Here is a 97,380-nt window from a genome sequence, read left to right as displayed (position 1 = left end):
AGCGTGAAAATCCTTTACGCTGCGATCCCGAGGCCGTACTCAGCGCTCGCATCCTGCAACCACAACCACCAGTAATCAGCGAAGCTGCGGCGAATCAGCAGTTCCCAGGTGTCTTCGCCGGTGCGACGAATCACCAACTGCGACTTGGCGAACACTGTGCCGACGGCCTTGCCGACCGGGAAGTTGCTGGGGTGCACGTCGTAGCTGGTGGACTTCATCAGCACGTCGCGCACGTTCGGGCCGGTCAGTTCCAGGATCGATTGGCCACCAGAGACGTTGACCACTTGAATGTGCAAACCGGCCAGCGCGTCACGCAGCTTCTGTTCAACCGCAAATTCTTCGCCAGTCGGGACGATCAGCAGCCACTCATCAGGACCCATCCATTGAATCGAACTGTCGCCGCTGGACACCAGCGTCAACGCGGCAGGCAGTTCCATGCCCAGCGCTTTGTGGACACCGGCGGCGAACGCAGGATCATGGGCATCGCCACGCAAGGTCAGGTGGCCCAGCAATTTTTTCTCGCGCAGCACCACACCCGGATGGGTGCGGCCCTTGCCGACCAGGCTTTTCAGATCGGCGTGAAACAGCGGCGACTCGGCTTTGGCCTCGGTCGTTGGCCGCTGTTGGTAAACGTTGGCTGTGGTCATAGAGCACCTGTGTTGAATTCTGTTATTTCAGTGAACGCGAACCTTGTAGGAGCGTGGCTTGTCCCGCGATAGCAGTCTGGCAGTCACCGCGATGGCGCCGTATTAATCGCATCGCGGGACAAGCCACGCTCCTACACAGGAAGCAGTGCACTACAGGACAATTACTCCACGTTCTGCCGGTCACCTTTCGGATCGAAGAACACCGACGATACGATTTCCGCCTCGATCACGCTGCCATCCGCTTGCGGCGAGAACACGCGTTCGCCCATGCGTTTCAGACCGCCCTTGACCACGCCCATGGCGAACGAGTAACCCAGCGAGTTCGCCGCGTAGCTCGACGTCACGTGACCGACCATCGTCATCGGGATCGACTGTTTAGGGTCGAACACCAACTGCGCGCCTTCCGGCAGCCACTTGTTCGGATCGATTGGCTTGAGGCCAACCAGTTGCTTACGGTCTTCCCGCACGCAATCTTCGCGGTTCATGCCGCGCTGGCCGATCCACGAGAACGGTTTGGTGCGACCGACACACCAGCCCATGTTCAGGTCGTCCGGGGTCATCGAGCCATCGGTGTCTTGACCGACGATGATGAAGCCCTTCTCGGCCCGCAGTACGTGCATGGTTTCAGTGCCGTACGGGGTCAGGTTGTATTTCTTGCCTGCCTCGGCGATTTTTTCCAGAACGCCCATGGCGTAGTCGGCCTGGATGTTCACTTCGTAGGAAAGCTCACCGGTGAAGGAGATCCGGAACACACGCGCCGGAACGCCACCGACCAGGCCTTCTTTCCAGGTCATGAACGGGAAGGCTTCGCGGCCCAAGTCGATGTCGGTCACTTCACTGAGCAGCTTGCGGCTGTTCGGGCCCGACAGGGTCAGGGTCGCGTAGTGGTCGGTCACGGAAGTGAAGTACACCTTCAGGTCCGGCCATTCGGTCTGCTGATAGATTTCCAGCCATTGCAGAACGCGTGCAGCGCCGCCCGTGGTGGTGGTCATGATGAAATGGTTATCAGCGACACAGGCGGTGACACCGTCGTCGAAGACCATGCCGTCTTCTTTACACATCAGGCCGTAACGCGCCTTGCCTACGTCGAGCTTGGTCCAGGCGTTGGTATAGATGCGGTTGAGGAACTCGCGCGCATCCGGGCCCTGAATGTCGATTTTGCCGAGGGTCGAGGCGTCCAGCAGGCCGACGCTGTCGCGCACGGCTTTGCATTCGCGGCGGACCGCTGCGTGAATGTCTTCACCGGCTTTCGGGAAGTACCACGGACGTTTCCACTGACCGACGTCTTCGAATTCGGCGCCGTTCTTGACGTGCCAGGCGTGCAGCGCGGTGAAGCGCACAGGCTCGAAGATGTGGCCGCAGTGACGACCGGCAATGGCGCCGAAGGTGATCGGCGTGTAGTTCGGGCGGAACATCGTGGTGCCCATCTCGGGAATGCTGACGTTCAGCGAGCGGGCCGCGATGGCCAGACCGTTGACGTTGCCCAGCTTGCCCTGATCGGTACCGAAGCCCAGCGCGGTGTAGCGCTTGACGTGCTCGACCGACTCGAAGCCCTCGCGGGTCGCCAGTTCGATGGCCGCAGCGGTGACGTCGTTTTGCAGATCGACGAATTGCTTCGGCGCACGAGAAGTGCCCTTCTCATGCGGCACCTGGAAGATCGCCAGCGTCGGTTCTTCCACGCGGCTCAGGGCTTTCGGGATCACGCCTTCAACAGGCTGGAAACCCGCTTCGGAGGCTGCGCGTACGCCGCCTTCAAAACCGTCAGCCAATGCATCGCCGAGTGCGTAAACGCCGTTCACGCCACCGACGCAGACGCGTTTCTGTGGTGCTTCGCCGGGCACGAAACCGAGGATGTCTTCACGCCAGACCGGCTTACCACCCAAATGGGAGGCCAAGTGAACGATCGGGCTGTAGCCGCCTGAGCTGGCGATCAAGTCGCAATCGAGCCATTCGCCAGGGCTGGTGACCTTGTGCGCTTTCACGTCAATCGCTGCTACGCGGGCGCCGCTGACGCGTTTGCTGCCACGGGCTTCGATCACTGCGCTGCCGGTCAGGATACGAATGCCTTTGGCCCGCGCTTCTTCAACCAGCGCGCCGCGTGGGTTGTGACGCACATCGGCCACGGCGACCACGTGCAGACCGGCGTCGAGCCAGTCCAGCGCCACGCGGTAGGCGTAATCGTTGTTGGTGGACAGCACGAGTTTCTTGCCCGGCGCCACGCCGTAACGGCGAACGTAAGTCGAGACGGCGCCGGCCAGCATGTTGCCCGGCACGTCGTTGTTGCCGTAGACCAGCGGACGCTCGTGCGTACCGGTTGCCAGCACGACGCGCTTGGCGCGAACGCGATGCAGACGCTGACGCACCTGGCCGATCGGTGCGCGGTCGCCGAGGTGATCGGTCAGACGCTCGTGAATGGTCAGGAAGTTATGGTCGTGGTAGCCGTTCACAGTCGAACGGGGCAGCAGCACGACGTTGGCCAGGCCTTTCAGCTCGGCGACCACTGTCGCAACCCATTCAGCGGCAGGCTTGCCGTCGAGGCTTTCGCGGGTATCCAGCAGGCTGCCGCCGAATTCTTCTTGCTCATCGGCCACGATCACACGGGCGCCGCTGCGCGCAGCGGCCAGTGCCGCCGCCAGACCCGCCGGGCCTGCGCCAACCACCAGCACGTCGGCGTGGTGGTTCATGTTGTCGTAGGTGTCCGGATCGATCTCGGTCGGCGAACGGCCGAGACCCGCTGCCTTACGAATGTATTTCTCGTAGGTCATCCAGAACGATTGCGGATACATGAAGGTTTTGTAGTAGAAGCCCGGAGGCATCAGCTTGCCGCCGACCTTGCCGAGAATCCCCATCATGTCGGTGTTCACGCTCGGCCAGCCGTTGGTGCTGGTAGCGACCAGGCCCGCATACAGCGCCTGTTGCGTGGCGCGCACGTTCGGGATCTGGGTGGCTTCGGTGGCGCCGATCTGCAACACCGCATTCGGCTCTTCGGAGCCGGCTGCGAAGATGCCGCGAGGACGCGAGTACTTGAAGCTGCGGCCAATGATGTCAACGCCGTTGGCCAGCAAGGCTGCCGCCAGGGTGTCGCCTTCGAAGCCTTGGTAGGTCTGGCCGTTGAAGTTGAAGTTCAGGACCTTGCTGCGGTCGATGCGGCCGCCATTGGGCAGACGATGGGTCTGGCTCATGCGTTGTCTCCCTTGCCGACGGCTGGAACCGGGTTCACGAACTGCGGCTTGGTGCCAATCGGGTAGGTCTCGAGAATTTCGTAAGTCACGGTGTCACGCGTGGTGTTGAAGTACTGACGGCAACCGGCGGCATGAATCCACAGCTCGTGGTGCAGGCCACGCGGGTTGTCGCGGAAGAACATGTAGTCGCCCCACTCTTCGTCGGTGCAGGCCGCCGGGTCCAGTGGACGCGCGATGTGAGCCTGACCGGAGACGTGAAACTCCTCTTCGGAGCGCAGTTCGCCACAGTGAGGACAGAAGATGTGCAACATAGGAATTTCTCCTGTTAAAAACCCCGTGAGGACTGCTGCGCTCGGTAATACCGCGTTAAAAATAGGCTCGGAATGCTCATTTAGGAGCCTAAACTCCACTTCCTCGCCTGTTTTTGCCTTGTCTTACCTTCGCTCGCTACGTTCTCACGCGGTTTTGATTAGTGGGCGACGGCCGCAGCGCCGTGTTCGTCAATGAGTGCGCCGTTATGGAAACGGTCGATGGAAAACGGTTTGGCCAGCGGGTGCATTTCGCCCTTCGCCAGGCTTGCCGCAAACACGTTGCCCGAACCCGGCGTCGCCTTGAACCCGCCTGTACCCCAACCGCAGTTGAAGAACATGTTCGGAACCGGCGTCTTCGAGATGATCGGGCAGGCATCCGGCGTGGTGTCGACGATGCCGCCCCATTGACGATTCATGCGCACGCGGGACAGCACCGGGAACATCTCGACGATGGCCTGGATGGTGTGTTCGATCACCGGGTACGAACCGCGCTGGCCATAGCCGACCCAGCTGTCGATACCGGCACCGATCACCAGGTCGCCCTTGTCGGACTGACTGATATAGCCGTGCACGGCGTTGGACATGATCACACTGTCGATGATGGGTTTGATCGGCTCGGACACCAGCGCCTGCAGCGGGTGGGATTCGACCGGGAGGCGGAAGCCGGCGAGCTTGGCCATGTGACCGGAGTTACCGGCGGTCACGACACCGACGCGCTTGGCGCCGATGAAGCCCTTGTTGGTTTCAACGCCAACGCACACGCCGTTTTCCTTGCGGAAACCGGTGACTTCGGTCTGTTGGATCAGGTCCACGCCCAACGCGTCGGCGGCACGGGCAAAGCCCCAGGCCACGGCGTCGTGACGGGCGACACCGCCGCGACGTTGAACGGTCGCGCCGATAATCGGATAACGGGTGTTCCTCGAGCAGTCCAGGTAAGGGATTTCTTCCGCCACCTGTTTGCCGTTCAGCAGTTCCCCGTCCACGCCGTTCAGGCGGTTGGCGCTGACACGACGCTCGGAATCACGCATGTCCTGCAGGGTGTGGCACAGGTTGTACACGCCGCGCTGGGAGAACATGACGTTGTAGTTCAGGTCTTGCGACAGGCCTTCCCACAATTTCATCGCGTGCTCGTACAGGTGGGCGGATTCATCCCACAGGTAGTTGGAGCGCACGATGGTGGTATTGCGCGCGGTGTTACCGCCGCCCAGCCAACCTTTCTCAACGACGGCCACGTTGGTGATGCCGTGTTCTTTGGCCAGGTAGTACGCGGTCGCCAGACCATGACCGCCACCGCCCACGATGACCACGTCATAGACCTTTTTAGGGGTCGGCGTGCGCCACATGCGCTGCCAGTTTTCGTGGTGGCTGAGGGAGTGTTTGAAAAGGCCGAAGCCCGAGTAATGCTGCATGGTGCGACTCCTGACTCAGCGGTAAACCGGGAAATCGGCGCACAGCGCGGCGACTTGACTGGCAACATTGGCCTCGACATCGGCGTCGCCGAGGTTGTCGAGAATGTCGCAGATCCAGCCGGCCAGCGTGACGCATTGGGTAACTTTGAAACCGCGGGTGGTGACGGCCGGGGTGCCGATACGCAGGCCCGAGGTCACGAACGGCGATTGCGGGTCGTTCGGCACGGCGTTCTTGTTCACGGTGATGTGCGAACGGCCCAGCGCGGCGTCAGCTTCTTTACCGGTCAGGCCCTGACGGATCAGGCTGACGAGGAACAGGTGGTTGTCAGTCCCGCCCGACACAACGTCGTAACCGCGATCGATGAACACCTGCGCCATGGCCTGAGCGTTGTCGATCACTTGCTGTTGATACGCCTTGAAGCCGGGCTCCATGGCTTCCTTGAAGCACACAGCCTTGCCCGCGATGACGTGCATCAGCGGGCCGCCCTGAGCGCCAGGGAATACTGCGGCGTTCAGTTTCTTTTCGATTTCTTCGTTGGCCTTGGCCAGAATCAGGCCGCCACGCGGACCGCGCAGGGTCTTGTGGGTGGTGGTGGTGACCACGTCAGCGAATGGAATCGGGTTCGGGTACAGACCGGCGGCGACCAGACCGGCCACATGGGCCATGTCGACGAACAGCAGCGCACCCACTTTGTCAGCGATGGCGCGGAAGCGTGGGAAATCCAGGGTCTTGGAGTACGCCGAGAAGCCAGCAACGATCATCTTTGGCTTGTGTTCAACGGCCAGGCGCTCGACTTCGTCGTAGTCGATCAGGCCGGTGGTGGTGTCGATGCCGTATTGAACAGCGTTGTAGAGCTTGCCCGAAGACGACACTTTGGCGCCGTGGGTCAGGTGACCGCCGTGGGCCAGACTCATGCCCAGAATGGTGTCGCCGGCTTGCAGCAGGGCCAGGTAAACGGCGCTGTTGGCAGACGAACCGGAATGCGGCTGAACGTTGGCGTAATCGGCGCCGAACAGTTGCTTGGCGCGGTCGATGGCCAGTTGCTCGACCTTGTCGACGTGTTCGCAGCCACCGTAGTAACGCTTGCCCGGATAGCCCTCGGCATATTTGTTGGTCAGGCCGCTGCCCTGAGCCTGCATCACGCGCTTGCTGGTGTAGTTCTCCGAGGCGATCAGCTCGATGTGATCTTCCTGACGCTGATCTTCGGCATTCATCGCTGCCAAGAGTGCATCGTCATAACCCTGGATTTGGTCTAGCTTGCTGAACATCGCGGTTCTCCCAGCGGCGGCGCGGCGCCTGAATTGTCGTGTTGGGGCTTTTGGATCACCCCTTGGCAGCGATGGTAGGGCTGACGCAGACAGACCAGATGCCTACGCACGCCACACAAAGGCGCGTTTACGACATGGTTTTGCGGGGAGGGAGGTTTCCGGAGTTTGGCCTGACACCTGTAGGAGCGCGCTTGCCCGCGAAAACGTTGTATCAGGCGGGTTCCACGTTGCTGACACACCGCCGTCGCGGGCAAGCTCGCTCCTACGCTTTGATCGTATTCCAAACAAAAATCCCCAGCTTGGGCCGGGGATTTTGAAGTCGCGAATGTCGCAATCAGACCGATTTCGCAGGGAGTAACCCATCCGCCCGGAACATCCCGCGAATACCGCGCACCGCCTGACGTATCCGGTCCTGGTTTTCGATCAAGGCGAAACGCACGTGATCGTCGCCGTACTCACCAAAACCGACACCCGGCGAAACGCAGACCTTGGCTTCCAGCAGCAGCTTTTTGGCGAATTCCAACGAACCCAGGTGCGCGTAAGCTTCAGGAATCTTGGCCCAGACGTACATCGACGCTTTCGGGTTTTCCACCCTCCAGCCCAGTTCGTGCAGGCCTTTGACCAGCACGTTGCGACGCTGACGGTATTGCTCGGCGATGTCGAGCACGCACTGCTGATCGCCTTCCAGCGCAGCAATCGCCGCGACTTGCAGCGGGGTGAAGGTGCCGTAGTCGTGGTAGCTCTTGATCCGCGCCAAGGCGTTGACCAACTCGGGGTTACCGACCATGAAGCCGATACGCCAGCCTGCCATGTTGTAGCTTTTGGACAGGGTGAAAAACTCTACCGCGATGTCCTTGGCGCCCGGCACTTGCATGATCGACGGGGCTTTCCAGCCGTCGTAAACGATGTCGGCATAAGCCAGATCGTGAACCACCAGTACGTCGTACTGTTTGGCCAGCGCGACCACGCGCTCGAAGAAATCGAGTTCGACGCACTGCGCGGTCGGATTGGAGGGGAAGCCCAGAATCATCATCTTCGGCTTGGGGATCGAGCCACGAATAGCCTTTTCCAGCTCGGCGAAGAAGTCCACGCCCGGTACCAGCGGCACGGAGCGCACTTGGGCGCCAGCGATGACTGCGCCGTAGATGTGAATGGGATAACTGGGGTTCGGCACCAGCACCGTGTCGCCCTGATCGAGGGTGGCGAGCATCAGGTGCGCCAGGCCCTCTTTCGAGCCAATGGTGACGATGGCTTCGCTTTCGGGGTCGATATCGACCTCGTAGCGGGTTTTATACCAACTGGAAATCGCCCGACGCAGACGCGGAATGCCACGCGAAGTCGAGTAGCCGTGAGTGTCTTCACGTTGGGCGACGGTAACCAGTTTTTCGACGATATGCGGCGGCGTTGCCCCATCGGGGTTGCCCATGCTCAGGTCGATGATGTCCTCACCACGACGACGAGCGGCCATTTTCAGCTCGGCAGTGATGTTGAACACGTAAGGGGGGAGTCGATCGATGCGCGCAAAGCGGCGCGGCGAACCAAGGTCGGCCATGGAAACCTCAAGAAAACGTAAGCGCCCGGAACCGTCCGAGCGACGCTGGCCACTGCGGTGGCCTGGTGCGGAAGATAAGGGGCGTGATGGCGGTTTGTCTACAGCGATTTGTGTAAGTGCACCCGCCTCAGGATCACCGCCAACCCCTGTGGGAGCCGGCTTGCTGGCGAATGCGATGCATCAGCCGACATTGATGAACCTGACCCACTGCATTCGCCAGCAAGCCGGCTCCCACAAGGAGATGCGTCAAGCCATCAGGATGCGGCGCAGCGTGAACAACACCACAAAATGCAGCGGATAAATCAGATACGCCCACCGGCGCATCGGCCAGACCCTGAAACCCGGTCGCCACCGCAACAGCGCCAACCCCAGGAACGGACCGACCAGACACGCGATCAACGCGCCAATGGAAATCGGGTCACCCCACAACATCCCGTCAATGATCTTCGGCCACTCGTTGCTCAACAGGCAGACCACGCCCGGCACCACCGCCAGCCACAGCGGCCCGCGCAGCACTAGCAGGAAGGCGGTCGGCAGCAACACCCCATAGGCGCCGAACATCAGTTGCTCGCCGAACGCAACGCCGATGCCCAACGCAACGAAACCCATCAAACGCGCGGTCCACGAGGGGCTCACCACCCCCTGTGCTGCCAGCAATCCCAAAACCAGGGTCGGGAGGACATTCAGCGTGGTGACCTCGCCGGCCATGTACAACCGGTACGGAAACTCCGCCAGCACTGAAAACACCACGAGCCACGCCAGGTATTTCCAGTCCATACGCGTCGGCATCCCTCGCGAGACACTGCGCCTGACATTCACCGCAATGGCCAGACAGAACCCGGCAAACGCCAAGCGTCCCGGCACGTATAACCCGTCGACATGCCAACCGACATAACGCAGGTGATCGAGGACCATGCTCAGCATGGCCAGCCACTTGAGCAGGTCCAATGCCCGGTCGCGCTCCGGGCGCACCGCCGAAAACGTCTCAGTCATCGCGCTTCACTCATCTGATGAATTTTCTGACGCAAGAATGCATGACCGCGGCATTGAATTCTGGTTACAGTCGCAGCCTTCGATTACAGGGAACCGGCCATGTCAGACCAAAGCCAGCAGTTTGCCAGCGACAACTATTCGGGAATCTGCCCGGAAGCGTGGGCGGCCATGGAGCAAGCCAATCACGGCCATCAGCGTGCCTACGGCGACGACCAATGGACAGCACGGGCGGCCGATCAATTCCGCCAGTTGTTCGAAACCGACTGCGAAGTGTTTTTCGCCTTCAATGGCACTGCCGCCAACTCGCTGGCGCTGTCGTCGTTGTGCCAGAGTTATCACAGCGTCATTTGCTCCGAAACCGCCCACGTCGAAACCGACGAATGCGGCGCGCCGGAGTTCTTCTCCAACGGCTCCAAGCTGCTGACCGCCCGTAGCGAGAACGGCAAGCTGACGCCCGCGTCGATTCGCGAAGTCGCGCTCAAGCGGGCTGACATCCACTACCCGAAACCCCGTGTCGTGACGCTGACCCAGGCCACCGAAGTCGGCAGCGTCTACCTGCCGGAAGAGCTCAAGGCCATCAGCGACACCTGTAAAGAACTGGGCCTGAATCTGCACATGGACGGTGCGCGCTTCGCCAACGCCTGTGCGCACCTGGGCTGCACACCTGCCGAGTTGACTTGGAAATCCGGCGTCGACGTGTTGTGCTTCGGCGGCACCAAAAACGGCATGGCAGTGGGTGAGGCAATTCTGTTCTTCAACCACAAACTGGCTGAAGACTTCGACTATCGCTGCAAACAGGCCGGGCAACTGGCGTCGAAAATGCGCTTCCTGTCAGCGCCGTGGGTCGGGCTGTTGGAAAACGACGCGTGGCTCAAGCACGCACGCCACGCCAACGCCTGCGCGCAACTGCTCGCTGAGCTGGTCAAGGACATCCCGGGCGTCGAGCTGATGTTCCCGGTACAGGCCAACGGGGTGTTTCTGCAGTTGTCCGAGTCGGCCATCGCGGCCCTGACTGCCAAGGGCTGGCGCTTTTACACCTTCATCGGCAGCGGCGGCGCGCGTTTCATGTGTTCGTGGGACACCGAAGAAGCCCGCGTTCGCGAGCTGGCGGCAGATATCCGTTTGGTGATGGGCGCCTAAACGCTGGCCGGCCACGATTGATCGAAGGACTTGGACGTTTCATACGCCCTCCTTCGGTCCGTTTCAGTACAGCGCGCAGTAGAAGTGGGGTCACCACGGAACCCGCCCCACCCTTTCTCTTCTAAGCTTTCGGCACGACGTCAGCGCTTTGTGCCGCAGGCTTTTCGCGGCTCGCTGCCCCCTCTCGATTCAGGAGTTTCACCCATGTCGTTGCGATCCCTCGCATTGTTGTCGTTCTGCGTGCTGCTGGCCGCATGCAGCAAGGTCACGCTGGAAAATTACTCGAAACTCTCGGCCGGCATGTCCAAGGTTCAAGTTGAACAATTACTCGGGGCCCCGACGCAATGCTCAGGTGCGCTGGGTATGTCGAGCTGCACGTGGGGTGATCAAAAAGCCTTCATCAGCGTTCAATACGCCGCCGACAAAGTCGTGCTGTATTCGAACCAGGGGCTCAAATGAACGTAAACCACTGGAAGCGTCTGGCAACGGTCACACTGGCGACGTTTTGGCTGGGCGCCTGCGCCGTCACCCCTGAAACCGAATCCATGGCCCCGCGCACTGCCGAGCACGTCAACCTGAAACGCTATCAGGGCACGTGGTACGAACTGGCGCGGATGCCGATGTTCTTTCAGCGCAACTGCGCGCAATCCGAAGCCCATTACACGCTCAAGGATGACGGCAACATCGGCGTGATCAACCGCTGTCGCACGCTGGAAGGCAAGTGGGAAGAAGCGACCGGTACGGCATCGCCGCAGGTTGAAGGCAAGACCGACAAGCTGTGGGTGGTGTTCGACAACTGGTTCTCACGCCTGACACCGGGCGTGGCCAAAGGCGATTACTGGGTGCTGTACGTCAGCGACGGCTACAAACTCGCGCTGGTCGGCAACCCGAATCGCAAATACCTGTGGCTGTTGTCACGCACGGCCCATGTGTCGGAGTCCGTGAAGAACGAGCTGCTGATGAAAGCGCAGCAGCAGGGATATGACACGACCAAGCTGATCTGGCGGATCGAGGATTCGAAGCTGGCGAAAACCGCCAACTGACCCCCCGATTCGACTGACGTACGCACTCCTCCTATGAGAGCGGGACGCAGCTCAACGTCGGATACACCCGCAACATTTGTAGGAGTGAGCTTGCTCGCGATAGCCATTCTCCAGACAACATATCGTCGACTGGATCATGGCCATCGCGAGCAAGCTCACTCCTACAGTGGGGTGCTCACCCGTGTCTCGGGGTGATCATCCCAACAAGTCCCTCAATACCTGCGCAAACGCCCGGCGGCTGTCTTCTTCATCCGCATGCCGTCCGTCGCGAATCACCCAGAGGATTCGAAGCTGGCGAAAACCGCCAACTGACCCCCGATTCGACTGACGTACGCACTCCTCCTATGAGAGCGGGACGCAGCTCAGCGTCGGATACACCCGCAACATTTGTAGGAGTGAGCTTGCTCGCGATAGCCATTTTCCAGACAACACATCATCGACTGAATCATGGCCATCGCGAGCAAGCTCACTCCTACAGCGGGGTGCTCACCCGAGTCTCGGGGTGATCATCCCAACAAGTCCCTCAATACCTGCGCAAACGCCCGGCGGCTGTCTTCTTCATCCGCATGCCGTCCGTCGCGAATCACCCATTGGCCGTTCACCATCACGTCGCGGATCTGCCGGTCGCTCCCCGCGAACAGCCATCGGTTGAGGATTGCGTCACCTGACGCTGTGGCCAGATAGGGATCGTTGCCATCGAGAACCAGCCAGTCGGCGCGCTTGCCGACTTCCAGCGCACCGATCGGCTGTCCCATCGCCTGGGCGCCGCCCACCAGCGCCGCGTCGTACAGCGTTCGGCCGACCATCGGCTGATCCGAGCGGTATAAGCGGTTACGCCGCTGATCGCGCAGACGCTGGCCGTATTCCAGCCACCGCAGCTCTTCGACGACGCTCAGCGAGACATGGCTGTCCGAGCCGATCCCCCAACGCCCGCCCTGCGCGATGTAGTCCACGGCCGGAAAAATGCCGTCGCCGAGGTTCGCTTCGGTGGTCAGGCACAGCCCCGCGATGGCGCGACTTTTGGCCATCGACGTCACCTCATCAGCCTCGGCATGCGTGGCGTGGACCAGGCACCAGCGCTGATCGACGTCAACGTTTTCATACAGCCATTGCAGCGGACGACGGCCGCTCCAGGCGAGGCAGTCATCGACTTCTTTCTGTTGTTCGGCGATGTGGATGTGGACGGGGCACTTTTTGTCGCTGGCCGCCAACACGTCGCTGATTTGCTGGGGCGTCACAGCCCGCAACGAGTGGAAGCACACACCCAACGCCTGGGCGGGTTGTGCGCTGATCATGGGTTTCAGGCGAGATTGCAGCTCAAGGTAGCTGTCGGTGCTGTTGATGAAACGACGCTGTCCATCATTGGGCGTCAAACCGCCGAAGCCCGAGTGGGTGTACAGCACAGGCAGCACGGTCATGCCGATGCCAACCGACGCGGCCGCCTGGCTGACCTGCAACGCCAGCTCAGCAGGATTGGCGTAAGGTTTGCCTGTCGGGTCATGGTGCACGTAGTGAAATTCGGCGACCGAGGTAAAGCCGCCCTTGAGCATCTCGATGTACAGTTGCCGAGCGATGACGCCCAAGTGCTGCGGGCTGATCTGACCAACGAGGCGATACATCAGATCGCGCCAGGTCCAGAAACTGTCGTTGGGATTGCCCGCCACTTCGGCCAGACCGGCCATCGCACGCTGAAATGCATGAGAGTGCAGGTTGGGCATGCCGGGCACCACCGGGCCGCTGATCAGCTCAGCGCCCTGACGATCGGCGTCGGCCTGAACACGGGTCAGCATCCCATCGGCACCGACCTCAAAACGCACGTTATCGGCCCAACCTGCGGGCAATAATGCGCGTTCGGCAAAGAAAACGGACATCGCTTCGCACCCCTTGTGTGAAATTGTCTATACATATACAGACGTTTGCCTGCCCGGTAAACTGCGGCAAGCTTGTCGGCACTCGCGTTAATGGTTAGCGTGGGCACTGTTTATAGCTTCTTCACCCACTGTTTTGTCGCTAACAAGGATTCTTCTGTGCCGACTCCGCCTGCCAATTCGCCGCTGGCCGCCCAGATGGGTGACAGTCCGGCGCCGCTTTATGCCCGGGTGAAGCACATGATCACCCAGCAAATCCAGAATGGAACCTGGCCGCCGCATCACCGCGTGCCGTCCGAAAGCGAGCTGGTGACCCAACTGGGCTTCAGCCGCATGACCATCAACCGCGCCCTGCGCGAAATGACCGCCGAAGGCATGTTGGTGCGCATGCAGGGCGTCGGCACCTTCGTCGCTGAACCCAAGACGCAATCCGCGCTGTTCGAAGTGCACAATATCGCCGACGAAATCGCCGCGCGCGGCCACACCCACACCTGCCAAGTCATCATCCTCTGCGAAGAAGCGGCCGGTTCCGAGCGCGCCTTGGCCCTGGACATGCGCGAAGGCCAGCGAGTGTTCCATTCCCTGATCGTGCATTTCGAAAACGACATTCCCGTGCAAATCGAGGACCGTTTCGTCAACGCGGCGGTGGCGCCCGAGTATTTGCATCAGGATTTCACCAAACAGACGCCTTACGCGTATCTCAACCAAGTCGCGCCGCTTACTGAGGGCGAGCATGTGGTCGAGGCCATTCTGGCGGACCCGGACGAGTGCAAGCTGCTGCAAATCGAAAAAGGCGAGCCATGCCTGCTGGTGCGCCGCCGGACCTGGTCGGGCCGCCAACCGGTGACGGCTGCCCGCCTGATCCACCCTGGTTCGCGCCACCGCCTGGAAGGACGTTTCACCAAATGACTCGACTGACGGTTTTGCGTGCAGCGGATTACCCGCGCATGCCCTGGAAAAACGGCGGCGGCAGCACCGAGGAGATCACCCGCGATTCAGGCGAAGGGCTCGACGGATTCGGTTGGCGCCTGTCAATTGCTGACATCGGCGAGTCGGGTGGCTTTTCGGTGTTCGCCGGTTACCTGCGCATCATCACCGTACTGCAAGGCGCTGGCATGACGTTGAACATCGATGGCAAGGACAGTGAAGCGTTGCTGCCATCGGATCCGTTCGCCTTCAGCGGGGACAGCCAGGTGACGTGCACCCTGTTGGACGGCCCGATTCGCGACTTCAATCTGATCTACGCGCCCACCCGTTATCGCGCACGCCTGCAATGGATCGACGTGCTGCAACCTCAACGCTTCTTCAGTTCGGCGAATGTGTTTGTGGTGTTCAGCGCAGCCGAGCAGATGGCGGCCAACGTGGGCGAGCATCCGCCGCAGTTGCTGGGAAGGCACGACTGCCTGCAACTGGAGAATGCCGAAGGTGCGTTGGTGGAAGTGGTGCTGTACGCGCCGAGCGCGAGCCGAGTGTGCATCATCGAACTCACCACCGCTTAAGTCTGAACGCTACGCACCTGTGGGAGCCAGCAACCCGGCTCCCACAGAAGCGGCGACATCTATCCCCACACAAGGACCCGCATGACATCGCTCAGCCCCCAAAAAGAAACCCCACGCGCCCTCGCGATGCTCGCCAGTTTCCTGGCCTCGGAATCCGCAGGCGGGATCGTGCTGATGGGCGCTGCCCTTGCGGCGATCATCGTCGCCAATTCGCCCGTGGCCCCGTTCTACTTCGCGACGCTGCACAGCGTCTGGGGCGGGCTGTCGGTGGAGTTGTGGATCAACGACGGTCTGATGGCGATTTTCTTTCTGATGGTCGGACTGGAAATCAAACGCGAGGTACTGGCGGGCGGACTTGCTACGTGGGGTCAGCGCGCCCTCCCCGGTTTTGCAGCGGCCGGCGGGATGCTGGTGCCGGCGCTGATTTACGTCGGGATCAATCTGGGTAACGCTGAAACCCTCAGCGGCTGGGCAATTCCCGCCGCCACCGACATCGCCTTCGCGTTGGGCGTGTTGTCGTTGCTGGGCAAACGCGTGCCCACGTCGCTGAAAGTCTTTCTTGCCGCGCTGGCAATCCTCGACGACCTGGGCGCGGTGACCATCATCGCGGTGTTCTACAGCAGCGGGCTGAATCTGCCGATGCTCGGCGCGTCATTCGCCACGCTGGCGGTGTTGGTCGTCATGAACCGGATGGGCGTGCAGCGCTTGTTGCCGTATCTGCTGCTGGGGCTGTTGCTGTGGTTTTTCGTGCTGCAATCAGGGGTGCACGCGACGCTGGCCGGTGTGGCGCTGGCGTTGTGCATTCCGTTGGGCACGCGGCAGGAGGAGGCTCGCTCGCCCCTGTTGTTCCTTGAAGAAAAGATGCACTACTGGGTGGCGTTCGCGGTCGTGCCGGTATTCGGATTCGCCAACGCCGGGGTCTCGCTGGCAGGTATCAGCCCTGGCAATCTTGTAGACCCCGTTCCCCTCGGCGTCGCGCTCGGGCTGCTGGTGGGCAAACAGGTTGGCGTGTTTCTCGCCGCGGTGCTGGCGATTCGCTCGGGGCTGGCGACGCTTCCCGAAGGCAGCAACTGGGTGCAGCTGTACGGCGTTGCCCTGTTATGCGGCATCGGTTTCACGATGAGCCTGTTCATCGGCAACCTGGCTTTCCCCGGCGCGCCGCACCTGATTGATGAGGTCAAAATCGGCGTGTTGATGGGCTCCATTCTGTCAGCGTTGGCGGGCGTCATGCTGTTGCGCAGTCGGCTTGCGCAACGTTGATCCGCTGCCCAGAAAAAAATTATCAAACCACTGCATCCAGATGCGTCCCTGGCGGGTAGTACAGACAGCAGCCCTTCGCTGCCCACTGGAATACCCTCAGGAGACACTGCGATGAATGCTAAACATTACTTCCGCCTGGCAGCCGGCACTCTGGCCCTGACGTGTGCGTCTTCGGTTTTCGCGCAAGCGGACCTCCCGGAAAGCATCAAGGTCCCCGCAGGACACACAATCAGCCTGGAAACCACCGGCGTCGGCGAAATCACTTACGAGTGCAAAGCCAAAGCCGACAACCCCAACGAACTCGCCTGGACGTTCGTGGGCCCCAAGGCCGTGCTCAATGATCGCAGCGGCAAGCAAGTGGGCACCTACTTCGGCCCACCGGCGACGTGGGAAGCCAAAGACGGCTCGAAAATCACCGGCACTCAGCTGGCGATCGCGCCATCGGGCGAGGGCAATTTGCCGTATCAACTGGTCAAGGCCAATCCCGCCGAAGGCAAAGGCGCAATGCACGGCGTCACCTACATTCAGCGGGTTGCACTCAAAGGCGGCGTAGCGCCATCGACAACATGCTCCTCCACTAACAAAGGTGCGAAAGAGCTGGTGAAGTATCAGGCGGACTACATTTTCTGGGCCAGTAACTGACACCCACAATGCCAGTGTCTTGCGTGGGAAACAGGCTATGCTCCTGCGCAAGCATCCTGCGAAGATTTACGCAGGCGCATCCCTTGATGGCTGATCAATTTGTCCGCACCTCAAACACCCTTTGACTACGAAGCAGCGCTGCAGGCATGCGCACGCGGTGAACGCCTGGCGCTGCAACGTCTTTATGAGCAGGAATCCCCTCGTCTGCTGGGTGTGGTGCACCGCATCGTGGCCGATCGCGCGCGTGCCGAGGATATCGTGCACGACGCCTTCATCAAGATATGGAACGGCGCTGCGAGTTTCGATGCCCGTCGTGGCAGCGCTCGCGGATGGATGTTCACCGTGGCGCGGCACCTGGCGCTCAACAGTGTGCGCAACATCGCCCGGGAAGTGCCCATGAATGATCGCGATGACCAGCACGCGGAGGTTCAAACGACTTTGGAAGGCTGGCAGGACGTGGGCGATGCCTTCGACTGGCGCGTCAATCCGAGCCGCATCCATGGCTGTCTCGAGCAACTGGAGCCGGTGCGTCGCAACTGTATTTTTCATGCCTATGTCGACGGCTATTCTCATCAGCAGATCGCACAGAAACTCGGCGCGCCATTGGGCACGGTGAAAGCCTGGATCAAGCGCAGCCTGGCCTCGTTGCGGGAGTGCATCGGATGAACGACACACCAGGCATGCCGCCTGACGACGATATTCAGTCGCTGGCGGGTGAATATGTACTTGGCACGCTCTCCGCCGAGCAACGCGCCGACGTTCAAGCGCGGCTCGAACACGACGCGGCGTTGCGCAAGGCTGTCGATGAATGGGAAAACCGTTTGCTCGCGCTGACCGATCTGGCGGAGCCGAAAGCGCCGCCCGCTTCGCTCTGGAATCGGATCGAGCATACCCTCGACGCGCTGTCGGCAGCGCCAAGGGCGCACGCGTCAGCACATGTCGATCGGGTCACGCGCTGGTGGGACAGCCTTGACCTGTGGCGCGGCATTGCCGGTGTCGGGGTGGCAGCCTCTGTGGCGCTGGCGGCTGTGCTGATCACCCAACTCGCTGCCAAACCGGTGCCTTCGTATCTGGTGGTGCTCGTCGCGCCGCAAGACAAGGCGCCAGGCTGGGTGATTCAAGCCAACGACGCGCGCGATATTCAGCTGATCCCTCTGGGCGAAACATCGATACCCGAAGACAAGGCGCTGCAGTTTTGGACCAAGGCCGACGACTGGCAGGGCCCCGTTTCGCTGGGGTTGGTCAAACCCGGTCAAGTGCTGAGCGTACCGCTGGACAGCTTGCCGCCCCTGCAGCCCAACCAACTGTTCGAGTTGACGCTTGAGAAATCCACAGGCTCGCCGATCAACAAACCCACGGGACCGATCCAATTCATCGGGCGGGCCGTCAAGGTGATCTGAACGATCGCCCGAATACCGCGATAAGGGAGCGCGGACTGACTTTTAAAAAATCGGCTCCCGTGCGTCGTAACAGTGTATTTCGGGAAGCCATCGGCGGTTATTCTCATCAGCACATCGCACACGCATCTGGTGCGCCGTCGGGCACGGTGAACGCCTGTATCGAGCACGGCGCTGCCGTGTGGCGGGAGTGTTTTGGATGAGTGAAAAACAAGACAAGATTCCTGATCTCGACGTCCAGACCCTGGCCGGCGAGTACGTGCTGGGCACGTTGACCGCAAAGCAGCGCGTCGAGGTGCAAGAGCGGCTGATCCATGACCTCGCATTGCGCAAGGCCATCGACGGCTGGCGTTCCCGGTTACTGACGCTGACCGAGCTGGCCGAGCCGCAGAAAGCGCCGCCGCGACTGTGGGGGCGCATTGACCGCAATCGCGCCGCAGGCAAACCGCAACGTCAGAAGCGTCGCCACCAGTGGTGGGACAACGCCGGGCTGTGGCGCGGTCTTGCCGGGATTGGGCTAGCGGCCGCTGTGGTCTTGACCACCCAACTCATGGGCAAGATTCCTACCCCGCCTGCGCCTGCCTATCTGGCCGTTCTGGCAACGCCTGAAAATCACGCCGCCAGTTGGGTGGTTCAGGCGAGCAATCTGCGCGGCATTCAGCTTGTGCCCGTGGACAAAGTCGAAGTGCCGCTTGGCAAGGTGTTGCAGTTCTGGACCCAGGCGGACGACTGGGAGGGGCCGATTTCGCTCGGTCTGGTCGCGCCGGGGCAAACGCTGAATGTGCCGACTGACCGGTTGCCGCCTTTACAACCGAATCAGACGTTTGAGCTGTCACTGGAAAAAGCAGGCGGCTCGCCGACCAATAAACCGAGCGGACCGATTCAATTCGTCGGTAAAACCGTGAAGGCCGGTTGACGGCTCGGCCTTCGTTACCAGCGCAGGACGCGAGGCCCGATAAGCGCGCCAACCACCGTGGAGAGCAGCATGCCCGCGAAGTACCACACGCCCCAAAACGGAATTTCCATCTCGGGGCAGTGGAGGCAATAGGCGATAGTCGCCAGGGATCCCGCAAGCAATCCGCCGCTGGCACCCGCCAGCCGCAACCGGGTCGGCGCCATGCCGCGTAATGCCCAGAAGATGGAAATAAAGCCGGGAATCGACAGCAGCACAATGTTGATCGCGCAGACTTTCCAGGTTTGGCCGAAAATCATCGCGGCTCGGGTGTCCGGTGTTGCCAGAATCAGCGCGTAAACACCCGCCAACCAGACGAGCAACACGCCCGCCCCTACCAGCCAGCGCCCCGAACCGGGACTCAGCCCCGGTCGTGCCAGGCGAATGACCATCCACAACGATCCCGCTGCCAGAGACGCGGGAAACGCAATCTTCCACCAAAACAGCGGCGTTCCAGCGGCGATCATCAGGTCAGGTCTTGCGCCAAAAATCGCCAGCACCATGAATAAAGAGCCTAGCGCTGCCAGCGCTACCGCCAGACTGAACCGCTTGGCGAGTTGCCCACGATCAACTGGGGCAATGCCTCCCGCGAGCATGGAAATCAGATCATCGGTTTTCATTGTGTTCCTCGTATGCGAGCCGCCAGCGCCTTGAGGCCGCGATGCACGCCAATCTTGACCGCCGACTCGGAAAGCCCGGTCATCTTTGCAGTCTCCGTCACCGACAACCCTTCCAGCTTCACATGCAGGATGGGCAAGCGCTGGCGATCAGGCAGACCGCCCAGCAGCTTGCTCAAATCACGGCTGGCCTGAGCAGGCTCCAACTCGGGCTCGGCGAACAGCTCGGCGGTGTCGTCCAGTGAGTCGTTGAATACATCGCCCCGCGACCTGGCGCGGTAAAAGTCTGTGAGTTTATAACGCGCAATCGCGAACACCCAGGCGGTGAGTGGCTGATCGGCTTTGTACGTGTGCCGCGCGTTGTGTACGGCCAATAACACTTCTTGAAGCAAGTCCTCTGTTTCACCCGGTTGACGCTGCAAACGACTGCGTAAGAAGCCGCGCAGGTGCTTACTTAAATCGGTCAGGAAATTCCGGTATGCCCGTTCGTTACCCTCCTGCCCTGCCAGGAACAGCGCTTGGAGCTGGATTTCGCGGCTTCGTAGAGCCCTGTTGTGCGCAGCATGATCTGTTATTCGGTCCATCGGTCGCCCTGGTTACATCAGCGGTGAATTCTCTCGGTCATTCGCCGGGGCAGTAGAAGCTGATAGGCCTCAAATGACAATTCAACTTTTCGTTACCGAATGCACCGTCACAGGGCAGTCGCACCGGAAGGTAACAAAATCGGGGGCTCAGTAACGCTCGATTGAACGCGGTAGAAACACCATGCAATGGTTAAACGGCCCGACTGACGCGGGCTGGCGATGTTTTTACATGCTCTGCACGCGAGTTGGCCCTTTGGTTGCATATGCTTGTATGTACAAGTAAATATGAGCAAGCACGCCAACCTGAGTGCACCGCTTCGATCCACCACCAGCGGCACTTGGCTTGCCAGACCCATATTCCGCCTGTTCGACGCAGGCACCGTCAGCCCAGTGCCTGGGCCGGATTGATCATCGAGGATTGTGACGTGACTACTGACAACAACGCCCCAGCTCAGCAATGGACCAAACGCCGCGACGTGCAAATCCGCGCAGCCCGTGGCACGCAACTGACCGCCAAGAGCTGGCTGACCGAAGCGCCGCTGCGCATGTTGATGAACAACCTCGACCCGGAAGTCGCCGAGAACCCCAACGAGCTGGTGGTGTACGGCGGCATTGGCCGCGCCGCGCGCAACTGGGAATGCTACGACAAGATCGTCGAAAGCCTGACAAACCTGAATGACGACGAGACTCTGCTGGTGCAATCCGGCAAGCCGGTCGGGGTGTTCAAGACCCACAGCAACGCCCCGCGCGTGCTGATCGCCAACTCCAACCTGGTGCCGCACTGGGCGAACTGGGAGCACTTCAACGAACTGGACGCCAAAGGTCTGGCCATGTACGGCCAGATGACCGCTGGCAGCTGGATCTACATCGGCAGCCAGGGCATCGTCCAGGGCACGTACGAAACCTTCGTCGAAGCCGGTCGCCAGCATTACGACGGCAACCTGAAAGGCCGTTGGGTGCTGACCGCGGGCCTGGGCGGCATGGGCGGCGCACAGCCTCTGGCCGCGACCCTGGCCGGCGCCTGCTCGCTGAACATCGAATGCCAGCAGAGCCGCATCGATTTCCGCCTGAAAAGCCGCTACGTCGACGAGCAGGCCACTGATCTCGACGACGCCCTGGCCCGCATCGCCCAGTACACACAAGAAGGCAAGGCGATCTCCATCGCCCTGCTGGGCAATGCGGCTGAAATCCTTCCGGAACTGGTTCGTCGTGGCGTGCGTCCGGACATGGTCACCGACCAGACCAGCGCCCACGACCCGCTCAACGGCTACCTGCCAAAAGGCTGGACCTGGGAGCAATACCGCGATCGCGCAATCACCGAACCTGCAGCTGTGGTCAAGGCCGCCAAGCAGTCGATGGCCGAACACGTCGAAGCCATGTTGGCGTTCCAGAAACAAGGCATCCCGACCTTCGACTACGGCAACAACATCCGTCAGATGGCGAAAGAGGAAGGCGTGAGCAACGCGTTCGACTTCCCCGGGTTCGTACCGGCTTACATCCGCCCGCTGTTCTGCCGTGGCATCGGCCCGTTCCGCTGGGCTGCGCTGTCAGGCAACCCGGAAGACATCTACAAGACCGACGCCAAGGTCAAGGAACAGATCCCGGACGACGACCACCTGCACAACTGGCTGGACATGGCCCGCGAGCGCATCAGCTTCCAGGGTCTGCCAGCGCGTATCTGCTGGGTCGGTCTGGGTCAGCGCGCCAAGCTGGGCCTGGCGTTCAATGAAATGGTCCGTCGTGGCGAGCTGTCGGCGCCGGTCGTGATCGGCCGTGACCACTTGGACTCAGGTTCGGTAGCCAGCCCCAACCGCGAGACCGAATCGATGCAGGACGGCTCGGACGCTGTGTCCGACTGGCCACTGCTCAACGCCTTGCTCAACACCGCGAGCGGCGCGACCTGGGTGTCGCTGCACCACGGCGGCGGTGTCGGTATGGGCTTCTCGCAGCACTCGGGGATGGTGATCGTCTGCGACGGCAGCGACGAAGCCGCCGAGCGCATCGCCCGCGTCCTGCACAACGACCCGGCCACCGGCGTCATGCGTCACGCCGATGCCGGTTATCAGATCGCCATCGACTGCGCCAAAGAGCAGGGGTTGAACCTGCCGATGATCAATCAGTAAAACGAAGACGCCCTGTAGGAGCGCGCTTGCCCGCGAAGAGGCCTGTACATCCGCAACAGAATGAGCGGCTGAACATCAGTTTTCGCGGGCAAGCGCGCTCCTAAAGGGGGCCGCGGCGTGATCCAACACTGGCTTCAGGGGAAGGTTTGAGATGGCTGTTTCAGATGATCGTATTGCAAGTTCCTCCGTGATCGAAAAGCGTTCGATCGACTACATCCCTGACGCGGAACGACATGGCCGTCTGTTCAGTCAATTCACCCTCTGGCTGGGTGCCAACCTGCAAATCACTGCCATCGTCACCGGCGCGTTGGCCGTGGTGTTGGGCGGCGATGTGTTCTGGTCGTTGATCGGCCTGTTCATCGGCCAACTGCTGGGCGGCGGCGTGATGGCGCTGCACGCGGCGCAAGGTCCGAAGCTCGGCCTGCCGCAGATGATCTCCAGCCGCGTGCAGTTCGGCGTGTACGGTGCCGTGATCCCCTTGGTGCTGGTATGCCTGATGTACATCGGTTTCTCAGCCAGCGGTTCGTTGCTGGCCGGGCAAGCCGTCGCGCAACTGATTCAGGTCCCCGACTGGCAAGGCATCGTGCTGTTCGCTGCAGCCATCGTCGTCCTGACCATCTTCGGCTACCGGGTCATCCACATGATCGGCCGGGTCGCCAGCATCATCGGCGTGATCGCTTTCATCTACCTGTTCGGCGCGCTGCTGGCGGGCAATGATGTCGGCGCGCTGCTGGGCAACAAACACTTCTCGCTGAGCAGCTTTCTGCTGGCGATTTCATTGTCGGCATCGTGGCAAATCGCGTTTGGCCCGTATGTCGCGGATTATTCGCGCTACCTTCCACGCAGCACCTTGGCGAGCAAAACCTTTTGGGCCGTAGGCCTCGGCTCAGTGATCGGTGCGCAGGCTTCGATGGTGTTCGGCGTATTCGCGGCGGCACTGGCGGGCAAGAACTTCGCGCATCATGAGGTCTCGTACATCGTCGGTCTGGGCGGTACTGGATCCGTCGCTGCCGCGCTGTATTTCAGCATCGCCTTCGGCAAAGTGACGATCACCACGCTCAACGCCTACGGCAGCTTCATGTCGATCGCCACCATCGTCAGCGGCTTTCGAGGCAATCGCCATATTTCCAGCGCGCTGCGCCTGACGTACATCTTCGCCATGGTCGGCATCGCCACCGCGCTGGCGTTGCTGGGCAAGGATTCCTTCCTCAAGGATTTCTCGGCGTTCATTTTGTTCCTGCTGGCGTTCTTCACGCCGTGGAGCGCGATCAACCTGGTGGACTTCTACTGCATCACCAAAGAGCGCTACGACATCCCTGCCCTGTCCAACCCGGATGGCCGTTATGGCCGCTGGAACGGGGTCGGCATCAGCATTTATGTGATTGGCGTGTTGATTCAGATGCCGTTCATTTCGACTCACTTCTACACCGGCCCTCTGGTGGCGAGCCTGGACGACACCGACATCTCGTGGATCATCGGCCTGGTCGTGCCAGCCGTGCTGTATTACGTGGCCGCGCAGAAATGGCCCGGCAAGATCGCCGACCGGCTGATCCTGCCGACCGAGCACGATGCAGTACAACCCGGTCACAACACGGCCGTCCAAAGCGCGGCGGTGAACTGACCCTTCATCCTGCACGTCTGTTAAAGCGGGAGTGGCTACGGAAGTGGCCACCGGGAGCGGCCTGAACGCCCTTCCCATCGGCCGGATGCCGTCTGATTTCGTTATGCCGCAATCCATTCCAAGACCAGGAGCGTCACACGATGAAAACTAAAACAGCCCTGCTATCCACTTTGCTGACCGCGGGCCTGCTCGCCAGCGGCGTTAGTCAGGCAGCGGGATGGTGTGAGTCCGGCAAGCCGGTGAAATTCGCGGGTCTGAACTGGGAAAGCGCAATGCTGCTGACCGATGTCCTGCAAGTGGTGCTGAACAAAGGCTACGGCTGTGAAACCGACAGCTTGCCCGGCAACTCGATCACCATGGAAAACGCCCTGAGCACCAATGACATTCAGGTGTTTGCCGAAGAATGGGTAGGTCGCAGCGAGGTGTGGAACAAGGCCGAAACCGCCGGCAAGGTCGTGGGTGTCGGCGCGCCGGTCAAAGGCGCGGTGGAAGGCTGGTACGTGCCGCGCTACGTGATCGAAGGCGACGCCAAGCGCAAGCTGGAAGCCAAGGCGCCCGACCTGAAGTCGATTGCCGATCTGGGCAAATATTCGCAGTTGTTCAAGGACGCCGAGGAGCCAGACAAGGGCCGGTTCTATAACTGCCCGGCCGGTTGGACCTGCGAACTGGAAAATACCGAAATGCTGAAGAGCTACGGCCTGGAAGGCAAGTACACCAACTTCCGTCCCGGCACCGGCCCGGCGCTGGATGCGGCAATCCTGTCGAGCTACAAACGCGGCGAGCCGATCCTGGCTTATTACTGGACGCCCACGCCGCTGATGGGTCAGGTGGACATGGTGCGTCTGGAAGAGAAAGCGGGCGTGAACAAGACCATCGACATCAAGGTCGGCCTGTCCAAGACCTTCCATGATCAGGCGCCAGAGCTGGTGGCGGTGCTGGAGAAGGTCAACATCCCGATCGACCTGCTCAACGAGAACCTGGCCCGCATGACCAAAGACCGCATCGAGTCGCCGAAGCTGGCGAAGATTTTCCTCAAGGAACATCCTGAGGTCTGGCATCAGTGGGTCAGCGAAGACGCTGCCAAGAAGGTAGAGGCTTCTCTCTGATTCGTAGCCTGATTTGTAGGAGCGTGGCTTGTCCCGCGATCGACCGGGAACCGGTCGTAAAACCTGAGAATGCGGTGCATCAAATACACCCCGTTTGCCGGATTTACTGCCGCTGCGCGGCAGATCGCGGGACAAGCCACGCTCCTACAAAGGTTGGGCGAAAACTTCACAGATCGAGACAAGACTATGTTCCCCGAAAGCTTCACGTTCTCCATTGCCGACTGGGTCAACGACTGGGTCGACAAGCTGGTCACCAATTACGGCGACGTGTTCAGGCACATTTCCGACACGCTGTTGTGGGCCATCGTCAAGCTCGAAGGCCTTCTGCGGGTGGCGCCGTGGTGGGTGTTGCTGGCGATCGTCGGCCTGATCGCCTGGCACGCCACGCGTAAATTCACCACCACTGTGGTGGTCGTGGGTCTGCTGTTCCTCGTCGGCGCGGTCGGCCTGTGGGACAAGCTGATGCAAACCCTGGCCCTGATGCTGGTAGCCACGTTCATTTCGGTGCTGATCGGCGTGCCCCTCGGGATTCTCTCGGCCCGCAGCAATCGCTTGCGTTCGGTGCTGATGCCGCTGCTCGACATCATGCAGACCATGCCGAGCTTCGTATATCTGATCCCGGTGCTGATGCTGTTCGGTCTGGGCAAGGTGCCTGCGATTTTCGCAACGGTGATCTACGCTGCGCCGCCGCTGATTCGCCTGACCGACCTGGGCATTCGTCAGGTCGACGGCGAAGTGATGGAAGCGATCAACGCATTCGGCGCCAACCGCTGGCAGCAGCTGTTCGGCGTGCAATTGCCGCTGGCCCTGCCGAGCATCATGGCCGGGATCAACCAGACCACCATGATGGCCCTGTCGATGGTTGTCATCGCGTCGATGATCGGCGCCCGCGGCCTGGGTGAAGACGTGCTGGTGGGCATTCAGACCCTCAACGTCGGTCGCGGCCTGGAAGCCGGTCTGGCCATCGTCATCCTGGCGGTCGTGATCGACCGCATCACGCAGGCCTATGGCCGCCCACGGCACGAGGCAAGCAAGTGATGAGCGCTGAACACAACAAAATCGTGGTCAAGAACGTCTACAAAATCTTCGGCAACCGCGCCAAGGATGCGCTGGCGATGGTCCAGCAGAACCAGAGCAAGGACCAAGTCCTGGCGCAGACCGGCTGCGTGGTGGGCGTGAACGACCTGTCGCTGTCCATTGGCAGCGGCGAGATATTCGTCATCATGGGCCTGTCGGGGTCCGGCAAATCGACCTTGGTGCGCCATTTCAATCGGCTGATCGACCCCACCAGTGGCGAGATTCTGGTGGATGGCGAGAACATCCTGACCTACGACATGGAAGCGCTGCGCACCTTCCGCCGACACAAGATCAGCATGGTGTTCCAGAGTTTCGGCCTGCTGCCGCACAAGACCGTCGCTGACAACGTGGCCTACGGCCTGGCGGTTCGCGGCGAAAGCAAGGCTCAATGTGCCGAGCGCGCGCAGCACTGGATCACCACCGTCGGTTTGAAAGGCTATGAGAAGAAGTACCCGCATCAGCTGTCCGGCGGCATGCGCCAACGGGTGGGCCTGGCTCGCGCCCTGGCAGCCGACACCGACATCATCCTGATGGACGAAGCCTTCAGCGCCCTCGACCCGCTGATCCGCGCCGAAATGCAGGACCAGTTGCTGGAACTGCAATCGACACTGAAGAAGACCATCGTCTTCATCACTCACGACCTCGATGAGGCCGTGCGCATCGGCAACCGCATCGCCATTCTCAAGGACGGCCGGCTGATTCAGGTCGGCACCCCCAAAGAAATCCTCTACTCACCTGCTGACGACTACGTTGACCGTTTCGTTCAGCGGCGAGTGGCGACCCTTTAAGGACGGCTGTAGTCATGTCGCGAGCAGAACAGTTGATCATCGGCGATGCACGGGTCACTTGGCAGGACGTCACTGCCGTGGCACGTCACGGCGCCACGCTGGTCTTGTCCGATAGCGCCTGGGCGCGGATCGACAACGCTCAGGCCATCGTGCAGCGCATCGTTGCCAGCGACCAACGCGCCTATGGCGTGAACACCGGGCTGGGCGCGCTGTGCAACGTGTCGCTGCAAGGCGAGCAACTGGGCCGCCTGTCGCGCAACACCCTGCTCAGCCATGCCTGCGGGGTCGGCCCGGCGCTGCCCGATGAGCAGACCCGCGCGATCATCTGCGCCGCGATCATCAACTATACGCAAGGCAAGTCAGGCATTCATCGCCAAGTGGTCGAGGCCCTGCTGGCCTTGCTCAACCGTCGCATCACGCCACAAGTACCGTCCCAAGGTTCGGTCGGCTACCTGACCCACATGGCGCACATCGGCGTTGCGCTGCTGGGTGTGAGTCAGGTCAGCTACCGCGGGCAGATGGTGTCGGCGTTGCAGGCGCTGAGCGAGGAAGGCTTGTCGCCGGTCGAACTGGGTGCCAAGGACGGATTGTGCCTGGTCAACGGCACGCCGTGCATGACCGGCCTGAGCTGCCTGGCCATCGCCGACGTCAATCGCCTGATGCAATGGGCCGACGTGATCAGTGCCATGACCTTCGAGGGCCTGCGCGGGCAGCTGGACGCGTTCGATGAAACGATCATTGCGCTCAAGCCCTATCCGGGCATGCAGCAAGTGGGCAAGAACCTGCGCGGCCTGCTGGCCGGCAGTGAGGTGCTGGCCAACAGCCAAGGCATCCGCACACAGGACGCCTTGAGCATCCGCTCGATTCCGCAGGTCCATGGGGCCACCCGCGACCAATTGGCCCATGCCACGCAGCAGATCGAAACCGAGCTCAACTCCGCCACCGACAACCCGCTGTTGCTGGGCACGCCCGAGGCCTATCGCGTGGTCTCTCAAGCCAACCCCCACGGTCAGTCGGTGGCGATGGCCGCAGACCTGTTGGCAATCGCCATGGCTGAGCTGGGCTCGATTGCCGAGCGGCGTCTGGACCGCTTGATCAACCCCACGGTCAGCGGCCTGCCTGCGTTTCTGGTCAGCCAGCCGGGGGTCAATTCCGGGATGATGATCGTGCAATACGTCGCTGCGTCCCTGTGCGCGGAAAATCGCCAGTTGGCGCAACCGGCGGTCATCGACAACTACGTGACGTCCGGGCTTCAGGAGGACCACTTGAGCATGGGCACCAGCGCCGCGCTGAAGCTGCACAAGGTGCTGGAGAACGTCACGCAGATCCTCGCCATCGAGTACCTGCTCGCCGCTCAAGCGTTCGAATTTTTCAAAGGCCCGCGTTTTGGCGTGGGCACCGAAGCGGCGTGGCGTCTGTTGCGCGAGCGCGTTCCGGCCTATGACGAAGACCGCTGGCTGGCCCCGGACATCGCCAGCAGCGTCACCCTGCTCAAGAATGAAGAATCATTGGAATCCGTTTTTCAGGTATGCCGCGACTACGCGGCAGCCCATCACCACAACAGTCGCACGCCGAGCGCCACAAGCGCGGAACAGGCAGGAGCCAGTTCAAGGCACGCGACCGACATCAACGAAGGAGTAGCAGCATCGTGACCGACACCCAAAAGGCGACCCCGCTGAACCTGATCCCCGGCCAGCTGACCCTGGCGCAACTGCGCGCGATCTATCAGCAACCCGTGACCCTCACGTTGGACGCCAGCGCCGATCAGCCGATCGAAAACAGCGTGGCGTGCGTCGAACAGATCCTCGCCGAAAACCGCACGGCCTACGGTATCAACACCGGTTTCGGCCTGCTGGCGTCGACCCGCATCGCCAGCGCCGATCTTGAAAACCTGCAGCGTTCGCTGGTGTTGTCACACGCAGCGGGCGTGGGTCAGCCGATCAGCGATGAGCTGGTGCGTCTGATCATGGTGCTCAAGGTCAACAGCCTGAGCCGGGGGTTCTCGGGTATCCGGCGTCAGGTGATCGACGCACTGATCGCGCTGATCAACGCCGAGGTCTATCCGCACATCCCGCTCAAGGGCTCGGTGGGTGCATCCGGCGACCTCGCGCCACTGGCGCACATGTCGCTGGTACTGCTGGGCGAAGGCAAGGCGCGGTACAAGGGCCAGTGGCTGAACGCCGTCGAAGCCCTGGCGGTGGCCGGTCTCACGCCGCTGACCCTGGCTGCGAAGGAAGGGCTGGCCCTGCTCAACGGCACGCAGGTCTCGACCGCTTATGCGTTGCGTGGCCTGTTCGAAGCCGAAGACCTGTTCGCTGGCGCCCTGAGCTGCGGCGCGTTGACCGTCGAGGCCGTACTGGGTTCGCGCTCGCCGTTCGACGCCCGTATTCATGCGGCCCGTGGCCAGCGCGGCCAGATCGATTCCGCTGCGGCCTATCGCGACCTGCTGGGCGAGACCAGCCAGGTGTCCGATTCCCATCGCGATTGCGACAAGGTTCAGGACCCGTATTCGCTGCGTTGCCAGCCGCAAGTCATGGGCGCGTGCCTGACCCAGCTGCGTCAAGCGGCTGAAGTGCTGGCCGTCGAATCCAACGCCGTGTCCGACAACCCGCTGGTGTTCGCCGCCGAAGGCGAAGTCATCTCGGGCGGCAACTTCCACGCCGAGCCGGTGGCCATGGCTGCCGACAACATCGCGCTGGCGATCGCTGAAATCGGCTCGCTGAGCGAACGCCGCATTTCGTTGATGATGGACAAGCACATGTCGCAACTGCCGCCGTTTCTGGTGGCCAATGGCGGCGTGAACTCCGGGTTCATGATCGCGCAAGTGACCGCGGCGGCCTTGGCCAGCGAAAACAAGGCCCTGTCTCATCCGCACAGCGTCGACAGCCTGCCGACCTCGGCCAACCAGGAAGATCACGTGTCGATGGCCCCGGCCGCCGGCAAGCGTCTGTGGGAAATGGCGGAAAACACACGGGGCGTGCTGGCTGTAGAATGGCTGGCTGCGTGTCAGGGCCTGGACCTGCGTAATGGTCTGAAGACCTCGGAAAAACTGGAAATCGCCCGCACCACTCTGCGCGGCAAAGTCCCGTTCTACGAAAAAGACCGCTTCTTCGCCCCTGACATCGAGGCCGCTACCGCGCTGCTGGCATCCAATTGCCTCAGCGAACTGGTGTCCGCTGACCTGCTGCCGAGCTTCTGATCGGGACAGGCCAGGGACGGCCTGTCATTGAAATGAAGGTGGGAGCGCTTTTGGCGTTTGGCCACCGCCGTGTAGGAGTGAGCTTGCTCGCGATGACGGTTCATCAGGCGCTAATTGCGTGTCCGACAAACCGCTATCGCGAGCAAGCTCACTCCTACAGGATTGGGTGCCCATCCTCATTTCAGCACAAGGAAAGACTAGGAAACGCGTGAAATGAAACCGCAAAACGCAACAGATCTGAAACGCGGGCTCAGCGCCCGACACATTCGCTTCATGGCGCTGGGTTCTGCGATCGGCACCGGGCTGTTCTATGGTTCGGCGTCGGCGATCAAACTGGCCGGCCCCGCTGTCTTGCTGGTCTACCTCATCGCGGGGGCAGCGGTGTACATGGTCATGCGCGCGCTGGGGGAAATGGCTGTGCGCAACCCGGTGTCCGGCTCATTCAGCGAGTACGCCACGCAATACCTGGGTCCGCTGGCCGGTTTCGTCCTCGGCTGGACCTACGCCTTCGAGATGATCATCGTTTGTCTGGCCGACGTCACCGCATTCGGGATTTACATGGGCTTCTGGTTCCCCGACGTCCCGCGCTGGATCTGGGTACTGGGGATCGTGTTCGTGATTGGCGCGCTCAACCTCTGCAGCGTCAAAGTGTTTGGTGAAACCGAGTTCTGGCTGTCGCTGCTCAAGGTCGGCGCCATCATCGCGATGATCCTTGCTGGCTTCGGCATTCTGTTGTTCGGCATCGGTTCGTCCGGCGGCGACAGCGTCAGCCATGTGAGCAACCTGTGGACCCAAGGCGGCTTCATGCCCAATGGGGTCGGCGGCATGGTCGCGGCGCTGGCGGTGGTGATGTTCGCGTTCGGCGGCATCGAAATCATCGGGGTGGCAGCCGGTGAAGCGCGTGATCCGGAGCGGGTGATTCCTCGCGCGATCAACGCTGTGCCGCTGCGCATTCTGCTGTTTTACGTGCTGACGCTGTTCGTGCTGATGTCGCTGTACCCCTGGCAGAACATCGGCAGCCAAGGCAGCCCGTTCGTCCAGATTTTCGACAACCTTGGGATCTCCTCGGCGGCCATCATCCTCAACATCGTGGTGATCTCGGCCGCCGTGTCAGCGATCAACAGCGACATCTTCGGCGCCGGTCGCATGATGTACGGCCTGGCGATTCAGGGCCAGGCGCCCAGGGGATTCGCGCAATTATCGGCTAACGGCGTGCCGTGGATGACCGTCCTGGTGATGGGCGCAGCGTTATTGTGCGGGGTGGTGTTGAATTGGCTGATCCCGGAAGACGTATTCCTGCTGATCGCGTCCATCGCGACGTTTGCAACGGTGTGGGTGTGGCTGATGATCCTTGTCACGCAGATCGCCATGCGCCGCTCGATGAGCCCGGAAGAAGTCGCGCAATTGAAATTCCCGGTGCCGTGGTGGCCGGTCGCGCCAATCGCCGCTACGGCGTTCATGGTGTTCGTGTTTGTGGTGCTGGGCTATTTCCCGGACACCCAAGCGGCGCTGGTGGTCGGCGCGGTGTGGATTGGGATGCTGGTGATTGCGTATCGGGTTTGGGTAAGGCCAAAACAAGACTTGATCAAACATCGATCTGTCGGATGACACAAATCCTGTGGAGTGAGCTTGCTCGCGATTGCGCCGGGTCAGAAACATCTATGCCGGCTGACACACCGTCATCGCGAGCAAGCTCACTCCTACAGGTTCTCTACCGTTTCGTTCTCTGGAGGCACTGATGAAAACGCTCTGGCATAACTGTCACGCAGCAACCATGGCAAACGGCGCGTACTCGGTCATCGAGAACGCCGCCATCGTGACCGACGGAGCGCTCATCGCCTGGATCGGCCCCCGTAGCGAATTGCCGGATCAAGGCGACATCGACACGGTCGACCTGAACGGCGCCTGGCTCACGCCGGGCCTTATCGATTGCCACACCCACACCGTGTTCGGTGGCAATCGCAGCGGTGAGTTCGAGCAGCGTCTGCAAGGTGTCAGCTACGCCGAAATCGCGGCCGCAGGGGGTGGCATCGCCAGTACGGTCCGAGCCACACGTGCGGCCAGTGAAGAACAGCTCTACGCCAGTGCCGAGCGCCGCGTGCGGCATTTGCTCAGGGACGGCGTGACCACGATCGAGATCAAATCCGGCTACGGGCTGGACCTCGCGAGCGAGGGCAAAATGCTGCGTGTCGCGCGGCGATTGGGGAAAGAACTCCCGGTCACTGTGCGCACCACTTGCCTCGCCGCCCACGCCCTGCCCCCCGAATACAAAGATCGCGCCGACGATTACATCGCCCACATCTGCAGCGATATGCTGCCCGCGCTGGCGGCAGAAAACCTGGTGGATGCCGTCGACGCCTTCTGCGAATACCTGGCGTTTTCCCCCGCGCAGGTGGAGCAGGTGTTCATCACCGCAGGCCAGTTGGGATTGCCCGTGAAACTGCACGCCGAGCAGTTGTCGTCGTTGCACGGGTCGAGCCTGGCGGCGCGTTATCAGGCGCTGTCCGCTGACCATCTGGAATTCATGACCGAAGAAGACGCCGTCGCCATGGCCGCTTCCGGCACCGTGGCCGTGCTGCTGCCGGGCGCGTTCTACTTCCTGCGCGAGACGCAATTGCCACCGATGGATGCCTTGCGCAGACACGGCGTTAAAATCGCCATCGCCACCGACCTCAACCCCGGCACCTCCCCGGGCCTGTCGCTGCGGCTGATGCTGAACATGGCCTGCACGCTGTTCCGCATGACGCCCGAAGAAGCGCTGGCGGGCGCGACCATTCATGCTGCGCAGGCGTTGGGCTTGGCCGAGAGCCATGGCTCGCTGGAAGTTGGCAAGGTCGCGGATTTCGTCGCCTGGAATATCGAACGGCCCGCTGATCTGGCCTACTGGTTGGGCGGGGATCTGGATAAACGCGTCGTGCGTCACGGCGTAGAAAGTCGTTTCGAGACTCCGTACGAAAGGTTTTGAGCGTCTCAAGACGTTTCGTGCAGAGACTAATCAGGAGAACACCGTGGACAAGGTATTTAGTTTCACTCGCGGTCGCGTACCGCTGCTGATCAGCATGCCGCACCCAGGCCTGAATCTGACGCCCGAGGTGCGTGACGGTCTGGTGGACGAGGCCGTGAGCCTGCCAGACACCGACTGGCACATCCCGCGCCTCTACGATTTCGCTTACGACCTGGGGGCCAGCGTACTGGCGGCCGAGTATTCGCGTTTCGTCATCGACCTCAACCGCCCGTCCGACGACACGCCGTTGTATGCAGGCGCGACCACGGGTCTCTACCCGTCGACGCTGTTCGAGGGCGATCCGCTGTTCAAGGAAGGGAAAGCGCCGAGCAAGGAGCAACGCGCGGCTTATCTGGAGCAGATCTGGACGCCGTACCACGACACCTTGCGCACGGAGCTAGAACGCCTGCGCGCTGAATTCGGCTATGCGCTGCTGTTCGACGCCCATTCGATTCGCGGCCACATTCCGCACTTGTTCGAGGGCCGGCTGCCGGACTTCAACCTCGGTACGTTCAACGGCGCCAGCTGCGATCACGAACTGGCAACACGCCTCGATGCCATCTGCGCCGACGCCAAGCGCTACAGCCATGTGCTCAACGGGCGCTTCAAAGGCGGCCACATCACCCGGCATTACGGCAACCCGTCAGAAAACATCCACGCCGTTCAATTGGAACTGGCGCAGAGCACCTACATGGACGAGTTCGTCCCGTTCCACTACCGCAAAGACCTTGCCGACCCCACACGTGACGTCTTGAAAGCATTGCTGGACGCGATGATCGCCTGGGGGCGGGAAAAGTACGGGAAATAATGCCGAAGCGCGTCTGCCCGAAGGGCGTGGGAGCGAGCTTGCTCGCGAAAGCAGTGTGTCAGTCACTGGTGGGTTGACTGATACTTCTTTTTCGCCAGCAAGCCGGCTCCCACAACGATCGTGCATGGTCATAAAATCTGCGACCAACATGGTACCTCCGGGAACCGGACTGCTGGCAAAAGCATTGTGTCAGTCACTGGTGGGTTGACTGACACTCCGCCTTCGCCAGCAAGCCGGCTCCCACAAAGATCATGCATAGGCCATAAAAATTTGCGACCAATATGGTACCTCCGGGAACCGGACTGCTGGCAAAAGCATTGTGTCAGTCACTGGTGGGCAGACTGACACTCCGTCTTCACCAGCATGCCGGCTCCCACAAAGATCATGCATACGCCATAAAAATCTGCGACCAACATGGTCGCCCGTGGGAGCCGGCTTGCTGGCGAATGCAGAATGCCAGTCACTGGTGGGCAGACCGACACTCCGTCTTCGCCAGCAAGCCGGCTCCCACAAAGATCGTGCATAGGTCATAAAATCTGCGACCAACACCGTACCTGTGGGTACCGGCTTGCTGGCGAATGCAGTGTGTCAGTCAGTGCTGGGTTGACTGACACTCCGCCTTCGCCAGCAAGCCGGCTCCCACAACGATCGTGCATAGGTCATAAAATCTGCGAACAACGTGGTACCCGTGGGAGCCGGCTTGCTGGCGAATGCAGAATGCCAGTCACTGGTGGGCAGACTGACACTCCGCTTTCGCCAGCAAGCCTGCACACAGGCATTGGGCTTGGCAGTAGGTTTGGGTCAAAGACTACTTCCTCAACAACCGCAACCCGTTGAACACCACCAGCAAACTCACCCCCATATCCGCAAACACCGCCATCCACATGGTCGCGACGCCTACGAAGGTCACGGCCAGGAAGATTGCCTTGATCACCAACGCCAGTGCGATGTTCTGTTTGAGGACGGCGGCGGTGTCTCGTGACAGGCGGATGAATGCCGGAATCTTGCGCAAATCGTCATCCATCAGTGCCACGTCAGCGGTTTCGATGGCGGTGTCACTCCCGGCAGCGGCCATGGCGAAACCGATCTCGGCCCGCGCCAGGGCTGGGGCGTCGTTGATGCCGTCGCCGACCATGCCGACACGATGATTTTGCGCGTAGAGCGCTTCAATCGCCTGCAACTTGTCGGTAGGCAACAGATTGCCTAGGGCCTGATCGATCCCCACTTGCGCGGCAATTGCCTTGGCCGTGTGCGGGTTATCGCCCGTCAGCATTACGGTCTTCACGCCCAATGCATGCAATTGCGCGATGGCTTCTCGGCTGCTGTCCTTAACGGTATCCGCCACGGCGAACAGCGCCAGCGGGCGTGTCTCGTCAAACAGTAGCACCACGGTCTTACCCTGGGTTTCCAGAACCTCAAGGCGCGCCTCCAGCTCAGGCGAACACAGCCCGGACTCATGTACCAGCCGGTGGTTGCCCAAGTGATACAACCGGCCTTCGACCTCGCCCTTCACACCTCGCCCGCCCAACGCTTCGAACGCCTCCACAGGCAGGTGCCCGTCCTTGCCGAAATCCGTCGCAATCGCCTGCGAGACCGGGTGATCGGAACGCCCTGCCAGACTCGCTGAAATCGCCAACGCGCGCTCGCCGAACGCCTCGTCGAGCAACACGTAATCGGTCTGCACCGGTTTGCCGTGAGTGAGGGTCCCGGTCTTGTCCAGCGCCAGATAATCGAGCTTGTGGCCCATTTCCAGATAGACGCCGCCCTTCACCAGAATCCCCTTGCGCGCCGCCGCTGCCAAGCCACTGACGATGCTCACCGGCGTGGAAATCACCAGCGCACAAGGGCACGCCACCACTAGCAATACCAGCGCGCGGTAAATCCAGTCGAACCACGCCGCGCCCATGAACAGCGGCGCAATGACAGCCACCGCCAGCGCCAGCGCGAATACCGCAGGCGTGTAGATTTTTGAAAAGCTATCGACGAAGCGCTGCGTCGGCGCACGTGCACCTTGCGCCGCCTCGACCGCGTGAATGATCCGCGCCAGCGTCGAGTTGTTCGCCGCTGCCGTGACCTTGTACTCCAGCGAACCGGCCTGGTTGATGGTTCCGGCAAACACTTTGTCGCCGACAGTCTTCTCGACCGGCAGGCTCTCCCCCGTGATCGGCGCCTGATCAATGCTTGACTGCCCCGCCACGACCTCGCCGTCCAGGCCAATCCGCTCGCCCGGCTTGACCCGAACCACGGTTCCCAAGGCAATTTCCTTGACCTCGACTTCAACCCACTGGCCGTCCTGCTGCACCGTGGCCACCTCGGGCGTCAGCTGCATCAACCCGCCGATGGCGTTGCGCGCGCGGTCGAGCGACTTGGCTTCAATCAGCTCGGCCACTGTGAACAGAAACATCACCATCGCCGCTTCCGGCCACTGTCCGATCAACACGGCACCGGTCACGGCAATGCTCATCAAGGCGTTGATGTTGAGGTTGAAGTTCTTGAGCGCGATCCAGCCCTTTTTGTACGTGGTCAAACCGCCGCTGAAGATCGCAACCAGCGCAATCAATGCCACAACCCACGTGGGCGCCGCGTCGGTGAAATGAATGACTTCCGCCGCTACCGCTGCAACACCGGACAGCCCCAGCGGCCACCATGGCTTTTTCGGCGACGGCAGCGATTCGGTCTCTTGGGCTGCGCCCTCTTCCATCACGTCCGCTTGCATGCCGAGCGAGCTGATGGCCTCTCGAATCGGGTCGGTCGAGGGCAGTTCATGCCAGACGCCCAGCACGCGATTGATCAGATTGAATTCGAGCTTCTGAATGCCCGACATCTTGCCGAGTTTGTCCTGGATCAACGTCTGCTCGGTGGGGCAGTCCATCGCTTCGATGCGGAAACGGCTGAGCCGAGCGCCGTCGATCGACCCGCTGCCCACGCTGACCACGGCAGGCGCATTGTCGTGTGAGCAGCAGGCATGATCGGCGTGATCGTGTTTGCCAACAGGCGTAAGTTTCTTGGGAACAACGTGACTATGGCCCGCATGTGCATGACCGCTGTGGTCGTGACCTGCGTGATCGTGAGAGGAATGTTTGTGGCGAGAGTCACTCATCGACGGAGTCTCTTGGTGTGCGTGTTGCCAAGTGAACACCCTGTAGCCACTATAGGGTCAAGCCTCAAAACGGGATCAGTGACATGAGCGCATCTTTCAAGATCGGCGAATTGGCTAAATTGACCGACTGCCCGGTGGAAACCATCCGTTATTACGAGCGCGAAAGGCTGTTGGCCGAGCCTGCGCGCAGCGACGGCAACTACCGTCTGTACACCCAGGAACACGTCGAGCGCCTGACCTTCATCCGCAACTGCCGCAGTCTGGACATGACGCTGGATGAAATCCGTAGCCTCCTGGCCTTGCGCGACAGCCCACAGGATCAATGCGAAAACGTGAACGCGTTGATCGACGAGCATATCCAGCACGTCAGCGCACGACTTTCTAGCCTTCAAGCCCTGCAAGCGCAACTGATGGATTTGCGACAGCGTTGCAGCGAGGGCGCGTCGGACCATTGCGGGATTCTGGATCGACTCGAGATCAGCGGCAGCGTCGTCGCCGCTGATGTCGAGCACTCACATGTGGGGCGTAGTCATGGGCATTGAATCTGAAGGAACGCCTGACCTGTAGGAGTGAGCTCGCTCGCGATGGCAATATCTCGGGAATGAAGATGGGTCTGATACGACGTCATCGCGAGCAAGCTCACTCCTACAAGAAACGCGTTTGTTTCGAGCACAAAAAAGCCCCCAACCCGTCAGCCAGGTTGGGGGCTTCGTGCAACAGCCACCGTTAGCCGTGGTGAATTCGCTCCACCGCCTCAGTCACACCCGCGCCGTACGCTGGGTCGGCCAAGCTGCAGTGCTTGATGTGCAGTGCGATGATCGGCGCCGACACGCCACGCAGGGCACGTGCGGTGTTGTCGAACAGCGACTGCTGCTCTTTCGGGCTCATCTTGCGGAACAGGTTGCCCGGCTGCGAGAAGTAGTCATCGTCCACGCGGTGGTTCCAGTGACCTGCTGCACCTTCGATGGACAGTGGCGGCTCGCGAAAATCCGGCTGCTCCTGAAACGCGCCTTTGGTGTTGGGCTCGTACGAGGTCATGCCGCCACGGTTACCGTCGATGCGCATCAGGCCGTCGCGGTGGTAGCTGTTGACGTGCAGCGCTGCTTTTGGCGAGTTCACCGGAATCTGGTGGTGATTGACGCTCAAGCGGTAGCGCTGGGCATCGCCGTAGGAGAACAGGCGGCCTTGCAGCATTTTGTCCGGCGAAAAACTGATACCCGGCACTACGTTGGAGGGCGCGAACGCGGCCTGTTCGACGTCAGCGAAGTTGTTCTCCGGGTTGCGGTTCAGCTCGAACACGCCCACTTCGATCAGCGGGTAGTCGCCCTTCGGCCAGACTTTGGTCAGGTCGAACGGGTTGATGTGGTAGGAGCCCGCTTCCCTCTCCGGCATGATCTGCACGAACAGCTTCCAGCGCGGGAAGTTGCCGCTTTCGATGCTTTCATACAGATCGCGGTGATGCGACTCACGATCACGGCCCACGAGGTCCTGCGCTTCGGCGTCAGTCAGGTTGGCGATGCCCTGCTGGGACACGAAATGGAATTTGACCCAGAAACGTTCGTGCTGTGCGTTGAGGAAGCTGTAGGTGTGGCTGCCGAAACCGTGCATCTCGCGGTAGCTGCGAGGGATGCCGCGCTCGCTCATGACCACGGTGACTTGGTGAAATGCTTCAGGCAGTTGCGTCCAGAAGTCCCAGTTGTTTTCCGCACTGCGCATGCCGGTACGCGGGTCGCGTTTTACGGCGTGGTTCAGGTCAGGGAATTTCAGCGGGTCGCGCAGAAAGAACACCGGGGTGTTATTGCCGACCAAATCCCAGTTGCCCTCTTCGGTGTAAAACTTCAGGGCGAAACCGCGAATGTCGCGTTCAGCGTCCGCAGCGCCTCGCTCACCGGCCACGGTTGAGAAGCGGGCGAACAGTTCGGTCTGCTTACCGACCTGCGAGAAGATTTTCGCGCGAGTGAACCGGGTGATGTCGTGGGTCACGGTGAAGGTGCCGAATGCGCCTGAGCCTTTGGCGTGCATGCGACGCTCCGGAATGACTTCGCGGTCAAAGTGAGCGAGTTTTTCCAGGAACCAGACGTCCTGCAACAGCGCCGGGCCGTGGGGGCCAGCGGTCTGGATGTTCTGGTTGTCGACAACAGGGGCACCGAATGCGGTCGTCAGTTTGTTGCTCATGCGCTTCTCTCCTCGGGGATCATTTTTCCGAGCGGCCCTTCCTCAAGTCCGCCCAATTTCTGTTCGATGGGCGAACGATAAAGAAAACCTTCGATAGAAGCTCATTGTGATGCCGCACTGGGTGCATAGAGGAAGTTAATTGACTATCGGTTTCATGATAGTCAGTGCACATTTTCAAAGATGGCGAAAAACGGTGGAGTGAGTGTGCTCACGAATGCGAGCTATGGACACACAATGATGCCCGGCAGTCCGCTTTCGTGAGCAAGCCCACTCTCACATGTCTACAACGCTGAGTCCTAGATCTGGCTGCGATGATACCCGTGCGGCACGCCGCCTTTGGAGAGTACCCATTGCCACAATTGAATATCCCGCGCGCGGAAAGCGCCAGCGCAGGACAGCAGGTAATAACGCCACATGCGATAGAAGCGTTCGCCCAACTGCGATTCAAACTGCGGCCAGGCGCTCATGAAGTTGTCGTGCCAAGCCATGAGTGTCTTGTCGTAATCTGCGCCAAAGTTGTGCAAATCCTCGACCACAAATAATCCATCCATGGCATCGCCCATTTGACCGATTGAAGGCAGGTCACCGTTCGGGAATATATATTTGTCGATCCATGGATCCGGGTAGGAGTTGCGCTGATTCTTGCCTATGGTATGCAGCAGGAACAACCCGCCAGGCTTCAAACAGCGATGCGCCAATTCCATGTATTCCCGGTGGTTCTTGCGACCCACGTGCTCAAACATGCCGACACTGGCAATGGCGTCGAACTGTTCGTCCAGCTCTCGGTAATCCTGGAAGCGGAACTCCAGCGGCAGGTGTTTGTAACGCTCCTTGGCCCAGGCAATCTGTTCCTTGGAAATACTCACGCCCACCGCTTCAACGCCGTAATGTTCGGCGGCATAGCTCATGAAACTGCCCCAGCCGCAGCCAATGTCCAGCACGCGCATGCCCGGCTTGAGTTGCAGTTTGCGACAAATCAGGTCGAGTTTGGCAGTCTGCGCTTCTTCAAGGGTGGTCGCGTTTTCCCAATACCCGCAGGTGTAGGTCATGCGCGAGTCGAGCATCTTCGAGTAGAAGTCGTTCCCCAAGTCGTAATGCACTTCGCCGACGGTTTTGGAGCGTTTGATGTTCTGCCGGTTCATGAACCTGGCCATGAGCGCGTAGAACAACAGGCGTATCGGCTTGACGTCGTCGGTCATGCGCGTCTTCAACAGCCGATGAAAAAACTCATCAAGGTGCTCGCTGTCCCATTGGCCATCCATGTAGGCCTCGCCCAATCCAAGATTTCCCTGGGCGAAGGCCCGTTCAAGAACGCCAGGGCCATTGAAGCGAATGTCAGAGGGGGCGGATCCATTGATTTGGATCCCGGCTTCGTTGAGGATTTTTGCAGCGGTGCGATAAAGACCTGAGGAGTTGCTGGAGTAAGTATCAGTGCTGAAGTTCGTCGTGGTCATGGAGGGTGATTCCAAACGCGTTGTCAGGCTAAAGACTTATAGGTAGACGCCGACTATAGAACAAACAAACCCCGGAATTAAACGCAATATAGCCGGTCGATGGATTGAAAATATCTATCGAACGCATTTTGTTTACTGGCTTGCAAAACAGTTATGACATAACTGCAACAATCCAGAATTTCATTAAATTAAATGAACCGAAAGTTAGGGTTTAACTGGTTAGAACATCAAAGAGCTGCACGTTTTTATAGGGAAGTTGAAACCGTGTGCCGCCTTTTGTGCGGGGGCCGGCTTGCCGGCCCACAGGTCAGTCTGTGCAAGCCATCAAACTCAAACCGCCACAGGCGCCTTGATGTTGGGGTCAGCGTCGTATCCTACGATTTCGAAATCTTCAAAACGGTAGTCGTAGATGCTTTCTGGACGACGGTTGATCTTCAGCTCAGGCAGCCTTTTTGGCGTGCGGGTCAGCTGCGTGGCGATCTGCTCTTCGTGGTTCGAGTAGGCGTGTGTGTCGCCCAGGCTGACAATGATTTCGTGGGGGATCAGGTCGCACTGTTGCGCCAGCATGTGGGTCAGCAACGCGAGCGCGGCGATGTTGTACGGCAAGCCGAGGAATCTCCTCACCCCACTTTATTGCACTGTACGCCTAGAACAGCTTCTTTCCTTCCAATCCGGTATATGTGCATTATACAAATTGCACAGCTACAAGGCAACATCCTAGCTGTAAATAAACCCAGTATTCTTCGGTTGAATCCATGAAGCCCCTAAAACTCCGGAGACCTTGCCCTACCTAGGGAAAAAGCTCACCAAAAGGCACGAACGTCCGCCCGCTCTCAGCCGCCATCCTCGCCTTGCGCTCTATGAGCTCTCGAATTGGCACCTTCCCACCCAGCGCAAGGTAAATGTCTTCACCCGACATGCAGATCACTTTCTTCCCTCGGCCAAATGCCTCCAGGCCCACATCCGTGAAGCCTGAATAGCTGATGAACAGCCCCCTCGTCCAAGCTGCCTTCTGATCAACCTTGCCATGAAAGGTATGAAGCTCCCCAACGCCCACAACCCCCTGAAGCCATTTCGCCTCCACCAGGTAGGTGTCACCACCGAGTTGAAAGCTGCCATCGATCTGCTCGCCGTCCAACCTGAAAGGCGCTCTCGGCTGTAGTTCGGACGATCCGAAGAGGTTCTGCAGGAAGGATTCGAAGGCATATCCACGCGCCTGCGGTGCCAGGTTTCGGATGTCGAAGAGTTCCTGCCGTAGCGCCTGGAAACGCTGATCCCGTTCAAACCCACTCACTGTCGCGAAGGGAGGGGCTCGGTGATCAGCGTCCGCACCACCAGGAGAATCCAGTGATCGCAAAAGCGCAGAGAATCGCCCGTGCGCATCCACGACCGCCTCATCATTCCGAAGCTGCTGCTGCCTGCGTTGGCGGTAGTTCCATAGCGCCTCTAGCGCGCGACGTGCTGTGGCGGCATCGGCCAACCGGAGAAAACACCGGAGCCGGCGCCCCTTCGAGGTGCCATCCTGAGTGAAGGATGGATGATCGATATCGATACCCAAGTCCCTGGCGAAAAACTCAGAGAAGGTTCGGTTTGAAAAATCCAGGACGTAGCCGCCTTCCATCTCGAAGAGCACATCCAAAAACATCATATCGACGGTGCTGATGCGTGGCACGACTTCCTCTCCCGACCGCTTCCAATGCGGTGCAACCTGTCGAACCCTATCTGATCCGCTGGAAAAAATCCGGCGTAAACGGTGTGTATGAACGGTGTGCGTGCCCTAGCGGGCCGGCTCTCGCGAGCCAAGCCGCCCGGCTGCGCCGGCCTGTCTTGGCCCTACGGGCTTTGATCCTGCACGCCTGGCGCGCTCCGCTTGCTGCCCCTTTAGCCCTTTGCTCTCTCAACAAACAATCAAGGCCAAATCAACCAAACAGTCCGTCTAGATCTATACCCGAAACGCCCTAGCCATGGCGTTAACAACAACCTCATGCGCCACTGGCTGATTATTTGGATTCAAATCGTATCGAGCCGCGAGATAAGCGGCGTCGAACACAACCAAGGGCTTAGCTGAAATTTTATCGGACTGGAGAGTCCTGGTTCCCCCCGGAAACTCATACTTCGCCCTGATGAGATGCCGCTGATGCGCAGGCAGGTTCCAATATTCATTTGTATTGGCAACAGTGCCTACGTAAAGAAACCGCAGGCCGTAGTCTCGCAGATATCCCTTGGATTTTTTAAGAGGAGGAAAGTCCATGAGTGTCAGGAGCACGGGCAGGACATCTTGCACGCGCATGTCCCGGTAATGCCAGATGCCATGCCGATCAGCGTATTGCAGAACGCTGACGAAGCTCTCGACGGTGGCGAAATGGATGATGCGATCGAACTCGTGCCAGTGATACCGCCACGTTGCGAAAAAGTCGGCGCGAAGAACCTGTGCGTGAGCAGGGTTGCCGGGTACCGGGTTGAGGGCGCGATAGGCCGCACCGTTGAATGCTTTGATCGGACAGAAGGCGCTGCCCTCGAAGTGCACAAAATTGGGGGTGCGCTTCTTGCTGTGCTCTGCCCGAAGGAACACATCCTGCCTACACACTTCGCAAAGCGCCGGAGGGCGTGCGACCTCATGGCCGTATTGATCGACGGGCTTGCCATACGCGTCTTCGTAGCCCTCAGCATCCAGCGTTTGGAGGGTGTCTCGGTGAAGTGCTGTTCGCATGCTGATTCTCGTCTGAAAGAATCAGCCATAGTGACAAGCTTGGCTGGGCGGGACAACCGCCTACCTCCTTGAAACCCGCAAGGTAGAGCCACCAGCAGCACTCCAAAAAAACAGAGCATCACATGGAGGCCGGAACGCCACCCTCCGAGACACCCAGCTTGTAGTAATGCAGGCACAGCGAGCCGCAACAGATGAGCGCCCCCACGGGCGTCTCTGGTGGAATACAGCCCATAAAGAATCGAAGATGATCGTTTTGAGATCCCTCTTTAGAGCCGAGGCGAAAGACTTTCAATGAATATTGGCCATCGTGAGGAGAGTTAAAAAGCTCGACCTCCCAGTCACAGTGTCTCGCCAGTGTTTTATTGTATAAATCAATATACCCAGCGCGTTTGTAATCTGGGCTACCCATATACACCACCCATCAGCTAGCGTTAATACAGTTTTATTTTATCGACGGCGTGGGTGAAAAAGCGATCTGTACAAGGCGCCAACATGAGGTATACCAACGCCAAACATACTGATGGAATGGAAAATTTTGATCGCCTTCCTCAGATCCTCACCATCTCCTTCTGAAGAACCGAGTGCGCACGCCGTCCAAGCTCCAGCTATGCCAGCAGTCAGAACCTGCGGCTGGAAATGCTCAGGTATCCACGGAAATGGCCAGCCCACACCGCGAATCGCCAAAAAATAACACAATAACGCCTTTATTGACTGGCCAAGTGCTATCGTTCAGATCTCCACCTGCCGTCTCGCTGGGAGCACGAAAGGCCTGTGGCTGCGCAACGCGCCGATATGCCCTGTGTATCGACGCTTGCTGACCCTCGGGCCTTTAACTCGCTGTGCACTCGGCGGGATGGCTAAGCCGTTTTTACACAGCATGCAAGGAGTGCAGGATGCAATACGTAGCTTGTTTGCGCGTTGGTCAGAATGACGTTAAGGCGCTGATAAATCTGGAAGACCACAGGCGGGACGTTGTAGCTCCGCTGCTAGACATGCGGGGTGACGAGGACAGACACCTACAAACATTCCTGGCGAATTGGACTGAGCATCCTTTTTTCCTAGACGTTTCAAGAGTAACGAAAGACGTAGCTGAAGCCTTCATTACTACGAATGACCTGCACAATCCTCATGGCGCGTTTGAGAACAAACGTCGCTTCTTCTCCGATGTGGCAGGTATCAACCAGAACGTTATACCAGTGGTGTCCTGGGTGGATGATGATCCCCAGCGAGCAGTCATCCAAAGCGCACTCGCTCTTCAGGGCGATTTCCCACATATTGCTATCAGGGTTACCTGCCCAGAAAAGCCCACTACGACTTCGTGGAACAGGTTGTTATCCATTCTGGATGCTCTTGAACGCCCGGACACCGCGACTGTGATTTTGGACTTCGGTGCCACCGCTCCGGCCAATACTGCCTCAGGGTCGGATTTCAATGTATCGCTGCGTCAACTCAACAGCTATCAGATACGGAAACTGGTTCTGATGAGCACCTCCTTCCCTATCGATAAGCCTGCCTCAAATACCTCCCGCTCCTCCGCCTGTTACGATGTTGCGTGGCAAGCACGGGTCGATACCAGTGCTATAGAGTCGAATATTGTCTATGGGGATTACGCCGCAACCAACCCGACCGCTCCGATGGAATACATACGAGGCATGCCGGTTCTTCCTTTTGCCTGTTATTACACCCCAACGGAATGGTGGCAACGGCGCAAAGGTTCGGATAAGGAATTCGTGCGGTACGTTGAAATTGCCCAGGAGATCAGAGGGCTGCCCGGTTACCACGGCGATGACTTCTGCTGGGCTACTCGCGAGTACGGCAGAATTGTTGCTACATCTACCGGTTACGGGAACAACGGAACATGGAATGGCTACAGGATCAATCAGCACATTTGCGCCATGATCCAGTCCATAGCAGATACTGACGGTTTCGATGATCTTGATGCCGATGACTTACTCTAGCGGTAACGTTGCTTCAAGCTAGCCAGTACATGTGACCTGATTACGCTCATGGGGAGGGCGTCGCTCAGTTGGCGGCGCACCTCTTTTATAAGGTCGCGACTTTTCGTTGCCACCCCATTCTGGCTCGCGAGTGCGTCCAGCTCGCTGCGCCACAAAAATCCCGTAAGGTGGAATTTATCTTGAAGCTTGTTGGGCTTCGCCTTTCGAATCATCGCCATGCCGGAATAGTCATCGACGACAAGTACGCCAACATGCGGGAGACATGACTCAAGAGCCTTGACCAAGTGCTTTGAATGGCAGCATAGCCAGACTTCGTCAAAGCAAGCCATGTAGGCCTGTTGCTGGCCCTCCCAACGCACCAGGGTGTCAGCATGAGACTTGATTTCGAAAGCGGTTAGCTTCCCATTGGCATGAACGAGATCGGCACGTCTGGCCTTGTCGATGAAGCACAGCTCCTCAATGAAGACGTCACTCTCTTCGTGGGACATCGCTTTCGCGACCCACTGCTTGAGGATTGGGCGGATTTCGGTCGGATTCAACATGCGCGGATTATAGACAGACCGTTGGGGCTTCTCACGCTAAAAAAGCATCCGGTCGTCGAGCGCCACAGGGTGAGGGCGATGAGGTAACGCAAAGCTTGGGCTAGGGCTAGGGCTTTCCTAGTTTCTCAGCTTAATCTTGGCCGACCGCAGACTGATCGTTTGCGCTTCGCAAGGCAAGAACGTTCACGCAGAGGTGGTAAGCGGATGATCGCTTTCACCAGCTATAGGCACCGAAGCTAATAGCTTGCCGAGCTTATGGGGCCAGCTTGTCAGGCTTTCGTGACGGCTATGCCCACTACACTACTTGGATCGGCCAAAAAGTCTCAGGCAGAACAAGCCGCCGCCCTCTGCAACCGCCCCCCTCAAGGCGCTGTTTTGGGCATATAGAGGGGTATGGCTAGCACCTTTTGCTGTAGTGACGTCGCGGTTGGCTCACGGTAGGGTAAGGCACTTCCAGAGACCTCACTCGAACGAGGATTCGAAATGGCGGACGACACGACACCAGACGGTCAATCTCCTGACCCTGAAGCCCCAAGCCCTAAGTTAAGCGGTACGGCAAACCTCATTAAAAACGTCTCTGATTACCTGGAAATCGAGGCGGAATACGACTCTGCAGTAGCGTCAGGCCTGATGCGAAAGTCTCTCCAGGAAAATGGCACCAATATGACTACCGGTGAAGTCCAGGCGTGGGCTGATATCAATCAAGCAATCCTGGGCAGCTCAGTCAATGTCGGCAAGACGCATGAAGAGGCTAAAGCCAAGACCGATGCCTTGGTAAATCAGATGATCGGTACCGCAAGCAGCTCAACGCCTGAAACGGCATCCACCACCAGCAATCCGAGCGCAGACAACCAACCTAACCCAGCAACTGAAAGCTCCCAGTCGCACCATCCAGAACCACCCCTCAATGACCTGGACGATGACTATGAGGACGATGAAATGATGGATGAACCCGAGGACGAGCCGGAATACGACACCGTCCAGGACATTTTCAACACTGAAGATGAAGAAGATGCCCAGGAACAGGCACTTGATTACATACTGAAGCTTTCAGAAAGAGTCGACTAGCCGGCAAGGAACTGAAAGGCGCACGGTGGAAACGTGCTGAACTCCCAACTATTCGTGATTGTGCCTGCCTGTCGTCAGCGGGCACGATCACCCTCATAGCAAAGATTTTTTACCCTCTGCGCTTTCCCCGCCCTCATCGACTCGTGGATTGCGTCTGCAAGTGCCTCAAGTCCGTCCCGAAGCTTGGCATCCTCCCGAAAATCCCCGGAGTCTTGCTGGTACTGCGCGCAGTGGCGCAAAAGCGCTTCTGCGTCTTTATGGTTCAAATCGAGCTCAATCAGCATGTCCCCACCCTAAAAAGACTTCACTGACTTTTTACCCTGGCGCATAAAAACGCACTGATAGCTGCCGCTCCTGCGCCCCGCGAAGCCAAGAAACCAAGAAACCAAGAAACCAAGAAACCAAGAAACCAAGAAACCAAAAACCTGAAACGCTCCTCAAGCCGGCCTTTGAGCACAAATCGTCGTGTACGCACAGCGATTACAGTGCTTCCCCTTACGGGCTGTGCGGTCGCTGGCCCTGAGCGCCGACACCGCTTTGTAGAGGCTAGTATTGGAAGCTCTGGCCGACGGTATGCAGGACTCAGTGCGACCACTGCTCAATGAATGCAAAGCCATACGTTGGCATCCACTTCCACCCAAAGTCTCCATGATAGGCCGCACGTTTTTAGCAACCTGATCCAGGCTCATACCAGTGCGCAACCAGATCAGCCCTCCCTCCGCGTCGCGCAACATCCACGGCATGGTGATGACCTGGCCGTTCACACTTGAGGTGCTTTCAGGAACGTACTGCACCACGCTTGGCAGTAGCGCCGTTCCGCGACCGAATGCGTCCCAGGCGTCCTCAGACAGCGTTCTGTCCTCTTCGTAAGTAGGCAGTGACTTCTCTTGCCATGCCCGCAAAAACGCCTGATCGGACGCCATGCCATCCCGGTAGAAGTATTCAAGTCCTACGAGCACGGATTTCCTGGCACGAATGGAGACATCCATCTCCTGCTCAGCCGGGAAGTTGAGCTCATGGCCGTAGTAGTACTGGAGCGGACAGGTCATGAAGCCATCCAGGGCGGCATAGCTAATGCTGGCAGGCGTAACCAGAGGTCGGTGACGCGGTGCCGGTACCGAGATCGCTGGCACACGCGCCCCAGCATATTGCGCAATAACAGCCGGATCACGCAGCGGAAGAGGCACGGTTGAGTCATCCACCCCGCAATACACCTGGAGCCGACTCTTCGCGCGGGATAGGCCGACATACAGCAGGTTGTTGCGCTCGATCGCTTCGCCTTCAGACCGCATTTGCGGCGTGCTATTGAGAGCCTCCGGGGGAAGCAAAAGCCCTTGGCGCTCGTATGACCAAGCCGGGGGCTCCGCGCCATAGCGCGATAGCTCAACGTTGGCTAGGTGCACGACATCGAACTCAAGTCCTTTGCTGCCATGAACCGTCATGACCCTGACCGCATCGATAGCTGCAGCCTCTGGTGGCAACACGCGCTCTGCGGAACGCTGTCCAATGTAGCGCTTGAAGTCTTCCCGAATCAGGTATTTCGACAAGGTGGCCTGGCTGCCGACGCCATCGGTATTACGCACGCCATAGAGAAACTGCCAGACGGCAAGGCGCCGAATCTGGGCCGCCACAGAATGATCAGAAAGCGAGCCCATGCCATAGCCTTGCTCGAACAGAAGATCGCAGACGAACGCCCATGGACGCGAGCTACGGGAGTTACCTTGCAGGAGACTGCGCAGTGCCCCGACGACTTGCTGCCCTCTAGGAGAAAGCCCTGGGATTGGGACAGAGGTTCGCAGCCATCGGCCACGCTGATGCTCAAACCCTTGCTTGGAAAGCTCCATCAGCAGGTTGATATCGGCGATAGGCAGGGTGAAATCAGGTTGTCCTTGAAGTCCCAGCAGCGCACTGGGGCTTCGTCGAGCCAAGAGCTGCATCAGGCACATGAACTCCTTGACCTCCACACGCTGGCTCAAATCGCCGACATGCAGAACGGGAATCCCCGCTTGCTCAAGCGCCTGCGCCAACTCATCAACCTGGACGTTCGTGGCGCTGATAACGCCTTGGCTGCCATATCGGTACCCGGCGCTTCGGGCCTGTTCGACCTGGGCCGCGACCATGCGGTGCTGTTCGGGTTTCGACGAGGTAGGCACTAAAGTTGGCAGAAGCCCGTTCGCTGCCTGAGAAGGAAAAACCTGATCCAACGGCTGGATGGGCTGAAGGACGTGAGTCGTGCCTGCCTTCTGGACAAGGCGCAAGATCTCGGGAGACGAGCGCCGGTTGATGTCCAGCGTGTAGCGCTGCAGGGATGCTCCATCACGTCGAGTGGAGTAAGCCTCATCGAATTTGAGCAGGCTCTGGATCGACGCGCCCCGCCAATGGTGAATAGCCTGGCGAATGTCGCCGACCACCCAAAGGTTGCGCTGGGAGGGGCCAATCCGCTTCACGAACTCGACCATGACGTGGTTGACGTCCTGGTACTCATCCACCAACACGTGGTCGAATTGCTCCAGATAGGGTGCCAAAGAGGGCCGATCATCACGTGCCATGAGCGTCGGACGCACCAACAGATCCGGCTGGTCTACCCAGCCGTCTCGACGTAACACAGCCTCATACGCCCGATAGAGGGTGACGATGTCACTGCGCTCGCGAGCGACATCCTCTTCGACGGCGGGCAACGCCTGTACGATCGCCGCGTATTGATCTGGGAAGATCAGCTCCTCCTTCAGCCGGTGGATGATCTTAAGTACGTCAGGCAACCAATCGTAGGGGTTACGGAGCCTGAAGAAGTAATTCAGGCGCAGATTGGGCAGCTCGCCGGCCAACAACCGAACCTGCTGCAAGAGATCAGCGATTTTGATCTGAGGCGTGAGGTTGAACAGGTAATGGTGCTTGCGAAGGATTTCAAGCCCGAATGAGTGAAACGTCCCCGCCCAGATCTGTGCAGCATTCGGCACGCTCCCAGCAGTTAGCCGTTCAACAAGCTCTTGGGCTGCTCGATTGGTGAACGTCATGACCAAGATTCGGCTGGCAGGCACACCACTGCCGATCAGGTGAGCGACCCTGTGCACGAGGGTTGTCGTCTTCCCTGTGCCAGGCCCCGCTACGACATTGACATACCGCTCAGGCGCTTGGGCGGCAAGACGTTGCGCATCACTGGGAGGATGCGCCGGAGCCAAGGGAAGTGCAGGGACATCGGGCAGCAGCAATGCATCTGCCAACTGCTGGCGAACGAGTTCCAGGGGGAGGCAGAAGTGGTTTGCTATGGCGCGCGATCGCCAGCCATTGTGCCAAAGGGCTCTGGCGAACGAACGAGGCAGTAGCAACTCACGCGCGAATACGTTGGCTTGGAGCTCCTGGCGTTCCCACGCTCCATATCCCTCAAGAACTGCCGTCCCTTGACCCGCCGAACCTGCCAGGTCACTTACTCTTGCAGGTGTCGGCGTGGAGCCCGGTGGTGCCAAGGACGGATCCAGATACCAATGCCCAAGCTCATGAGCCAGAAGGTACGCCCGATCCTGGGCTGAGACATCGTTGCGGATCAGAATGGTGCTGTAGCCACGCTGGATATAAGCATCGCCGCCGCCAAGAGCGTAGTAACCGGGTGATACCGGTTCAACCATTAAACCCAGCGCCTCTTCGACGCCGGCCAGTAACTCTTCACTGGTCGGATGCAGCAGACCACTTGCGGCCACCAACGTCGACCGAGTGTTGTTGGCTTGAATTCGCGCTCGGTCGAAAGGATTCATATCAGTCCTCTAATGCCAGAAGCATGGCTTCCTCGTCAGCGGGCAAATTCAGCGCCCTCACAGCCTCGCTCCACGACACCGGCTCGGTGAGCACTCGCGGCTGGCCATTGGGGGCGCTGAAAGACGGTGTCGGCAATTGCTGAAAATTACATCTAACGGCTTGTGCAACGACGTCTCGCGACAGGCTGAGGAAGTCGGCCATCTTGCCAAGCAGCACGCTTGGAGCACGCACCACACCCGCGAGCAGTTCATTGACCAAGAGACGCTTACCTGACAGCCCAATGAAGTCAGCCAGTGCGGTTACCTTTGGCCCCGCGATCGCGCGCATGGCGGCTTGAGCCTGCTGGATATCCTGCTGCGAAACAGCAGGTGCCTCCACGGCTTCAGGGCGATGCGACAGCGCTTCGGCCAAGAGCCCGCCTACGATTTGAGACGCTGACCGACCGTATTCCTTCGCAGTCAATTTAAGCTCTAGGCTGAAGGGGCGATCGACACGCGCCATCCACTGAGAGGACTTCCCGGAATAACTGGCGACCTTGCGCTCGTAGCTGTCGAGCAGCTTCCTTGGATTCTGGACTTCAATGGCGCTTTCAAATTTCTCGTAACTGTCTTCAACCATTTCACGCACGAGCACGGAAAACTTCTTGCCTTGGCGCGCCGCTACGTCCTTCAGCGCTACGTGCATGGACTCAGGCACATAGACACCGATAGATTGCAGCACGTCTTTCGTACCGCTAGCCGGTACCGATCGTGGAGTTACACTGGCACGCGGAACAGCAGGTTCGTAATGACTAGGCATAGACACCTCCTTGGGCGACTCATCCTGGGCAGGCACGAAACACAAAGATTTTTCTAAATCTGGTATATGAGGCGCAGCGACGAAATTGGAAGTGAGCTCCGCCATGACCTTCTTGGCGAGAAGGTCAGGAGTCGATGCATGCACCCTCAGATGCTCACCATCTGGCAGCGGTACGATGCATTGGTGCTCACCTGCTACCAGTTGAAAATCACCTGTTTTAGACACCCACGTAAGGTAATCCGCCCATTCTCTCAAAGGTGAGGAGGTCAAATTGCCATTACACTTCATGTTAGAATCCGGCTTTCGTTGCTGAATCGATGGTGCGCTATACTGCGCCGTATATCATCTTTATATCACCGTAGCACGTAGGGACACAATTGATCGACGCTCATTTTTCAGGAGCCATTCACAGGGCTGTAAGTGAATGGATGCGCGGAACCACCTTGGACGTATGCCTTTCAGCGCTTGACCACCCTGACGCCTTGGGGGATACCCTGCGCCCCGCGATCGAAGCATTGCTCGCTCAAGCCGGTGTAAGTCTGTACGACATTCAGCAACGTGCCTGGACGATGCCCCTGATTCACCTGCGATCAGCGTTTGAGGTCGGCGACTTGCCAGAAACCCCTACCACCTTCATACCCGTCCCTGACGCCGAGAGCACTGTCGCCGCGCGAGCCTGTGCTATTGCCTGCCTAGCAGCGCTCAACTCCGACACGATTTCCTACGGGTCGGAAAATGACGGGCATCTGTTCGTCAATCTCGTACCGTTCCCAGGCGAAGGCGAGATGGCCGAAAAGTCCAAAGGCAGCATGCGTGGTCATACCGACGCGGTTTACTTCCCCGTACGTGGGCAGGTACATGAGCTGGACGATCGTATCGCTCCATCGCCCGATTTTGTCTGCCTGAGCGGTCTGCGCAATCCCGATCAAACCGCAACGACCGTTATGCCGCTAAGCGATGTGCTGAGGCAGTTGTCTCAGGATGACATAGAGGAACTGGTTAAGCCCCAATACGTGATTCGTCCGCAAAAGACGTTCACCTCTGGGCTGAAGCTGATTTTTGGCAACAGAAGTCCCCTTGCACGCCCCATGGAAGGCATTCAGCTTCTGTTCGAAGCAGGAGATGGCTACTGGATTCGTTACAGCCACAGCGCGAGCGATTCAGACTATGACTCAGCGGCTGCCACTTCTGCGGCGAAGCGATTCGAGCAGGCTTGCCTGGCATGCTCAACAGCCGTAGTCATCGCCCCTGGCGACATCTTGATTGTTAACAACCGGCTGGGGCTTCATGGGCGCGGTGTTGTCGGTGGTGAGGCAGGCGGCACCTCTCGATGGTTGCTCCGTACCTACGGTCTGGATACTCGCGAACTCAATCCAGCGCAGCGCTACCCGGACAGTCCCTACAAGCTCTTTCCGTGAAGGCCAGTGGCGTACCGCTGACGCGTTGAAACGCTTCGCTACATCGGTTCGCAGATTGCCTCGCTGTTCGGATGCAGGCATTGCAAGCGGAAGAGCTGACAGAGCGTCGAAGGAATGAACGATGACTAGCAGAAATGCCGGAATCCTGGCTCTGCAGACGACAGCTTACGGCGCTCCGTTGACTAAGAGCCCGGCGCCTAGGCTCAAACGGGCGCTTTCAACTTTGCTCTGCGCCAGGCCGGCCCTAGGTCACAGCAATCAATCGCCTCGTCCAGTGTGGGAAAGACGCCCCAAAGGGTTGGGCGATCCCAGGCCCCGCCATCTAAGCAATGCACAGTGTATTTAGTCCCTCCCGGATTCTGCTCAAAAAAACTCACCCGATGAGCATCAATCTGAGCCTCCACCTCTTCGTGGCTGAGTTCGCCGATGACACCGCCACCGAAGGCTCGATGTTCCATTTGAACACGCCGGCGCTGCCCCTCCGCTTGCTCCCATGTAGTGGATTGGATGTAAGGCAGCCCCCACCAGTCTTCCACCTCCAACGGCTCGCGGTGATTGTTTGGCGTGTTAATGAAGTCTTCGCGTAGAACAGGATTGAGCGGGTAGCCACGCCCAACGCTCGGTTGACCACCTAGCCGGTGTTCAGCTTTATACGTGTCGACCTCCATCATCTCGTCGAAACAGCCAGGTATCACTCGTTTGTCGGTAGCCATCAGTGGGTCTTCTTTCGTCTAGGGGGTCTGTACCTGAATGAAGGCAATTCGCCACAAATTCAAGGCGAAGTTTGAACAATCGTGGCCAACATTGGCTTTGACGTCATCTCGCACTTACAGCGCGTCCAAACCCGACGGAGCACAAAAAAAAACACAACATATAGTGGTTTCATCAAAAAAAACCACTAATTCCCCATTTCTTTGTAATCAAAGCCAAAGGCGCAGCCGCAGGCTGCGAAGAAAAGCGATTTCCCTCTGCCCCCAGGCCCTAGGCATCACCCTCATCTCGCTCGGTGACCCTAAACCCCTCAACAGCAAAACGCCCAGAAGCCAAAGCAAAACCGTAGAGTGCCTGAACGTGCAGAGGTGTTCAGACCTACGCTGCTTTTGCTTTGCCTTCAAATATATATACTCCGTCGCGTTTAAAATTTTTTAAGGGGGCAAGGTGAAAAAAAGCCCCAAAAAGAGCTAACACCCGACGAACGGTCGTTTTGTCTGACATTGTCCGAAAAAAGCTGCAGTATTCGGCTGGAAGAGCACTGTCTTGCCGCGCTGCGGCCACCTCCGCCTGTTCCTGCATTCTCCCTGTGCAGACCACCAAGGAACCCAAACACGTAGTCACAGAACATGGAGCAGTTCACGATGACCAGCTCCTGCACAACGTTGCCGTTCGATGATGAGCGCGCTCAGCTATCTGAATTGGTGGAGCAGGCCAAACGACTGGCTGTCCGATACCGGCAACTGACTGGAAAGCCGCTAGGCATCACTGGTGAGATCGCCGAGTGTGAAGCTGCTGCGATCCTGGGGATGGATCTACACGCAGCCCGTACAGCCGGCTACGACGCGACAGAAATGAGGGACGGAGTGACTGTGCACGTGCAGATCAAAGGGCGCGTGATAGACAATCCGAAGAAGATCACTGGCCGGGTAGGCGCCATCGACCTCAGGCAGCCGTTCGATGTTGTTCAGTTGATTCTTCTGGATTCCGACCTCAATGCATTCGCGATCTATGAGGCAGAACGACCTGCTGTAGAGACATTACTCACAAGGCCAGGCTCGAAAGCAAGAAACGAGAGAGGATCGGTCGGGATCGCTCAATTCAAAGCGATCGCACGATTGCGCTGGACGCGCCCATGAGCGGGGGCGCTCTCTAGCGGTTGTCCCCTGCCAGCTTCATCACCCGGTAATCCTGTACCAACACCAGTCGCTCCATCATCTCGAAGTCAGGGTGGTCGCCGATGTGCGTGCGCATCAGGTCGAAAGCGTTCGTCGACAGGGCAATCGCGTATTTGCTTGTCTCACCTTGAGCTAGGTAGGGGCTGTTGAATGCAATCGCATCGAAAAGCCCCTGTGCCGCCTCGCGCTCAACGCTCTGTACAAACTCCTCAGTTGGCGGGCTGAAGTCGACCGTTTTCCGAACCATCCCCATCGCCATCTCGTTCAACTCATGGAGCTGAAGCCTGGTCGGCGCAGAGAAAGGGATTGCGTCGTTGTGCGCGAGATCCGTCAGGCCACCCAAACGGCTGACCTGCGCTTGGATGTCATTTTTCTCCGTCGCGCCGCTCTTGTCCTCGATCAGGTATTTGAGTTGATCGAGCTCTTCAGTAATGGCCGCGACGATGGAAGCTTCCCAAGCTGAAGCCTGCGGGCTGAACATGATCTACCTCCTGCTGTGTGGACAGTAGATACTACGCTCACTGCCGGGCTTTGCGGGAATCATCAATGGCGTGCGTGGCGCCTGGTTGGTGCCGACTGCCAGAGGTAGCTTCCTGGCAGAAGAAGACACACCTGAATGCGACTGCCGCTGCCCGTCACCAAGGTCAAAATGACACGAGTATTGAAAGCTGGTTGATCTCAACTTTCTCGAATAGCTTGCATAAAAACGGAGTATGGGGAATGCCATCGAAGGCGTTGAGTAAATTCGAAACGACAATGATGAAGGATGTGACCCGCATCATTGAGAGTCATGCTGCTTTGTCAGGCGGAGCACCAGGCAAAAAGGGGTTGGGTCACCTTACTCGGGGAGGAGTCTTGCTGCTTTGTTCCGCATGGGAGCTCTATCTAGAGGAAGTGCTGGCCGAGGCGGTCAAATTCGCCTGCGAAAAGGCAGCAGCGCCTGACGACCTACCAAAAGATGTGCAGAAAACCATCGCAGCCTTCGTGAAGGATAGTCAGCATGAGCTGAAAGCTCTGGCTATGGCCGGAGATGGTTGGAAGGCAGTCTACCAAGAAGCTGCGCAGATCAAAATTGATGCAGTTAATACGCCCAAGCCAGGCATCATAGATCCAATTTTCAAAAAATTTTTGGGCATCCCCAAAATCAGCTCCTGCTGGCACCACGGAGAGCAGTCTATAAAGGACTTCGTGACTGCGCGTGGGGATATAGCGCATCGTGGCAGCGACGCAGGGTATGTCACCATTGGAAAGCTGCGGGATGAATATAAGCCATTCATTATCAGGACAGTCCTAGATACGGATAACTACCTTTCTCAGCACCTCAGGGATATGTTCGCTGCCAAGCAACGTCCGTGGAACAAGAGGGCTGCGTAGAATCTCTAATCCCGGCTTTGGGTGTTGTAGGCAGCGGCGCTGGCATTAGGTAGGCATTACGAGCTACTGCCGCTGAGTGGTCAGCTATTCCTGAGGGAAACCTTATCTCAACCTCGACCGCCATTCCCGCAGGGTATGCGAACTTGTTGCTAGCCTTCTAATACAGCATCAGCAAACTCGATCAGATCAGAAAAATCACCTCTGCCAGACCGGCTCAGGTGGAACCCAGCAATCCCAGCAGCCCTAGCGCCATCCCGGTCACACCGAATCGAGTCTCCAATCATGACAACCCGATTCCCCGATAACTGTTGGCCCGGTTGAACGCCTAGGTCGCGACACACCGACTGGTAAATGATTGGGTTCGGCTTCAGCGCACCCACCTCGTAGCTGAAGGCGTACGCATCCATACCTGGCAGCAGCGCACGAACAGCCGGGCCATAGCCCGAAGCCAAGTTTGAGCACAAAGCGATTTTGATGCCTGCGCCTTGCAGGAGCGCTATGGCTTGTTGGACATCGGGGTAGAGAGTCATGCTAGCCAGCTCTTCCTGGAGCAGTCGAGCAAAGCCGTGGAGCTTTACGTAGCCTGCGCGTATGCCCAAGACATCAGCAGCTTCTCCCCAATCGAGCTCGCACGTCATGAGTTTCTCAAGTTGTTCGCGGCTCGGAGAGCCCCCTTGAGTACGCCCGTACCTCAGCAGGCGCAGGTAAGGATCACGCCTGTGCTCAATGCGAATGAGCGTCCCAAAGACGTCAAAAATCACCGAGGTCTGCATTATCTCTCCCCTTTGAGTGTAACGGGTGCCTGACAGTCAAAATTCGGGAGCCGAGTCGCCTTTAAACACCTAGGTCAACCCGGAATTTGAGATCGCGAAGCTCATCATCAAGCGCGCAAGCTGGTAGCGCTACTAGCAGGCAGATAGCAGCGTGGTTTGTCGCTTTTGTAGAAACGTTGAACTGCCCATCCAGCACGAGGACGCACTGCCACTCAGGTAGGTATCCCAGAGGCAAAAGCCGAAGGATGAACGGATCCACTCGACGCGTTGTGTACTCGATTAGAACCTGAGTGTTCTCCAACACCATGAATTCATGTCGCGCAGATTCGAGCGTAGTCTTCAGTTTCTCAAGATCCATCAGATCATGCGCAAGCTTAAAGATCTTCGCGTTGCGCTTGCTCTCTAGTGGGTCATCCGTTTCGTCCGAGGTCGGGATTATCCTCCTCCCGCGAAGGTTTGGGAGTCCGGCCTTTATCAGCTTGACCTCATCTTCATTTGCAAGCTCGACCTCATTCGCAAAGTCAGGCTGGCGCTCCGGATCAGCCAAAAACATGAGGTCAATCGGGCTAATGCCCTCTGAAAAATCCAGGCCGTCCATGGCTTCGTCAAACCTTCGCCAGCTAGCCACCAGATAGAGGCTGCGGGACTGGGTGAGAAAAAGTCGATGGCCGGAGATCTCAAATCCGAAAATGACCTTTGAACTCATAATACGAGTGCCATCGCGAAAGCGCTTTTCCCTGTCACCGTGAATCTCACCGCATAGATGTCCGTTCCACAGGTAGACTTGGCTCATCACTGCCGTCACTTGGTGGTGAAATGAAGGCAATAACGAGGCCTTTAGTGCGTTCATCACGTCCAGCACTACTCTTCCCCCTGCGACTCTTCTATTTGAATTTGGGTACTGACCAAGCTTCCAACCGGCTCCACGCCTGACAAAGGTCATCGATACACAGCAGGCACCCTCAGACTGATCGAGGGCGCATGGTCTCGTACTCGGAAACGATGACGTAGTGATCTCGACCAGACGTGCTCTGCACCAGGCTGAAATTTCCGCGTGATGTGAGCTTACGTACAGGCGGAGTCACCACAGTCTCCCCATTGCTGATAGAGCGAGCACAATCCAAGAAAAGCGTCGCGGTGAAGCGACTGCCAACCCTCGCAGCATTTGTTAGATAGCCGTCAACGGGGACTCCCCAGTCGATGCGGGCGGCCTTCTCAACATCAGCGGGTAGTTTTTCTTTATCCACCACATCAATTCCTGGCAAAACTCAAAGATCAATCGCGAAGGTAGGGCTGAAGCCCGTGTCCTCACCTGGGTAACCTCTCGGATTGGAGATCAGTCGGCATCCATCAAGGTACGTATCGACGGCGCGGTGGGTATGGCCAAAAACCCAAACGTCCGTCTGAGCCAGCAGTTGAACCCAGTTGTTGGCATACGCGGCATTGAGGTGACCCACGTGCTCATCACTAATCACCTCAGGTATAGGCGCATGATGTGTGACCACCAGGGTCTGGCCGTCAAACGGCTTCCCCAGTTCATTTGCCAGCCAAGTAAAGGCACCTCGATTTCGCTTGATCACGTCTGCCGGACGCAGTTTTCGATAGTTGTCATCGATGCGAATACATCTGTAGTCGTTCATCTGCTCCAGCGCTTGGCAGCTAGCGGCTACGGCATCGCCCGTGACAGAAAAGTCAGTCCATGCAGTGCAACCGAGCACACGAAGGCCTTTCCAGATAAACGATTCGTTGTCCAACAGGCACACGTGCGGAGCTGCAGCAGCTTTCATTTTTTGCCACGTTCGATCGATGTGACCTGAGTAGAACTCATGATTCCCCGCGACCTGCACGACTTGGCATGTAAAGGCGTCGTTGGCCCATTCAACCGCCTTCACGCCCTTGCCGACATCTCCAGCCAAGACCACTAGGTCGGCCCCTACATCCGGGGGTTCAAAGCCTGCCCCAAACTCCAGGTGGAAGTCGGAGTAAATCAAAATTCTCATGCGGATCAGCGCCTGTTTCTAATCGCGATTTAGGCATAAATTGCTCACTGCGCCTCTGGCGAAGCGCGATGCGCTGCACACCAGGCAGGATCATCCCGTCAAGGTGAATATATACATTTGTGCGGGATAACTCAAACGCGGCATACAGTTGGATTTGCGGGAACGACATATGCTGCTCCGTCAGGCCCTTGCTGATGCCCTGCTGCTGCTCCGGGCGCGCAAAGGGGTCACTCAACGCAAGCTTGCGGTGGAGCTGGATGCGTCTCAGATCAGCCGATTGGAAAGAGCTCAGAGTGCTGCCACGCTGGAATCCATCGACGTACTGGCCCAAGCATTGGAAATACAACCCCTTACGTTGCTCACGCTTGTGTATGCCATCAAGGCAGGCTTGCCCCCTCGCGAAGCCCTGAGGTTGGCCGGCGAGGAACTCGGTCAGCATGATTTCCTGGATGCTCAGGTGTCGACACTGGTGCCAGATCCTGTCCATCCGCTCACGGCCAGAGGCTTTGAAACGACCCGTGCAATCTTGGAACTGAAAGGTCAGGGCCTTAGCCAAGCAGAGGTTTCGAGAACGCTTGGCATCTCGACATCGACTGTTGGCCGGCATTGGAACAGGTCACCAGACTAGGCGCTTCAGAACATAGATGGGCGAATGAATCGCAAGGAAGAACGGCTCATTTGGGCCTGTGCGCTGAATCTATTTACCGTACCTGTGCTGCAGGGCTTCGTGTTCAAAAGCATCGAGCATATTCACAGTGGCATGCGCGAATGCGACATTCCTCGGCTCGCGAGCGCTGAGGGTATGGCGGAAGTCACCGGCCAGTTACTGGAAGACCTCCAGCAAGGAAGACGCCCACTTTTGCACGACTTTCGATCGTTTCATCGTGAACATTTGCGAGCCTTGAACGATATTAGGTTCGCGATTGCGGGTGAAATCCTCAGCCGAGTGCCAGAGGATTATCTGACTCAGCGCCTGTCAGACCTTAGATTTCGGATCGATTTGGGGCTCTAGGGGTAGGCAACCCACGAGCGCGATTGCTGTATCCGCTGCTTAACCCGAGCAATGGCGAGAAACGCCTTTGCATTTGATCTACCTGGCCCCCTGCGCCCAGTAAAGCGTCAAAAGGTTCTCAGGTCGTCGCTGAAGACTCCATGCTCGTCAACGCGCCTGTTGTACTGGTCGATGGCCTTCCGATTTTCTTTGAACCACTCTTGACTCTGGTGTTGAACAGCCTTGTCAGTACCCACTTGGGCGGGCTCACAGTGGTCGTCATGAAGCATGAGTTTTCTCCGCCACTGACAGTATGGCTACAGCGCTTTGATAGGCACACCCTAGCACTTGCAGTGCGTAAAACGCGACATCCCTTTGGCTGGAGAATTTAGCCAAGCCTTCGGGATGCCGGAATCAATGGCCAGGTATCAAGTCAATCCGCAGAAGAGTCGTCACCATCCCAAAAATCCTGCCGGAAATAGGCATCGATAATCTCCATCTGCTGACGAGAGATATTAGGGTCTTGCCGTAAAGCCTCGACCAAAACGACTGCACGCTCGCGCTCGACGATGGGGTCTAAAGCACTGGAGGAAACATTCAACATCCTCCTCGATACCCTATCACCGTCAACGTGCGCAGAGCCAATTGACACCGATGCTTCCAAAAACCGTAGAAGCATGGTCGGGTCACCTAATATGGGCTGATAAAGCTCACGCACGCGCAGCTCTCCCACGATGTCAATGAGTGGGTAGATCAATAGCTGCTGACCGTCGAAGTCCAGCAGGTCTGAGACGTTCATCTGTGTAGCTTGCTCAGCAACGTTCTGCTGTAGTTTCTCAATGATGGCAGGCTCAAGTCCTTCCATTTGAACCCCGTGAGGCAAGTCTCCTCGCAGCTGCCTTAGCAACTGCAATGCGACAGGGACGCCACGTGCCTGCATGACAGCCGACCGCAGCGCGGCTTCTCTCTCATTGGTGGGAATGACCTCTAGAAGTCGTCGCAGAGTTGCTGAAACCCGCCATTGATTTGGCATCGAGAAAGCACCAGCTTCATCATCAGACACAAGCAGGTTCTCAGAGACATTCAGGATCGCTATCAAAAGACTGGTCGCTCTCTCGGTGCCGAGATCACCTGCCATGCGGGAAATAAAGTCCAGCAACTCACGGGCTTTAGAATGGCCATCTTGGCGCCGCGTACTCTTGAGCTCAGCCCAGGCCTCGGAGAATTGGTCGGCGTTGACTGCAAGCCCTATGAGCTGGTCTGCCTCAGCCCTGCTGAGAACCGACTCGGGAACGCCGAAGCCGAAGTACACAGGATAGAAATCGGCACAGTTCAGCTTCATCTGTCGATACCCATCATACCCGCCATAGTACTGGCGGTTGAATGCGGCATCTATTCTAGGGAACATACGGCACATGAGCGCACGTACGCCGGCTCTTCTACTCTCAGAAATCTGTTCAAGCCATGCTGTATGGAACGTCGCCACCTGCTGAAGATTTTCATCCATGCCGGGCGAACCAGTAAACATTCGGCTGTGGTTCCGAACCCGATGGTAGGCGACGGGTTCGAAGATTCGTAGGAATTCCAACGCCACAAAATCGACCCAGTTCACCTCCCCTGCAACAGCGGGGAATGTCACACGCAACACGTTCATGACCCGCACAATGTCACGTGGTCTCTGTAAGTAATGTTCTAGGCCATCGAAAAAAATGTTCTGAAAATACCTGGGTTCAGCATCAGGCGTAGGGACTGCTGAAATCAGTTTGTTCAGCTCTTGTGAGAAATGAGCATTGAGCTGAGATTGCGAAATGGCAGGCAGCTCAAATGCTGCCTGCACGATCTTTTCCAGATACGCCAGCCCACCAGCGCTGAGCGCGCCGCCGATGGCTTCAGCGACCACATCACGATCAAAAGAAAGCAGGTACAACACATTTGGAAAATCGCCCAGCGCTTTGACGACTTTGAACACCTCCAGCATCTCTGGAGGGGTCAGGCGGTCGATATCGTCGATAATGATGAGGACACGCCGATCGGACTTCTCTAAGGTCTTGCTGATCTTTACCTTAACCTTTGGCACGTCGACAGGCTTACGACCCAGCCGTTTGAGCAGCGGCGTGAGCACCGTATCCAGCCACGGAATGCTGGTCGAATAGGTCACCGCCTTGGAGATTGTGCTTGCATAGTCAGCCAGCATGTCCCCTGCATCACGCAGAGCACCGGACTCTCCAATCAAGGCCTTGTGGAATTGCGTAAGCAGCTGGCCCGCCAGTTGATCTCTGCCGTTGAACCACCAGGGGTTGAACTCGATGATGACAGGCTGAGCCTCAGCACATTGGCGCAGATCATACTTAATCAGGTTCAACAGGCTTGATTTCCCGCTTCCCCAAGGGCCGTTGAGGGCCATGACGACGCCTGCCGGGCTAGGCGTCTTGCGGATTGCCTCGGCAAGCGACTTGGCGAATGGATAATATCCAAAGGCATCATCGTCAGGCGCAGCGACAGGGCGATCCGCATTAAGCGGGCTCAGCTCAGGCGAATCAGGGCGAGTCGACTCTTCGGCACCTTGCATAACGATCCTCTACCTCCTGTAATTGATATGAAAGCGATATCAGATCACGTTGTCCGATTCCTGAGGCAATGCCAAGTTTTTAATGCACGACTGTGCCTATATATGTACCCACTTGGGCGAGCTCACAGTGGTCATCATGAAGCATGAGTTCCTCCATTCCCGGCAATATGGCTGCAGCGGCCTGACAGGCACGCTATCGCATTGGTAGCGCATCGAACGCGGCATCCCGCTAACTCATACATTAATGCACCCGCCATGATCACATTCGACTTGAACACAAATGACGCGGAAGCCTTGCTCAGGCATTGCGAGACCTACAAGGCAAAGACGAGCGATGTCCGAGAAGATCGCCGTCTCGATAGCGCGCTGGAGGAGCTCGCAGAAGCATTGAAGGCACACCTTGCCACCGGGCCTTAGCATGTGCGGTAGTGAATAGCTAGACAATGCCCATCAACAGCCCTGAACAATTGCTCCAGGATGCGCGCTTGCGTTGAGCTGACATCCTGCCTATCGACTATGCTAGCTCTGCGGCTGGCCTTTGTTGTTGGAAGGACTGACCTCCCGCCAACAAAGCTTTAACCCTGTCTTATCACGATGTAACTCATCAGAGAAAAACAATGTATCGAAACGCTATAGTAACATTCCTAGATGTTTTAGGGTTTCGCAGCTTGGTCGAAAATGAAAGCGCCGATTCCATAGAATCAATCCTAAAGAAAATGAGTGAATACGCTGCGCCTGATGCTGACGAGGATCCTTACCACCCTGTCATCACAACATTCTCTGACTGCGTGGTACGCACCAACTTCGCTGATTCAGAAGCAAACTTGTCTTATCAGATAGGTTTGCTGTTCCATGAACTACTTGCATTGGTGCACGCGCAAAGCGAGCTGATCGATAGTGACGTAGTTGTGCGGGGCGGTGTTGCTTTTGGCAATATCTTTCATGAAGAACAACGTGTTTTTGGGCCAGCAATGGTTGACGCCTACGAGCTGGAGTCAGAAAAGGCCATATACCCTAGAATTGTCATCAGCCCTAAATGGATGACAGCATTAAAATCTGATAAATTAATGCAATCTAAGAACCACACTTTAAAAGAAGAATTAAAGTACATAAACAAGCTAATCAAGAAGGATGATGATGGGCTTTATTTTATCGATTACATTCGAGCAATCCGAAGCGAGCTAGACGATCCAGAGGCCGGGTATATTTTATTCCTGGAAAGACACCGCTCACTTATCAAGCGAAATTTAACCAAGCATGCGGGACAAAAAAGAGTTCTGCAGAAGTACGAATGGATCGCACGCTATCATGACGAACTAATCAATGAGCTTGACGAAGACTTCTTGAAATATTATGGATACTCCAAAAATTCCTTGCTAGTGGGAAACTCCTAAAGTAGCAACTTGCTTCATACCTTTTGGCCATTAGCGCTCTGTCACCTGATCATTAGCGCTTCTTGTAATTCGCTTGCCCTCGCATCGAGGGCAGATCCCGCAAAAAAGCCGGCCTCTGAAATAGCAGACCGGCCCGAGAGACTGAAAAAGTAAAGTGCCTTGGAGGCTTCGAACCGCCCCTAGTTTCCTAGACACCTTGAAGCCTCATAATGAAACCCAGATGAGAGGTTCTATGGATCGTCGGCCTTATTTCGTCGAGCCACTTTTTCATCAATCAGGTACTTAGCCTGACCCAGCTCTTCAGTGATGGCAGCGACAATAGCTGCATCCCACCCTGTAGCCTGCGGGTCGAGCTGATCCGCCACCTGGCCAACCGAATTTTGGCTGGCCAGGCATTGCTTCACTTAGATAGATACGGGTGCAGGAATGTGAGGGTGTGGGTCATACCCGACAATCTCGAAATCCTCAAACTTGTAGTCGTAGATGCTATCTGGTTTACGCTTGAATTTTAACTTAGGCAATGGACGAGGCTCGCGAGTCAGCTGAAGCTTTACTTGCTCAATATGATTTAAGTAAATATGTGCATCACCCATCGTTACTACAACCTCACCGACACCCAGATCACACTGCTGGGCCAGCATATGAGTCAGAAAACTCACCCCTGCTAGATTGTATGGATTTCCAAGTAGCAGGTCTGACGACCTTATATATAAGTGCGCTGACAGCTTTTTATTAGCCACATAGAACTGATAAAGTAAATGGCAAGGCGGTAATGCCATCTTCCCGCTTCGCGCATTTTCTTGTGGACTTACCGACTCATCGGGAAGGTACTCAACATTCCATCCGTGGAAGAGGATGCGACGGCTGTTCGGGTTGGTCTTGAGCGTGTGAACAACATAGTCGATCTGGTTGATCGTCTTACCATCCTGGGTAGGCCAGGCCGTCCACTGCTTGCCATAGATCGGGCCGAGATCACCGTCCTCAGTCGCCCACTCATCCCAGATACTGACCCCATGCTCTTTCAGCCATTTGGTATTGGTATCACCGTTCAGGAACCAGATCATCTCATTGATGATGCTCTTGAAATGCAGCTTCTTGGTGGTCAGGAGCGGGAAGCCATCCTCTAGGTTGTGGCGGAACTGGCGGCCAAAAACACTGAGCGTGCCGGTGCCTGTGCGATCGCCTTTCTCGACGCCGTTCTCCAGCACGTCGGCCAGCAAATCGTGGTACATCTTCATTTCGGATCCTCAAGGTTCGCGCTGATCACGTCCAGCGCGTCACGCAGTTTCAAAATTTCAGTCTCTTGCTCATTGATCTTCTGGCGCCGCTGAGCCGCGACCTGGACGTAGTAGTCCCTGGACTCACGGAGGGTGTTTAACCGTTTGTCGAGCGTGGCACAGGTGCTCTCAGATTCCTGATGCCTATTGAACCAATAAAGCACTTCCAACCGACTCTTTTCAAGGCGCTGCATCAGAACCGTCTTGGGATCTTGTTTCTTCTCCGCCTTGACCCGTTGGGCAATCACCGCAATGCGGCGATTCTCTTTGATCGCCTCAAGCCGCTCCGATGGGAAATCGCGCTGACGGATAGTATTGCGGTGAATGCCTGTGATCCGGCTGAGCTCAGCAATCGTTGGCCGCAGCTTCGGATCAGCAGCGATTTGCATGATCCCTTGAGCCAGCAGCTCGGTGTTCTTGTCGTAGTCGAGCTTGTTTTTGACATCAAACGCTTGGCCATTCATACCTCGATTTCCTCGCCCAAGTGTTCAAGCACGCCTCGGGCTTCCTCCATGGCTGCCTTCAATTCTTCCTCTACGCCTGCGGAGTTTGGAGAGTTCAGTGCCAAGCTGTTCTGCACGTAGATTTCCCGCCACTTAGGAGCGTGTACCTTGGTAACCACGGCATTCGGGCAGCGATTAGGATTGCAACGCAGCCCCCCAATGCACGGTAGAGACTCATCAAAATCTTCTCGCTGACCGCCATAGCAAAAGGCTTTTCCGACGTTGATGATCGCCATGCGCCTCTTGGCCATCTGGGTGATGATCTGCTCCTTGGTATAGCCAGCCGCCATGTACCCGTTGAACACCTTTTGCATCTTCGCCTTGTGCTTCTCAGCGTTGGGCCCGGCGTAGTTTCCATCCGGATCGCAGTAGCTGAGGATGTACTCCTCCTCTGCTATTTGAGTCGGCGTTCTGCCCGAAGAGCGTCCGCCCTTGGACAGGATCTCAGCGATCGCTCCATACCCAAGAGTCACCGCGCTGAACGCTTTGTTCTGACCAGCCCCGCCGACAAGATCACCAAAGTGCTTCAACTGGTGTGAGATGAAGGGAAGGCCAAGCTCAGCCCTTGCCATTTGATAGGCCAAGGTATGGCGCAATGTGTAGGGTGAAAACTCAAGAGTCTCGAACTCCTCGTCCGTCAGGATCTCCTCGAAGAAAGCGCTGAACTGATGGGCGATTCCATTCGAGGTCATCGACTTCGGTTTGGCTCCCTGAGCGACGGTATCGACGTTGGAGAACAGGTAGGGATTCTGCTTTACCTTGGCGATGAGACAAGCTGCACGAATAGCATCACGCACTATGGGAATGGCGATCCACTTGTCGTCGAACAGCTTCGCCAAGCCCTGGCGGTGTTTGATTACATTGCTAATCAGCAGCCAGTAATCGTTTTCTTGCTCCAGGCACGACTCAACCAGGATCTCAGCGAGCTCCGAAGGTCGCATGCCGGTGTACTGCGCGACGAGGTAGCAGGCGCTGTAAGAGACAAAATTGATGTACAGACGGAAATCATTGTCCAGATTCGAATCTGAGAGTTTGAGCAACGTTTCGGTCGCCTTGAACTCATGTCCGCCAGAGCTGGATTTGAAAATGGCTGGAACGTAACCAAAGCCAGCGGACAGTGCAGCCGTCATCGCATCAGAGTCATAGCCTTTTTTCCGCAGCCTCAGCGCGACGTACAACTCAAAATCGAAACCCGACAACTCTTGAGCACGGGCCGGCGAGTAACCGCTAGCATTCTGACGGGTCAAGGCCACCAGGTCGTCCACGGGCTCTCCGAGTGTGCTTAGGAAGTCAACGACTGCGAAAGAAGCCTCCCGAGAGGCTTTCTCGAAGATATCGTTTGGAAGGATCCTGAACGTCCTCTCGGACTCATCGACGTGCTTGGCAACTCTGGCCCAGGTCAGCGCCTCAAGCTCAACGTACGGTAGTGGCTTGTCGAAGACCTGTTCCTGTAGAAATGGCGACCTCATCAGCGTGAAAAACTTCTTGAGATCAGGGCCGAAAGCAAGCGGATGGATGCGGGCAGCCTCGCGGTACATGCCGGCGTCGAAGTACGTCAGGCCATGGTATCCAACCTCAAAAAACTCATCCGTCAGGAGCTGCCGCGCCTGCCCCGACATCGTCTCCAGAAAGCTCAGGCCGGCCTTAATGCATGATAGGGCCGTGTTAGCCTTGATGCTCCTTGGGGAGGCAAACGTACGCAGTGCCGATGGCATCTTCAGCCAATAATAGAGAGCGACCTTCACTTCCAGAATCGCGGACTGATTGACCGACGGATACGATTCAAAGTTGATCCGCAGCTTGCCCCCTTTGACGTTCATGGCCGCGTTCGGGTGATCCAGGTTGTAGTCCCAAACAGGATCACCCAGCACGGATGTCTTGCTGATGGGTAATGCCATGAGCGCTTGGTACCAGGCGAGCGCCTCCAGCGACACAGGGGCCGCATCAGCGACGTGGTTGTGCAGCTCCAGCATGAGGGTGTGAGCGGCTGTCCGCCACTTCTTATAAGCTGCCAGCTCAGGCAGCAGTGCTTGGGCTTGAACTTGGCTCATAGCGCAACCCCCTCGACCAGAATGCTGGGCTGCACGTTTTCAGAAAGACGCTCGGCCTTGGCCAACTCATCAGCAGAAAAGTCAGAGGTCTCCGGATCAAGAATGTTGTTGAGCACATCAAGGTTATCCAGGATGACGGCTGCATAAGGCGTATCGAGCACCCGATTGGTCTCCATCATGCGCTGGTAGCCACGCCGCAAGGCAAACAAATCCGGTAGATGCGACACCGTGATGATGCTGTTGCTGCACGAGAGGCATTTGTTGAACAACGAGCAGGGCTTGCTGGGATCGTATCCCGCCAACGCCTTGATGAAGTCTGGTGGATCAAACACGTTCATGCACGTCGCCAAACCAGACTGGAGGGGTGTTCCCTGTGGTGCGGACTCGATGGTCTTGGTCGGAATGAGCTTTGGAGCCTCATCCAACGTATCCTGATGCATCTCCTGGAGAACCTTATTCAGCATCCGGCGCGCCATGGGATTGAAGTCCAGCTTATCCAGATAGCCCATGGTGGTGCTGAGGCTCTTGTGTCCGAGAAGCACCTGAATCTCGCGTGGAGAGACGCCGCGCTCAATCAGCTCGCTTACGAAGCTGGGCCGGAATCGTGACGGTGTAAGTTTGAGAGGATTGCCATCCTCGTCAAGCAGCCCATGATCCTGAGAGAGCTTCTGCAGCGTCTTATGCAGCATGGTTTCGCCAGAGCTCTCAAAGGAGTTGATCACGCCATACTGTCTGGGGGAGCTCGACCGATAGATGAACAGCTTGTACTTGATCTCAACCGGTGCGTTTCGTCGAACATCACGGGTCAGAAGTTTTACATCATCATAGACCTGCTTTACCGCACGCCCCTGAGAAGTCGTCAGCCAAGAAATTTCCGCATGGAACAGGTCAAGAGGGAGCATCTTCTCGCCCTCAGAGCGCTCTTTCCAATACAGCAGACAAGGGCGATCCGTTAAATCATGGCGCTCGATAAAATCGTCTAACTCCAACCCCAGTAAAGAATCAGCGTTCATGCCGGTAATTTGGGCGAGACGAGCAATGTAAGGCGCAACGGTGCGGCCATCAACCTGATACTGCACCCCCCAAGCCTTGTATACATCGAAGATGGAAGTTGATGAGTTAGCGACGATCTTCATGAACGCATTTTGATAACGATCATCACGATCTGCAGACTCAAAGCCCAATGGCTTGCAGTCGAGCTTGTTTTCAAAAATCCACCGTGCATTGTCAAGGGTGTTAAATCCACGGCGCACCTTACCATCAGGGCCCACAGGGTCTTCCCCTACATAGCTTCGGACATAAGGCTGGGCTCGGCGATTGGTTTCCTCAATTTCTTGCTCAATTGCTTGCGAAATACGATTACGCACGCTTTGCGGATAGGGCCTGTATTGGTCAGTTTCACGCTCAGTATCGAATCCCGCAGCCTGGACAAAGCTGGTCAGCCCCAAATCTTCGATTTGGGCTGCACGAGCCATCATTTTTCTCGCCGCACTCATCATCGTACTGCAGTGGCTAGTCGATAGCTGGCGTTCAATTATCTTGTCTTGCAGATATGCCCTAAACTTTGGGAGAGCATAGGGAGTTACGAGTTCCTGAATGCACTCCAAACCAGTGTATCTCGCCTCCATGAGACAGGCTCGATAATTTTTGAAAGCCTCGATGAAATTCTGCTGTCCAGATTCACTACTACTCTTCATCGATGACACACTGAAAAGATGCAGTAGGTGATGAAAAGGACGCTCTGGTTCTGGGTTCGCCAGGTCGGACAGGCGATGAATGTGAACTGCCCGCAAAGCCTGGAAGGTGTCTCGCAATGACTCAGTCTTTTCGCCTACCACCTTATCGGCAATACGCTGCTCGACGGTTTGGTAGTTCGCCTTGAGAACACCAAGCTCGCGAAGGTCATTGAGGATCTCTTCGTACGTGATCCGCACCAGTTCGAATTTCGTCCTCGCCGCACTGAAACCTGCCAGATCAGAGATTTCGCTCAAAAAACCGCGCTCCTTGATGCCGTTGCCAAAAGTTGGAATGGCAAGTTTTTTTTCTGCGGGCATCCCTTCATACCAGTTGAGCAGACGGCGACGCCAATCGCAGGCGGTAGATGAATGACCGGCGACGATGATTTCCTCAGCACGCATCGCATCAAGGATCGGTTCAAAGCTTGAGGCACGCCTTGATATGGCCTTGGGGCTTAGACCGGTTTGTTCGGCTACGTAGTGAGGGGCCACCGCCAACACCTCTCCCGGACTGAGACAGATCTTCAGCAGAGACTCACGATCATCAGTGGCGCGTGCCACAAATGACTCGATGACGGCGTCCACCCCGGCACTGTTAAGCCGACTCATTTCATATCTCCCGCATCAATTCTCAGGCGCGTCTGTTGAGAAAGCTCAGCCATCTCACCTGCTTTCGTTTTGCTTTCAGTTCCGGGGCGTACGAGCTTCTGATAGAGGTCGTAGGGAATCTGGGTGTAGATCTCAGAAGTGCTGAGCCGCGAGTGGCCTAACGTCTTCTGCACCGTGACCAGCCGATCAAGGTGGTCATTGCCTATGTCTGGCGTCCTCAGAAGGGCGTAGGCGTTCCCATGCCTCAACTTGTGCGGAGAGATCATCCTGTCGATTTTCAGAAGATTCAGCGCTCGTTCGGACACGCGCTCCAAGAGCTTGGAGATTGAACGGGGGGTGTATTCGCCCCCTTCCGCATTCATGAAGGCAGGGGTGTTTTCAGCGCCTTTGAACTGCCGCTTACACATATTGTAAAGCGGCGAGGCATGGTATTTCTTGATGCGTAGCAATGTGGCGCGGCTGACCAACGTCTGACGCGGCTTAAAAGAATCTGCAGGGCCTTTGCTGCCATCAATGTGCAGGGGGCAATAGTCAGCGTTCACCGGTTCTGTCACACCAGGCGAGATGAATAGTGTGTCCTGGAACTGTATGGCGTCATTAATGGCCTTGAGCGTCACTCGCGGGACTTCCGAGCGTCGTACGCCTGCGTCGTACATGAACTGGAGCAAGCAGCGCTCACGCTCACTCTGCGTAGACAAAATGAGCGCTGTCAGGTCATTCAGAGAGCAGGCCACTACCAGACCCTTGTTTGGGCGGGGAGACAGGAAACCACCAGTGTAGGGATTGGGCGCGGTACGAGGCGCGGGTACATCGTCCACCCCCTTGCACAGCGAATCATTGAAAAACGCCATCAAGGACGAATCTCGGTTGCGCACCGTTTTCTTGGAAATACCCTCCGCCTCGCGCAGGTTGGCGAAGTACTCCTCAATGACATGGGTTCGGATTTCCAGGAACGCAGAGTCGCGCTCGCAATCCCGAAACTCACGGCGGTTCTTCAGGTATTCACAGGTGTACCCAAGGTTGCGACCGTAGGTGATGGCGGTCTGCTCGGCAATCTGGGCGGTCTGGAGGCTGTGGGATAGATAACCCGAGATCAGAGGCATCAGGCGCTCATCGTCATCAAAGACGGCTGCTCCTGTAACCTTCACAGCTTCATGAACCTGGGACTCTTCGGATGGATCGTTCCGCCTGGTCGGGGACTCACTGAAATCTAGGGGCTTGCCCCTAACTGCGATGACCTTCACTTCTTCCTCTCTCTTCAAAGCGGCCCGTACTATACACAATGTGCATTTCGTATTGGGGCACAATAATTGAGCTTGGAAGGTGAAGCCTTGCTAAGCGGCCATTGCGTACTGTGCTGTTTCTGGGAGGGGGTATAAAAGGAACACGTCCGAGCTGCGGATGTACAGCTGCATCGACAGCTTGCCGTCGGCGACGAATGCCTGATACAGCAAATGACACACCGCGAGGGCCTGGCGCCCTGCCTTGACGTTTTCCTGGGGCGAGAGTTTTTCGTCCGGCAGGTATTCCGTGTTCCAGCCGTGGAACAGGATGCGGCGGCTGTTGGGGTTGTTCTTCAAGCAGTCGACCATGTAGTCGATCTGGTTGATCTTGCCGCCATCCTTGGTGGGCCAGCCGGTCCACTGCGCGCCGTAAACCGGGCCCAGATCGCCGTCTTCAGTGGCCCACTCGTCCCAGATGGTCACGCCATTGTCGTTAAGCCATTTGGTGTTGGTATTGCCGCTGAGCATCCAGATCAGTTCGTTGGCGATGCTCTTGAAGTGCAGCTTCTTGGTGGTCAGCAGCGGGAAGCCATCGGCCAGGTTGTGGCGAATCTGGCGCCCGAACACAGCAGTCGTTCCCGTGCCGGTGCGGTCGCCTTTGCGCGTTCCGTTGGCGATGACGTCCTGTAACAGTTCAAGGTATTGCTTCATGCCCAAAAGCCCTCTTGTATCGGTGAATCGCCTGGCCTCATGGGCCAGACGATTCAAAATCAGACGGCTGCCTTGTTGGCAGCAGGTGCGCGATGGTAGGCCAGCCAGATCAGCACCAGACCACCGATGATCATCGGCAAGCTGAGAATCTGACCCATGGTCACCCAGCCCCAAGCCAGATAACCGAGCTGGGCATCAGGGACGCGGACGAACTCCACGATGAAGCGGAAAATCCCGTAAAACAGCGCAAACATGCCGGAGACGGCCATGGTCGGACGCGGCTTGCGCGAGAAGAAATAGAGAATGACAAACAGTGCCACACCTTCCAGCGCGAACTGGTACAGCTGCGACGGATGGCGCGGCAGTTGTGCAGGGTCGCTGAACGGCGGGAAGACCATGGCCCATGGCAGGTCGGTCGGTTTACCCCACAGCTCGCCATTGATGAAGTTGCCGATGCGCCCGGCGCCGAGGCCGATCGGTACCATCGGCGCAATGAAGTCCATCAGTTGAAAGAATGACTTGCCGTTGCGCTTGCCGAACCAGTAGGTCGCGATCATGACGCCGATGAAGCCGCCGTGGAACGCCATGCCGCCCTTCCACACTTCGAAGATCAGCAGCGGATTGGCGATGTAGTTCGGCAGGTCATAGAACAGCACGTAGCCGAGCCGTCCGCCGACGATCACCCCCATCGCGACCCAAAAGATCATGTCCGAGAGTTTTTCCTTGGTCCACGTCGGGTCGAACCTGTTCAAACGGCGCGAAGCCAGGAACCAGGCACTGCCGATGCCGACCAGATACATCAGGCCGTACCAGTGAATTTGCAGCGGACCGATGGCCACGGCTACCGGGTCAATCTGCGGGTAAGGCAGCATTGCGACTCCTTAAAATGGACGCTCACAGAGCGATGAATCAAATCAGAAAACTGGTACCCACGACCACCAGCAGCAGGGCGAACAGTCGTTTCAGCACCCTCGGTGACAAAGTGTGCGCCAGCTTCGCACCAAAACGGGCGAAAAACATGCTGGTAAGCGCAATGCCAATGAACGCAGGCAGGTACACGAAACCGAGACTATGCGGGGGCAACAGCGGATCGTGCCACCCCAGAATCATGAAACTTAGGGCACTCGCCACGGCAATAGGGAAGCCGCAGGCAGACGACGTGGCAACCGCTTGCTGCATGGTCAGACTGCGCCAGGTCAGAAACGGCACGGTCAGCGATCCGCCGCCGATGCCGAAAATCGCCGAGGCCCAGCCAATCACCACGCCTGCTGCGATGAGACCCGGCCTGCGCGGCACCGTGCCACTGGCCTTGGGCCTCAGGTCGAAGGCCATCTGGAGTGCAACGAGAATGGCGAACACGCCGATGATTTTCTGCAGGTATGGCCCGGCGATATAGCTGGCGGTCAGCGACCCCACCCCGGCGCCCACCAGAATGCCCATCGTCATCCACGTAAACACGGCCCAGCGTACGGCGCCCCTTTTATGGTGGGCACGCACCGACTGGATCGAGGTGAAGACGATGGTCGCCAGCGAGGTGCCCACGGCCAGGTGAGTCAGGACGGAACTGTCGAAGCCTTGCAGCGTGAAGCTGAACACCAGCACCGGAACGATGATGATGCCGCCGCCCACACCGAACAGCCCGGCCAGCACTCCCGCGCACGCGCCCAAGGCCAGATAGAGCAGAAATTCCATGGGGCCTCCGAAAATCAGTGCGGCATGTTACCGGACCGAGCGTTTCGCCTCCACCCGTGGTCGATGGATGTGTGGCGTATCTGTGCGTACAGTGTCGAGAAAAAGGAGGCCCGCATGTGCCTGATCGTGTTCGCTTGGCGCCCTGCCCACCCGCAACCGCTGATTCTGGCGGCCAATCGAGATGAATTCTACGCCCGCCCAACCTTGCCGCTCGCGCAGTGGGAGGACGCTTCGCACGTCTACGCGGGACGTGACCTGGAAGCCGGCGGCACTTGGCTAGGTATGACCGCCGACGGGCGTTTCGCCGCGCTGACGAACATTCGCGACCCAGCCCAGCCTCTCGGGCGTCGCTCCAGAGGCGAGCTGGTTGCTCAATTTTTGACCGGTTCGCTGCCGATTGACGAATACCTGCGCGAAGTCGCTGGTCGTGCGGCTGAGTATGGCGGTTTCAATCTGCTGGTCGCCAATCGCGATGAGCTGCAGTTTCTCAATGCGGCGAATCCCGTTCCTCGCCGCTTGGAGCCGGGGATTTATGGCGTGTCCAACGCAGGGCTTGATACGCCATGGCCGAAGCTGCTGAAGGCAAAGGCCGCGCTTTCGGATCAGCTGGATCAGCCGGAACCGGAGGCGCTATTTGAGTTCCTCGCAGATGCCGAGGCTGCACCAGACGCCGACCTGCCCAGTACAGGCGTGGGTTTGGCGACCGAGAAGCTGCTGTCCAGCGTGTTCATCGCTAGTCCGAATTACGGGACGCGGGCGAGTACAGTGCTGATTGCCAGTGCAGATGGTAGCCGGAGACTGATCGAACGCAGCTTCGGGCCGTATGGCGGGAGACTGGGTGAGGTAGATTTGGAAGTTTGATCGTGGCGTGCTGACCCACCGCGATTAACTGTGGGAGCCGGCTTGCTGGCGAAGGCGGTGAATCAGGCCCAGAGAAGTGGCTGACACTTCCCCTTCGCCAGCAAGCCGGCTCCCACAATGGTACGCGTGCTCCCGGCAATCACCGTCCTGTTTGAAGTGCAGCACCTCACCTCTGTGGAGTGCAGTCGAGGCTCGCGGCCGATCAATGCCCTTTGACGGACGTCGGATTGATCATCCGCGACAGACCAAGATTGCGCAGCGCCAATTGCAACGAACTGCTGATGACCTGGGGATTGTCATTGTTCATCAACTGCGCCAGCAGCTCTTTGGCCTTGCTGAGATTGATCTGACGCAACATCCACTTCACTTTCGGCAGGTTGGTGGCGTTCATCGAAAGACTGTCGAAGCCCATCGCCATCAGCAGGACAGCTGCCGCCGGATCCCCCGCCATTTCTCCGCAAATGCTGACCGGCTTGCCCTCGGCATGGGCGTCGCGCACGACATTTTGCAGGGCCTGTAGTACGGCCGGGTGCAGGTAATCGTAAAGGTCGGCGACCCGAGGGTTGTTGCGGTCGACGGCCAACAAATACTGCGTCAAATCGTTGGAACCCACCGACAGGAAGTCCACCTGACGCGCCAGCTCGCGGGTCTGATAGACCGCCGCAGGCACCTCGATCATCACACCCACCGGCGGCATCGGCACGTCGGTGCCTTCGTCGCGCACTTCGCCCCATGCCCGGTGAATCAAGTGCAGGGCTTCTTCGGTTTCGTGAGTGCCGGAGATCATCGGCAGCAAAATCCGCAGGTTGTTCAAGCCTTCGCTGGCCTTGAGCATGGCGCGGGTCTGCACCAGGAAGATTTCCGGGTGATCGAGGGTCACGCGAATACCGCGCCAGCCCAGGAACGGGTTGTCTTCCTTGATCGGGAAATACGAGAGCGCCTTGTCACCGCCGATGTCCAGCGTGCGCATGGTCACGGGCAGCGGATGAAAGGCCGCCAACTGTTCGCGGTAAATCGCCAGCTGTTCCTTTTCGCTCGGGAAACGCTGCTGGATCATGAACGGCACTTCGGTGCGGTACAGGCCGACACCTTCGGCACCGCGCTGTTGAGCGCGGGCGACATCAGCCAGAAGACCGGTGTTGACCCACAGCGGCATGCGGTGCCCGTCGAGGGTCACGCAGGGCAGCTCGCGCAAGGCGTCGAGGCCTTGAGACAACTGGCGTTCTTCCTCGACCACCACCGAGTACTGCTTGCGCAGGGCCTCGCTAGGGTTGGTGAAGACTTCGCCATGGTAACCGTCGACGATCAGCTCGATGCCATCGACCTTGGAATACGGCAGGTCCACCGCGCCCATGACGGTCGGAATGCCCATCGCACGGGCCAGGATCGCCACATGGGAGTTGCCCGAGCCCAACACCGACACCAAGCCGACCAGTTTGCCTTCCGGCACTTCACCGAGCATGGCAGGGGTAAGTTCTTCGCTGACCAGAATCGTGGCATCGGGGTACACCAGCGCTTGCTGGCGCGCTTCCTGGAGGTAGGCCAGCAGACGACGGCCAAGATCCTTCACGTCGGATGCGCGCTCGCGCAGATAAGCGTCGTCCATCAGTTCGAAACGGTTGACGTGCTCATTGACCACCGAACGCAGTGCGCCCTGTGCCCATTGCCCCGTTTTGATGACGTTAGTCACTTCACTGCCTAGCGATGCATCGTCGAGCATCATCAGGTAGACGTCGAACAACGCGCGCTCTTCCGGGCGCAACTGTGTTGCCAGCTTCGCCGAAAGGGTGCGCATGTCGCTGCGAACGCCTTCCAAAGCATTTTTGAAAAGTTTCAGTTCAGCGTCGATGTCAGTGACCGTTTTGTCCGGCACCACTTCGAGATCAGCGGGCGGCAACATGACCAGCGCTGTGCCGACAGCAGCGCCAGGCGAGCCGGCTACACCGACGAAACGAGCTTCTTGAATGCCTTTGCCCTGGCGCCCTAGCCCACGAATCGAGCCCGTGGCCTCAGCGTGGGCAATAACGCCAGCCAACTGGGCGCTCATGGTCACGAGGAAGGCTTCTTCCCCTTCGTCGAACTGACGACGCTCCTTTTGCTGGATCACCAACACCCCGACGACACGCCGGTGGTGAATAATCGGCGCGCCGAGGAACGAAGCAAAACGCTCTTCGCCGGTCTCGGCAAAGTAGCGATAACGAGGGTGATCGGCGGCGTTTTCCAGGTTCAGCGGCTCTTCGCGCGTACCGACCAGCCCGACCAGACCTTCGTTGGGCGCCATACTGACTTTGCCGATGGAGCGCTTGTTCAGGCCTTCGGTGGCCATGAGCACGAAACGGTTGGTTTCGGGATCGAGCAAATAGACCGAGCAGACCTGGCTGCTCATGGCCTCTTTGACGCGTAACACAATAATCCCCAACGCCGCCTTGAGATCCTTGGCGGAGTTAACTTCCTGGACGATCTTGCGCAGCGTATTGAGCATGGCTCGGGGTCGAACTCCGTGTCAGTCGCGCGCCAACAGGCGCGGGGCAAGCTCTTTAAGGGCGCGGCGATACACTTCGCGCTTGAATGTCACCACCTGGCCCAACGGATACCAATAGCTGACCCATTTCCAGCCATCGAACTCCGGTTTACCGGTCAAATCCATCCGCACCCTTTGCTCGTTGGAGATCAGGCGCAGGAGAAACCATTTTTGCTTTTGGCCGATGCACAGCGGCTGGCTGTGGGTACGCACCAAACGTTGCGGCAGACGATAACGCAACCAACCGCGTGTGCAGGCCAGAATTTCAACATCGTGGCGTTCCAGCCCGACTTCTTCATTCAATTCACGGTAGAGCGCGTCTTCCGGCGTCTCCTGAGGGTTGATCCCCCCTTGCGGAAACTGCCAAGCATCTTGATTGATACGGCGAGCCCATAAGACCTGGCCAGCATCATTTGTCAGAATTATCCCGACATTAGGGCGGAAACCATCGGGGTCGATCACGGCTACAACCTCGCAAACGCATGTCGCCGCATTGTTCCACAAAGATCGTGAAGGCAGCAACGAGGCGCAGGCAGCTTATCGCGACAACAGCATTAATAGATGCGGTCACTTGATGAAACCTCGTATTCTTGTGCTCTTTTTTTAGCCAATTCAGCGAGTAACCGCATGCGCCTGGCCTTATTCGACCTCGACAACACACTCTTGGGTGGCGACAGCGACCACGCGTGGGGAGATTACCTGTGCGGACGCGGCATCCTTGACGGCGCTGCCTATAAGGCACGCAACGATGCCTTTTATCAGGACTATCTGGCGGGCACATTGAACCTGACCGACTACCTGAATTTCAGCCTGGAAATCCTTGGCCGTACTGACATGGCCCAACTCGACGAATGGCACAGCGACTTCATGCGCGACTGCATCGAGCCGCTGATGCTGCCCAAGGCATTTGAACTGATTGCCAGGCACCGTGACGCGGGCGACAAGCTGGTGGTGATCACCGCGACCAACCGTTTTGTGACCGCGCCGATCGTAGCCCGCCTGGGCATCGAGACGCTGCTGGCCACTGAGTGCGAGATTGTCGAAGGCCGCTACACCGGCCGGACTACCGACGTACCGTGCTTCCGCGAAGGCAAGGTGACCCGCCTGAACCGCTGGATCGAAGAAAACGGCTTCGATCTGGAAGACAGCTATTTTTACAGCGACTCGATGAACGACCTGCCGCTGCTGGAACAGGTCGCCAACCCGGTGGCCGTGGACCCGGACGAGAAACTGCGCGCCGAGGCGACCCGTCGCGGCTGGCCGGTGATTTCACTGCGCGGTTGAAAACGCCTTCGCGGGCAAGCGCGCTCCTACAGCAGATCGCATTTCTCTAGCAGCGCGCTTGCCCGCGACAGCAATGATCCAGGCAGCAACAATCGCCCGCCGAACTCTCAGCTGGGTTTGGCCACCATCAAGTAAAAAATGCCTATAAAAGAAAAGAACGCGGGCCACGCCAGGCCAAACCACCATTTCATATAAACAGTCGCCTTGATCGGCATCGCAGAACCTTCCAGCAACGCCTGGTCCGCCAGTTTGTGCACCCGGATTTGCAACCACACCACCGGCAACCAGCACACTCCCGCCAGCACGTACAGCGCGAAACTCCACATCAGCCAGCTTTGCTGCAGGGGCCAGCCTGCCAGCCATGCCAGGCCCAATCCACTCAGCGGCTGAAAGATCGCGGTGGTGGTGGTGAATGCCCAATCTGCGAAGACCAAGTGCTTGAACGTCACAGCAATGACCTCGACTTTGCCCGTGCGCCACGCCCGCAACGCGTAATAGGCCGAACCCGCACCAAGGCCGAACAGGACTGTGGAAGACAAAATGTGCAGGGTTTTGAGCAGCAGATAGGCGTTCATCTACGCGCTTCCGTCCGTAAAAGCCAAAGGGTGGCTACCATCAGCACCAGGTTTTTGGCGACGGCGGCGTAGGGGTCAAACCAATAATGAGGCAGGACAACCGTGATGATCACGGTGTAGGCGGCCATCAGGCATAGCTGTGCTTGAAACGCGCGCCGTCGCCACCGGGGAATCAGCATGACGACGCCCAATAAGCCGTCGCTCAGCCCGCCGGTCACGACAGCGATCTGCGCGAACGGCCCCGTCAATCCCGCCTCGGCCAGGATGCGCAATCCCCACCCGAAACCGGGTCCGAGGCAGACGAAAGCAGTTCCTAGCCAGATCAGCGCCAACACCGCGAGCATTAACGGACGCAGGGCCAGGTGCGCGCTCTGGGCAGGGTCGGGCCAGTCGTGAAGGCGATCGCGCAAGCTGGCGCAGCGATAACCGCACACTGTCTCAAGCACTTCGGGGTCTGCCATGTTGTCGCGCTGAGCCATGAGCAGGCTTTGTCGATTCAACGCTCGCCAGCCAAAGCGGTCGCCCAGCGAAGCACCGAACTCTGCCGCAGCGTCGGGGATTTTGATGAACCAGGCAGTCGGCCAACCTTGAGACATGCGCATCTGGTCGATCAGTTGCGCCAGCGTCATCACTTCAGGCCCCACCACCGGCAGCACGAGGGGAGCCTCCGGCCAGCGGCGCACCAGCGCCAGTATGGCATCGACCAGATCATCGACGTGCAATGGCTGCAAGCGTGCCTTGCGATCCAGCAGCGGGATCGCCGGCAATGCCGACATTCGCGCCAGCCATTCGCTACTGGCGCCGCCCGCCCCCAGCATTAATGAAGGTCGAAGCACCACAGCGGGAATGCCGAGCGCCATCAGGTAGTCATCCGCTGCCCCTTTGCTCGCCAGAAACGGCACATCCGGCTGACCGCCTGCGCCGAGCGCCGAGATGTGCAGAACACGCACACCCGCCTGCTTCGCCAGATCGAAGAGCGCGCGCGTGCCGAGGTCCTGGGTGAGAGTCAGTTGCTCCTCATCCACGCTCAACAGCCCTGCGGCGTTGATCAGCAGGTCGATAGCGTCGGGGAATTGAAAGTGGTCCGGCACCGTGGCCAAGGTGTCCAAGTCAAGCTGACGCCATTCGACGCCTGGCAAGCGCAGGGATTGCCGAGCGCGACTGGTTGCCACGATTTGATGACCGGCGCCGCTCAGCGCTTTCAGCACGTGACGTCCGACGAACCCCGTCGCACCTGCCAGAAGAATCTTCATCACATTCCTTGTTGTGGCTTTCGGGTGCCGGGGTCACACCGGTTTGGCACCCATCAGTCCGGCGATGGCTACAAAACAAACTGCGCAGAAGACGGCGAGTGCCAGGGTGAATGTCGAATTGCCAACGATCACGGGCCTGCGCAGCCGATTGACCCGCACCGCCAGCCAGGCCCAGCTCAGGGCGCCGAAGGTGTAGAGGATACTGGCACCGAGCAGCCAGGCTTGCCCCAGCGGCCAACCAGCCTCATGCACCAACCACCAGCCGCTGATGGGCAGGGTCAGCAGGCAAAGCCCCATCAGCCCCCAGACGAACACCCAGGGTTTCTGCATGGCGCGGTTCTGCACCGTCAAGTCCCCGGCCCGGCGCCCGCGAACGATCCACACCGCCAATGCCAGCCCGCTGATGAACAGCAAGGCCGTGGCGACCATATGCAGGATTTTCAGCGCGGCGAAGTGTTCCATGGGATTCATTCCTTTATAGAGAGCCGTGCTTTGAGCGTAGCCGCGGGCGGGAAGTTGCGTTGGACTACAGCGTTGCACGCGGTCCGCTTCTGCCGAAGGCGTAGGAGCAAGCTTGCTCGCGATCGGCTGCGCAGCAGTCGTAAACCTGACGACGCGGTATGCCTGGCACAACCGAGGTGTTCGGTTTTACTGCCGCTTCGCGACAGATCGCAGGCAAGCCAGCTCCCACGGCCTTCGGCCAGAATCCAGGGCGTGCGTTCGTATCAGGCACTCTAATCAGGGCGACTTAGTTACCCCAAAAACAGCTTGTACGCAGGATTATTCGTTTCATCCCAATACGGATAGCCAATCTCCGCCAGCGCCTTGGGCACCAGGTGCCGTTCCTCTTCCGGCACGACCAGGCCCGCCACCACCCGGCCATCCGCCGCGCCGTGGTTGCGGTAGTGGAACATCGAGATGTTCCATTTGCCGCCCAGTTTATTCAGGAAATTGAACAGCGCGCCGGGCCGTTCGGGGAATTCGAAGCGGAAGACCATTTCATCGCTGACTCGCTCCGAATGCCCGCCGACCATGTGCCGCAGGTGCAGTTTGGCCAGTTCGTTGTCCGTCAGGTCCAGCACCGGAAAACCCTGGTCGGTAAGGCTGGCGATCAGTGCCTTGCGCGGGTCGTTTTCCGGATGGGTCTGCACGCCGACGAAGATGTGCGCCTCGCGGTCGGTGTGGTAGCGGTAGTTGAATTCGGTGATCTGGCGCTTGCCCACGGCCTCGCAGAACGCTTTGAAACTGCCGGGCTGCTCGGGGATGGTCACGGCAATGATGGCTTCACGGCCTTCGCCCAGTTCGGCGCGTTCGGCGACGTGGCGCAGGCGGTCGAAATTGACGTTGGCGCCGGATTCGATGGCGACAAAGGTCTGGCCTTTGACCTCGTATTGCTCGACGTATTTCTTGATCCCCGCCGCGCCCAGCGCACCTGCAGGTTCGGTGATCGAGCGGGTGTCGTCGTAGATGTCCTTGATCGCCGCGCAGATTTCGTCGGTGCTGACGGTGATCACCTCATCGACGTAATCCTTGCAGATGTCGAAGGTGTGCTGGCCAATCTGCGCCACGGCGACGCCATCCGCGAACAGCCCGACCTGCTGCAACACCACGCGCTCGCCATAAGCCATGGCCTGTTGCAGGCAGTTGGAGTCGTCCGGTTCGACGCCGATCACCTTGATCTCCGGGCGCAGGTATTTCACATAGGCCGCAATGCCCGCGATCAGCCCGCCGCCGCCTACCGGGACGAAGATCGCGTCCAGTCGGCCAGGATGCTGACGGAGAATTTCCATGGCCACCGTGCCTTGCCCGGCGATGGTGTCAGGGTCATCGTAGGGGTGAATGTAGACGTAGCCTTTTTCCTCGACCAGCTTCAGGGAATACGCCAACGCCTCGGGGAAAGAGTCGCCGTGCAGCACGACGTTTCCACCCCGCGAGCGCACGCCCTCGACCTTGATCTCGGGCGTGGTTTTCGGCATGACGATGGTGGCCGACACGCCCAACGTCTTCGCCGCCAGCGCCAGGCCCTGCGCATGGTTGCCCGCCGACGCGGTGACCACGCCCCGCGCAACTTCTTCCGCGCTCAATTGCGCCAGTTTGTTGTAAGCCCCACGAATCTTGAAGGAGAACACCGGCTGCAGGTCTTCGCGCTTGAGCAACACCTGATTGCCGAGGCGTTCGGAGAGCTGGCGAGCGCCGTGCAGCGGGGTTTCGACGGCGACGTCGTAGACGCGGGAGGTGAGGATTTTCTTCACGTAGTGTTCGAGCATCGGGACCGCATCGCTGGCGAAAGGGCAAGACTCGGAAGTCTACCCCGCGACCCGACGCGCGACCACACCAAGAGTCAGGCTTTACCGACGGCATGTCGCTATAATGCCCGCCCTCGCATATCGCTCTCTCTGCAGGAGCGCGCTTGCCCGGGAAAGCGTCGTGTCATCCAGCGCATCGGTGCCGGGTTCGACGCCTTCGCGGGCGAGCGCGCTCCTACAGGGGACAATTCACCGGAGCCCTACCTCGCATGACCCAGGATCAACTCAAACAGGCCGTTGCTCAGGCCGCCGTCGATTTCATCCTTCCGAAACTCGACGATAAAAGCATCGTGGGCGTCGGTACCGGCTCCACCGCCAACTGCTTCATTGATGCGCTGGCCCAACATAAAGGCGCGTTCGACGGCGCGGTCGCCAGCTCCGAAGCCACCGCCGCCCGCCTCAAAGGCCACGGCATTCCAGTCTATGAACTGAACACCGTCAGCGATCTGGAGTTTTACATCGACGGCGCCGATGAAAGCGACGAGCACCTGAACCTGATCAAGGGCGGCGGCGCAGCCCTGACCCGGGAGAAGATCGTGGCGGCCGTGGCGAAGACCTTCATCTGCATCGCTGACGGCAGCAAGCTGGTGCCGGTGTTGGGCGCGTTTCCGTTGCCCGTTGAAGTCATCCCGATGGCCCGCAGCCACGTGGCACGCCAACTGGTGAAACTGGGCGGCGACCCGGTGTATCGCGAAGGCGCCGTGACCGACAACGGCAACATCATCCTCGACGTGCACAACATGAACATCACCAACCCAGTGGAACTGGAAGCGCAAATCAACGCGATCGTTGGCGTGGTCACCAACGGCCTGTTTGCTGCGCGTTCAGCGGATTTGCTGCTGCTGGGCACTCAGGAAGGCGTGAAGACCCTGACTCGATAGGTGTCCCGATCGCTGCAGGAGCGTGGCTTGTCCCGCGATCGGCTGCTCAGCAGCCGTAAATTCAGCAATGCGGTGGGTCAGACAGACTCCCTTCGCTGACTTGCTGCCGGTTCCCGGCAGATCGCGGGGCAAGCCACGCTCCTACACCATGAGGATGAAGCGCGTTCGCTTACTGCTTCCTGAACACATAAAACAGATTCGGCTCGCTCACCAGGTACAACGTCCCGTCCTCCCCCATCGCGATACCTTCCGCCTGCGGCACGCTTTTGCTCAGGCCCATGCTGCCTTTGCTCAGCGACACATTGCCCACCGGCCTGCCTTGTGTGTCCAACTCGAGAATCTGCCGCGACTCATCGGACAGCGCCAGCAAGTGCCCACTGCGTTCATCGAATTGCAGACTGGAAAGGTCGCGCACGAACAGGCCTGCATTGCGCTGTTGGCTGGACGTCACTTCAAGGATGTTCGGGGTGCTGTCGTCAGGATTTGGAAAGCCACGCACTTCGAGGATCTGCACAGGCCTGCGTTCCTTGGCGACAAACAGGCGCCTGCCGCGGTTGTCATAGGCCAGCCCTTCGAACCCGTTATTGCCGCCGGCGTCGATGCCGAGTGTCAGCTGTTCGGCATCGGCGGCGTCGAGGAACAGCGTGTCGTCGTCCACTTGCACTTTGATCAGCCGCTGGCTGTGTTCGTCACTGATCACGTAAATACCGGGGCTGATATATTCCACGGCCTCGGCGTCGCCAAAGCCGGTCAATGGAATGCGGCGCAAAATTCTCCCTTCAAGGCTGAGTTCGACCAGCTCGGGGTCTTTGTTGGTGACCGTAAACAGGGTTTTGCGATCCGGGTCGTAGCTCAAGGCAGAGACGTTGTCTTCTAGCCCGTCGATGACACTCGCTTCGACGACCACTTCATAGTCATCGAAGCCCAGTGCCTGCGCATCGCTCGCCTGCCAGAAAACATGCCAACTGAACCAGATCCGCTCGATCACCCGGTACTCACGGACAACGCCCCATGAGACAGCCAGGGCGCCCACAACAAACAGAGTGAGCAGGACGGTTTTGATGGGAGACAGATGACGCATGGATGATGCTCGAACTCAGACAAGGGGGCGATTTAATATCACGTTAGTCTGAAACCAAGCTGAAAGCCTCGTTCCGTCGAGGCTTGCAAAAAAAAAGCGGCAGCGTTGCGCGTGACACCGCTACTGCTTCTTGAGCGAATAAAACAGGTTCGGCTCGCTGACCAGGTAGATCGTCCCGTCCTCTCCCATCGTCACGCCCTCGGCACGGGGGATGGTGTGGGCGAAGCCGTTGAGCCCTCGGACCAATGACATGAAGCTGACCTCGTTGCCCTTCTCGTCCAGCTCCAGCAGCAAGTGCGACTCAGCCGACAACGCGAGCAAGTGCCCGGATTTCTGATCGGCATGCAAAGCCGAGAGGTTGCGCATGATCAGGTTGTCGCTCGACAACTTCTGCTTGTCGCCCTTCAACACCGCACTGCCATCGGCTTTCCAACTGAACAACGCAGGCGGCCGTTCTTCGCCCAGCAGGATCTGTTGATTGCGCGGATCCCACGCCACCCCTTCGAACGCCTTGTTCTGGTCGACGGAAGGGCCGAGGTCGTATTTCGGGAAATCGGCGATATTCAGCGTCTTTGTCTCCGGGGTGACAGTGACGATGGTCATCAGATGCTGGCGCTCATCGACGATCGCGATCAGTCCGTTGCCCAGTACGGCCACGCCCTCCGGGTTGCTCCAGCCCATCAACGGGATCTTGCGCAACACGTCGCCGGTCAGACTCAACTCGGCGAGAAACGCGTTTTTGCCCATCACCGAGTACAGGGTTTTGCTGGCGGCGTCATAGGAAAGGTCCGACGCCTCATCCTTCTCCAGTCCTGCGAGGGGCTTGCCGTCGATGACGACGTGATAGTCCGGCAGCCAGACGCTGGCCTTGCGCTCAGCCGTAGAGGCCGTCTGCTCACGCAGCCATAACAGGCCGCGAGCGTCCCACTGCCAGGCGTAGGAAAGCCCGACCAGAATCACCACAAGTACAATCAGCAGCCAAGCCACAGGAACCCGCGGTCGACGTGAGGAGGTGTTCAGCGATTGAGCGTTGGCGGCCATCGAAGCGATCCTGAGAAATTCCATCGGTGCAACGGGCTGCGCTGCAATCGGCGAGTGATTATCCAGATGGAGTGTGAAAAAAACGGCAACAGATCCAGGCCAGGCACACCCGAAAAAGTCGCCCGCGCTGGCTCACGGGCGGCTATCGGGCCATCGTCGCAACGATCAGCGCACGTCGCTTTCGAAACGGCTCTGCCCCGGCAGTTCCAGGATGATCTGGTCGCCGACGCTGAACGGCCCGACGCCTGCTGGCGTGCCGGTCATGATCAGGTCGCCCGCTTGCAGCGAGAACTGCGAAGCCATGTGCTGAATCATCGGCACGATAGGGTTGAGCATCTGGCTGCTGTTGCCGTCCTGACGCACTTCGCCGTTGACGGTCAGGCGGATGGCGATATCGGTCAGGTCCGGATAAACGTCAGGCGAGACGAACGGCGCGATCACCGCAGCGCCGTCGAACGACTTGGCGATTTCCCACGGCAGGCCTTTTTCTTTCAACTTGGACTGCACGTCGCGCAGGGTCAGGTCGAGCCCCGGTGCAAATCCGGAAATGGCGTCCAGCACTTCCTCACGACTCGGGCTCTTGCTCAGCGGCTTGCCGATCAACACGACAATCTCGGCCTCGTAATGCACCGACCCCCGATCCTGGGGAATGCTGAAACCGCCTTCGATCTCGACCACGCAGCTGCCAGGCTTGATGAACAGCAGCGGTTCGGTTGGCACGGGGTTGTCCAATTCCTTGGCGTGTTCGGCGTAGTTACGGCCGATGCAGACCACTTTGCCCAGCGGGAAGTGAACCTTGGTGCCGTCGAGGTATTTGTGCTGATAGCTCATGAGCGTTCCTTTATTGCAGCGTCTATTCAGTAAACCGTCGCTTACAACGCGAAGATCTTGCCGGGGTTCATGATGCCGTTCGGATCGAAGGCTGCTTTCACCGCTTTCATGTACTCGATTTCAACGGGCGAGCGGCTGTATTCCAGGTAATCACGCTTGACCAGTCCAACCCCGTGCTCGGCCGAGATCGAGCCGTTGTACTTCTCGACGGTCTCGAACACCTTCTTGTTGACCGTTGCGCATCGGGCGAAGAACTCTTCTTTGGGCAGATCGGCTGGTTTGAGGATGTTCAGGTGCAAGTTGCCGTCGCCAATGTGGCCGTACCAGATCACTTCGAAATCAGGGTAGTGCGTGCTGACGATGGCGTCGATTTCGTTAAGAAACGCAGGCACTTTCGATACGGTGACCGAAATGTCGTTCTTGTACGGCGTGTAGTGGGAGATGGTTTCCGACAGGTATTCGCGCAGTTTCCACAGGTTCTGCAGCTGCTGCTTGCTCTGGCTCATCACGCCGTCGACGACCCAACCCTGCTCCACGCAATATTCGAAGGTTTCCAGCGCCTGGTTGGCGATTTCTTCATTGCTCGCTTCGAATTCCAGCAAGGCGTAGAACGGCGTTTTGGTGGCGAACGGCTCAGGCACGTCGCCGCGCGCCAGGATGTGGGCCAGGCCTTTGTCGGAAAAGAACTCGAAGGCGGTCAAGTCCAGCTTGCCGTGGAAGGCATGCAGCACGGGCATGATCGAATCGAAATCCGGGGTGCCAAGGACCATGCAGGTCAGGTTGTTCGGCGTACGATCCAGGCGCATCGTGGCCTCGACGACGAACCCGAGCGTGCCTTCCGAGCCAATGAACAACTGACGCAAATCGTAGCCGGTGGCGTTTTTGATCAGGTCTTTGTTCAGTTCGAGAATGTCGCCCTTGCCGGTCACGACCTTCAGCCCCGAGACCCAGTTGCGGGTCATGCCGTAGCGAATGACCTTGATCCCGCCAGCGTTGGTGTTGATGTTGCCGCCAATCTGGCTGGAGCCGGACGAAGCGAAGTCCACCGGGTAATAAAGGCCGTTCTCTTCTGCGAAGTTCTGCAGTTGCTTGGTGACGAGCCCCGGCTGGCAGCGCACGGTGCGATCCGTGACGTTGAGCTCGAGAATCTGATTCATGTAATCGAAGGAAACCACCACTTCGCCATTCATCGCCACGGCAGCGGCTGACAGACCGGTACGCCCGCCCGATGGCACCAGCGCCACCCTGCGCTCGTTGGCCCAACGAACGATGGCCTGCACCTGTTCGGTGGTTTTCGGGAACACGATAGCGCTCGGCGCCGGGGCGTATTGCCGGGTCCAGTCCTTGCCGTAGGCGTCGAGGGAATCGGCGTCGGTGAGCACTTTTCCAGGCTCGACCAGGGACTTAAGTTCATCTATCAACACAGACTGGGTCATCAAGGAACTCTCGAACGATTCATGGTCATCCTGAGAACGGCTCACGTCGCAGGCACGGGTATTTAGCGGGGCACATATGCTAGCATACCGCCCCCGCAGAGACGTGCCTGAGGCCGACCTGCGAAGGCGCCGTTGCGCCGTGAGGCCAGCTTGCGCTGTCCAATTCCCTGCCATTTTCTCCGGGACACAGGTTTACGCAGATGAGCAAGACTTCCCTCGACAAGAGCAAGATCAAGTTCCTTCTTCTCGAAGGCGTCCACCAATCCGCAGTCGACGTCCTCAAGGCCGCCGGTTACACCAGCATCGAGTACCACACCAAGTCGCTGCCGGAAGCCGAGCTGAAGGAAAAGATTGCCGACGCTCATTTCATCGGTATTCGCTCCCGCACCCAACTCACCGAAGACATCTTCGACAGCGCCAAGAAGCTGGTCGCCGTGGGTTGTTTCTGCATCGGCACCAACCAGGTCGATCTGGACGCAGCCCGCGAGCGCGGTATCGCCGTGTTCAACGCGCCATACTCCAACACCCGCTCGGTGGCCGAATTGGTACTGGCCGAGGCCATTCTGCTGCTGCGCGGCATCCCTGAGAAAAACGCTTCCTGCCATCGCGGTGGCTGGATCAAGAGTGCAGCCAACTCGTTCGAAATCCGTGGCAAGAAACTGGGCATCGTCGGCTACGGCTCGATCGGTACGCAGCTGTCGGTCCTGGCCGAAGGCCTCGGCATGCAGGTGTTCTTCTACGACCCGCTGACCAAACTGCCGCTGGGTAATGCGACCCAAGTCACCAGCCTGACCGAACTGCTGGGTCTGGCCGACATCGTCTCGCTGCACGTGCCTGAACTGCCTTCCACGCAGATGATGATTGGCGAGAAAGAAATCCGCGCAATGAAGAAAGGCGCGATTCTGATCAACGCCGCGCGCGGCAGCGTGGTGGATCTCGATGCCTTGGCCGACGCGATCAAGGACCAGCACCTGATTGGCGCCGCCATCGACGTATTCCCCGTCGAGCCGCGCTCCAACGACGACATCTTCGAAAGCCCGTTACGTGGCCTGGACAATGTGATCCTGACCCCGCATATCGGCGGCTCAACCGCCGAAGCCCAGGCCAACATCGGTCTGGAAGTCGCCGAGAAGCTGGTCAAGTACAGCGACAACGGTACGTCGGTGTCGTCGGTCAACTTCCCTGAAGTGGCTCTGCCCGCTCACCCTGGCAAGCACCGCCTGCTGCACATCCACGAGAACATCCCGGGTGTGCTCATGGAGATCAACAAGGTGTTCGCGGAAAACGGCATCAACATCTCCGGTCAATTTCTACAGACCAACGAGAAGGTCGGTTACGTGGTCATCGACGTCGACGCCGAATACTCGGATCTGGCGCAAGAGAAGCTGCAACACATCAAAGGCACCATCCGCAGCCGCGTGCTGTTCTAAGCTTCGCGCTGGAATGAAAAAAGGAGACCTTCGGGTCTCCTTTTTTGTGCCTGCCAATCGGAGCTATGGAGGCACCACTGACATGTAGAAGTGAGCTTGCTCGCGATAGCGGTATGTCAGGCAACATCAATGGGGATGACAGAACGCTTTCGCGAGTAAGCTCACTCCTACCGGGGTACGGGTTACTTCACGGTAATGGTGATCTTCTGCGACTCCACCACCGGGCTGACCGGCACGTGGTTTTTGTCACCTACCAACAGTTGCAAGGTGTGCTGGCCAGGGGTGAGGTTCAACTCGGTCTCAGTCTGGCCTTTGCCGAAGTGACGAATGTTGTCGGTGGTCGGCAATGGCGCGTTCATGTCGGGCTGATCCTTCACGTCGATCAGCAGGTGATGATGGCCGGTCTCCGGCACGTCCACGCCCGCAGGCGCCACGCCCATGCCCTTAAGGCCGAACTGGACCTTGAATGAGCCGTTGACCACGGCGCCGTCCTTGGGCGAGATGATGTAAACCTCAGCCCCGGCAGGTGAAGGGGTCCGTGGCACATCGGCCGCCTGAACCATGAGGGTCGAGCCCAGCAGCAAGCCTGCGAGGGCAGCCCGTGCGAATAAGGTTTTCATGAAACTCTCCGTTCTGCTTTTTATAAAGCGCTCAACGTCGGACCTGTGGGCCGGGGCTCGGTTCAAGGTCTGCGGACAAACGCTCTGGCACGGCATTTACCTTAGTCCGAACAGCGGAAGCGAGCGCGGGGAGAATGGCTGTGTGTAGAAGATTTCATGTTGAATGCTTCAAGGGTGCCGGAATGCAATGAGGTTTCTCTTGCGGGACGCCCTACAGCTCAAACGGCTCATTGCCCCGGCGCCGGAACCACCCGGTCAGCGACAGCCGATCACGATGGGCAGGCAGGACTTCATGGGGCATGTCGCCCGACAGAAACAGCACCAACGCGCCGCCCGTGGGCTGGACGTCCAGCTCGCTGCCATCCTTGAGGAACAGTCGCAGTTGCCCACCGTGCTCAGGCTGCCAGGAGGGATCGTTCAGGTAGATCACCGCCGAGACCATGCGCTTGTCATCATCCCGGAAACGGTCGACGTGTCTGCGATAGAACGCACCCGGCGGGTATAACGCGAAGTGGCTTTCGAAGTCTTCCAGCCCGAGAAACAGGCCCCGATTCAGTGCCTGACGCAGCTGGTCCATCACCTCCAGATACCGGTCGCACGGTTCGGCCTGTCCGGGCTCCAGCCATTGGATGTGATCGCCGCGTATCCCCTCGCGGACTTCTTGCGCGGGGCCTCGTCCGACCGCGGCCGGGGCCAGTTCACCCTCAGCCGCACGCTTGCGGCATTCCAGCGCCAGCTCGCGGGTCAACGCTTCGGGCAAGAAAATGTCCTGCTGCGACCAGCCGCGCTCGGCCAGGTCGTCGACGATGTTCAACAGCAGCGGGTCATCAGGGGATATGTGCATGCCGCGCATAGTATCCACACGCCGATCAATCCAACAGAGCCCGCGGTCCGTCAGCGAAAGAATATTTTTGCACGGGCAGATACCTGCAACCGCTTTATCCGAAAGTCCGCCGAACCCACGGATTTTATTGGGGTCTGGCAACTTGTTAACTCGACAAATCCCCGCCGCCCCGCCGAGAATAGCGGCCTGCCGACAGGAGTCTCTAATGCGCCGTCTGTTTTTCCTGCTGTTGATGTTCTGCACCCTGCCCGCTTGGGCAGACGGCCACGACCAGCTTTACAAGGTCGCCGGCTGGCCAGAACAGCGCGCGCATTTCAACGATGCTCTGAAAGCCGCGCAGCAGCGTTACAGAAACAGCCTGCCACCTGCGGTGTATGACGCGCTCGTCAGCAATAGCAATCAACGGTTCGCGCCACAGGCCATGGACCAGCGCGCCGAGCAGAAGCTGCGCCAGACCTTGCAGGACCCGAACCCTGCGTTGCAGTTTTTTCAGTCGCCGTTAGGCCGCAAGATCGTCAATGCCGAATTGACCGCCACCCGCCCCGACCAGCTTGCCAAGAACGCTCAGGGCCTGCCGAAGATGCAGGCCAGCGATAACCGCATGTTGATCATCGGCCACCTGTCCAACGCCCTGCCCGCCAAGGAAGCCGGCGCAGAAGTGAGCCTGGCGATTGCCGGAGTCGCTGCCGACAGTCTGAGTTCGATGATTCCGGGCCTGATGGGCGGGGGATCAACGCAGGGCATGCTCGAAGGTCAGCGTCAGCGGCTGATGGCGCAGATCGCCAACGACATGAGCAACACGCTGCTCTACGTGTACCGCGACCTGTCTGACGCTGAATTGGACGAGTTCTCGACCTTCGCGGAATCGAATGAGGGCAAGGCCTATTACCAGGCGGCGCTGGCGGCGATTCGCGCGGGACTGGCGGTGGGGCAGAACGTGAATTGATCGCCCCCACGCGCACATTCACTGTAGGAGTGAGCTTGCTCGCGATTGTGGTATAGCCGCCACACTATCTCGTTTGACACACCGTAATCGCGAGCAAGCTCACTCCTACAGTGGATGGGATTTTCAGCTCACCTCATCCGCTGACTCAAAAACCCGAAAAACTGTGCTCTCAATTCCGGCAGCTCGTTAGCGAGATGATGCCGCGCTTCGTGCAGCATGAAGATCTGCGGGTGGTCGAATTTTTCGTTGAGGACCGCCAGGTTGTGGCTCCAATCCACGGTCATGTCCGACTCGCCTTGAACGATCAACGGGCTGCGCTTGCTGTGCGGGGCGTTTTCGATGCGTTCGATCCACTTCGCCAGAGCGCCCACCCAAACCGTGGGCAAGCGGCGAGGCTGCAACGGGTCAGCCATCAAAAACGGCAGGAAAGCCGGTGCGTTCGAGTTCTCGCTGAAGCGCCGGTCGATGCCTTTGACGAACGCGCGCAACAGGTAATAACTGACCTTTGACCACGTCCAGCCACGAGGACGTACCAGCGGCGCCAGCAAAATCGACTGGCCTTGAATCGGACTGTCATCGCCATGATTGAGCAGATGATCGATGACAATCGCCCCACCCGTGCTCTGCCCGCACAGGTGCCACGGCTTGGGCAGTTGCAGAATTTCCGCCTCGGCGAACAACCGGTCCAGCACCACCTGGTATTCCGAAAAATCGGTAATGCTTGCCCGTGTCCCGCTGGACAGGCCATGACCTGGCAGGTCGCAGGCAATCACCGCAAAGCCGAGTTCCAGCGCCCATTCGATGACGTGCCGATAAAGCCCCATGTGGTCGTAAAAACCATGCACAAGTATCAGGGTCGCCACTGGCGATTCGGGCGTCCAAAGCTGCGTGACAATTTCATAGCCGCCCGCCTCGAACCGCCCAAGCCGGCTGCTGACCCGGCCTTCACGGCCCAGCCCCGCCAGGCTGTAGAAACGCTGATAGGCGAGCGCCTCTTCCGTGAGTGCCAGCTTTGCGCTCAGCGGTTGCAGACCGGCGCGCAGGTGATCGGGGTCGAACGTGTTGGACATCGGCAATCCATATCAGGCAATAGGCATTCACGGGTGACGCAGGGCTATGAGTTTCTTCCGTCCTCTCAGGCGTGGCAAGCTACGTCACCCACATCGAAGCCGCCTCATGACCGCTCACTCGCTCTTTCATCGCCGCACGTTGTTCCTCGCGTTGGCAGCCTTGGGCTGTGTGGCAGCCTTGTGGCTGGGCTACAGGTGGTTTGAGGGTCGATACGTCCGGGCGTTCAGTGATCAGACGGCGCTGTTCGCAGGAGACACGCTTAGCCTGCCTGCATCGCTAGCAGGACCAGGGCGGATTCGGGTCGTGCATTTCTGGGACCCCGCCTGCCCTTGCAATGTGGGCAATCAGGAACACCTGAGCGAGTTGGTCGGACGTTTTTCCGGGGCGGGTGGCGTGGACTTCTACGCGCTGCAGAAGCCCGGCACCCACGGCCAGTTGCCTTCGACACTGAGCGCCATCACGCCGCTGGATGACGTGCCGGGTGCCGAGGCGATTAACTCGACTCCGGCGGTAGCCATCTGGGACTCAAATGGCACGCTCGCGTATTTCGGGCCGTACAGCGAAGGGCTGGCGTGCAACTCACAGAACAGTTTCATCGAGCCGATCCTCTATGCACTCAAGGCCGGTCGACCGGTAGGTGCCACGCACACCATGGCAGTGGGGTGCTATTGCCCGTGGTCTTCCCCCGAGTGAACCCGATCCGACCGTCATCGAAATCAACGGGTGGTTTTGTACTCGATCACCAGCGGCAGCTTTTCATCGGCGGTTTTGGTCAACACTTTGCGTTTGACCGACTTGAAGCCCCCCAGCTGTTTGGCCGACATGCCCCCACTCACAGGCTTGCTCAAGGGCGGCTTGACCATCATCTCGCTTGCCACTTGCAACGCTCGGTGATAGCCGCTGCGTTCGCTTAAGTTGTAATCCGCTAGGTTCAGACGGCCGCGCAGCCAGTCCGCCCAATAAAACTCCAGAAACTCTGGCGAGACACCGCCCGCCTTGGGTTTCTCATACGCCGCGCCGCGCACGAAATAAACGATGCTGCGCAGAATATCGTTGTGCATCGCCTGCAATCCCACATGGGCAGGCAGTTGATCGGGGGCGATCGACTGTCCGTTGCCGTCTTTGAGCCAGACCTTGTGCGCCTTCACCATCCGCGTCCAAAACGCCGGGAGGTCAGGGCTGTCGCTGAACACATCGGTGATGCGCACCTTCATTTTCATCTGCGGCCCCGCGCCGGGTTGTTCCCATAGCGTGCTGAAGGTGTGATGCCCGTCGGTGAGGTAGAACTGCCCTTCGGGGCCGACCACCACGGTTTTCATCTCCTCGGGATGCGCGTTGGGTTCGTCCTTGCAGGTGTAACTGTCAGGCTTCAAGGGGTCGGCATTCACGTCGACTGGCCTGGCTTTGGCTTGCCCATTGCTTTCGCAGATCTCGTCGAACAGTTTCTGGCGATCCCGGGCGAAACGTTCGAGCTGGTAATAGACCTGATCGAACCCGATCACTGCTTGGGTCGGGTGCAGTTGGTCGAGGCTGACTTCGACGACATCTCCGGGTTTGGGCCCGGTAAAAGCAAAGGCCTGAGTGCAGGCCAGTGCCAGCAACAGCGCCAGGCTGCGGGGTTGAATGCGCATGGGGCAAGACTCTAGAGGAAATGGGCTGAGCTTAATGCATTAGCCATCCGATACAACCCGGCACCTGACGCGCTTCAACCTGAGGGATGTCTACCGTCTGGAAACCCAGCGAGTTCGGCACCGCTACACAGCCCCGCGACAAATCTGTAGCCTTCCTCGCTTCTCTCTGTTTTTTCGAGCCTTCGAATGAAACGCAGCCTTTCCGTTCTCGCCCTCGTGGTCGTTTTGATCGCAGGCGGCGCAGCCTGGTACGTCCACAGCAAGCAGCCGGTCCGCAACGGCGAGGTGTCGCTGACCCAGCTTCATGCGCCCGTCAGCGTCCGCTACGACGAGCGTGGCGTGCCGCACATCAAAGCCGACAATCAGGATGATCTGTATCGCGCGCTGGGGTACGTGCACGCACAGGACCGGTTGTTCCAGATGGAAATCCTGCGGCGCCTGGCCCGCGGCGAGCTGGCCGAAGTGCTGGGCCCGAAACTGGTCAACACCGACAAGCTGTTTCGCAGCCTGCGCATTCGCGAGCACGCGGACGAATACGTCGCCCGCCAGGATAAAAACACCCCTGCCTGGAAAGCCCTGCAAGCCTACCTGGATGGCGTGAATCAGTTTCAGGCCACTCACCCCAAGCCCATTGAGTTCGACGTACTGGGTATCGAGAAGCGGCCCTTCACCGCTGAAGACACCCTGAGCATCGGCGGTTACCTGGCCTACAGTTTCGCTGCGGCCTTTCGCACCGAGCCATTGATGACCTACGTGCGTGATCAGTTGGGTCCCGAGTACCTGAAGGTCTTCGATCTGGATTGGCAACCCCAAGGTGCGCTGCACCCGTCCCCGGCCCTGAGCAGCAAGGACTGGAAAGGCCTGAGCGACCTGGCGCAACTAAGCACACAAGCGCTGGAAGACGCAGGCCTGCCGCAGTTCGAAGGCAGCAACGCGTGGGCGGTCTCGGGGAGTCGCACCCAGAGCGGCAAACCCTTGCTGGCAGGCGACCCGCACATTCGCTTCTCGGTGCCCGCCGTCTGGTACGAGGCGCAACTGTCGGCGCCCGGCTTCGAACTGTATGGGCATTTTCAGGCGCTCAATCCGTTTGCCCTATTGGGGCACAACATGGATTTTGGCTGGAGCCTGACCATGTTCCAGAACGACGACATCGATTTGGTGGCCGAAAAAGTCAATCCCGAGAACCCCAATCAGGTCTGGTATCACGGCGCCTGGGCTGACATGACCTCGCGCCCCGAGCAGATCCAGGTCAAGGGCGAGGCGCCGATCACCGTCATGCTGCGCCAGTCGCCCCACGGCCCGATCATCAATGACGTGCTGAGCGCCAGTGGCATCCAAGACCAAGCTGACACGCCCGTGGCCATGTGGTGGTCGTTTCTGGAGTCCGAAAACCCGATCCTGCAGGGCTTCTATGAAGCCAACCGCGCCGACTCGCTGGACAAGATGCGCAGCGCCGCCGAGAAGATTCAGTCGCCTGGCCTCAACGTGGTCTACGCCAACGGCAAAGGCGACATCGGATGGTGGGCAGCGGCGCAATTGCCCGTGCGTCCGGACGGCGTGAACCCGACGTTCATCCTCGACGGCAGCACCGATCAGGCAGACAAAAACGGCTTTTACCCGTTCAGCGCCAACCCGCAGGAAGAGAATCCGACGCGGGGCTATATCGTCTCGGCCAATTTTCAGCCGGTTTCGCCGACAGGTATGGCGATTCCGGGGTATTACAACCTTGCTGAACGGGGTCGCCAACTGGACAAACAGCTGAGCGACACTTCAGTGAAATGGAACCTGGACAACAGCAAGGCGCTGCAACTGGGCACGAAAACCGACTACGCGCAGCAGATCCTCACGCCGTTGATTCCGGTGTTGCGTCGGGTCATCCGCGACCCTGAAGAACATGACGTGATTGAGCGTCTGGCCGCCTGGAAAGGCGATTATCCGGTGGATTCGGTGGGCGCCACGCTGTTCAATCAGTTCATCTATGACCTCAGCAATCAAACCTTCCGTGACGAACTGGGCGACGGGATGTTTGCGACGCTGGTGTCCACGCGGGTCATCGATATGGCGCTGCCGAGACTGGCCGCCGATGCCAATTCTCCTTGGTGGAACAACCGCAACTCCAACGAACCCGAAAGCCGCGACAACACCGTGAAGGTGGCCTGGCATGCAGCGGTTTCCCACCTGAAATCGCTGTACGGCGTGAACCCGGACGAATGGACCTGGGGCAAGGCCCACACCCTGACCCACGAACACCCGCTGGGGCGCCAGCCACCGCTGGACAGGCTATTCAATGTCGGTACGTTCCCGGCGCCGGGCACCCACGAAGTGCCGAACAACCTCTCCGCGAACCTTGCGCCCGCGCCATGGCCTGTGACCTACGGCCCATCCACCCGCCGCCTGATCGACTTCGCCGACCCTGCTCACGCGCAGGGCATCAACCCGGTGGGGCAAAGCGGGGTGTTGTTCGACAAACACTACGCGGATCAGGCACAGGACTACGTCAACGGGCAATACCGGCCGGAACGGTTCAGCGAAGGGGATGTGGCGGGGAATAGCAAAGAGGTGTTGAGGCTGGTGCCGGGCACATGAAACCGGCAGAACCTGCGCGTACGGTCGTCAAACTGTAGGAGCGTGGCTTGTCCCGCGATCGGCGGGAAACCCGTCGTAAACCCTGTGCACGCGGTATACCTGACAGTCCAATGCGTAGGGATTCACGACGGCTGCGCCGCCGATCGCGGGACAAGCCACGCTCCTACAGAATGCCGTTTGATCGACGTCGCCGACCAGTTAGAGGACTACGTCAACGGCCAGTACAGGCCGGAACCGTTCAGCTGTGGGGACATGGCGGGGAATAGCAAAGAGGTGTTGAGGTTGGTGCCGGGCACATGAGACCGGCAGAACCTGCGCGTACGCTC

General features: G+C 58.6%; 84 protein-coding genes and 1 pseudogene. 36 read left to right on the top strand and 49 right to left on the bottom strand.

Annotation, left to right across the window (positions count from 1 at the left end; translation table 11 throughout):
• Positions 1 to 14: 14 nt before the first annotated feature.
• The 7 genes from B3N48_RS19755 to B3N48_RS19725 form a co-directional block, all read right to left on the bottom strand.
• Complete coding sequence (locus tag B3N48_RS19755) at positions 15 to 647, bottom strand: sarcosine oxidase subunit gamma (RefSeq protein ID WP_296186665.1); 633 nt, start codon at positions 645 to 647, stop codon at positions 15 to 17.
• Positions 648 to 808: 161 nt separating this feature from the next.
• Positions 809 to 3,829, bottom strand: coding sequence for a sarcosine oxidase subunit alpha (locus tag B3N48_RS19750; RefSeq protein WP_296186663.1), 3,021 nt, complete (start codon positions 3,827 to 3,829; stop codon positions 809 to 811).
• A complete protein-coding gene (locus tag B3N48_RS19745) occupies positions 3,826 to 4,140 on the bottom strand; it encodes a sarcosine oxidase subunit delta (RefSeq protein WP_296186661.1) in 315 nt (104 codons plus the stop codon). The genes B3N48_RS19750 and B3N48_RS19745 overlap by 4 nt, the downstream gene beginning before the upstream one ends.
• A 158-nt stretch (positions 4,141 to 4,298) precedes the next feature.
• Positions 4,299 to 5,549, bottom strand: coding sequence for a sarcosine oxidase subunit beta family protein (locus B3N48_RS19740; protein ID WP_296186658.1), 1,251 nt, complete (start codon positions 5,547 to 5,549; stop codon positions 4,299 to 4,301).
• Between the two features lie 15 nt (positions 5,550 to 5,564).
• Positions 5,565 to 6,818, bottom strand: a complete 1,254-nt coding sequence (gene glyA, locus B3N48_RS19735; protein ID WP_296186657.1) for a serine hydroxymethyltransferase — start codon at positions 6,816 to 6,818, stop codon at positions 5,565 to 5,567.
• A 334-nt stretch (positions 6,819 to 7,152) separates the two neighbouring features.
• Complete coding sequence (alaC, locus tag B3N48_RS19730) at positions 7,153 to 8,370, bottom strand: alanine transaminase (RefSeq protein ID WP_296186655.1); 1,218 nt, start codon at positions 8,368 to 8,370, stop codon at positions 7,153 to 7,155.
• Between the two features lie 246 nt (positions 8,371 to 8,616).
• Complete coding sequence (locus B3N48_RS19725) at positions 8,617 to 9,363, bottom strand: TraX family protein (RefSeq protein ID WP_296186653.1); 747 nt, start codon at positions 9,361 to 9,363, stop codon at positions 8,617 to 8,619.
• Between the two features lie 99 nt (positions 9,364 to 9,462).
• Here B3N48_RS19725 and B3N48_RS19720 point away from each other — a divergent pair, with 99 nt between their 5' ends.
• From B3N48_RS19720 to B3N48_RS19710, 3 genes are all read left to right on the top strand, one after another.
• On the top strand, positions 9,463 to 10,503 hold the full coding sequence (locus B3N48_RS19720) for a threonine aldolase family protein (RefSeq protein WP_296186650.1): 1,041 nt from the start codon (positions 9,463 to 9,465) through the stop codon (positions 10,501 to 10,503).
• 204 nt (positions 10,504 to 10,707) lie between these two features.
• Positions 10,708 to 10,962 (top strand): hypothetical protein, encoded by a 255-nt coding sequence (locus B3N48_RS19715; protein WP_296186648.1) that lies wholly within the window; start codon positions 10,708 to 10,710, stop codon positions 10,960 to 10,962.
• On the top strand, positions 10,959 to 11,546 hold the full coding sequence (locus B3N48_RS19710; protein ID WP_296186646.1) for a lipocalin family protein: 588 nt from the start codon (positions 10,959 to 10,961) through the stop codon (positions 11,544 to 11,546). Before B3N48_RS19715 ends, B3N48_RS19710 begins: the two co-directional genes overlap by 4 nt.
• A gap of 506 nt (positions 11,547 to 12,052) precedes the next feature.
• Here the strand turns inward: B3N48_RS19710 and B3N48_RS19705 are convergent.
• On the bottom strand, positions 12,053 to 13,417 hold the full coding sequence (locus B3N48_RS19705) for a formimidoylglutamate deiminase (RefSeq protein ID WP_296186644.1): 1,365 nt from the start codon (positions 13,415 to 13,417) through the stop codon (positions 12,053 to 12,055).
• Positions 13,418 to 13,612: 195 nt separating this feature from the next.
• Between B3N48_RS19705 and hutC the strand changes: the two genes are divergently transcribed.
• The 7 genes from hutC to B3N48_RS19670 all read left to right on the top strand — a co-directional run bounded on the left by hutC (position 13,613) and on the right by B3N48_RS19670 (position 19,128).
• Complete coding sequence (hutC, locus tag B3N48_RS19700) at positions 13,613 to 14,323, top strand: histidine utilization repressor (protein ID WP_296186821.1); 711 nt, start codon at positions 13,613 to 13,615, stop codon at positions 14,321 to 14,323.
• Positions 14,320 to 14,913, top strand: coding sequence for a HutD family protein (locus B3N48_RS19695; protein WP_296186642.1), 594 nt, complete (start codon positions 14,320 to 14,322; stop codon positions 14,911 to 14,913). Before hutC ends, B3N48_RS19695 begins: the two co-directional genes overlap by 4 nt.
• An 81-nt stretch (positions 14,914 to 14,994) precedes the next feature.
• A complete protein-coding gene (nhaA, locus tag B3N48_RS19690; protein ID WP_296186640.1) occupies positions 14,995 to 16,173 on the top strand; it encodes a Na+/H+ antiporter NhaA in 1,179 nt (392 codons plus the stop codon).
• Positions 16,174 to 16,284: 111 nt separating this feature from the next.
• The gene (locus B3N48_RS19685) at positions 16,285 to 16,815 is read left to right on the top strand and encodes a DUF3455 domain-containing protein (protein ID WP_296186638.1); all 531 of its coding nucleotides are present in this window, start codon (positions 16,285 to 16,287) and stop codon (positions 16,813 to 16,815) included.
• A 99-nt stretch (positions 16,816 to 16,914) separates the two neighbouring features.
• Positions 16,915 to 17,481, top strand: coding sequence for a sigma-70 family RNA polymerase sigma factor (locus B3N48_RS19680; protein WP_296186637.1), 567 nt, complete (start codon positions 16,915 to 16,917; stop codon positions 17,479 to 17,481).
• Entirely contained in the window at positions 17,478 to 18,215 is a 738-nt protein-coding gene (locus B3N48_RS19675; protein ID WP_349677030.1) for an anti-sigma factor, read from the top strand. The genes B3N48_RS19680 and B3N48_RS19675 overlap by 4 nt, the downstream gene beginning before the upstream one ends.
• Before the next feature lie 196 nt (positions 18,216 to 18,411).
• Positions 18,412 to 19,128 carry an anti-sigma factor gene (locus tag B3N48_RS19670; RefSeq protein ID WP_296186634.1) on the top strand — a complete coding sequence of 239 codons (717 nt, stop codon included), beginning with the start codon at positions 18,412 to 18,414 and terminating at the stop codon, positions 19,126 to 19,128.
• Between the two features lie 14 nt (positions 19,129 to 19,142).
• Here the strand turns inward: B3N48_RS19670 and B3N48_RS19665 are convergent, their stop codons facing one another.
• The gene (locus B3N48_RS19665) at positions 19,143 to 19,784 is read right to left on the bottom strand and encodes a DUF1109 domain-containing protein (RefSeq protein WP_296186632.1); all 642 of its coding nucleotides are present in this window, start codon (positions 19,782 to 19,784) and stop codon (positions 19,143 to 19,145) included.
• Positions 19,781 to 20,365: a sigma-70 family RNA polymerase sigma factor gene (locus B3N48_RS19660; RefSeq protein WP_296186630.1), complete on the bottom strand. Its 585-nt coding sequence runs from the start codon at positions 20,363 to 20,365 to the stop codon at positions 19,781 to 19,783. The genes B3N48_RS19665 and B3N48_RS19660 overlap by 4 nt, the downstream gene beginning before the upstream one ends.
• A gap of 425 nt (positions 20,366 to 20,790) precedes the next feature.
• Here B3N48_RS19660 and hutU point away from each other — a divergent pair, with 425 nt between their 5' ends.
• The 10 genes from hutU to hutG all read left to right on the top strand — a co-directional run bounded on the left by hutU (position 20,791) and on the right by hutG (position 34,091).
• Positions 20,791 to 22,488, top strand: a complete 1,698-nt coding sequence (gene hutU / locus B3N48_RS19655; protein ID WP_296186629.1) for a urocanate hydratase — start codon at positions 20,791 to 20,793, stop codon at positions 22,486 to 22,488.
• A gap of 151 nt (positions 22,489 to 22,639) precedes the next feature.
• Positions 22,640 to 24,109 carry a purine-cytosine permease family protein gene (locus tag B3N48_RS19650; RefSeq protein ID WP_296186627.1) on the top strand — a complete coding sequence of 490 codons (1,470 nt, stop codon included), beginning with the start codon at positions 22,640 to 22,642 and terminating at the stop codon, positions 24,107 to 24,109.
• A 140-nt stretch (positions 24,110 to 24,249) separates the two neighbouring features.
• The gene (locus B3N48_RS19645) at positions 24,250 to 25,215 is read left to right on the top strand and encodes an ABC transporter substrate-binding protein (protein ID WP_296186625.1); all 966 of its coding nucleotides are present in this window, start codon (positions 24,250 to 24,252) and stop codon (positions 25,213 to 25,215) included.
• 186 nt (positions 25,216 to 25,401) lie between these two features.
• A complete protein-coding gene (locus tag B3N48_RS19640) occupies positions 25,402 to 26,253 on the top strand; it encodes an ABC transporter permease (protein WP_296186624.1) in 852 nt (283 codons plus the stop codon).
• Complete coding sequence (locus B3N48_RS19635; protein ID WP_414704261.1) at positions 26,253 to 27,080, top strand: quaternary amine ABC transporter ATP-binding protein; 828 nt, start codon at positions 26,253 to 26,255, stop codon at positions 27,078 to 27,080. Before B3N48_RS19640 ends, B3N48_RS19635 begins: the two co-directional genes overlap by 1 nt.
• Before the next feature lie 14 nt (positions 27,081 to 27,094).
• On the top strand, positions 27,095 to 28,732 hold the full coding sequence (locus B3N48_RS19630) for an HAL/PAL/TAL family ammonia-lyase (protein ID WP_296186622.1): 1,638 nt from the start codon (positions 27,095 to 27,097) through the stop codon (positions 28,730 to 28,732).
• On the top strand, positions 28,729 to 30,279 hold the full coding sequence (gene hutH, locus B3N48_RS19625; protein WP_414704260.1) for a histidine ammonia-lyase: 1,551 nt from the start codon (positions 28,729 to 28,731) through the stop codon (positions 30,277 to 30,279). Before B3N48_RS19630 ends, hutH begins: the two co-directional genes overlap by 4 nt.
• Positions 30,280 to 30,492: 213 nt before the next feature.
• A complete protein-coding gene (locus B3N48_RS19620) occupies positions 30,493 to 31,887 on the top strand; it encodes an amino acid permease (protein ID WP_296186621.1) in 1,395 nt (464 codons plus the stop codon).
• A gap of 130 nt (positions 31,888 to 32,017) precedes the next feature.
• Positions 32,018 to 33,244, top strand: coding sequence for an imidazolonepropionase (gene hutI / locus B3N48_RS19615; protein ID WP_296186620.1), 1,227 nt, complete (start codon positions 32,018 to 32,020; stop codon positions 33,242 to 33,244).
• 43 nt (positions 33,245 to 33,287) lie between these two features.
• Entirely contained in the window at positions 33,288 to 34,091 is an 804-nt protein-coding gene (gene hutG / locus B3N48_RS19610; RefSeq protein ID WP_296186618.1) for an N-formylglutamate deformylase, read from the top strand.
• A gap of 808 nt (positions 34,092 to 34,899) precedes the next feature.
• Here the strand turns inward: hutG and B3N48_RS19605 are convergent.
• Positions 34,900 to 37,191, bottom strand: a complete 2,292-nt coding sequence (locus tag B3N48_RS19605; protein ID WP_296186615.1) for a heavy metal translocating P-type ATPase — start codon at positions 37,189 to 37,191, stop codon at positions 34,900 to 34,902.
• A gap of 83 nt (positions 37,192 to 37,274) precedes the next feature.
• Here B3N48_RS19605 and cadR point away from each other — a divergent pair, with 83 nt between their 5' ends.
• Entirely contained in the window at positions 37,275 to 37,733 is a 459-nt protein-coding gene (cadR, locus tag B3N48_RS19600) for a Cd(II)/Pb(II)-responsive transcriptional regulator (RefSeq protein ID WP_296186613.1), read from the top strand.
• Positions 37,734 to 37,917: 184 nt separating this feature from the next.
• Here the strand turns inward: cadR and B3N48_RS19595 are convergent, their stop codons facing one another.
• The 5 genes and pseudogenes from B3N48_RS19595 to B3N48_RS19575 form a co-directional block, all read right to left on the bottom strand.
• Positions 37,918 to 39,366 (bottom strand): catalase, encoded by a 1,449-nt coding sequence (locus B3N48_RS19595; RefSeq protein ID WP_296186611.1) that lies wholly within the window; start codon positions 39,364 to 39,366, stop codon positions 37,918 to 37,920.
• 296 nt (positions 39,367 to 39,662) lie between these two features.
• Positions 39,663 to 40,820: a cyclopropane fatty acyl phospholipid synthase gene (gene cfa / locus B3N48_RS19590; RefSeq protein ID WP_296186609.1), complete on the bottom strand. Its 1,158-nt coding sequence runs from the start codon at positions 40,818 to 40,820 to the stop codon at positions 39,663 to 39,665.
• A gap of 330 nt (positions 40,821 to 41,150) precedes the next feature.
• A pseudogene (thyA, locus tag B3N48_RS19585) lies at positions 41,151 to 41,435 on the bottom strand (thymidylate synthase); the annotation flags it as partial.
• 175 nt (positions 41,436 to 41,610) lie between these two features.
• The gene (locus B3N48_RS19580) at positions 41,611 to 42,492 is read right to left on the bottom strand and encodes a restriction endonuclease (protein ID WP_296186607.1); all 882 of its coding nucleotides are present in this window, start codon (positions 42,490 to 42,492) and stop codon (positions 41,611 to 41,613) included.
• Between the two features lie 270 nt (positions 42,493 to 42,762).
• A complete protein-coding gene (locus B3N48_RS19575; RefSeq protein ID WP_296186605.1) occupies positions 42,763 to 43,530 on the bottom strand; it encodes a hypothetical protein in 768 nt (255 codons plus the stop codon).
• 893 nt (positions 43,531 to 44,423) lie between these two features.
• Between B3N48_RS19575 and B3N48_RS19570 the strand changes: the two genes are divergently transcribed.
• On the top strand, positions 44,424 to 45,488 hold the full coding sequence (locus B3N48_RS19570) for a beta family protein (protein WP_296186604.1): 1,065 nt from the start codon (positions 44,424 to 44,426) through the stop codon (positions 45,486 to 45,488).
• On the opposite strand, the gene B3N48_RS19565 is transcribed toward B3N48_RS19570, so the two are convergent.
• Positions 45,485 to 46,030 (bottom strand): sce7726 family protein, encoded by a 546-nt coding sequence (locus tag B3N48_RS19565; RefSeq protein WP_296186602.1) that lies wholly within the window; start codon positions 46,028 to 46,030, stop codon positions 45,485 to 45,487. The two genes, B3N48_RS19570 and B3N48_RS19565, sit on opposite strands and share 4 nt — an antisense overlap.
• A gap of 483 nt (positions 46,031 to 46,513) precedes the next feature.
• Between B3N48_RS19565 and B3N48_RS19560 the strand changes: the two genes are divergently transcribed.
• Complete coding sequence (locus B3N48_RS19560) at positions 46,514 to 47,098, top strand: hypothetical protein (protein WP_296186601.1); 585 nt, start codon at positions 46,514 to 46,516, stop codon at positions 47,096 to 47,098.
• A 74-nt stretch (positions 47,099 to 47,172) separates the two neighbouring features.
• Here B3N48_RS19560 and B3N48_RS19555 read toward each other — a convergent pair whose 3' ends face one another.
• The 3 genes from B3N48_RS19555 to B3N48_RS19545 form a co-directional block, all read right to left on the bottom strand.
• On the bottom strand, positions 47,173 to 47,382 hold the full coding sequence (locus B3N48_RS19555; protein WP_296186599.1) for a hypothetical protein: 210 nt from the start codon (positions 47,380 to 47,382) through the stop codon (positions 47,173 to 47,175).
• Between the two features lie 153 nt (positions 47,383 to 47,535).
• Positions 47,536 to 50,847, bottom strand: a complete 3,312-nt coding sequence (locus tag B3N48_RS19550) for a UvrD-helicase domain-containing protein (RefSeq protein ID WP_296186597.1) — start codon at positions 50,845 to 50,847, stop codon at positions 47,536 to 47,538.
• Between the two features lies 1 nt (position 50,848).
• Positions 50,849 to 51,934, bottom strand: coding sequence for a hypothetical protein (locus B3N48_RS19545; protein ID WP_296186596.1), 1,086 nt, complete (start codon positions 51,932 to 51,934; stop codon positions 50,849 to 50,851).
• 89 nt (positions 51,935 to 52,023) lie between these two features.
• Here B3N48_RS19545 and B3N48_RS19540 point away from each other — a divergent pair, with 89 nt between their 5' ends.
• Positions 52,024 to 53,064, top strand: a complete 1,041-nt coding sequence (locus B3N48_RS19540) for a TauD/TfdA family dioxygenase (protein WP_296186594.1) — start codon at positions 52,024 to 52,026, stop codon at positions 53,062 to 53,064.
• Between the two features lie 203 nt (positions 53,065 to 53,267).
• Here the strand turns inward: B3N48_RS19540 and B3N48_RS19535 are convergent, their stop codons facing one another.
• Complete coding sequence (locus B3N48_RS19535) at positions 53,268 to 53,777, bottom strand: hypothetical protein (RefSeq protein WP_296186592.1); 510 nt, start codon at positions 53,775 to 53,777, stop codon at positions 53,268 to 53,270.
• A 627-nt stretch (positions 53,778 to 54,404) separates the two neighbouring features.
• Between B3N48_RS19535 and B3N48_RS19530 the strand changes: the two genes are divergently transcribed.
• Positions 54,405 to 54,914, top strand: a complete 510-nt coding sequence (locus tag B3N48_RS19530; RefSeq protein WP_296186590.1) for a hypothetical protein — start codon at positions 54,405 to 54,407, stop codon at positions 54,912 to 54,914.
• Between the two features lie 13 nt (positions 54,915 to 54,927).
• Here the strand turns inward: B3N48_RS19530 and B3N48_RS19525 are convergent, their stop codons facing one another.
• Positions 54,928 to 55,434, bottom strand: a complete 507-nt coding sequence (locus B3N48_RS19525) for a hypothetical protein (RefSeq protein WP_296186588.1) — start codon at positions 55,432 to 55,434, stop codon at positions 54,928 to 54,930.
• A 239-nt stretch (positions 55,435 to 55,673) separates the two neighbouring features.
• Between B3N48_RS19525 and B3N48_RS19520 the strand changes: the two genes are divergently transcribed.
• Complete coding sequence (locus tag B3N48_RS19520; protein ID WP_296186585.1) at positions 55,674 to 56,327, top strand: HEPN domain-containing protein; 654 nt, start codon at positions 55,674 to 55,676, stop codon at positions 56,325 to 56,327.
• A 149-nt stretch (positions 56,328 to 56,476) separates the two neighbouring features.
• On the opposite strand, the gene B3N48_RS19515 is transcribed toward B3N48_RS19520, so the two are convergent.
• The 3 genes from B3N48_RS19515 to B3N48_RS19505 all read right to left on the bottom strand — a co-directional run bounded on the left by B3N48_RS19515 (position 56,477) and on the right by B3N48_RS19505 (position 59,100).
• Positions 56,477 to 57,100 (bottom strand): HAD family hydrolase, encoded by a 624-nt coding sequence (locus B3N48_RS19515; RefSeq protein WP_296186583.1) that lies wholly within the window; start codon positions 57,098 to 57,100, stop codon positions 56,477 to 56,479.
• Positions 57,101 to 57,161: 61 nt separating this feature from the next.
• Entirely contained in the window at positions 57,162 to 57,962 is an 801-nt protein-coding gene (locus B3N48_RS19510; RefSeq protein WP_296186581.1) for a hypothetical protein, read from the bottom strand.
• A 406-nt stretch (positions 57,963 to 58,368) separates the two neighbouring features.
• A complete protein-coding gene (locus tag B3N48_RS19505; protein WP_296186580.1) occupies positions 58,369 to 59,100 on the bottom strand; it encodes a metallophosphoesterase family protein in 732 nt (243 codons plus the stop codon).
• A 169-nt stretch (positions 59,101 to 59,269) separates the two neighbouring features.
• Between B3N48_RS19505 and B3N48_RS19500 the strand changes: the two genes are divergently transcribed.
• The gene (locus B3N48_RS19500) at positions 59,270 to 59,728 is read left to right on the top strand and encodes a helix-turn-helix domain-containing protein (RefSeq protein ID WP_296186578.1); all 459 of its coding nucleotides are present in this window, start codon (positions 59,270 to 59,272) and stop codon (positions 59,726 to 59,728) included.
• Positions 59,729 to 59,752: 24 nt separating this feature from the next.
• Positions 59,753 to 60,112: a hypothetical protein gene (locus B3N48_RS19495; RefSeq protein WP_296186576.1), complete on the top strand. Its 360-nt coding sequence runs from the start codon at positions 59,753 to 59,755 to the stop codon at positions 60,110 to 60,112.
• A 107-nt stretch (positions 60,113 to 60,219) separates the two neighbouring features.
• On the opposite strand, the gene B3N48_RS19490 is transcribed toward B3N48_RS19495, so the two are convergent.
• Together B3N48_RS19490 and B3N48_RS19485 are read right to left on the bottom strand one after the other, a co-directional pair.
• Positions 60,220 to 60,381 carry a type II toxin-antitoxin system CcdA family antitoxin gene (locus B3N48_RS19490; RefSeq protein WP_296186575.1) on the bottom strand — a complete coding sequence of 54 codons (162 nt, stop codon included), beginning with the start codon at positions 60,379 to 60,381 and terminating at the stop codon, positions 60,220 to 60,222.
• 143 nt (positions 60,382 to 60,524) lie between these two features.
• Positions 60,525 to 62,660, bottom strand: a complete 2,136-nt coding sequence (locus tag B3N48_RS19485) for a KAP family P-loop NTPase fold protein (protein ID WP_296186574.1) — start codon at positions 62,658 to 62,660, stop codon at positions 60,525 to 60,527.
• Between the two features lie 617 nt (positions 62,661 to 63,277).
• Here B3N48_RS19485 and B3N48_RS19480 point away from each other — a divergent pair.
• Positions 63,278 to 64,054 (top strand): hypothetical protein, encoded by a 777-nt coding sequence (locus B3N48_RS19480; protein ID WP_296186573.1) that lies wholly within the window; start codon positions 63,278 to 63,280, stop codon positions 64,052 to 64,054.
• Positions 64,055 to 64,458: 404 nt separating this feature from the next.
• Here the strand turns inward: B3N48_RS19480 and B3N48_RS19475 are convergent, their stop codons facing one another.
• The 8 genes from B3N48_RS19475 to B3N48_RS19440 all read right to left on the bottom strand — a co-directional run bounded on the left by B3N48_RS19475 (position 64,459) and on the right by B3N48_RS19440 (position 73,856).
• Positions 64,459 to 65,292, bottom strand: a complete 834-nt coding sequence (locus tag B3N48_RS19475; RefSeq protein WP_296186571.1) for a thymidylate synthase — start codon at positions 65,290 to 65,292, stop codon at positions 64,459 to 64,461.
• Positions 65,289 to 65,795 carry a hypothetical protein gene (locus B3N48_RS19470; protein WP_296186569.1) on the bottom strand — a complete coding sequence of 169 codons (507 nt, stop codon included), beginning with the start codon at positions 65,793 to 65,795 and terminating at the stop codon, positions 65,289 to 65,291. The genes B3N48_RS19475 and B3N48_RS19470 overlap by 4 nt, the downstream gene beginning before the upstream one ends.
• Positions 65,792 to 67,885 (bottom strand): tyrosine-type recombinase/integrase, encoded by a 2,094-nt coding sequence (locus B3N48_RS19465; RefSeq protein ID WP_296186568.1) that lies wholly within the window; start codon positions 67,883 to 67,885, stop codon positions 65,792 to 65,794. Before B3N48_RS19465 ends, B3N48_RS19470 begins: the two co-directional genes overlap by 4 nt.
• Positions 67,882 to 70,230 carry a site-specific integrase gene (locus B3N48_RS19460; protein ID WP_296186567.1) on the bottom strand — a complete coding sequence of 783 codons (2,349 nt, stop codon included), beginning with the start codon at positions 70,228 to 70,230 and terminating at the stop codon, positions 67,882 to 67,884. The genes B3N48_RS19465 and B3N48_RS19460 overlap by 4 nt, the downstream gene beginning before the upstream one ends.
• Positions 70,227 to 71,474, bottom strand: a complete 1,248-nt coding sequence (locus B3N48_RS19455; RefSeq protein ID WP_296186566.1) for a tyrosine-type recombinase/integrase — start codon at positions 71,472 to 71,474, stop codon at positions 70,227 to 70,229. The genes B3N48_RS19460 and B3N48_RS19455 overlap by 4 nt, the downstream gene beginning before the upstream one ends.
• A 90-nt stretch (positions 71,475 to 71,564) precedes the next feature.
• Positions 71,565 to 72,164: a thymidylate synthase gene (gene thyA, locus B3N48_RS19450; RefSeq protein WP_296186565.1), complete on the bottom strand. Its 600-nt coding sequence runs from the start codon at positions 72,162 to 72,164 to the stop codon at positions 71,565 to 71,567.
• Between the two features lie 59 nt (positions 72,165 to 72,223).
• On the bottom strand, positions 72,224 to 73,036 hold the full coding sequence (lgt, locus tag B3N48_RS19445) for a prolipoprotein diacylglyceryl transferase (RefSeq protein WP_296186561.1): 813 nt from the start codon (positions 73,034 to 73,036) through the stop codon (positions 72,224 to 72,226).
• Positions 73,037 to 73,073: 37 nt separating this feature from the next.
• Complete coding sequence (locus B3N48_RS19440; RefSeq protein WP_296186558.1) at positions 73,074 to 73,856, bottom strand: sulfite exporter TauE/SafE family protein; 783 nt, start codon at positions 73,854 to 73,856, stop codon at positions 73,074 to 73,076.
• Between the two features lie 114 nt (positions 73,857 to 73,970).
• On the opposite strand from B3N48_RS19440, the gene B3N48_RS19435 reads away from it, so the two are divergent.
• On the top strand, positions 73,971 to 74,717 hold the full coding sequence (locus B3N48_RS19435) for an NRDE family protein (RefSeq protein ID WP_296186556.1): 747 nt from the start codon (positions 73,971 to 73,973) through the stop codon (positions 74,715 to 74,717).
• A 202-nt stretch (positions 74,718 to 74,919) separates the two neighbouring features.
• Here the strand turns inward: B3N48_RS19435 and ptsP are convergent, their stop codons facing one another.
• On the bottom strand, positions 74,920 to 77,199 hold the full coding sequence (ptsP, locus tag B3N48_RS19430) for a phosphoenolpyruvate--protein phosphotransferase (RefSeq protein WP_296186555.1): 2,280 nt from the start codon (positions 77,197 to 77,199) through the stop codon (positions 74,920 to 74,922).
• 21 nt (positions 77,200 to 77,220) lie between these two features.
• Positions 77,221 to 77,700, bottom strand: a complete 480-nt coding sequence (locus tag B3N48_RS19425; RefSeq protein ID WP_074751434.1) for an RNA pyrophosphohydrolase — start codon at positions 77,698 to 77,700, stop codon at positions 77,221 to 77,223.
• A gap of 165 nt (positions 77,701 to 77,865) precedes the next feature.
• Here B3N48_RS19425 and B3N48_RS19420 point away from each other — a divergent pair, with 165 nt between their 5' ends.
• Positions 77,866 to 78,522 carry an HAD family hydrolase gene (locus B3N48_RS19420; protein ID WP_296186553.1) on the top strand — a complete coding sequence of 219 codons (657 nt, stop codon included), beginning with the start codon at positions 77,866 to 77,868 and terminating at the stop codon, positions 78,520 to 78,522.
• 107 nt (positions 78,523 to 78,629) lie between these two features.
• On the opposite strand, the gene B3N48_RS19415 is transcribed toward B3N48_RS19420, so the two are convergent.
• The 4 genes from B3N48_RS19415 to ilvA form a co-directional block, all read right to left on the bottom strand.
• Positions 78,630 to 79,097 (bottom strand): DUF2269 family protein, encoded by a 468-nt coding sequence (locus B3N48_RS19415; protein ID WP_296186552.1) that lies wholly within the window; start codon positions 79,095 to 79,097, stop codon positions 78,630 to 78,632.
• Positions 79,094 to 80,350, bottom strand: coding sequence for an SDR family oxidoreductase (locus B3N48_RS19410; RefSeq protein WP_296186550.1), 1,257 nt, complete (start codon positions 80,348 to 80,350; stop codon positions 79,094 to 79,096). Before B3N48_RS19410 ends, B3N48_RS19415 begins: the two co-directional genes overlap by 4 nt.
• Before the next feature lie 33 nt (positions 80,351 to 80,383).
• A complete protein-coding gene (locus B3N48_RS19405; protein WP_296186548.1) occupies positions 80,384 to 80,812 on the bottom strand; it encodes a DUF2269 family protein in 429 nt (142 codons plus the stop codon).
• 290 nt (positions 80,813 to 81,102) lie between these two features.
• Positions 81,103 to 82,617, bottom strand: coding sequence for a threonine ammonia-lyase, biosynthetic (gene ilvA, locus B3N48_RS19400; RefSeq protein WP_296186545.1), 1,515 nt, complete (start codon positions 82,615 to 82,617; stop codon positions 81,103 to 81,105).
• Positions 82,618 to 82,865: 248 nt separating this feature from the next.
• Here ilvA and rpiA point away from each other — a divergent pair, with 248 nt between their 5' ends.
• Positions 82,866 to 83,537: a ribose-5-phosphate isomerase RpiA gene (gene rpiA / locus B3N48_RS19395; RefSeq protein WP_296186543.1), complete on the top strand. Its 672-nt coding sequence runs from the start codon at positions 82,866 to 82,868 to the stop codon at positions 83,535 to 83,537.
• 169 nt (positions 83,538 to 83,706) lie between these two features.
• On the opposite strand, the gene B3N48_RS19390 is transcribed toward rpiA, so the two are convergent.
• The 4 genes from B3N48_RS19390 to B3N48_RS19375 form a co-directional block, all read right to left on the bottom strand.
• Positions 83,707 to 84,618, bottom strand: coding sequence for an SdiA-regulated domain-containing protein (locus B3N48_RS19390; protein ID WP_296186542.1), 912 nt, complete (start codon positions 84,616 to 84,618; stop codon positions 83,707 to 83,709).
• 120 nt (positions 84,619 to 84,738) lie between these two features.
• Positions 84,739 to 85,659, bottom strand: a complete 921-nt coding sequence (locus B3N48_RS19385) for an SdiA-regulated domain-containing protein (protein ID WP_296186541.1) — start codon at positions 85,657 to 85,659, stop codon at positions 84,739 to 84,741.
• A 165-nt stretch (positions 85,660 to 85,824) separates the two neighbouring features.
• Positions 85,825 to 86,490 carry a fumarylacetoacetate hydrolase family protein gene (locus tag B3N48_RS19380; RefSeq protein ID WP_296186537.1) on the bottom strand — a complete coding sequence of 222 codons (666 nt, stop codon included), beginning with the start codon at positions 86,488 to 86,490 and terminating at the stop codon, positions 85,825 to 85,827.
• A gap of 41 nt (positions 86,491 to 86,531) precedes the next feature.
• The gene (locus B3N48_RS19375; RefSeq protein WP_296186535.1) at positions 86,532 to 87,926 is read right to left on the bottom strand and encodes an FAD-binding oxidoreductase; all 1,395 of its coding nucleotides are present in this window, start codon (positions 87,924 to 87,926) and stop codon (positions 86,532 to 86,534) included.
• A 200-nt stretch (positions 87,927 to 88,126) separates the two neighbouring features.
• Here B3N48_RS19375 and serA point away from each other — a divergent pair, with 200 nt between their 5' ends.
• Complete coding sequence (gene serA, locus B3N48_RS19370; RefSeq protein WP_296186533.1) at positions 88,127 to 89,356, top strand: phosphoglycerate dehydrogenase; 1,230 nt, start codon at positions 88,127 to 88,129, stop codon at positions 89,354 to 89,356.
• A gap of 182 nt (positions 89,357 to 89,538) precedes the next feature.
• Here the strand turns inward: serA and B3N48_RS19365 are convergent, their stop codons facing one another.
• Both B3N48_RS19365 and B3N48_RS19360 read right to left on the bottom strand, forming a co-directional pair.
• Positions 89,539 to 89,976, bottom strand: coding sequence for a DUF4399 domain-containing protein (locus B3N48_RS19365; RefSeq protein ID WP_296186531.1), 438 nt, complete (start codon positions 89,974 to 89,976; stop codon positions 89,539 to 89,541).
• 211 nt (positions 89,977 to 90,187) lie between these two features.
• Positions 90,188 to 90,829, bottom strand: coding sequence for a 2OG-Fe(II) oxygenase (locus B3N48_RS19360; RefSeq protein WP_296186817.1), 642 nt, complete (start codon positions 90,827 to 90,829; stop codon positions 90,188 to 90,190).
• 196 nt (positions 90,830 to 91,025) lie between these two features.
• On the opposite strand from B3N48_RS19360, the gene B3N48_RS19355 reads away from it, so the two are divergent.
• Positions 91,026 to 91,766 carry a DUF2059 domain-containing protein gene (locus tag B3N48_RS19355; protein WP_296186530.1) on the top strand — a complete coding sequence of 247 codons (741 nt, stop codon included), beginning with the start codon at positions 91,026 to 91,028 and terminating at the stop codon, positions 91,764 to 91,766.
• Positions 91,767 to 91,894: 128 nt separating this feature from the next.
• On the opposite strand, the gene B3N48_RS19350 is transcribed toward B3N48_RS19355, so the two are convergent.
• Complete coding sequence (locus B3N48_RS19350; RefSeq protein ID WP_296186529.1) at positions 91,895 to 92,836, bottom strand: alpha/beta hydrolase; 942 nt, start codon at positions 92,834 to 92,836, stop codon at positions 91,895 to 91,897.
• 106 nt (positions 92,837 to 92,942) lie between these two features.
• On the opposite strand from B3N48_RS19350, the gene B3N48_RS19345 reads away from it, so the two are divergent.
• Complete coding sequence (locus tag B3N48_RS19345) at positions 92,943 to 93,530, top strand: DUF6436 domain-containing protein (protein ID WP_296186528.1); 588 nt, start codon at positions 92,943 to 92,945, stop codon at positions 93,528 to 93,530.
• A gap of 23 nt (positions 93,531 to 93,553) precedes the next feature.
• Here the strand turns inward: B3N48_RS19345 and B3N48_RS19340 are convergent, their stop codons facing one another.
• On the bottom strand, positions 93,554 to 94,468 hold the full coding sequence (locus B3N48_RS19340) for a ParB/Srx family N-terminal domain-containing protein (protein WP_296186527.1): 915 nt from the start codon (positions 94,466 to 94,468) through the stop codon (positions 93,554 to 93,556).
• Positions 94,469 to 94,654: 186 nt separating this feature from the next.
• Here B3N48_RS19340 and B3N48_RS19335 point away from each other — a divergent pair, with 186 nt between their 5' ends.
• Positions 94,655 to 97,054, top strand: coding sequence for a penicillin acylase family protein (locus B3N48_RS19335; protein WP_296186526.1), 2,400 nt, complete (start codon positions 94,655 to 94,657; stop codon positions 97,052 to 97,054).
• Positions 97,055 to 97,380 lie beyond the last annotated feature (326 nt).

Origin of the sequence: Pseudomonas sp. UBA1879 (assembly GCF_002338065.1) — a bacterium.
Taxonomy (GTDB): Bacteria; Pseudomonadota; Gammaproteobacteria; order Pseudomonadales; family Pseudomonadaceae; genus Aquipseudomonas.
Note: the sequence above shows the minus strand (reverse complement) of the source record. Positions and strands in the feature narration are given on the sequence as shown.

Coding starts and splice junctions, on each gene's coding strand:
- B3N48_RS19755 (WP_296186665.1), bottom strand. CDS start 647: ATGACCACAGCCAACGTTTACCAACAGCGGCCAACGACCGAGGCCAAA.
- B3N48_RS19750 (WP_296186663.1), bottom strand. CDS start 3,829: ATGAGCCAGACCCATCGTCTGCCCAATGGCGGCCGCATCGACCGCAGC.
- B3N48_RS19745 (WP_296186661.1), bottom strand. CDS start 4,140: ATGTTGCACATCTTCTGTCCTCACTGTGGCGAACTGCGCTCCGAAGAG.
- B3N48_RS19740 (WP_296186658.1), bottom strand. CDS start 5,549: ATGCAGCATTACTCGGGCTTCGGCCTTTTCAAACACTCCCTCAGCCAC.
- glyA (WP_296186657.1), bottom strand. CDS start 6,818: ATGTTCAGCAAGCTAGACCAAATCCAGGGTTATGACGATGCACTCTTG.
- alaC (WP_296186655.1), bottom strand. CDS start 8,370: ATGGCCGACCTTGGTTCGCCGCGCCGCTTTGCGCGCATCGATCGACTC.
- B3N48_RS19725 (WP_296186653.1), bottom strand. CDS start 9,363: ATGACTGAGACGTTTTCGGCGGTGCGCCCGGAGCGCGACCGGGCATTG.
- B3N48_RS19720 (WP_296186650.1), top strand. CDS start 9,463: ATGTCAGACCAAAGCCAGCAGTTTGCCAGCGACAACTATTCGGGAATC.
- B3N48_RS19715 (WP_296186648.1), top strand. CDS start 10,708: ATGTCGTTGCGATCCCTCGCATTGTTGTCGTTCTGCGTGCTGCTGGCC.
- B3N48_RS19710 (WP_296186646.1), top strand. CDS start 10,959: ATGAACGTAAACCACTGGAAGCGTCTGGCAACGGTCACACTGGCGACG.
- B3N48_RS19705 (WP_296186644.1), bottom strand. CDS start 13,417: ATGTCCGTTTTCTTTGCCGAACGCGCATTATTGCCCGCAGGTTGGGCC.
- hutC (WP_296186821.1), top strand. CDS start 13,613: ATGGGTGACAGTCCGGCGCCGCTTTATGCCCGGGTGAAGCACATGATC.
- B3N48_RS19695 (WP_296186642.1), top strand. CDS start 14,320: ATGACTCGACTGACGGTTTTGCGTGCAGCGGATTACCCGCGCATGCCC.
- nhaA (WP_296186640.1), top strand. CDS start 14,995: ATGACATCGCTCAGCCCCCAAAAAGAAACCCCACGCGCCCTCGCGATG.
- B3N48_RS19685 (WP_296186638.1), top strand. CDS start 16,285: ATGAATGCTAAACATTACTTCCGCCTGGCAGCCGGCACTCTGGCCCTG.
- B3N48_RS19675 (WP_349677030.1), top strand. CDS start 17,478: ATGAACGACACACCAGGCATGCCGCCTGACGACGATATTCAGTCGCTG.
- B3N48_RS19670 (WP_296186634.1), top strand. CDS start 18,412: ATGAGTGAAAAACAAGACAAGATTCCTGATCTCGACGTCCAGACCCTG.
- B3N48_RS19665 (WP_296186632.1), bottom strand. CDS start 19,784: ATGAAAACCGATGATCTGATTTCCATGCTCGCGGGAGGCATTGCCCCA.
- B3N48_RS19660 (WP_296186630.1), bottom strand. CDS start 20,365: ATGGACCGAATAACAGATCATGCTGCGCACAACAGGGCTCTACGAAGC.
- B3N48_RS19650 (WP_296186627.1), top strand. CDS start 22,640: ATGGCTGTTTCAGATGATCGTATTGCAAGTTCCTCCGTGATCGAAAAG.
- B3N48_RS19645 (WP_296186625.1), top strand. CDS start 24,250: ATGAAAACTAAAACAGCCCTGCTATCCACTTTGCTGACCGCGGGCCTG.
- B3N48_RS19640 (WP_296186624.1), top strand. CDS start 25,402: ATGTTCCCCGAAAGCTTCACGTTCTCCATTGCCGACTGGGTCAACGAC.
- B3N48_RS19635 (WP_414704261.1), top strand. CDS start 26,253: ATGAGCGCTGAACACAACAAAATCGTGGTCAAGAACGTCTACAAAATC.
- B3N48_RS19630 (WP_296186622.1), top strand. CDS start 27,095: ATGTCGCGAGCAGAACAGTTGATCATCGGCGATGCACGGGTCACTTGG.
- B3N48_RS19620 (WP_296186621.1), top strand. CDS start 30,493: ATGAAACCGCAAAACGCAACAGATCTGAAACGCGGGCTCAGCGCCCGA.
- hutI (WP_296186620.1), top strand. CDS start 32,018: ATGAAAACGCTCTGGCATAACTGTCACGCAGCAACCATGGCAAACGGC.
- B3N48_RS19605 (WP_296186615.1), bottom strand. CDS start 37,191: ATGAGTGACTCTCGCCACAAACATTCCTCTCACGATCACGCAGGTCAC.
- cadR (WP_296186613.1), top strand. CDS start 37,275: ATGAGCGCATCTTTCAAGATCGGCGAATTGGCTAAATTGACCGACTGC.
- B3N48_RS19595 (WP_296186611.1), bottom strand. CDS start 39,366: ATGAGCAACAAACTGACGACCGCATTCGGTGCCCCTGTTGTCGACAAC.
- cfa (WP_296186609.1), bottom strand. CDS start 40,820: ATGACCACGACGAACTTCAGCACTGATACTTACTCCAGCAACTCCTCA.
- B3N48_RS19575 (WP_296186605.1), bottom strand. CDS start 43,530: ATGCGAACAGCACTTCACCGAGACACCCTCCAAACGCTGGATGCTGAG.
- B3N48_RS19570 (WP_296186604.1), top strand. CDS start 44,424: ATGCAATACGTAGCTTGTTTGCGCGTTGGTCAGAATGACGTTAAGGCG.
- B3N48_RS19565 (WP_296186602.1), bottom strand. CDS start 46,030: ATGTTGAATCCGACCGAAATCCGCCCAATCCTCAAGCAGTGGGTCGCG.
- B3N48_RS19560 (WP_296186601.1), top strand. CDS start 46,514: ATGGCGGACGACACGACACCAGACGGTCAATCTCCTGACCCTGAAGCC.
- B3N48_RS19555 (WP_296186599.1), bottom strand. CDS start 47,382: ATGCTGATTGAGCTCGATTTGAACCATAAAGACGCAGAAGCGCTTTTG.
- B3N48_RS19550 (WP_296186597.1), bottom strand. CDS start 50,847: ATGAATCCTTTCGACCGAGCGCGAATTCAAGCCAACAACACTCGGTCG.
- B3N48_RS19545 (WP_296186596.1), bottom strand. CDS start 51,934: ATGAAGTGTAATGGCAATTTGACCTCCTCACCTTTGAGAGAATGGGCG.
- B3N48_RS19535 (WP_296186592.1), bottom strand. CDS start 53,777: ATGGCTACCGACAAACGAGTGATACCTGGCTGTTTCGACGAGATGATG.
- B3N48_RS19530 (WP_296186590.1), top strand. CDS start 54,405: ATGGAGCAGTTCACGATGACCAGCTCCTGCACAACGTTGCCGTTCGAT.
- B3N48_RS19525 (WP_296186588.1), bottom strand. CDS start 55,434: ATGTTCAGCCCGCAGGCTTCAGCTTGGGAAGCTTCCATCGTCGCGGCC.
- B3N48_RS19520 (WP_296186585.1), top strand. CDS start 55,674: ATGCCATCGAAGGCGTTGAGTAAATTCGAAACGACAATGATGAAGGAT.
- B3N48_RS19515 (WP_296186583.1), bottom strand. CDS start 57,100: ATGCAGACCTCGGTGATTTTTGACGTCTTTGGGACGCTCATTCGCATT.
- B3N48_RS19505 (WP_296186580.1), bottom strand. CDS start 59,100: ATGAGAATTTTGATTTACTCCGACTTCCACCTGGAGTTTGGGGCAGGC.
- B3N48_RS19500 (WP_296186578.1), top strand. CDS start 59,270: ATGCTGCTCCGTCAGGCCCTTGCTGATGCCCTGCTGCTGCTCCGGGCG.
- B3N48_RS19495 (WP_296186576.1), top strand. CDS start 59,753: ATGAATCGCAAGGAAGAACGGCTCATTTGGGCCTGTGCGCTGAATCTA.
- B3N48_RS19490 (WP_296186575.1), bottom strand. CDS start 60,381: ATGCTTCATGACGACCACTGTGAGCCCGCCCAAGTGGGTACTGACAAG.
- B3N48_RS19485 (WP_296186574.1), bottom strand. CDS start 62,660: ATGCAAGGTGCCGAAGAGTCGACTCGCCCTGATTCGCCTGAGCTGAGC.
- B3N48_RS19480 (WP_296186573.1), top strand. CDS start 63,278: ATGTATCGAAACGCTATAGTAACATTCCTAGATGTTTTAGGGTTTCGC.
- B3N48_RS19475 (WP_296186571.1), bottom strand. CDS start 65,292: ATGAAGATGTACCACGATTTGCTGGCCGACGTGCTGGAGAACGGCGTC.
- B3N48_RS19470 (WP_296186569.1), bottom strand. CDS start 65,795: ATGAATGGCCAAGCGTTTGATGTCAAAAACAAGCTCGACTACGACAAG.
- B3N48_RS19465 (WP_296186568.1), bottom strand. CDS start 67,885: ATGAGCCAAGTTCAAGCCCAAGCACTGCTGCCTGAGCTGGCAGCTTAT.
- B3N48_RS19460 (WP_296186567.1), bottom strand. CDS start 70,230: ATGAGTCGGCTTAACAGTGCCGGGGTGGACGCCGTCATCGAGTCATTT.
- thyA (WP_296186565.1), bottom strand. CDS start 72,164: ATGAAGCAATACCTTGAACTGTTACAGGACGTCATCGCCAACGGAACG.
- lgt (WP_296186561.1), bottom strand. CDS start 73,036: ATGCTGCCTTACCCGCAGATTGACCCGGTAGCCGTGGCCATCGGTCCG.
- B3N48_RS19440 (WP_296186558.1), bottom strand. CDS start 73,856: ATGGAATTTCTGCTCTATCTGGCCTTGGGCGCGTGCGCGGGAGTGCTG.
- B3N48_RS19435 (WP_296186556.1), top strand. CDS start 73,971: ATGTGCCTGATCGTGTTCGCTTGGCGCCCTGCCCACCCGCAACCGCTG.
- ptsP (WP_296186555.1), bottom strand. CDS start 77,199: ATGCTCAATACGCTGCGCAAGATCGTCCAGGAAGTTAACTCCGCCAAG.
- B3N48_RS19420 (WP_296186553.1), top strand. CDS start 77,866: ATGCGCCTGGCCTTATTCGACCTCGACAACACACTCTTGGGTGGCGAC.
- B3N48_RS19415 (WP_296186552.1), bottom strand. CDS start 79,097: ATGAACGCCTATCTGCTGCTCAAAACCCTGCACATTTTGTCTTCCACA.
- B3N48_RS19410 (WP_296186550.1), bottom strand. CDS start 80,350: ATGAAGATTCTTCTGGCAGGTGCGACGGGGTTCGTCGGACGTCACGTG.
- B3N48_RS19405 (WP_296186548.1), bottom strand. CDS start 80,812: ATGGAACACTTCGCCGCGCTGAAAATCCTGCATATGGTCGCCACGGCC.
- ilvA (WP_296186545.1), bottom strand. CDS start 82,617: ATGCTCGAACACTACGTGAAGAAAATCCTCACCTCCCGCGTCTACGAC.
- rpiA (WP_296186543.1), top strand. CDS start 82,866: ATGACCCAGGATCAACTCAAACAGGCCGTTGCTCAGGCCGCCGTCGAT.
- B3N48_RS19390 (WP_296186542.1), bottom strand. CDS start 84,618: ATGCGTCATCTGTCTCCCATCAAAACCGTCCTGCTCACTCTGTTTGTT.
- B3N48_RS19385 (WP_296186541.1), bottom strand. CDS start 85,659: ATGGCCGCCAACGCTCAATCGCTGAACACCTCCTCACGTCGACCGCGG.
- B3N48_RS19380 (WP_296186537.1), bottom strand. CDS start 86,490: ATGAGCTATCAGCACAAATACCTCGACGGCACCAAGGTTCACTTCCCG.
- B3N48_RS19375 (WP_296186535.1), bottom strand. CDS start 87,926: ATGACCCAGTCTGTGTTGATAGATGAACTTAAGTCCCTGGTCGAGCCT.
- serA (WP_296186533.1), top strand. CDS start 88,127: ATGAGCAAGACTTCCCTCGACAAGAGCAAGATCAAGTTCCTTCTTCTC.
- B3N48_RS19365 (WP_296186531.1), bottom strand. CDS start 89,976: ATGAAAACCTTATTCGCACGGGCTGCCCTCGCAGGCTTGCTGCTGGGC.
- B3N48_RS19360 (WP_296186817.1), bottom strand. CDS start 90,829: ATGCGCGGCATGCACATATCCCCTGATGACCCGCTGCTGTTGAACATC.
- B3N48_RS19355 (WP_296186530.1), top strand. CDS start 91,026: ATGCGCCGTCTGTTTTTCCTGCTGTTGATGTTCTGCACCCTGCCCGCT.
- B3N48_RS19350 (WP_296186529.1), bottom strand. CDS start 92,836: ATGTCCAACACGTTCGACCCCGATCACCTGCGCGCCGGTCTGCAACCG.
- B3N48_RS19345 (WP_296186528.1), top strand. CDS start 92,943: ATGACCGCTCACTCGCTCTTTCATCGCCGCACGTTGTTCCTCGCGTTG.
- B3N48_RS19340 (WP_296186527.1), bottom strand. CDS start 94,468: ATGCGCATTCAACCCCGCAGCCTGGCGCTGTTGCTGGCACTGGCCTGC.
- B3N48_RS19335 (WP_296186526.1), top strand. CDS start 94,655: ATGAAACGCAGCCTTTCCGTTCTCGCCCTCGTGGTCGTTTTGATCGCA.